We start from the raw sequence: 112,182 nt of genomic DNA, 5'->3' as shown, positions 1-112,182 counted from the left end.
ATAGAACGTCTGGCGCACAAGCGCACTCAACATACCGGTGACGAGCTACGTCAAAGTCAAAGACTCCAAGGGAACACACACGACGTGTCGAGGGCAATCATGTTCACTGGTAGATCGAGGACTTTTCGATCACAGAAGCTGTTCTATATGGTGGTTGTACGCGTAGCTCGGCGGGATGAATGCTACTGACCGGCGCTCCCGTGTGGTGGGTAAGTGCAGTCGTCTTCTGAACTAGTGCAGTCGTCTTCTGAAACTGACAGACGGATCAACATTCGAGACTCAATCGTGATGTGTCTCAGAAACCTGTCTCAAGCTCTGACGCGTCGCCTGTGCCTTGTCGGCCGTTTCTGAGACAGTCATCCTCGTGAGCGCCGTTTTGGGATACATGAGGGTCTCGACCACCGATCAGTCGCTGGATCTACAGAGAGACGCACTGACAGCCGCCGGCTGTTTCCGCATCTGGGAAGAGGTCGCATCCGGAGCAGACAAAGATCGCCCTCAGTTGCAGTTACTCCTCGAAAGCGTGCGCGCCGGCGACGTTGTCGCAGTATGGCGACTCGACCGACTCGGCCGCTCCCTGAGCCACCTCATCGAAACCGTCAACCTCATCGAAACCAAAGGCGCAACACTGCGCAGTCTCACCGAAGGTATCGACACCTCGACAGTCGGAGGACGCCTGACCTACAACATCTTCGGCTCCCTCGCCGAATTCGAACGAGACCTCGTCAAAGAACGCACGATGGCCGGCCTCGCCGCCGCCCGAGCCCGCGGCCGCATCGGCGGACAACCAGCCAAAATCGACGCCGACAAAGCTCGGCACATCCGCAGGATGCTCGACGACGGCACACCCAAAACCGAGATCGCCTCAGTTCTCGGCATCGGCAGAGCCACCCTCTACCGACACCTCTCCGCGCTCTAGTCGATGGCGGGAGAGGCGCGAACGTCCCCGCCTCAAGCAAGGCTCCTTATGCCCTCCGGACGTCACCACCGCAGCGTCCCGGTGCGGCACGTCGTCAGAAATATGCAATCGGATTACGTGACGGGTGCGGATGCGTTGTCACCGAACCGATTCGAGGATCGTCCTCGATCAGCTTCCCCTCGATTCCATACCGACCACCGATCTTGAACACAGCCTCGACCGTCGCCACCGCGAGCACCACCTCACCGTCCTCACCGGAAGAGATGAGCTCCACCTCGTCGCACGCCAACGCCCGATCCGCGTTGAACACCCACTCGTAACGTCCACGCTCCCAATACTCAGCCGCCGTCAAACCCGGCTTGTACCCACCAATCGAACTATCACTCCGAACCACTTGCTTTGCACCCAAACGGATTTGCATCGTCCTTGTCATGAAGAGCTCCCTGTTGATGTCGACAGTGCGGTCAACGCCTCTGAGTGCCGATGCCGGCACCCCACCGCCGCAATCGCCCACCAACCGACGAGAAGAAGCCCCCGGTCGAGTCGGGCTCCGCAAGTAGATCGTCAAGACTCTCCTTTTCGGAAGCCAAGTCGGATGCGCGTTCGTCCTCCCGCAGCTGACGCATCACCGCAGTCTGATCGTTGACCGTGCCCCGGGTATTGCGAACCAGAGTCTCCGCGAGCCCCACAAGCCTCGGACTGTGCAGATACGTGCACGAAACGCGGTTTCCCACCACGAGAGCCGACTGCTCGTCCCACTGGCCCGACGCTAGATCTCTGAGCAGTAAACCGGCGAAAATGTACTCGCCCCAATGGAAGCTGAATGCATACCGTTCCGGTCCCGTCGGATCGTCCTCATCCTCGCCGGCATAGAAATACCGATGGAACTGATCCGCCACATCACCCCTGAGAAGCCGAACTTCCAGCTCCTCCAACGCCGCCCAATCGTCGGTCCCAGGACGAACGGAAACAACCTCCTCACCCCACTGCGACAGGCACTGCTCCACCTCCCCAACCCGCCGGAACGAGCCAGCCGCCAACGGATGAAACGTCTGCTCGTAGAACACATCTACCATTGCACGCACCTCCAAATCTCTCGGATCGAACTCGGATCGCCCGGCCTATGGCACTGAGTATATGACCCTAGGTTAGCCGTATATAAGCAATAGTTCGCGGTATATGCAGGTAAGTATCGAATCATCGCAGACTCGAGGGCAACACCAGTGCTACCGCGACACCGAGCGTGGTCGAGCTCCGTCGCTCCCGCACAATCGTCTCGCGAACTCCACGACCGGGAGGTGGCCACCCCGCCGGCATCGACGAGCGGTCTCGCATTCCGCCTGCCGGCGGTGCCGGCCACCCTACGGGCGTCCACCGAACCGAACTCCGCTGCGCTCCGCACCGTGAAAAGACATCGATTTCTTGTCGCACATCTGGCTCCCGGCGATACTGCATCACCCGTGCCCGCCGCCTCAACCCCTCGCTCCGCTGCGCTACGGCCTTTGGCTCCGAACACTTTTCGTCCCGTGCTCGCTCCGCTCCCACGAAAACTGTCCCGCCGGGGGGTTGCCCCGTCGTTCCCGTGCGCTGCTGTCTCTCCTCACGCCAGATGACGGCGACAAGAAATTGGCAGAGCAGGGCCGGGGGACCGGTCACGACGCAGGAGGCACCAGTCATGGCCACACGAACCAAGACCAGCGCAGCGGACAAAGCCGCCGAAGCACGCCGCGAGCTGGCAGCATCACTGCACACCTCGATCACCGACAAGGTAGCCGAGCTGACCAGCTCCGACACCTGGCGCGCGTACCTCGACCACGTGGCCTCGTTCCACTCCTACAGCACTGGCAGGGTTGCCGTATTCGACCCTGCGAATAGCGAGACTCAGGAGTGGCGGTCGGCGGCGTAGTTCGCCCATTGGCCGCTGGCTCGGAGCGTGTGCTGCGCGACGGTGTGTGCGTTCAGACCCAGCATCGCGGCGAGTGCGCTCGGTGGGAGCTCTCGGGTGAGGTGGGCGATGGCGGACAGTCTCAGGGCCTGCGGACTGATACCGATGCGACGCAACCGGTTACCGAGCGCCGTCGCCGTGAGTGGTATGTCAGCACGGTGACCGGGGAAGAGCCATGTCTGAGGTATCTGCTCGGCGGTTCCTGCGCGTCGTGGTCGGGGTAGTTGCAGTGCGATCTGGGCGAACGGATCCGGTAGCAGAAGCGTGTCGGCGCTGCCGAGCCGCAGTTCCACCCCGGCGTCGGTTTCGGTGACGTGGGCAGTGGTGAGTCCGGCGATACGGGTCAGTGGTTGGGCGAACAGCGCGATCAAGGCGCCGGCGAGCCGGTCGGCGGGGTCCAGAGACTCGTCGTGGACGAGGCGTCGGCAGATCTGCCACCTCTCGTCGTCGTCGGTGGGGACTTCCGCTCGGCCTCGGTAGCTCGAGGGGAGGGTGAGTGTGCGGGGTAGGTGCCGGTTGCGTCGTGCCCACGTCAGGAAGGACCGCACGCGCCAGTGGGCGGCTCCAGGCGCGCTGAACCAGGTGTCGATGTCGTGTTGTGTGCACTCGCCGAGCTCTGTCGAGCGCTGCTGCAGCAAGTCGAGGAACAGTGCCGATTGGCGAATCTGTGAGCGAGCGTTCTGGGCGCCGACATGGCCTTCCCGCTTCTCGGTCGCCGCGCGCAATCTGGGGAGTACGGCCCACTGTGTCCACCGGGTCAGGAGTGCGCGGTGGTTCGGGGTCAGGCTGCTCAGTAGTTGGGGGAGTTGGGCTTCGAGGCGGCGCAGGCTGCGGTCGAGGTCCGGGCCGAGGATGCCGGTGGCGACGAGGAGTGAGCGCAGGTGCTCGACCGACTTCGGGTGCGGGAGGGTGTCGAACGAGGTGTGTGTGAGGGCTGTGCTGCCGCCCTGGATGGAGAGCAGCAGGGGTGTGGTGCGGATCAGCCACCGGCGGGTGGTGACGGGTTCGGCGTGCAGGAGCGGCTGCCGCAGCGGTGCGAGGGGGCCGTCGGCATGAGGAGGGATTATCGCGTCGAGGCGGCGGGTCAGTGTGCACCGGTGACAGAGGGTGTCGCCTTCGGCGCCGGTGAGAGCTGATCCTGTTGCATCGCAACAGGTGCAGGTGCGACGCGCCTTCTGGCGGCACCACCGGCAGGTGTCGGCGTCGTCCAACAGTTTGTCCGGCTTTCTGCAGCCGGCGCACGTACCGCGGTGCTGCGTGGCTCGTTTTCTGCAGCGGTCGCACACCGTCATGCCGCGAACCTCGGCGGTGGTGCAGATGCGACACCGTCCTGCGATCACTGTCGCCGGATGTCGGCGCGTCGTGGTGTGCGGGTCTTGGCGCGGGTGGTCGCGGCAGCGGTGTCGGGGCGGTGTGTCGATGTTCCGGTCGCGGTCCCTGTGGCGGGTTCGGCGATCGGTTCGATGAGGTCGTTGGGTGTGCAGGTGAGGATGTCGCACAGTGCCATCAGCGTGCGCAGGCTCAGACGTTCGGGTGTCCCGGTGACCAGGCGATACACCTGTGCTTCGGAGAGTGTGATGCCCCGTTCGGCGAGGAGGGGTCCGAGTCCGGTGGTCGCGAAGATGCCCTGGTCGGCCAGGAGGCGGCGCAGATGCCACTGGTAGTTCAGCTGCGGGTGCGGCATCAGTTCTCCTCGTCGGTGCTCGCGGTGGTGAACGCCCGACTCAGTGCTCGTCGGAGGGCGTTGTTCTTGTAATCGGTGCCGACGCTGGTGTAGATCGCGGTGGTCGATCCCCAGGAGTGTCCGAGTTGTTGTTGGACGAAGAGGTGATCGAACCCGTCCTCGAGCAGATGTGTCGCATACGAGTGGCGCAGACAGTGCGGGCCGAGGTGCTTCTCGAGCCCGACGGCGTCGCGGTACTCGGCGAACCGTTGGGAGATCGACACCGCTCCCACCCGTGCGCTGCGCTCGGTGGGCCAGAGGGCGAGTTGGTCGGAGTCGTAGAGGGGCCGGATCTCGGTGACCCACTCGTCGACGGCCTCGGCGGCCCATTCCATGGTGGTCAGGACCGTGCGGCGCCGCGGCGGTCCGCCGGAGAGGGCTTTGCCGTGGCGCACCGACAGCGCCCCGTAGCGGCCGAACTCGGTGGCCGCGGGGTTGGCGGTCCAGTCGACGGTGTCGAGCATCGAGGCCTCCCGGCGGCGTAGGCCCCAGGCGTAGATCACCTTGAACAGCGTGGCGTCGCGATAGCTCGCCAGCCATCCTTTGCGGCCGGAGGCGCCGACCCGGTTCACCCGGGTGTCGCAGTAGTCGAAGAACGCCTGCAGCTCGTCGCGGGTCAGCGGCCGATTGCCGGGTCGCCCTTCATAGTCGCTGCGGTGCACGACCATGTTCCACTCGTGGAAGATCTGCACCGGGTGCACCCCGAAGTGCCGCTCACAGACCTCGTGCCACCGGTAGCGGACGTCGGAGATGTAGCTGCAGAAAAGCGATGCCGCCATCTGATACAGCCGCACCGTCGAATGCGCGGCTCCCGACTCCACCAGATGCGTCGTCCACTCCTCGACGTCCGCCGACGACCACTGCCACGGGTAGTCGTTGGTGAAGACCACCAACCGGCGCACGATCTGTGTCCGCCGCTCGATGGTCAGGTTCGCGAGCATCCGCGAGCGCTGCTGTTGCTCCCACCCTTCGATCATCGCCGCGAGCACGGTCTCCTCGGGCGCGAGCAGCGACAGACCGTCTCGCATCAGGTGATCTGCCGACCCCCCGGCGCGAGAAGCGCCGGACCCGACGGTATCCATGGCCGACATCGCATGAACGTATCATGCATCCAATGCAAGTTTCGTGATGACGCCGATGGATGCGTGGTGATCAACGGCTCCGCCGGTCAGGAAGTGGTGACAGCGTCACCGTCACCGTCGACGACCGGGCTTTCGGTCCGAATAGTGTTCGTGGAGAACGTGAGCAGGTTCCCATCGCCGTCGACGGTCGCGAATTCCGTCGTCCCCCAGTCCGTCGCGACGGGGTGGCCGGCGTCTGCCGGGTGCAGAACGCCCGCGCGCGAGAGTTCGTCGTACAGTTCCGTGATCTCGTCGACGGTGATGCGGCAACTGGCCGTTCCGGCGAGGAAGGTCTCCGCTCCGCTGCACACCGGCCACGGCGCAGGGTCGGTGCGGGTGGTCCAGCTGTCGTCGTCGGAGGCCCACAGGTGGATCTCGACGTCGTCTCGAGTGAGCTTGGCGAAGGTGGGATCGGAGTACTGCGCCGTGAAGCCGAAGGCGCGGGTGTAGACGGCGATCGCGGTCTCGATGTGCCGTACCGGCAGCGCGGGGACCGCTCTGGACATAGCCATGGGCAACACTAACGCCGGCGAACGCCACGAGGGAGTGAACGCTGCCGTGCCTTAGGGGAGTGCGTGCAGGTCGAGGTTCACTGGTCGCCGCGCGGGCGCTACCGCTCAGTGTTCGACCGGGGCGGCGGGACGCGACCCTTCGCTGCGTTCATCGTTGCAGCGCTTCGCCTTTCGATTGCAGCGACGCGGCGAGTTGGTCGACGGTCGGCAGACCCGCCAGGCCGCGGTCGGTCGAGTAGACGCGGCAGGCGAGTTCGGTCAGTTGCACGGCATCGTCGAAGGCATCGACGCCGTCGACAAGGATGGTCGGTGAGCCGGCGAAGGCCGACGCCGCTGCCTCGGCGTCGGACGAGATCAGCCGGTGACCGATCTCGATGTCCGACTGTCCGATCAGGCTGGCCGCAGCGCGAACCCGGTCCGCAGCTTCCTGCCAGTTCGGGCACCCGTCGAAGTACAAGATTTCCACCTTCATACGAGCGAGTCTGCCCTCGAATCGGATGGCGTGCCGGTGCGGCCACAACGGGCGTCGGTTCATGGTGAGATCGTGTCGGCTGCAACGGGCGGGGCGGCGATCGTGCATCTGATGCTATTCCGCATCCTTCTTCAACAACGTCCTGCTGATCCTCACTCAGAAACCCGACGCAACGCAGGTCGCCGGATTCCGTGCCTGGCAGCAACGCGGGCGGCAGGTCCGCAAGGGCGAGAAAGCGATCCGGATCTACGGCTACAGCTCCCGCACCGTCACCGAGACCGACCCCGATACCGGCGACGAAGAAACCCGCAAGGTGCCCACCTTCCCGATTCTGTCGGTGTTCGACCACTCCCAAACAGACCCCATCGAGGGACACCCCCAGCCCGAGGAAATCGCGCAGCTCCTCACCGGCGCCGATCCGGACGCGATCTACGACCGCGTCGCCGCAATCATGACCGCACGTGGTTGGACCGTCACCCGCGAGACGATCACCAGCAGCGCGAACGGCTACACCACCACCGACGGCTCCCACCGCATCGTCGTCGACGCAGCCCTAGAACCCGCAGCGGCCGCGAAAACGATGATCCACGAGGCAGCGCACGCAATCATGCACGCACCCGACCTCATCGGACCCGAAGCCCGCAAAGACCTGCACCGGGGCCGCATGGAAGTCGAAGCCGAATCCGTCGCCTACGTCCTGGCCGGGATGCTCGGACTCGACACCAGCGCCTACAGCGTCGGCTACATCGCCGGATGGGCAGCAGGAGACCTCGAACAGGTCACCGCCACCGCGAAAGCCGTACTGACCGCAGTCCACGAGCTGGCCGACGCCCTCGACACCGCCGCCGAGTCGGACGACGGCGAGGACACCGGGACCGGGGAGGCCGCGTAGCCGGTCGGGTGAAGGTTCGCCGGCCGAAATGTTCCGGCCGGCGGATCAGGCCACCTGCGGTGTCCACCGAATCGAACTCCGCTGCGCTCCGTCCTGTGAAAAGAGCAATTTCTTTCGCACATCTGGCTCTCTCCGAGCATGCGTCACCCTGGCCCGTCTTACCCACCCCTGACTCCGCGATGCTCCGGCCCTTCGGGCTCCAGAAACTTTTCAAAGCGCCTGCGGCTGAAAACTTTCCGTCCCAGGGGTGGGACGCCGTTCCATGCCGCCGCCTTCTCTCCCCAAGCCAGATGACGGCGAAAGAAATTGGCACGAGCGAAGGGCCGGGGGAGCCGGTCCCGCGAGAGAAGGAGACCCGACATGCCGAAGAACACCACCCGCCCCGCACGCACGAGCACCGCAGCAGGAAACGCCCAGACCCCCGCCATCGTCACCCACACCACGGTCATCATCACCGGACCCCAGAACGCGACCATCAGCATCACCGCCGCAGGCACCGAGCACGCGCAAATGGTCGTCGCGTTCGGGCACCTCATGATGACGTTCCGCAGCGCCGAAGCGGTCTGCGACGTCATCGCCGGATTCGCCACCGTCCGATCGGCCCTCGCCGGAGCCGACGGACGCGCCCCGTACCCGCAGCAGCCTGGCGCAGAGTTCGGCGCACCCGCAATCTCGATCCTCTGGCTCGGCGGCCCCGAACACACGGTGATCCCCGGCGCCCGCTACATCCCCGAGCAACGCCGCACCGTGCACTGGGTGGACCTGCACATGGGTCCGATCACCTGGCGCGTCACCGACCGCGTCGGCTACGACACCCTCATGGACGAGTTCCGCCGCGTCCACCGCGCCGCAGTCGGCGTCTTCCTCGACGGAGGTCGCTACCGCCGCGATCCGTCCAAGATCCTCGACTCGTTCGACGACTGACCGCAATAACACACATCGGCCCCGCACCCGCGGGGCCGAACGTGTTTATCCACAGGCCCCGACCCCGCTCCACAGACCGCCGAAATTCCGGTTGGCGTCGCACGACTCGCTGCGCTCCCCGTGCGACGCTGAGCAGCAAGCAGCCACCCGCTTCAGGCCAGAAAGGGAAGCCACCGCCGATGATCACCTGGACCGTCACCACCCGCCCCGAGAACAGCCCCGAACTCCTCACCGCCAGCGGAGCCGACACCACCCTCGACGACGCCAAGAGAGCCGCCGCAGACGCCGTCCGCTACGCCCTCCTCGACGCCGCCGAGCACACCTCGCCCGACAACGGCTGCGCACCGTCCTACCTCGTCACCCTCGACGGCACCTGCGCCCTCATCGTCGGACTCGGCCGCTGCCGACCCGCCAACTACAACGGCGTCCTCGACAGCCTGGAACGCTTCGACGGCACCGCACCACCACACCTGCTCTACATGTGAGCCGACCGCGACCCCCAGGAAAGGAACCACCCACGTGCCCGCACAAGCATGGGTCACCCTCATCGTCGGCATCCTCGCCACCATCGGCGTCACCGCCACCCTGCGCCAACGCACCAGCAGTGAGAACCGAGCTCAGGCCTGGCAGCGCATCAGCTGGTGCCTCGAGCTCACCACCAGCGACGACGACGCCGCCGCCGAACTCGGCTGGACGATGTACAGCACCGTCAGCAAATCCAAACTCATCACACCCACCGAACGCGACGTCATCCGCACCGTCAGCGAACACGCCATGCGCCGAGCACTGGCGCAAGACCCCGACACCGAGGACACTGAACCTCAGACCGACACCACGGAGGACCCGCGATGACCACCACCGAACGCCGAGCCACCCGGCGACCACGCCCACGCGTGGCAGCAGCGGCCGCCCGCGCCTACGTCGAAACCGCCGAATATGACAACGTCGACGTCCCTGACTGGATCCGCGACGTCGCTGCCGGCAAAGACACCAAGCCCCCCAAAGACTGACCAACATACGAACCAGACAAAGCCCGCCCCCAACCAAGGGGACGGGCTTTCGTCGTATCGCAGACGCCGAGCAGCGATGCCGTCGACCGCACGGAAGGGCGACACCCCGCGGGCGGGCACCGAACCCGAAACTCCGATGTGGCTTCCGTCTGCAGCAACCCACCAGCACGAGATCCGGAGACGGCGGAATGCTGCGGGCACGTCCGCAACACGTTGCAGCGCAACAGAACCTGTCGGTACCCCACGGCAGAATCTCCGACTATGCGAATCCGAACCATCGACGGCCCACCACTGCCCGCCGAAATCGCCGAGCATGCCGCGCGCGCGATCGCCCTCCGCGTGCTCCTCGACCGGAAGATCACTGATCGATCAACCCACCCAGCACGAGCATCCGACGCGCCGCACGCCGCCACAGCCTGAACAGTCAGCCCTCGTAGCTACTGATCCCGCTGTCGCCCACCCAGCGGACAGACACACTCATCACGTCTCTTGAAACACCCACTGTCGTGATACGGCAACGGATCTCGACCCTTCGACACGTTTCCATTCCGTACAGCAGTGATGAAGTGTTGACCCGCCTCTAACTGATTTTCGAGGGGACCGGAGATCCGGAACTCATAGCCGGGGAAGTGATCCATCAGTCGCTGGAACATCGCCATGCCGAGCCCACCCAAATAGGAACCAGGCGGCTTATCCGCCTCAGTGAGGTTATCGAGTTGAAGCGTCTCGACGACCCGATCGTCATGCAATACACCGAAAGTGAAGCGTCCAACCTTGACCGGAGGTTCTACGCGAAAACACTCGATCTCGCCCTCCAAGGACACACCGGATGTCCCATACACGTCGATGCGGTATCGATACTCCGGTTCGTCGTACATCCCGCGAGTATCGCCGAGAACAAGGCCCCGTGCAGGGCATTCCACTACTTGTCGGTTTAACAACCAACTGGACACCGGACACCACCACAACGTCCGGGTCGTCTACCGAAACCGTCGACCGTGCAGCCCCTGCCTACCAAGGCTGAGCAGGCAATTCCCCACCCAGTCGATTGGAACTTTGGCAAACTCCGTCTACAGTGAACTTAGGCAACGTGGACACCAGTCCACGACAAGGGCGGCCACCCCGGTGCGGGAACACCGAGATAGCCGCCCTGCCCCAGGGCCTCCTCTTGTCAGCGCCGCCGCGAGAAGCTAGCAGCCAACTGGAGTCCTAGAACCAACAGCTCGATCACCAGAACAACGGTGGTCGAGCTGTTGCAGTATGTGGCGAGCAACAAAGCTCCCCGCATACCTACAGCGATACGAGTCAACGCATCCCCGGCTCTATCGGCCCGCGAAGGCCCTGGTCTATCGGGTGGATCGGCATCAGAAACCATCGCCGCCCCTCTCTACCTCGCGACCGACAGACAATCTGCCGGAAGCCGGCCACCCCTCTCGAGACGACCAGAACAGGAAGACACGACACATCGCGTCCTAAGGCGCAGGGGAGCGAGAGCAACCTCGCCGATCCATCTCTATTCAGTTGGATTCCCGATGAACCCGACCCCGTCACGAAGCAAACCTTCGTGCGGAGGCGAAACCATCACACGGGTGATCTTACTGGCAATTGCGACAGCTACCTTATGACCGCCAGCGCGTCGTACTTGAGGTTGAGCACCGCCAGGCGGCGGAACAGATCGAATCGGCGCTGCCGCGACACCGAACGTGGCCGGCCTCCGTCGCTCCCGCACAATCACCCTGCCGATTTCCGCAGGTGGGAGGTGGCCACGCCGCCGGCGTCGACGAGCGGTCTCGCATTCCGCCTGCCGGCGGTGCCGGCCACCTGCGGTGTCCCCCGAAATGAACTCCGCTTCGCTCCGCACTCACAAGAGCAAAGACGTTTTTTCACAGCGGTTCTGGCTACCGGCGAGCATTCATCACCCGTGACCTCCGCATCAACCGCCGGCGTCCGCTGCGCTCCCGGCCCAAGGGCTCCGAAAACTTTTCAAAACGCCTCCGGCTGAAAACTTTTCGTCCCGACCCTTGACACTCCGGCCCCGTGCGCTGACTTCTCTCCTCACGCCAGAAACGGCGAAAAAACGTGGCAGGGCAAAGGGCCAGGCCACCAGTTGAGAAGGGAAGTAGCGACATGCACGACACCATCACAGGGCCGAGGACGGTGGGACTGCGCACCGCAATCATGACCGCGATCGGTCAGGTACCGGCGCAGGTCAAAACCCATGCACTCGCGCAGGTCACCGCCTACACCGAGCAGGTCAACCGGGCCGCAGCGGACGCGAACTCGACCACCGTCGATGCGCACCTCGAGCGGGCCGCGTTCTGGGCGTGCACCGCCCGCGAACACGGAGCCAGTGAGGCCGAAATCCGCGCCGCACGCCAGGCAGGCCACCACCAGGGAGCCACTGCTCAGCAGTAACCCCCAGGCCCGTACAGGCCCGGAAAACAAGAAAACACCGGACAGCTTCTACCTGCCCGGTGTCTCCAACCGAAGAATCTACCAGGGAGAGACACCACCATGACCGCAAGCATCGAAACCACCACCGCCGCAACCGAAGCCCCCACGACCGGCACCACGCCGGTCGTGGGGGCGGGCGAGGAGTTCGCCCGCCTGCACCCCACCGCCCTCGAAGTCGGCCCCAACGTCCGCGACGAGGTCGACACCGACTCGGACGAGTTCCGCGCCGTCGTCGCCTCCATCATCGAACACGGTGTCCTGCTGCCGATCCTCGCGCGCCGCGACGGCGACCAAGTCGTCGTTATCGACGGCCAGGTCCGCACCCTCGCCGCTCTCGAAGCCGGGGTCGACAGTGTGCCGGTGCTGATCCGGCCGACTGCGAGCAAGGCCAAGGACCGCGAAATCGAACGCCTCACGCAGCAGGTGAACACCAACGACCGCCGTATACCGCTCACCGACGGTCAACGCGCGAAAGCGGTGACCGCGATGTTCGAGCTGGGTCTGTCGGCTACCAAGATCGCCAAGACGATGCAGTACGACAACCGGGACACCGCCAAAGCCGCAGGGACAGCGGGCCGCTCGCAGACCGCCCTCGACGCACTCGACGCCGGGCAGCTCGACCTCGAGCAGGCGGCAGTGGTCGCGGTATTCGACGCCGACGGCGACACCGAGGCCGTCGAGAGGCTGCTCGACGCCGGGTCGTGGTTCCACTCCGTCGCGCAGGAGCTGATCGCGGACCGCGCCGAACGCAAGGCCCGCGCCGAAGCCGGTACCCCGTATGCCGAGAAAGGTGTGACCGTCCTCGAGGAAGAACCCGACTACGACAGCCCCTACGTCGCTGCTGAGGACTTGGTGACCGCAGACGGAGACCCGGTCACCGACGCCGTCATCGACGGCGCAGCCGAGCACTGGGCGGTGTGGCTGACTGCCGATGAGCAGATCACCCTCACCGCCACCGGCGAGGTGATCGAGTCCGAGTCGATCGACTGGGCCACCGAAGGAGCCCCGAAAGCCGTCGCCACAGATGGCTACCACCACCACAAAGACGTCACCGTCGCCCAGGTGTGGGTGCCGGAATACTTCACCGCCGACCCCGACGCGGCCGGTGTGAAACTGGGGCCGATCCTCGCCGCAGCGTCGAGCGAACCCGACGAGGCCGACGACCAGGCCGCAGCCGAGAGGAAGGCACGCGAGAAGAAAGCAGCGCAGGCAGCGCTCGCGGCCAAGGAAGCCGAGAAGGCCACTCGGCGGCGCACCGTCGCACTGAACAAGGCCAGCGCCGCCGCGACGATCGTCCGCAAGGAATGGCTGACGAAGTTTCTGACCCGCAAGACCCTGCCGAAGGGGGCAGGGAAGTGGATCACCGAAACCCTCGTCGACGAGCCGGGGCTGCTGACCGAGAACAAAGCGCCGCAGTACCTCACGGAGCTGCTCGGCGTCACAGTGCCCGCCGACACCAGCCCCAGCGCTGGATACCCCGGTGTCGCGGACAAGGCCGCGCGTCGAGCGCTCGCCCCCACGATCGACAAGGCCAGCGAGACCCGCGCGCAGGTGATCCTGCTCGCGCAGATCCTCGCCGCCTACGAAGCACGAGTGAGCGGCAAGGGCAACGACTCGTGGCGTCGCACGTCCTGGGGCAACCAGGACAACTACCTGGGCTTCCTCGACCAGCACGGCCACGTGCTGACCGTGGTCGAGCAGGCCGCAGCCGGAATGCTCACCCCCGAGCAGGCGTACGACGCGCTCACCGCGCCCAATGAGGACAACGCCGCCGACCAGTAACGAGAAGGGGTGGCGGGGACCATGTGCCCGCCACCCCTCATTCGTCGCTGCGGTCGGTGCGGGTACTGCCGAGGCTAAGCACCGCCGCTATGGCGGCTCCGACAAGCAGCAGCGTCACCGCGCTGTCGCTGCGTTCGGACGCGCTGAGCTCACCCCAGGTCAAGAGCCGAGCGACAACGGCGAGCCCGTACAGGCCGAGGGCGGCACTTCGATATCTGTCCATCGCCGGACAGTATCGGCCCCACAGCGCAGGCGGGGGAGCGTCCCCGGCCCGGGTCGAGGGGGCCTGCGGCAGCCCCTCGAGCTCCCCCGCTCAACGCCCCACCACCGCACTGCCCACGACGGGCAGGCGGCCCACGAGAGGTCAGTGCGCTGCGTTGTACGCCTCTTCGATGGCGGCCGGGATACGGCCCCGATCGTTAATTTCGTAGCCTTCGTCGGCCGCCCACTGCCGGATCGCGCGTGTCTGCGCCGGATCACGGGTGGCCGGTGTCCCGGTCTTCGCGGGCGTCGCCGCGCCGGCGGGGGAGGGCTTACGCTTGCGGCCACCGACCCGAGTGGAATGCTCGATGTAGTAGTCGAGCTTTTTGTGAAACTCGTTGGCGTTCTTCGCTTTCAGGTCGATCACGTATTCGACACCGCCCACCGCGAATTCGATCGTTTCGCCGGATTCGTCGTCGATGACCGACCCGTCGATATCGTCCACCAATTGGGTTGTCACTCGTTTGGCCACAGCCGGAAAACCTTTCGATCACACTCAATGTCAGGGACTCGGTTACCGGCCAGCGTAACCAATGAATGTGGCGATGAGCTGCACCCTTTCATGTCACGACATCGCGGGGAGCGATATCGGATCGGATTCCTTTGAATGCGGGATGCCGTAAACGCCCCGTTGTCGATTGCTCGCGGTATTCCACAGCCGCCACCAATTCTGGTGTCACCCAGGACACCCCGACTGCGTCGGCGCGGGGAACCGGACCGTGCAACGCACTCTCCGGACAGGTGCGCTCGGTGAGTGTGCTCCGCAGTTCGCGGCGCATCCGATCGGTGAAACCCGTTCCCACACGGCCGATGTAGACCAACTCGCCCGCCTCGTCGTACGCTCCGAGGAGCAGAGCCGCCAGTGTCCCGTCGGCGCGGCCGCCTGTCGGAACCCATCCGCAGATCACGCCTTCGCGTGTGTTCCGAATCGGTATCTTGATCCACGACGGCGACCGGATCCCCGATCGGTACACCGACTCGGCTTTCTTCGCCACGACCCCCTCGATGCCGTTGTCGGCGGCAATGCCCATCAACGTCTCGCCGTCGATTCCCGTCATGTTCGGCGGCACTTGTACCCGCCGTCCGTCGGCCACTCCGAGGCCCTCGAGCAGCTCACGGCGCTGCGTGTAGGGCAGCGTTCGGACCGATTCGCCGTCGACGTCGAGGACATCGAACACGAAATACGTCACCGGGGTCGACCGCAGCAACGCCGCAGACGGGCGCGCGACATGCATTCGGCGTTGCAGCAGCCCGAAATCGGGCCGACCGGCCGAATCGAGTGCCACCAACTCACCGTCCAGGGTCACCGATCGACCCGCCGTCGTCTCCGACAGCGCCGCCGCCACGTCCGGGAACGAGGTGGAGATGTCGTTTCCGTTGCGCGAGAACAGTTTCACCCGCGATGCGCCGTCGACAACGCTGACCCCGCGTTGGCCACTGGAGTCCGCACGGGTTCGATCGGCTGCCAGGAACCGGTGTAAGCCCAGGTTCCCTGGTCAGAGCAACGATTCTTCTTCATTCCGTGGTCGCTCAAATTTCATCAGTTACTCGTAGATTCTGCGAGTTCCTCGCATAAGTTCACTGTTCGTGTCAGATTTCGCTACTCGTCGGCAGCGACGTATCGCTGCCGACGGCGCATCGAGTGCCGCGCGGGTCGGCAGTGGGGAACTTGCGGACGTCGAATCGCTGCAGCGGCTGGCGTCGGCGTCAGGGGACGACGAACACGACTTCTTCCGTAACACGCTGGTCGAATACGGATGGGCCAGAGATGTGGCGGGTCTGAGCCCGGCGACGTTGCAGAGAATCATGTATCCCGTGATCGAGATATGCGATTACTTCGATTGTGTGCCATGGCGATTGACCCAGAAGCAGTTCGATCAGTACTTTGCCGGTCCCGGTAAGCGCAGTCACGCAACCATCCGCAAGAAGACAGTTCAGATCGACAACTACTACCGATTCCTCGAGCACCGCTACGCCGGTGAGCTGCTCCGAGCGTTCGGTGTCGGTGTCGAGTCGCCGGTCGACCCGTTCAACCGGCCGAGACACAGGGGTGATTTCGCGCTGCGGATTCCTCCCACTCGACGAGCGATGACAGCGTTCTTCGCCGAGTGGAGAGAGGCCCTGCCGCGCTCACGCAAGTACCACGTGAGCGCGCGCGACTACACCATGGCGAAGATTGCGTACCTGTCCGGTGCGCGCGCGTCGGAGCTGTGTGCGGTGAGGATCGGCGACATTCATTGGGAAGCGGGACAGTGGGGCCGCTTCGTCGTCGTGGGTAAGGGCGCTCGCGGATCAGGTCCACGCGAACGGCAAGCGTTTCTCTTCGAAGAGGGGAGAGAGCTGCTGTGGTGGTATCTCGAACAGATCCGGGGCGAGTTCAGCGACGACCCGACCGACGCGGGCGCACCGTTGTGGCCATCGGAACGCTTGCCGACCGCCGTGGCGGCGCTCAATCTCGCCGTTGCACCCGCGATTCAGCCCTCGACTTTCCGCCGCAGTCTCAAAGCTGCGTCGCACCTTCATCTGAACGGCCCGGTGCGGGAGCTCTACCCCCATCTGCTGCGTCACGCCTGCGCCACCCACAACTACCAACAAGGCATGCCCTTGTGGGATGTGCAGAAGATGCTCGGCCACGAATGGGCGAGCACCACTGTGGGCTATTTGGCGTCGGCCGGAGCCGACCCGGAACGGTCTGTCATCGAGTCGACACAACGCGCCGTGCGGCGCTTGAGTACGGAGAATTAGAAGATGAAATGGAACCTGCGCATGGTCGCGGCGCAACGCGACATCTGGCGTCCGACGCAGCTACTCAAAGCATTCGAGCAGGTCGACTTCCACCCGTCACTGAGCAAGACTGCGGCCCTGTGGTCTTCGGCGCCGGTCACGATCCGTCTCGATGACCTGGACAAGATCTGTGCGGCGTTGAACTGCACTGTCGGTGATCTGATGCTGGCGGAAGCTGTTCACAGCGTGGATCTCGACGCAGCTCCAGCACGCGCAATCGGTGATCGGTCGGGCCCGGCCGCACCCGCTACCGGGACCAGGAAGCGCGGAGCCCGCCGCGTCCCACCTCCCAACTGATGTCGGAACGAAACCCTGCCGATGGGGTGGCGGCAAGTAATGCCGCCCGGCACACCGAGCGCACCATACGGATGATCGAGCAAACACCCGCGCAGTTCCGCGACGACGTGCAGGCGTGGGTCACTGCGTTGGGCGGCCGCGGTCGACGTAAGTCCAGACCGCTGACGGAAGTGACCATTGCCCTCTATCTCAATTTCGCGCAACCGGTCTTGCACGAATGGGCTGAGACACACCAAAGCCTGCGATCTGTCGAAACTGTCGACATCGAGCGCGCGCTGAGCCGTCACTCAGGGCAGTCGAGACACAACGTGCACACGGCCCTGAGGTCGCTCTTCCGCGGACTCAAACGCGAACGTCGCATCTTCGCCGACCCTGCCCGAGAGGTCGCTGGTCGGTACAGCCGCAGGATCCTCAGACCGTTGCCGTCCGACCGCGTGCATGGGCTGTTCGATCAGCTGAGCAGGCCCGATGACCGGGTGATTCTGGCGCTCGTCGCGGTCCACGCGCTGACGATCGAAGAGGTCATCGGCTTCCGACTCGACCATCTCGACCGTTCGGCAGGACGAGCAACCGTCACCCGTACGCACACCCGCCACACGTTCTGGTTGGACGAGTTCACCGCTGAGGTGCTCCGCGACTGGCTGATCTACCGTCAGCTGCGGTGGCCGACCAGCACGAATCCGTACTTGCTGATCACCCGGATAACTGCGCCTACCGCACTGCCGGGCAGTCGCCACTACATCACCCGGCCATTCCGTGACCTCGGCATCACCGCCCGCGAACTGCGTGTCGATCGCATCCTCGACGAGGCCGCCCACAGTGGCGACCCAGTTGCCCTGATGACCGTGTTCGGTATCGGCACCACCACTGCGGTCCGCTATGTCAGGACTGCGCACCCAGGCCGATTCGACGTAGACCCCACCGCACCATGACTCGATCCGAAGTTCGGCCAACGGACTGGTCTTCGCCGCAGGTTCGTAAGCCACTCGACGCAGCCAACGGCCTTCCGAAACATACGGGGAGGGGGTATGGTCGACATGTCATCGCGATACCCCCAGGGGGTATCTAAGCAGCCAGAGGAGCGCGACATGATCACCACGGTTTACAAAGTCACGGGCATGACCTGCGGTCACTGCGAAGCGGCAGTCCGGGAGGAAGTAAGCACCGTTGCAGGAGTCGACACGGTCGAGGCATCTGCAGCTGCGGGAACTCTGACGGTGACAAGTGCTGACGTGCCCGACCACGCCGGTGTCATCGCAGCTGTCCGCGAGGCTGGATACACAGTCGAACCGCAACCCAAAGATTCGCGCACCGCGTAACCGCTGAACCTGGTGGAGAGAAGGATTTCCCGCGATGAACAACCACACACATGCCGACGCTGGCGGAGCCGAGACAGCGGGCACGCTGCCGGGCCACGATGCATCCGAACACAGCGCAGCCCACTCCGGCCATGGCGAGAAGGAACACGAAGGCCATACCGGTCACGAAGGCCATACCGGTCACGGTGGCCACGCCGGTCATGGGGACCACGTCGGCATGTTCCGTCGTCTGTTCTGGATCATGCTGGTCCTCGCCCTTCCGGTGATCGTTGCCTCGAACATGTTCGCGATGCTCCTCGGATACTCACTGCCCGACTCATCGTGGATCGCCTGGGTCTCCCCGGTGCTCGGAACGGTGATGTATGCCTGGGGCGGTTCCCCGTTCCTCTCCGGAGCAGTCAGCGAAATCCGTTCACGTGCACCGGGAATGATGCTGCTCATCGCCCTCGCGATCACCGTCGCATTCGTCGCGTCGATGGGAGCAAGCCTCGGCCTGCTCGATCATCAGCTCGACTTCTGGTGGGAACTGGCCCTGCTGATCGTGATCATGCTGCTCGGGCACTGGATCGAAATGCGATCCCTCGCGCAGACCACCTCCGCTCTGGACTCGTTGGCGGCGCTGCTTCCGGACACCGCCGAACGCGTCGACGGCGACGATGTGGTGCCGGTGCCCCCGTCCGAGCTGCAGCTCGGTGATGTCGTCGTCGTGCGCCCCGGCGGCCGCGTACCGGCGGACGGCACCATCGTCTCCGGATCGGCGAGCATGGACGAATCGATGATCACCGGCGAATCACGCACCGTCCGCCGCAGCGACGGCGACCAAGTCGTCGCCGGCACTGTCGCCACCGACTCCGGTCTCCGCATCAAGGTCACCGCAGTAGGGGAGGACACCGCCCTCGCCGGCATCGGCCGCCTGGTCGCCGACGCCCAGAACTCGACCTCGCGCGCTCAGCGCATCGCGGACACCGCCGCTGGCTGGCTGTTCTGGTTCGCTCTCGGTGCCGCGATCATCACCGCTGCGGTGTGGACTCTGGTCGGGATGCCCGACGACGCCGTCATCCGCACCATCACCGTGCTGGTCATCGCCTGCCCGCACGCACTCGGACTGGCGATTCCGCTGGTGGTCTCCATCGCCACCGAACGCGCCGCCCGCGGCGGTGTTCTGGTCAAGGACCGGCTCGCACTCGAAACCATGCGCACGGTGGACACCGTGCTGTTCGACAAGACCGGGACCCTCACCAAGGGTGAACCCACCGTCACCGCAGTCGAGGTGACCGGCGGGCGCACCGCCGACAACGTTCTCGCGCTGGCCGCTGCCGCAGAAGCAGATTCCGAACATCCACTCGCCCGTGCCATCGTCGAGGCCGCACGCGCGCGGAACCTGACGGTCCCGGCTGCAGCCGGCTTTCAGTCGTCCCCCGCCGTCGGGGTCGCAGCCGACGTCGACGGCGTCCGGATCCAGGTCGGCGGGCCGGCACTGCTCGAGCAGGAACACGGATCCGAACTCGCTGTCGCCGACCGGTGGCGCGGGGACGGGGCGATCATCCTGCACGTCCTCGCCGACGGGGCCGTGATCGGTGCCCTCGCGCTCGCCGATGAGATCCGGTCCGAGTCACGCACTGCGGTAGACGCGCTGCACGCGCGAGGAATCGCGGTCGTGATGATCACCGGTGATGCCGACGCCGTCGCGAAGTCCGTCGCCACCGAGCTCGGTGTGGACCGCTACTTCGCCGGGGTGAAACCGGAAGACAAGTCGCACAACGTCGCTGAACTCCAGAGCGAAGGCCGTACGGTGGCGATGGTCGGCGACGGAGTCAACGACGCCCCGGCTCTGGCGCAGGCCGATGTCGGTATCGCGATCGGGGCCGGCACCGACGTCGCAATCGCATCGGCCGGAGTGATCCTCGCCAGCGACGACCCGAGGTCGGTGTTGTCGGTGATCGAACTCTCGCGCGCCTCGTACCGAAAGATGAAGCAAAACCTCTGGTGGGCAGCGGGATACAACCTCATCTCGGTTCCGCTCGCGGCAGGAGTGCTCGCGCCGGTCGGGTTCGTGCTGCCGATGTCGATCGGCGCGATCCTGATGTCGCTGTCGACGATCATCGTCGCTGCGAACGCACAATTACTGCGTCGACTCGACCTCACACCCGACACCATCACCGGAGCGGTGAACGAGGGGAGTTCCAACCCTCCGTCGCAGCGCACACCGTCACTGTGAGAGCTGATCTCGTACCGGGAACGCAGCCCTGACAATTGTGGAACGTTGATGGCCGCACCTTCTCCGCCGGAGAGGATGCGGCCATCGTTGTCTATAGCGGGCCGGGTCAGCCGAGCAGCCGCTGCATGGTGTCGATTTCCTGCTGCTGGGTGGCGACGATGGTGCGGGCCATCTCCAGGGCGTCAGGATTGGAACCGTCTGCGATTTCGGTGTTGGCCATCTCGATGGCGCCGGTGTGGTGGGCGATCATCATCGTCAACCACTGGCGGTCGAATTCCGGTCCCGACGCTGCCATCAACGCGTCCATGTCCTGAGCGGTCATCATGCCGCTGCCGGAGCTGTGGTCCATCCCGCCCATGTCACCCATGTCACCCATGTCACCCCTGTCCATGTCGGGCATGGGCTGGCCCCACTCGGTGAGCCAGGTGGTCATCTGGTCCATCTCGGGCTGTTGCGCGGCGGCGATCGCCGATGCCAGCGACAGCACCTCCGGGTTGTCGGTGCGGCCGTTCGCCATGTCGGCCATCTCGACTGCTTGGGCGTGATGCGGGTACATCATCTGCGCGAACATCACGTCGGCATCGTTGAACTCTGCGGACGCGCTTGCTTGGGCCGAGGACATCGGTGCCGAGGACATCGATCCCATCGCATGGCCGTCCATCGACGAATCGGCCGCGTTGTCGCTACAGCCGACGACGAGGAACGCGCTCGCGGCGGCAGCAGCGATCGAGGCAATGACTTTGGTACGCATGAGGAAACTCCTTGCAAGAGTGGGTAGTGCAGAGAATTGGATGTCGTTCGATCCGCCGACAGACACGCGTCTGCCGGGCTCCCTGTCACACTCGCAAGGTCACCGATCTGTCCAACTCCCATAACGTCCACGGCGGCGCACGCTCAAGCGTGGAGTCGGCCCGTCCAATGATCCGGTTCACCGATGTCGGCGCCAGGTCGAGGGCTGCGCTCATCGCCGGGACCGTCAGCGCGGGCCACGACACCGTCGTGCCGACGCAGGGATGCATCATCTGGTGCCCCGACGGGCAGTCATGTTCCCCGGTCATCACCGGAACCGTGGCGTCCGTGTGGGACGGTGCTGCGAACGAGGCATGGCCGCCGCTCATCGATGTCGACATCGAGCCGGTCACGGGCATCGACATCGGTGTCACCGAATGCATCAACAGGACACCGAACACCGTCAGTGCAATCAGTAAAGCTGCCGTCGGAGCTGTGCCCCGTCGACCGTGCCGATTCACTGAGTGCATGCGGCCGATGATACCAACATATACCCCCTGGGGGTACGCCTGTCTCGTCGCGTTCGGTCGTCGAAGCATTTCGTCATGTCTTCGAGGTGTCGAGTCCGAGATCTGTTGCGCGGTTGTAGTCGTCGTCGATGAGCACCACGCTGCGATGTTCCCGGTCGAGTAGTGAGGCCGCGATCGAGGCGCGATAGCCGGAGGCGCAGTGCACCCACACTTTGCCGTCGGGAACTTCTGCGAGTCGGTGCGGCAGTTCGTGGAGGGGAATGTTGATCGCACCGGGGATGTGGCCGTCCGCGTATTCGGACTGTTGACGGGTGTCGAGCACTGCAATGTCCGAGTCCTCTGCGGCGAGTCCGGCGAAGTCGGACACTTCGTAGGACCGTACGCGCCCGTCGCTGGCGAGCGAATGAATCTCTCCGACAGCGGAGCCGGAGGGGTGGTCGATGCCGATACGTGCCAACTCCCTTGTGGCCTCGTCGATTTGATCGGATGTGTCGCCGATCAAGGTCAGCGGCGCACCCCACTGGTAGAGCCAGCCGAGGTAGGTGACGAATGTCGTCGACAGCTCGAAGCCGAGGGAACCGTCGAGATGTCCGGCAGCGAAGGCGGTGCGTGCGCGGAGGTCGACGACCCATTGTCCGTCGTCGATGCGGCGGCGTAGTTCGTCGGGGTCGACGGGTTCTGGGGTGGACAGGTCGATCGGTGCGGGGCCTTCGGTGTTGATGACGCCCATGTGGGCGTAGTACGCGGGGTAGGCCGACAGTCCTGCGATCAACTCGTCGACGTAGGTTTGTTCGTCCTGGGTCAGCGCGGGATTGGACTGTTGCTGTTCACCGATGGTCGACGAGTCGCCGCTGGTGGGGGTCGCGGAGCAGAAGCTACCGAATCCGTGGGTGGGGTAGACCTCGACGTCGGCGGGGAGTTCGGCGGCGATTCGACGGACCGAGTGGAACTGGGCATGGGTGAGCTCGTCGGTGTGTTCGGAGCCGAGTAGGTCGGTGCGGCCGGTGGATCCGTAGAGCATCGAGCCGCCGGTGAAGATCGCGATCGGTTCGTCTCCGAGTTGCAGTACGTAGCTGACGTGATGATGTGTATGGCCCGGGGTGTGCATGACCTGAAACGTCGCCGATCCCGCGTCGACGACATCGCCGTCCCCCACTGCCCGTCGCTCGAATTCGACCGGGTCACCCTCGGGCACAACGTATTCGGCTCCGGTGGCGCGTGCGAGTTCGAGTCCGCCGGTGACGTAGTCGTTGTGGATGTGGGTTTCGAGTACGTGGGTGATCGCGGCGTTCTTCTCCGTAGCCAGTGCCAGGACGCGGTCGATGTCACGTTGGGGATCGATCACGACGGCGATGCCGTCGTGGCTGATCAGGTAGCTGCGGTCGCCGAGGCTCGACGTTTCGATGATGGCGATGTCTGGATCGGTGGTGCTCACGGGGTACTCCTACGGTGTAATCGGGTCGGCCTCGTTTCTGACGTGAAACGTCCTCGTTCAGGCCAGTGCGAGGAAGAGCTTTTCCAGTTCTGCTTCGGTCATGGGCTCTTTGTTGTCTGCGGTGTCGCCGGTCATGCATTCACGAAGGCCGGTGGCCACGATCTTGAATCCGGCTTTGTCGAGGGCGCGGGAGACGGCGGCGAGTTGAGTGACGACGTCTTTGCAGTCGCGTCCGTTCTCGATCATGCCGATCACACCGGCGAGTTGGCCGTGTGCGCGGCGCAGACGGTTGAGTACCAATGCGATGCTGTCTTCGTCGCCGATCATTGCGGTCTCCTGAGGGTGTGTGATGGTGGTAGTCCTTCCAGATTACCCCCGGGGGCATCGGTTCGGTGTGTGCAGTCGGTCATGAAAGAACGAGGGTGTCGACAAGTACATAGCCCGCGACGGCGAACACCAGGTAGGCGAACCACGTGCGCAGCTTGTCGGTGTCGATGCGTGTGCTCAGTTTTCCGGCGACCAGCGAGCCTGCGATCGCCGCACCGGCGAACGCGGCTGTCAGTGGCCAGTTCCCGCCGAGCCCGTCGGCCTGAGCGATCAGTCCGGCGGCGGAGTTGGCGACGATGACCACCAGCGACGTTCCGACAGCGACACTCATCTCGATTCCCAGCAACAGCACCAGAGCGGGGATGATCAGAAATCCTCCGCCGACGCCGAACAGTCCGGTGAGGACACCGACCCCGAACCCGGTCGGTATGGACCGTGGTGCGCATCGCCGCCAATCGATCCCGGAACTTCCTGTCTTGCAAGCGGTTCCGACATCGTCGGTGCTGCGCAGCATCCGCGCCCCGGCGATGATCATGACGATCGCGAAGCCGATCATCACTGCGGCCTCGGGCAGATGCCTGCCCAGGACGCTGCCGACCAGCGTGCCGACGATACCGGTGGCCGCGAAGATCGCCGCCAGTCGCCATTCGACGAGCTTCGCCCGCACCTTGGGGATGGCCCCGGTCGCCGAGGCGACACCGATCACCAGCAACGATGTCGGTATCGCCTCCGACAGGTCCATTCTCAGGGCGTAGACGAGAACCGGGACGGCGAGGATCGACCCGCCGCCTCCGAGGAGACCGAGCAGGATGCCGACGGCGACGCCGAGGACCAGTGCCAGCGTCAGGGTCATCAGCTGTGGGCTGCGTCCTGGCCACCGAGTGCGTCGATGGCGGCCTGGAGCTTGGTGGTGGCCTCGGCCGCGACGTCGGACAGTGCTGGCTCGCCGGTCGCTTGGACCATGATGTCGGGGTTCATCGCTTCGACAATGACCGATCCGGAAGCGGAGGTGTCGGCGCGGACGACGACATTGCACGGCAACAGCAAGCCGATCTGGCGCATGACCCCGACGGCGCGGTGCGCGAGGGACGGATTGCAGGCACCGAGGATCAGATACTGCTCCATGTCCTCGCCGAGCTTGGCCTTCAACGTGGCCTGCATGTCGATTTCGGTGAGAACACCGAAGCCCTGATCTGCGAGGGAGGCTTTGACGGCGTCGACTGCGGTGTCGAAGTCGGTGTCGGTCAGAGTGGTCGAGAGTGCGATGTTCATAAGGGAAGTTCCTTTCGGTCGTCGAACTGCGGTGATCTGGGCCTACCCGATTCGGGGCTGGCGAATACTCGGCACGCCCACCCTGGTGAGAAGCGCGCTGGCCGGGCACCAGCCGACCGCTGCGTAAAGGGCGAGGTTCGCGGCAGCGAACGCGCTGAGCAGTCGCCACTGCGGTGCGTGGAGTTCGCCGAGGGCCAGGCCGGTGGCGGTGACGCCGGCGGCGAGGGCGGGGACGATACGTTCGATCGGCCAGCCCGCGAACGCGGACGAGCGAGTGGTGTTCGGATCGATCATGATTGCTCCGTTCGGGTTGTAAGGGTGGTCAGTGCGAGAAGCTGATCGAGGGCAACACCTTGCGCAGCCAGGCCGGTGACCACCATGCGGCGTGTCCGCTCAAACGCAGCAGGACCGGCAGCAGGATCAGCCTGATCAAGAAGGCGTCGAGCAGTACCGCGACGCCGAGGATGATGCCCATCTCCTTCGGTGGGAGCGGATCGGAGAGTGCGAAGGTGAAGAACACTGCGACCATGACCGCGGCGGCGGCGAAGATGACCCGGCCGGAGTGGGCGAGGCCGTCGACCTGAGCGGCTTTCGGGTCCCCGGTCTTCTCGTAGTGCTCTTTCGCGGTGGCGAGCAGGAACACTGTGTAGTCCATGGCGATGGCGAAGATCATCGCGAAGAAGAACACCGGACCCCAGCCGTCGAGGAAGCCTTGCGGGGTGAATCCGAGCAGTGATGCGCCGTGCCCGTCCTGGAAGATCAGCTTCGCGACCCCGAACGCTGCGGCGGTCGAGAGCAGACTGACTGCGGTGCCGAGGATCGCGATCAGCGGTGCTTGGAGTGCGACGAGCAGCAGGATGAAACCGAGCGCCAGAATGATACCGATCACCAGCGGTAGGTAGTCGTTCAGTGCTTGCTGCAGATCGAGGTTCTCCGCTGGGGCACCGCCGACCAACGCCGACTCCGGGAGTTCGGCGCGCAGGTCACCGAGGATGGTGCCCATTCTCTCGTCCGAGGGGTCAACGGTGGGAAGTGCTTGTAGCAGTGAGTAGTTTGAGCCGTCCGCGGCAGGCTGGGGCGGAGTGACCATCGAGATCCCGTCGACGGTACTGGCTGCCGTGGCGGTCGCGGCGGCATCCGCGGACGGGACGACGATCTGCAGTGCGCCGGGTGCGCCGGCACCGAACTGGGCCTGGACGAGCTCGTAACCCTGGCGAACCGGTGCGTCTTCGGGGACGACGGCGATCGAGGGCATCGCCACTTTCAGTCCGAGGACCGGAAGGGCCAGCGCAATGAGGATGCCGACGGAGACCAGAGCGAACGGCCAGGGGTGCTTGTGGAGCAGTTCACCCCAGGCTGCGAATTTCGGGGAGCGGTGCTGCTGGCGCTTGGCGTAGGGCAGGGAGGCGGCGTTGACCTTGGAACCGAGTGCACCCAGGGTTGCGGGGAGCAGGGTCATGGTGGCGATCAGCACGAAGGTCACGGCGAGCATGATGCCGACGGCCATGGTGCGCACCGCCGGTGCGGGAACGAGCAGGACGGCCGAGAGGCTCACCAAGACCGTCAGACCGGACAGGACCACGGCTTTGCCTGCGGTGTCCATGGTTTCGGCGACCGCGGCACGTGGATCGGCGTTGCGCAGTGCGTCGCGGAACCTGGCGACGATGAACAGGGCGTAGTCGATTCCGAGGGCGAGGGCGAACATCATCGCGAAGTTCATCGCCCACACCGAGATCGGCGTGACGCCGTTGAGCAGAACGAGTCCGCCTGCGGATGCGACCAGGCCGGCAACGGTGAGTAGCAGCGGCAATCCCGCGGCGACGAGGGAGCCGAACGCGAGCACCATGATCGCCAAAGTGACCGGCCAGGAGAACAATTCGGCCTGAATCATGGCGTCGTGGTTGGCCTTGTTGAAGTCCGACCACAGTGCGGAGGATCCGGTCGGGTAGACCTCGATGCCGTCGCCGGAGAGTTCGGTCAGCTCGCCCTTCACCTCGTCGACGGCCTTGACCATGTCGTCGGTACTCGCGTTTGCGCCGGCGATCAAGATGCCGGTGTGACCGTCGGGACTGATCGTCATGCCCGGCTGGGGGGCGATGACCTCACCGAAGCGAGTGTCACCGTCGAATACGGCCGCGACGTCGGTGAGTGTCTGCTGCATCGCTGCGTCTTCGATCGTGGCGGTGTCGGAGTGAACGACCACCTGCACTGCTGCAGAGGAATTGCCGCCGAAATGCTGCTGGGCGAGCTCGCGGACCTGGACGGATTCGGAACCGTTGGCCTGCCAGCCGGCCCCGGCCAAGGATGAGAACACCGATGGTGCAGCCGATCCCAGTGCAACGAGGGCGATCAGCCAGATGCCGAACACCCACCGGCGGCGGGCGACCATCGTGCTTCCCAGGCGGCCTAGTGCGCCGGGTGCCGGTGGCCGATGGCGGTCGTGGCGGCCGGTGGCCGCCGCGGTAGCGGGCTTGGTCACAATTGCTTCTCCTAATACGGGTGGGGATATTCAGAAGTGTTGAAGACGCCCAGAGATTCCTGCGAAATGCAGTGGAGTGCTGTTGGGGTGGGGGTCAGCGACGAAACAGGGAACGAAAGAAGTTGTCGCGTGTAGCTGGGGCGGGTGTCTCCATGGAGCAGGAGCACTGCTGCGACCGCGGAACGTTCTTCATGACGCTGTCGACATGTCGACCGCAGCCAGCCCAGGTGGTCTTACCGCATGCCGGGCACGGGACGGGGTAGCACATGGCGGTCCTTTCTGGCGGGTACATCACTACTGTGACACATACCTAGGGGGGTATGCAAGTACCCGTGGGGGTATGAGGGAAGGGGTGGGCCGGAGCCGATCGGTAGACGGCAGTGGTTTTGCCGGATCCAACGCGAGGCTGTGCTGGCGGCCGCAGGAGGCGTTTGATGGTCGCCAGTCTGCGAATGCGGTTGTCCCTCAGGGGTTGATGCTCCACCCACGCGCGAGTTGCGCCGCTATCGTCCGCGAGTTTCTGTGAACCCGCGCAGTTGCGTCCCACTTCCACTCGAAGACCCACTGCGCTCCGGACGGCGGTGCGCCTGGACTCGCGAGCATCGGAGGCAGGGGAGTCGGCGGCATCGCCTTGGGATGCCCGAGTGAGGGCTGTTCAATCCTCGACTCGGCTGTTTCAGCCGGTTACGTCGATGATCGAAGCGGTCATCGTCGCGGCTGTCGTGCTGCCACCGAACTGATTTTCGTAGGTGCGCGAGCCTGTCAACTGGCCGTAGATCGTGACGTAGTCGTCCTGCGCGATCGGTCCGAGCACTGCAGCATCGCCCGTGACCAAGACATTTAGGTCGTAGCCGGAGCCGGGTGAGGCGCCGACATCGGCGCGGAACAGGCTGGTCCCGGTTACCGCGTCGAATTGCGCGACTTGTCCGTAGAGGACCATCTTTTTGCCGCGACTGGCATCGGGATTCTTTGACAGCAACGCCAGATCCCGCGCGGAAATCGCGGGATACGTGGCGCGGTCGAACACTGCTGCTGCTTCGGCTTCGGCCCTGCGGCGGGCGTTCTCGTCGGCAGAGGCTTGGGCGGCGGCCGACGCGGCGATCTCTTCGGCACTCTTCGGAGGAGGCGGTGCAGCCATCGGGTATGGCTGGGCGATCGCGGAGCCGGTGGGCCGGGTGTTCGATGCCGAGCTGGTATTCCGTTCTGGGCTGTCCAGGTCGTTGACGATGCTCCTGAACCCCAGGAAGATCACGAGGAGAACCACAGCTGCGCCAGCGCCGAACAGCAGTCTCCTGCGGTCCTTGGCCTTCTCTCCGGGGGTCTTCGGGGCCGTGGCGCCGGGAACCGGCGTCAGCTGCGGAGGCGGCTGCGTCTCGGACGCGGACTTGGTCGCCGAGGTCCACACCTGCCCATCCCACCACCGCATCCGGTTGCGGTCCTCGGGGTCAGGGTGCCACCCTGCTCGCATCGCTGTCCTCCTCGATCCCAACCCCGAACCTACTGCTGGGTGATCGCCGTCCTTGCCATCTCGGACACTGATTTTCTCCGGCTGCATCTCCGCTCAGCAACGGTATTCATTCGAACGAATGAATACATCGCGACTGTTGGAGGGAACCGGCGCGGTGGCACCGACGTCGAAGTCGGTATGGACAGTATCGAGCGGGACGCCATCAGGGACGAGGGTCTCGATCCGTACGACACGGAGGTCATCGCGGCGCTGCGGCGCGTCACCCACACTTTGCGGGCTCATCGATACCCCGCGGGCGACCGCTCAGGGCCGCCCACCGCAGGCGACATCACAGATGCCTGCCCGAGCGACCAACGCAGGTCCGGTTCGCATGTCAGGTCTCGTCCTCATCGGCACTAAGGCTCGGTGGTTGATACTCACCGTATAGTTGTTGGTTCGGATCAATCGAATTATGTTGCGCACGAGCCCTTTCAATGACTTCGGCGTCGCGTGCCCGTTTGGTTGCGACTTTCTCCCGCACAGCCCAGATCGCGCCTCCGACCGCGAAGGCCAGCCCGGTGAATCCCGCGCCGATGGCACCGTCTGCGAAGTTCCCGATCGATCCGATTACTCCGAAGACAATTAAGGCCACGGCAGTGCCAAATCGACGTCTGCTCCTGGTATCTCGATCGGGGTGGGTATAGAACGTGTGGATCCGCCGGTACGTCCGATTGAGGATGCCAGGCTCGCGAGCATCGTGTGCGCTGCCGACGGCAGAGTTTGTCGAGGCCGGTGGGCTCGGTACTGGGGCCGTGTGTGCACTCGTGGTGTGAACCGCATCGACGAATTGCGAGTGGAGGCTCAATTGGTGTCCGCACGCACGACACTTCTTCCGGGTGGCCATGGCAACTTCGGACGCGCCGAGGGTCACGACACTGGCGGACGCGCGCCCAAGCTTGCGGCCGGTGTGCGCAAAATCGGAGTTCGTGCAGTTCTTGCAGTCTCGGCAGCCGGTGTACACCCTGCGCGGCATAGGTTTCTCGCCATCTCGTGTGCTGTCGGTCGTGGCGGATGCTACGAACCTGTCAGTTGATCAATTGATCGGCGCAGAGCTCGGATGCGTTAGCTACTCGACGCGCTACCCGTGGGCGACTGGTCAGGGCCGCGCAACGCAGGTGACATGCAGATGCTTACGCCGAGCCTTCCCGAACTCGACAATCGAACAGGCGTTCGACTAAAGTAAAGGCGTCCCACAGGCACGGCGAAAGGTCGATTCCATGGCCGCAGCCGACCCGATCCCAGACTTGACCGGGCTCGACAAGACCGCGCAGCTCGACGCCCTCCGCCGGAAGATGGCGGCGATCCCTGGCCGCCGCGATCATGCGCCTACGGACCTACCGGCCCAATCGGTGCCGCTCGCCCCGGTGCCCGCGTCGTCGACACCGACTCAAACGCCTCCCGCCGGTGGCGGTGGCGCCGACGACGTCCTCACGCCCGCTGTGCGCGCTCGCACGCTCCGCACCATCCCGGCACCCCTGCCGATGGCCGAACTGCTGCCACAAGGCGCACTGGCCCGCGGAACAGCCCTCTCCATCACGGGAGCCGGATCGGTTCTCGTCGGACTGGTTGCAGCAGCCAGTGCAGCCGGCCACCACGTCGCCGTCATCGGCCAACCCAAGCTCGGACTACTGTCCGTCCACGAACACGGCGGAGATCTCACCAAGGTCGCACTGGTCGACCCTGGGGACCCCAACACGGCTCTCGACGCCGCCAGCATTTGTCTCGACGGGGTTGATTTGGTCGTGACCACCCTCGGAGGACGCGACATACCACCGACCCGCGCCAGAGCATTGCTCGCTCGATGCCGAAGCCACGCAGCGGTATTGGTGGTCACCGATGGTCGGATGCCCGGTCTCGACCTGACCATCGAATCTCGCCCTGTCGCCGTCGGAGGCATCGAACGGGGGCGAGGGCGGCTGCGCACGATCACCATCGAAACCTCCGTCCACGGACGCGGAGCACCTGCTCGCACCGGCCGCTACACCGTGACGGCACCGATATTCGGCGAGCGACGCTTGTCGTGGTCCTCCGGCAGTGACATCGGTTCTGCGGGCGGCGTGACCACGCGCCGACTGGCGGCGGCGCAATGAACGAGCTGTACGAGAATTGGCCCACCACCTTTGAGCCGAGCGTGCGGCGAATCGTGGATCCGCCGATACCGGGTGCTGGTCGACGTCAGTTTGACGGTCGCGGGTGCCGCTGGAGGCTCGTTTCGCGACGGAACCAAACTCAAGGTCCGTGCCGAAGGTCTCGCGATGGACATCAAGGTCCAGGGGACATTGCATGCTTGGGCGAAAACTGCACGTGGTCAATGGATTTGCAGTCTGAGTTACAGGATACCCACCGGCAACGACATGGGATTTCTGCAGGTGGATCGGCAGTGGTGTCCCGCCGAAGCCGCCCGGCCTTTGAATTAACAACCATGCTGGGTGTCAAGAAATATTGACGAATCATCATTGTCATAAAGTCCCAGCAAGCGTTTGCCGAGATAGTCGATTTCCTTACGAAATTCGACTGCGGTGCACGCACTGATCGTTCATTTGAATGGATGAACTGGAAGCGCGGTGATGGTCCAACCTCGACGTACCCAGGATAAAGTGCGGCCATGACCAACCGGAACATCGCCAGGCGCTTCGGCGGTCTGACCATCGCTTGTGTTGTCTCAGTATGTCTCGCCGCGGGTTGCTCCACGCAATCGGTAGGCGAAGGCACAGGCGCCAACTTGGAGTCGTCGGCTGTTCCAGAGACGACATCAGGGAGGGATAGCGCGGAACAATGCGCGGACAGTGCGCTTCCTGCAAATCTGGATTCGCGGGAGTACGCCAACACCGTGACCGGCTGGTACCCCGAATCACCGACAGCGCTCACCCCTGAAGTCTTCTTCTCGAACAACGAGGCACTCGGCATCAACCAATTGGTCTCCGACACACCTCCTGGTGGCCAACAACGTTTCAGTGAAGCCGCTTGCAGTGATCTACGGCAGATCCTCCAAGGTCAACCAGGCTTTCAAGGTAAGACAGTGCCCCTGGGTCTGGCAATCAACATGGCGTATACCTGGTGCAGCACGCGGAGCCAACTCAGCGCGGCAAACCAGCCATGGCCAGAATTCTCTGGCACCCCAACGGGAAACGCAAACAACGCCGCGTTCGAATTCATCTGTCCTCAAATTCCATAATATGCCAAACGTCAACAAATCTTGACATCGACGTGGCCGTCAACATATCTTGACGCTATGGAATCGACGGAATATCTCGACGCGGCCGAGCTGATGGCGCTGTACAACGAATATCAAGCGGCGCTGCAAGATGTCGAGCTTGCCGAGTCTGCGGTCGAGGTGAAGCTCAAAGGTGCGAAGGCAATGCAGGAACGTGCGGACGCACGCGTGGAGAACGCAATATCGGATCTCGACGCGCTCGAGGTCAATGCGTTTCTCGCCTCGACTCTGCTGGCAGACCGGTTCGCGATCGTGACCCGGCTACGCGAGCAGCAGGTCTCGTGGGCGAAGATCGGCACGATTCTCGGGATGAGCAGACAGGCTGCGCAGCAATGGCACGACTACTTCCACCTGCGGCCGCGCGCGGTGAACCCCACCAGGCAACTGCGATCCTGACCGGCGCCGCGGCGCGCGCGCATTACCGCGCGGTGGTGCGGGCGGTCATCTCGACGATTGCCTCCTCGACCCAGTCCGACCACGCCGGGTACGACTCTTCCTGTGCCCACCACGCCGCCCGCGCCTGTGCCCACACCGCGGGTGAGCAGGTGAAGGCCCGCCGAGAGCGGCCCGATGGCGCATCGGCCGCAATCCGCCGCCCGGTCGGCAATCGATCCGGAGCAGGGGCGAGAACGCCGCGGCCCAGTTCGGTGCGCACCGCTGCGGCCTTGAGCGCCAACGCCGCCTCCAGCCACTGCGTCCACGCCAGATACTCACGCCGCACCGAGCTCCACGCAGCTTTCGCCTCTGCCCACACCTGCTCGGTGCACGAGAAACTCTGCCGAGTACGCGCCCACGAGCGCCCAGTGCTCTCGCCGGCCCCAGTGCTGTCACCGGCCCCAGCGTGGTCGCCGGCACTGTCGACTCGATCGGGCATGAATGGTGTCCTTTCGGATCGGGTGTATCCAGTGTCTCTCACCAGGCCAGAAGCGTTGTCACTGCCTGCCTTGCTGCGGCACCGGCCCGTCGAACGCCCGAGGAATATCTGTCTAGTGCACTTGCCTTGATAGTGGCTAGTGCGCTAGACTATAGTCATGGTTACGGAGCAGCCCACACGGAAAGTGGTCAAAGAGCTGAAAGCGGCCGGATTCTCCCCGGCGCGCACAGTCGGATCACACACCACCTGGGTTTCGTCCGACGGTGCGGTCAAAGTGACCGTCCCGGACGGGCACCGGCGGATCTCCCCGGGCGTGTACCGGAAGATTCTCGCGGCCATGAAGGAGGCGCAGCAGTGAGCACGGCATACAAGGTCGAGGTGACCCGAGACGGCAAGTGGTGGATGATCGCCATCCCCGAACTCGATGCCCTCACCCAAGCCCGCAGGATCGACGACATACCGACCATGGCGCGCGAACTCATCGCCCTCGAAACCGGAGTCGCCCTCGCCGACGTCGCGATCGAACAACGCATCGAACTGGCCGCCGGGGGAGAGGACCTCGCGCAGCGTGTCCGCACCATCCGCGACCGCCGCGCCCGTCTGAGCGAAGAGGAAGCACGCGTGCAAACGGAGATGGCTCAGTTCGCGAAAGAACTTGCCGCCGCCGACGTGCCCGTCCGCGACATCGGCTCCCTCCTCGGCGTCGCACACCAACGCGTCAGCCAACTCGTCAACAACTAGACCGCCAAAGTCCCACAGGCGAACTCGGTCTCGTTCCGCTACCACCACGGCGCGAGCGAGTGCGTGCGAGTTCGACCTCACCGCCATTTAGATACACAAGAAACATTGCCGGGCCAGTCCCGAGAAGGAGACGACGATGCTCGTCATCACCCGCACCATCGACGTGGACGAGAGAGCGCCCGTAGACCTCGTCCTGGACATCGACCCGGTCACCTTGACTGCCGCCGCACCCGGCGTCGTCCTGATCGGCATCTACCGCGAGCTGAAATCTCTGGCCGAGAGGGCTATGCCGCTGTCGATCGAGACCGGCGTCTACCCGGCCCCGGACGGTCTGCCGTGGTCGGAGAGGGGCGTCGAACCGTCTGCGACGGCCCTGCGCTCGGACCTGGTCCGGAACGACCCGGACGCCTACGAGTACGCCTGCAACGAGAACGCCTGGCTCCGCCAGCTCTCCGACGCCCGCTACGTCGTGACCGCATACACCTTCGACGCCGGATACAGCATCACCTACACCGTGGAGGTTCTCTGATGACCGCCCTCGTCGACGCCGCTGTCCTCGACGCCACTGTCGTCGGCGCATCCGAAGACGCACCCAGAGCGATGAAAGGCATTGTTATGAAACTTGTTTCCACCGATCACCACTACAGCGGGACCGTCGTCGACATCCTCGAGTACCGCACCGTGCCGGGAGGCGGCGTCGAAGCACTCGTCCTCGTCGACGAACCCCACGCCTGGTACAGCGGACTATTACCGGTCACCGTCGACGGCGAGGATCTGCGACTGCTACTGGCGGTGCAGTCGATGCCCCGCCCGTCGAGGATCGGACGCTGGGTATGAGCGACATCGCAGGCCAACTCGACATTTTCGACGCACTCGCCGACCTCGAAGCCGACGAGCAAGACCGCCGCGAACGCCTCCACGGCATCCCGATCCTGTTCGCCAGCCCCGCGCGCGGCATCGAGGCACGAACCGCCGAATTCGATGCCTGGACGCAGAAATGGGGACACTTCCGGTCGATCTGCGACTCCCACGCCTGGACAGTCGACCTGACTGCCCCGAGCGAGGGCACCGACACCTGCCAGCCGACTGTGCTGACGGTGGATTTGGGCTGCATCTGCAACCGACGCCGCGACGAGACGCCCTGCCAGTGCGTCGGCGGTCTGGTCTATCGCGGTGCGTGCACCGGCTGCACCTGGGAATCGGGCGATGTCAGCGGCGAGAACCACGCCGTCAACGCCGCTCTCGATCACGCCCACCCCGGCTGGCTCGACGACCTCGATGATGCTGTCGCACCCCCGCCGTGGGACAAGCTTGACGCCTGGAAGAAGAAGACCCGAAACAAGATCGGGGAACGTCCGGACGGCTGGCCGGTCATCACCACCCGCACCGCACCCGGCCTGCGCTCGGTACCGGGCCGATCCCCCTGGGGCGGCTACGACATCGCCCACAGCGTCGCCCAAGCCCACAGCGTCGCCCAAGCCCACCTCGACACCCGCACTGGGCCCACACCCGCCGAAATCCCCACTTCACGAAAGGCCTGCCCATGAACACCGCAACAGTCCTCGCTCAATCCCCGACCCCGAGCGGAGTCGGAGCCCAACCTCCCCACTCCGCAGACTTCGAGACCGTCTTCTCCTACATCATGTGGGTAGGCACCGTCCTGGGCATCATGGCGCTATGCGCCGGCGGAATGCTGATCGCACGCCAGCGATTCGTCGGTCGCACCGAGGGGGCCGACAAGGCCGGGATGATGCTGTTCGGAGGGCTGGTTCTCGCGGTCCTGCCTGCTGGGCTCCGGTTCGTGTTCTTCGGAACCGACTCCGATACGGCAGCGATGCCTGAGGCCACCGAGACCGCCACACCCACCCCGGCCCCGACGACCACCCCGGTGGCTGTGACGAGGCCCGCAGCACCGAGCGAACCGACGGACTGGACACCTCTGATCTGGATCGGCGGTGTGCTCGGCGCACTGGTGATCGCGGCGCTCGCTGCCTACCTGATCGTGCGCACCCGGCACCGCATCCTCGACCGCCGCACAGCCCATACGGTCCTCGTCGACGATTTCGCGGCCGCAAAGGCCGTCTACGCCCAGGTCGCCGACGCCTACGCCGCCTACCTCGCCGACCCGTACGCCATCTTCACTCGCCCACTGCTCGACGACCTCGACCAGCCACGGACCGCAGCGTTCATCGACGCCTTCGCCGCCGCAGGGGCACTGAACACCGACACCTGCCCCGCCAGTACCGAGCGGGTGCAGGCCTTCGCCGACGCCTCCCGTGCCGCGCTCACCGCCTGGAAGGCCGCAGACACCTACGCCCGCGCCATCGGGATGGGCGTACAGACCGAAGACACCAAGCGGACCGTACGCCGCATCCGCAACGCACTGGGGCTCGCACTCGACGACACCGCAGCAGCAGGAGAACGCGCCACCGCCATAGCCACGGTGCAGCGGCTTTCGGACGGTCTGATGACCGTGCCCGAGCGTGTCTACGACCGAGCCAAGACCGCCATAGAAACCGCCACACGTAAGCAACTCACCAGCTGAAATCCGTGTTCAGGTCGGCGCGAGCAGGTGGAACCTGTCGGACCGACCTGGCACCATCGCAGGCACTACGACGCCAATCGCAGGGGGAGAACACCAACCGATGAACATCATCACCGCACGTACAGCCCAACGACAGGCCCGCGAGACACTGTTCGACGACTACACCGACAAGCACGTCAGCGATTACACGGCCGCCGCTCTTACCTACAGTGACCATCGCGAACGCGCTCTACATGCCCTCGACTTTCTGCTCTTTGTCGCCGCATTCGGCCTTGCGGTGTACAACCTCACCCTCATCTGGCGCGGCGGTGCAGATCTCGCACTTGTCGCGTTGACCTTCGGAACCCTTGGTGCAGCATTCGCGGTGCGCAACTGGGCGCGCGGCACCGACGCCGACACAATCCGGACCATCAACGCCAACGTCCTGACAGCCCAGCACACCCGCCGACCCACACAACCCTGACCACACCGCCATCGATCGATCAACCCAGGGGGACAACATGGACACCAGCGTCACACTCGCCAAAATCGCCCTCATGCTCGCCGCTCTCACACTCGGCCTGGCGCTGTACTACACCCGCCACTACATCGTCGGACCGTCCATTACGAGGAACTACAACCAAGCAGTGGTCTACTGGTCTCTCACCGGATTGTTCTTCACTGTCTCCGCGCTCAGCAGACCAGCCTTCTCTACAACCGACACTGCGGTTGCCGTCGCTCTCATTGTGGTGTGCACAGCACTGCCGATCGTGTACCTCCGCAAAACCCGCAGAGCGCACAGGCCGACCTTCCTGGAGGGAATCGCGACGGACGACATCATCGACCGCGCCCGCAACACCCGCGAGAGTGACTGACCGCCATCATCATGTACTCGATCGGGCGGGAGGAGACCACCCCGCCTGCATGACACCCGGACGCGAACCGGACGTGTGGCCTGGCCCGAGATGCCCTGTCGCAGCTTTCCCGCTGTGGCAGGGCATCTTTCGGTTGCAGGACAGATGCACGGTGTACGGCTCGGTGTTCGTGCGCACCGCCAGCCGGTGACCGGGACGATCAACGCCGTCATCGCCGAATCACGTTGCCGCGCTTGACATTACAGTCTCATGCTGTAAACTTGGGGTATGATAGAAACAGCAGCCACCCTCACCGCCGTCACTTTCCCCATTCGCGCCACTCGGCCGCGAATGGGGAGTCTCGATTCGCAGCGAGGGAAGCGAACGCGAGTACATCGCCGCCACGGGCATCGAAGAGCACGCGCCGATGGACTGGACGCCCGACGAAGCCACCCAGCTTCTCCGTGAATCCGGCTACGAGGTGATCGGGGAGTGGGAAGACATCGACCACACCGGCGGAGAGGACCCCACCTGGAAGGCCGTCATCGTCGCCGCCGACCGCGCCTGACCTTCACGGAATGAACAAGTTTTCGGCGGGGAACCGGGCAGCTGGTATCTGCCCGGTTCCCCGCCGCACATCACACCACATCAGCACACGACGGGGAGAGCTACACCGATGACCATCACAGAGACCGCACCGCCCACCACCACGCTCGTCGAGACGGATCCGCATCAGCTCGACACCGCCGCCAACGTCCGCGACAACGTCGACATCACCGCCGACCCCGAGTTCATCGAATCGGTCGCCACACACGGCGTCCTGCAAGCCATCTCGGCCGTCCGCCGCGCTGACGGCACCCTGGCTGTCATCGACGGTCAACGCCGAACCCTCGCAGCCCGAGAGGCAGGTCTGACCTCGATCCCCGTTCTCGTGCGAGAAGAAACCGCCGAGGACAAAGCTGCGACCATCGAGCGAATCACCGCCCAGGTCGTGTCCAACGACCACCGCACCGGCCTCACCCGAGGCCAACGTATGGTCGCGGTCTCCCAGCTCCTCGACCTCGGTATGACCGTCCCAGCGGTCGCGAAGAAACTCGCACTGCGCAAGGACTACACCGAACAAGCCGGACGGGCAGGACGCTCGGCACACGCACGCCGCCGCGTCGACGACGGGCAGCTCTCCCTCGAAGGCGCCGCGTTGCTTGCCGACCTCGAAGCCGTCGCCGAGCGTGAACCGTGGGTCGCCGAGGCGATCGAGAAGATCCTCGACCGCGACTACGGAATCGTGTGGCCACTGGAAAAGCTTCGCCGCCGCATCGGCGAGCGCGCCGACGCGGCCGACGCAGCCGCCGACTACACCGCACGCGGCTTCGCGCTGCTCCACGACGAACCCTCCACCCACACCGGGCAGTGGTTCTCCCTCGCGGACCTACGCACCGCCGGCGGCGACGCGGTACCAGCCGATACCCCCGAGCAGGCCCCGCACCTGTGGCACGTCCACGTCCACACCCCCGGCCTGATCTGGATCGACAAGAAGACCCGCGAGGAACTCGACGAGAGCGAGATCGACTTCGACACCGAAGACGACGCCGAGGCCGAACCGGACGAGGGCGCAGTGCACTTCGACTCGGTCGAGCAGATCCGGCAGTGGCAGTTCGAGTTCTTCCTCCACCGCGACCATCTCGCCGACACAGACCTCACCATGGCACCCACGGTTGCTGCACTGATCGCAGGCGAGGACGATGACCAGGACAGCGACGACGGGTTGACCGCAGCGCAGCGAGCGGCCGCTCGCGCCGAAGCAGAGCGCGTGGAGAAAGAGCGCGCCGAACGCCGAAAGGTCAAGGCCCTCAACCGCGCCGGAGCGACGGCCACCGATCTTCGCCGCAGCTTCCTCACCGGTCTGCTCGCGAGCAAGAGCGCGCCGAAGAACGCGACCAAGTGGATGATCGGCACTCTCGCCGTCCACGGTGATGTGTTCACCGAATCCAAGTGCGCCGAGCGCTACGCCGAGATCATGAACACCCCGCTCACCAGTGCCGCCGACAAGGCCGAGACTGCTACCGCCGCACGCGCCGAGGTGCTGCTGCTGGCCCGCGTGCTCACCGCCTTCGAAGCCCGCCTCACCGGCACGCAGGACGCCAAGGACTACTGGCGCTTCTCGGCCAAGCACTACCGAGGCATGGTCGGTATCGACAGCTACCTGACCTTCCTCGCCGACAGCGGCCACACTCTCACCCCGGTCGAACAGGCCGCGATCGGCAACATCACCGTCGCTGCCGCCTACGAGGCCGTCACCGACGACTGAGCCCCACCAGCACCAGCGACGGCCCGGACATCATGTGATGTCCGGGCCGTCGTCGTTGCATGGAACGCGATCCGCCGATCGCGCATCGTCAAGACTTCTTGACAGTGGTCGGCACCCTACTGTCGCAGGTCGGTTCTCGCACCCCGGCCGGGACGGTCCACGATCCACTGTTCGATCGTCTGCCGCGAGTACAGGGGAGTGCGCGAGAGATGCCGCGCAGCCTTGGGAGCCTGCCCGCGTGAGACATAGGAGTTCCACGTCGACGCCGACATGGCCTTGCCTGTCTGTTCTTCGATCAGAACCAGGACTTCGGCGGTGGTCAGCTCATCGCTCATGTGCGGTCTTTCGTGTGGTGTTCGACGAATGCAGGTGCGTACGACATAACCTTACATCTTCCAGCTGTAATGATCGACGCTCCACCCCGCGCGGCCGTCGCATCAGCGTCAAGAAACATTGACATCACGGAAACCGGCGTCGGCGTCGGGAGACTCCGGCGAGTGTTGTCTGCTGGCGCGCGCGAAAGGCGTGCCCGAGTCGGAGTCGGCACGTATACCGTTCTGCCGCATACCGTGTCGGGCATCGTCGGCGTCGATCCACGGCCTGTTCACCTTGCACGTTACAAGGTGAGCCTGTATAGTTGGGGTCATGAGCGAGACACCCGCCAACGAGTTCGATCTCGACCGTCTGGTCCTGCTGTGCGAGGCAGACATCGCGCGCCGTGAGTACGAACAGGAACGTCGCGAGATGCTCGCCGCCGAAGCCGAGGAGCGCGAGACGATCGAACAGATCAGGCACATGCGCCGCACCGGCCAGGAACTCCCGGACTGGGCTCTGCATTTCATCGCCTGCTACGGGCAGGTGTGAGCGGCTATGACGACACCGGCCCACGTCGGCGCCGCAGTCACGGCGTCGTTGTTCGAGGTGTGCGCGCTACCGGGGTGCCGCTACCCGGTCACCCATCCCGCAGACGTGTGCGCGAGCTGCCGGACCGCGTTCGGGTCGATGCTGAGACAGACGACCGAACCGGTGCGAGATCCCGGCGAGGTCGCAGCGGAGCTGAAGCAGCGCGATGACGTCGTACGTACCCGCTACCGTGAACGCACCACAACCGACGTCGACGAGGCAACGAGTGAACCGGAGCAGCGCCGCAGCCAGATCTGCTGGCTGTGCACCGAACGCCGAACCTGCACCCGGCAGAGCGCCGGGTGGGAATGCCGCGACTGCGCCGCCGTCACCGGCTGACCGAACGTCAGTGCGTCACGCGAAAAGACCAGCCACACAACGAACCAGTGACACAACGAACCATCGATTGAACGGACACACCATGACCCGTCTCGACCGCGCACTGACCCAATACAGCCGCACCACCGCACGCATCGACACCGCCACCCGCACAGGAACACTCGCCGCTCTCACAGCCCTGCACCGCACCTGCCGTCAATGGGAAGACGAGGCACGCACCCTCGGCGCGAGCGCCGCCGACCTCGCCCACGCCCGCCGGACCGCAGCCACCGCCTGACCGGCGAACAACGAGACGAAGGGCAGAGATGGCGCTGCACGCGGTACCCGAACCCGCATCGGAGCCCGACCGTGTCGAGGCCGGCCCCGATAGTTCGCCGCCGTACGATCTGGACACAGACCCCGAAGCGCTGCTGTTGTGCGCGCTGATGTGGAGTTACCACCCCGGTGCAGACGCCCCCGACGCTGCACGCATCACCGCGACACTGACCGCCCACGACTTCGAGGACTACGCCCACGGCCGCCTGTTCGCGGTCATCGCCGAACTCGTCGAGCAGGGTCGACCGTTCGACGTTCCTTCTGTCGCAGCCGCACTGGTGCGTTCGGGCGCGGCAGGGCAGAAAGACGGGCCACTGCGTGGGCGTCTGGTCAACATCGCCACTCTCGGCGCGTTTCCCCTCGCCGCGACCCATCACGCCGATATCGTGCTCTCGCAGTCCTACCGACGATCCTTCCTCGCCGCCGGACACTCGATCATCACCGCCGCCGAGGAACTGCCCGAAGCAGACCTCTTCGAACATCTGTTGACACACGGCCGCCGTCAACGCGCCGCATACAACCGCCTCACCGCTTTCCGTAGCGGTGCCCACACCGAGAACCACCTCGATTGAGGCACACCGACCGCAGCACCTCCCGCAGGCAGTGACGACGCGCCACACATCACCCGGCCACCGACAACGAGACGGGCACCCACACCGAAAGGTGTGAGTGCCCGTCTCGTTTCTCTTGTTGCGTCCGGACCGTCAGCGGGGCCATCCGGTGCGCCGCATCCGACACAGGGGAGCGGTCACCTACAGCCAACCTCGGCGGCGCACTGACCAACCCACGCGGCCGCGTCGACGCATCGACCGCACTCCCGGCCACCGCACTCTCGGGCGTGGCCGCGATGGCTGCCTCGACCGTGCGGTCGGACGAGACGACCTCGCGTGCGGCGGGTGATGGTGTGCGGCTGCGAAGCTCGTCGAGATCCTGCGCGAGGACGGTGATGTGCTCGGCGTCGACGACCGGGTCGAGCGCGGCGAGGTTCGCCCGCAACTCCTCCACCCGCGTGTAGCGGGCAGCAGACTCCCGGTCGACCTCGGACAACTCGGCGGCGTGAGCGATCCGCAGCACCGTATCTCCGCGCAATGGGGTGACCTCACCACCCAACTGCTCCGCGAGCTCGTCCGCGACGGCGCGTGCACTCTCGTAGTCGTAGACCCCGACGTCGGTGCGCGAGTTCGGTAGCGGATCGGGCCGGGTCGAATACACCTCGACCTCGACCGCGTCGGGATGATCGAGGTCGATCCCCGGCGGCGGTGTGCGTGTCACGGCGGCATCGACGATCGTGGTGACGTGCGCCGGGGGCGGCAGGACGGTACGCCGCACACCGGGTGCGTAGTTGCGGTTCGATGCCAACTCCCCGGCCAGCTCGGCGGGGGAGCCGATGAACTCCACGTTCGTCCCGGCAGCGTTCCCGGTGTCCCCGATGATCGACACCGCGACCTCGGGCACACCGCGCGTTTCCGAGAGCGCAGCGGCTTGAGTGAGAGCGAATCGAGCAGCGGCAGTGTGGGTGTAGAACGCGCCGCGGTAATGCAGAAAACCGGGATCCTGGTGTTGGTCGAGGGAGCGGATCTCGACTGCGATCGCCGGTCCGGTCTGCTCGGTGGTGGGTGCAGGGGAAGTCATGAACAGGGTCTCCAAACGGTACGTGGGGTGGCACGGCGGCCACCGGGGTGTGCTCGCCAGGACGTCACCGGACGAGCACGGGGAATGGAAAGTAAGAGCGGTCGGTCAGCTCAGGCGGGCGCGGTCATCAGTGCTGCGAACCCGCACAAGAAGCCGACGACGACCAAGGTGTTGCCCGCCGGATACGGACGCGAGGTCTGGTCTTCGGAAATGACGAACAACCCCGCTGCCAGTAACGCCAGTCCGGTCACCATCAGAACCATGGCGAGATCCGCACCGGCGCTCAGGGCAGTCACTGCTCGCTCGGAGGCGCGTCGCGATGGCCGGTGTCATCTCCGGCGTCGCGCGGGCCGGGGGAGCTGCTGGCGGGGTGCGCAGGCGTCGTCTCCTCCGGAGCAGTGTCGGAGGGCCTGCGCGGTGCAGCCGCCCGAGCAGTCTTGGTGGCGTTCTTGCGAGAGGCGGGTTTCTTCTTCGCCGGTGCCGTGGGTGCATTCAACCCGCTGGCTTTGAGTTCGGCGGCAGTCCATCCGGCGGCGAGTGCGTCGTTGTAGGCGTCGGCATGTTCGGTGTCGGCGCGGTCCGCGAGACGGGTTGCGGCCACGACTTTGTCGTGGGCCTCGGCAGCGGCTTGTGCTGCGTCGATGAGCGCTTCGACGAACTTGGTGCGCGCGAGCGCGGCATCGCGTGCACGCGCCAGAACGGTCTCTCGGTCGAGAGCGAGAACAGGAGTGACAGACATCAGAGGTGAGGGCCTTTCAGGATTCGATGCGCGGACATCCCCACCGGACAGGCACCACGTCGCCGCGCTCGACGACGCGAGCGGGCAGTCCACGACACACACAGGGTGCGCATCGGCGTGATGCGGGGTGGGGCGCGCTCGAACGTGACCCTCATCGACGTTCGAACCAGTGACGAGTCTAGATCATCACGAGGATCCACACGATGCAGCAACAGCGAGGTGTGGCGGCCGGGGCAGCGCTGCGGTCGCGCGGGTTGCTGTGGTGTCTTGCCGAATCGGCGAAGGAGTCGACAGCGAGCGATGTCGGTGGTGATCTGGTCCAATATCGACATGTCTGTGTCGGGAAGTTACACAAACGCAGGGCGCGGGGTCGGCGATGTCGTCGACGTCGTTCGTCCTGACGGCAGTGTCTTGGCGGGAACGATTGTCGAGGACTACGCCGATGTCGTGGTGCCGGTGGAGATGCTCGGGCGCAATTGGGCGCCGGTGTCGCGATGGGCGGTCGCACTCGAGACCGGCGTACTGGTCTTCGTTGACGACGCCGACATTGTGGAGGACACGGGTGACACCGCCGGGGATCAGCGATGACCGGACGCGAGAGCGAACTCGATCCGCTGATCGAGTTCGCGGTGAAATGGGAACCGTACGGCGGGGCGAGTGCGTCGGAGGTGTTCGTGGAATTCGGTATCGGCATGGTCGAGTATCGGCGGCGTCTGTTCCAGATCCTCAGCAAACCGGATCGTGGGGGTCTGAACCCAGAGCTGGCGAGCCGGTTGCTCGCATACTCGGTGCGTCCGGTTCAGCAGGTACCGCCAATCGGGGAATGACGGGCAGCGAGGGGCCGAGCGTCGTTCAGTAGTAGTCGTGGCGGTACGGGTCGCGGTAGTAATCGCGGCGGAGTGGGCGCCGGTCCGCGACACCGCTCGCGCCGCCGAGCAGAAACAGCGGAGCCATGAAAAACAGCACCCCAGCGATCGCCAGAAAAATAGCGATGAACGACGCCGATACGACCCAGATCGCGACGACGACCGCAATCCCACCGACGACGCGCAGAACGTTCGCAACGATCCCCTTCCAACCAGGATCGTTGTAACCGACGTAGTGCACCAAACAGATCACACCGCACACAGCGAGGATGGACAGCGGAACGAGCGGGCCGGCGGTGTCGGACAACAAAGACAGATCCACGGTCCAACTCCTTTCTCATCGTCCGACGGGTGTCGGTTCTGTCGTTCCTACATCAGGGGTCCGACACAGTCGCTGTGCGCGGGCGGTGTCAGAACAGTGTCGGTGCAGCGTCCCCGGCGACTGCGTGGCCGGCGAGAGCGGCGTGCAACAGCTCCGGGTCGTAGCCGTCTTTGAGTGCGTCGCGAATCGCGACGGCCCGTCCGTAGCGTCCGCGTGGATCACCACCAGCGGGTGCGGGTCCGATGTGTCGTCCCATCGCCACCGCGTGCGCAAGGTTCGCCGATTGTGTGCCGAGCTTGAGGTGCCCGTCGACGACACGCACACACAAGGTTTCGTCGCAGTCGTGCTCGCCGACGATGCCGTCACCGAGGTCTCCGTGCGCGAGCAACAACGCGAACCGGTGCGCCGACAGAGTGCGCGGGGTGTCACCGTCGGTGAAGGTGAATCGGCCGTAACCGTCCGGAAAGGACACCGCCGAACGCCACCACCAACACGTCGGAGTCTTGACGACCTTTTTCCAGAACCGCGCCACCGTTTTCTCAGCCAAGGGTTGTTGCAGCGGACGCCACAACCGCCGGTTGGGAACGAGCGGTGCAATGTCGGTGTCATCGCCGAACAATGCGAGCTGCACCGGCGGGGCTGGGGTGAGCGCGGCCTCGTCGTAGTCGCCGAACAACGACAGCTCGGTCATCTCACTACCCGCCACGAGTCACCGCCCCAGCGCTACGTCGTGGCCGCGTCGGACACGACGCGAGCACCGGTGTCGGCGGGGGAGGGACCGGACTGATCGGCGATGGCCGTCTCGCCTGCGGCCGTCGCGGCATCGGCACCGTGGGCGTCGTCGTCGACTGTGCCCGGCGCGGACGTCGAGTCGTCGAGCAAGGCAACGAGCTTGCGAGCTTGCCCGGTTCCGAGTCCGAGGATTTCGGCGGCTTTCGCGAGGGTGCCTTCTCGTTCGCGGATCGCCACGATTGCGTTCGCCATCACCCGCTGCGCCGCCTCGATCTGTTCGGCAGCGGTGAAATATTCGGTCATCGACGCGATGTTCGCGTCGTCGCGTGCCTTTCGGTCCGCGATGACCTTCTGGTGCGCGGCCCGCGCCCGAGCACGCGCGTTCTGTCGTGCCTGCGTCGATGCCATGGCGCTCACCTTAACCCGAACCACCCCGATTTTGCCGATTCCTGACACAACCTCCCCCCATTTCACTAATCCAACCACTGAACTCGACCACCTCGACTCCACAGACTGCCCGTCCCCATCTCACACTCTTTACGACCTCTTAAAACCCACACACCTCATGCACTGTGGATGCATGACGTGTTATCGCTGGTAGAGTCCGCGCTGTGATGGGTCTGCACAAGCTGACCGCTGGGGACGGGTACGAGTATCTGACTCGGCAGGTCGCGGCTGCCGATTCCACCGAACGAGGGGCCTCGTCACTGGCCGATTACTACTCCGAAAAAGGGGAGTCGCCAGGCCGCTGGGCGGGGTCAGGGTTGGCCGAGTTGGGATCGGTCGCACCGGGCCAGCAGGTGTCCGAGGCGCAAATGAAGGCACTGTTCGGGGAAGGGCTGCACCCGAACGCGGACATTATGTTCGAGCTGGCGATCGCTCAGGGCGCATCGAGCAAGGATGCGGAGAAGGCCGGCAAGTTGGGCCGGGCGTTCAAGATCGACTCCGGTGCCACGGCGTACCGGGTGGCGTGCGCGGAAGCGTTCGTCGCGCACAATCATTCGCACGGGGAGAAGTGGAACGCGGCGATCGAGCCCGAAGAACGTGCGCGGATCCGCACGACGGTCGGCACACAGATGTTCGCCAAGGAGTACAGCCGACCGCCGCTCGATGAGCGTGAACTGTCGGGGTGGGTGGCGAAGATCGGACGCCAGAAAACCACCGCTGTTGCAGGTTTCGACTTGACGTTCACACCGGTGAAGTCGGTGTCGGCGTTGTGGGCGGTTGCGCCGCGGGAGATGTCGCAGCAGATCGAGGCGGCGCACGAAGCGGCGATCGCCGCCGCCATCGACTATCTCGAGGAGCACGCGTGCTTCACCCGTGTCGGGACCGGTGGTGTTGCGCAGGTCGACGGCAACGGTTTGATCGCTGCACAGTTCACCCACCGCGACTCGCGTGCGGGGGATCCGAACCTGCACACCCACGTCGCGATCTCGAACAAGGTCGCGACGACTGGTGCGGATGGAACGATCAAGTGGTTGGCGCTCGATGGTGCTGCATTGTATCGCAACAACGTTCCCGCTTCCGAGGTCTACAACACCGTTCTCGAAGCGCAGTTGCGTGACCGGATCGGGGTGCGGTTCAGCGAACGCCCGTCCGCGGATCGGTCGAAGCGGCCGGTGCGGGAGATCGACGGCATGGACGATCGTCTCGCGCAGCGGTGGTCCTCACGGAGCGCTGCGATCAAGGTCCGCACCGCCGAACTCGCCCGCACCTTCCAAGCCGATCACGGCCGCGAACCGACCGCGATCGAAGCGATCTCACTGGCGCAACAAGCCACGTTGGAAACCCGCGCCGCGAAACACGAACCGGTCTCTCATGCCGATCAACGGTCCGGGTGGCGCGAGGAAGCGATCGAGATCCTGGGCTCGCGTGAGGAGCTGTCGCAACTTGTTGCGTCGATCACCGGACACACACCGGCAGCCCGCACCACCGAGCTGGATATGGCGTGGGCCGCGTGCACCGCCGATCACGTTCTCGGCATCGTCTCGCGGAAGCGATCACGGTTCCAGCGGCACAACATTCGCGCCGAAGCGTTGCGGCAAGTGCGCGCAGCGAACCCCGACACCGCGCGCATCGACGAGCTCGTCGAGACCGTCACCGACATCGCTTGCGGGGAAGGAATGTCGATCTACCTCTCCGGTGCCGCGAACATCGATCCGGCCGCCGAGATCGCACCACAACAGATGCGCCGCCGCGACGGACTGGACGTGCACACCCGCCACGAATCGGCCCTGTTGACCACCGAAGCTGTCCTCGATGCCGAAGCGCGGATCGTCGCACTCGCACAGCGCACCGACGGTGTTGCCGTCGATGAGAAGCACGTCGAGATGGCGCTACTGGAATCGTCGGCGAACGGCCGCGACCTCAACGCCGGCCAACGCTCACTCGTGCGGGCAATGGCGACCTCCGGTGCCAAGCTGCAGCTTGCACTCGCCCCGGCGGGTACGGGCAAGACGACCGCGATGAAAGCGCTCACGGTGTCATGGCAGAACGCGGGCGGCCGCGTCGTCGGGTTCGCACCGACCGCTGCTGCCGCCGCAGTCCTACGTCAAGATATCTTGACAACAACGGATACGTTGGCGAAGTTCGTCGACATCACCCGGAAGCTGCGCGACGGGCAATCGGTCGCGGTGCCGGAGTGGTATTCGGCGATCGGGGAGCACACGCTCGTCATCGTCGACGAAGCCGGAATGACCGGCACCCTCGACCTCGACGAAGCCGTCAGTGCGCTCGCCGAGCGCGGTGCGACGGTCCGGTTGATCGGCGACGATCAACAACTCGCCTCCGTCGCCTCGGGCGGAGTCTTGCGCGATATCCACGACCGCGTCGGCGCACTGTCGCTCTCGCAAGTGGTGCGGTTCCGCGACGCCGCCGAAGGCGCGGCATCATTGGCGTTGCGGGACGGCGACGATGCCGCGCTCGGCTTCTACCTCGACAACCGGCGCGTCCACGTCGGCTCGATCGCCACGGCCACCGACGACGCCTACACCGCGTGGGCGGCCGACTACGCGGGCGGCATGGACGCGATCATGCTCGCCCCCACCCGCGAGCTCGTCGCCGAACTCAACACCCGCGCCCGCACCGACCGCCTCGCCGCCACCGACGAACGAGTCGGGCGTGAAGCCGTGCTCGCCGACGGATTGTCCGCGAGTGTGGGGGACACCGTCCGGACGCGGTCGAACGATCGCCGCAACGCACTGTCGCGCACCGACTGGGTCCGCAACGGCGACCGGTGGATCGTCGAGAACGTCGGCGCCGATGGATCATTGCTGGTGCGCCATCTCGAACTCGGTCGCACCGTCACCCTCGACCCGGACTACGTCCAGTCCGCGACCGAACTCGGCTACGCCGGAACAGTCCACTCGGCGCAGGGCTCGACCGCCGACACCTGCCACGTCGTCGCCACAGGCGACGAAACCCGCCAACTCGCGTACGTCGCGCTCACCCGCGGCCGCCAGGCCAACCACATCTACCTCGCGACCGCGTCCGAGGGTGATCTGCACACCGCGATGACCGAACGCGGACTACTCCCACCGACCGCCGTCGATGATCTACGCGAGATCCTGCGCCGCGACGGCGCCCAAGTCTCCGCGCACTCCACCCTCGCTGCTGCCGACGATCCGCACCTGAACCTCGCCCCCGCAGCGCGCGCGTACGACTACTCCGTCGCCACCGGCTCGGAAATCCTCGTCGGCCCCGAGATGATGGCCGCGATCGACACCGCCGCCGAAGAAGAAGTGCCCGGTCTGACGGACGAACCGGCATGGCCGACCCTGCTCGGACACTTGGCGATCATCGGCGCACACGGACGCGACCCCGTCTCCGCACTCCGCACCGCTGTCCGGTCGCGGGAACTCGGCACTGCTGTCGACCGGGCCGCGGTCCTCGATTGGCGACTGGACCCCTCCGCCGGGCATTCCGCCGGGACCGGACCGTTGCCGTGGCTGCCTGCCATTCCGACACGGTTGGCGGAGCTCCCGGAGTGGGGTGACTACCTCACCGTCCGCGCCGACCTCACCACCGCCCACTGCGACGCGATCCGCACCGATGTCGCGGCGTGGACACCGACCAGCGCACCGGAGTGGGCACGCCCATTCCTGGGTGCAGGCACCGACGCCGATCTGGATCTGCTGGCGGATCTCGCTGTCTTCCGAGCGGCGCACGACGTCGATCCGATCGACCGCCGACCGACCGGACCGGAGCAGCTCGCCGCCGCGTCGGTGAAAGCGCAACGCGCACTCGACGACCGTGCCGCGGCGGTCATCGGATCCGGCAACGATGCGGTCGCTCGGTGGCGTCCGTTCGTCGACGAACTCGACATCCACATCGCCCGTGATCCGTACTTCCCGATCCTGGCCGATCGGTTCGCGGCCGCTGCGCGCGCCGGTATCGACGTTCACACCCTCGTCCGCGAGTCCTTCCACACCGCACCGCTGCCCGACGAGCTACCCGCTGCCGCACTGTGGTGGCGACTGTCGCGGGAGTTGTCCGCCCCGGCGCACGAGAGCGGCACCGGTGATGCCAGCGAACTCGCCCCGGTGTGGTCGTCGGAGTTGATCGAGATCCTCGGCTACGGCCCGGCCGTACGCGTGATGTCCGACCCCGCCTGGCCGTCCCTGGTCGCCACCGTCGACGCCGCCGACCCGGCCGCGTGGACGGCCGGGGAGTTGCTCGGAACGGCGTACGAGTTCCTGCACGGTGGCATCGACCCGGTCGATCACGGCGTCACCCTGCCCGCCCACGAACTCGCCACCGCACTGACGTGGCGGGCCGAGATGCTCGTTCGTGAGAACCACGCCGCCCGCACCTACATCGGCCCCGACGTCGAACCGATCACGGCCGAGGACGAAGAAGCACTCGCCCCCGTCGACGAGACGATCGGCGACACCGCCGCCGATGTGTTGCCGCCCGAGTTCGCCGACCCCGCCAATCTCCCGCCCGCCGTCAACGCACCCGCAACCCAGAGGGGGTCGGTCGATGCGCCGTCGCCGTCGATCCCCGACGGCTCCGACGCCGACTACCTCGCCTCTCTCGATCAGCTCGACACGCCGGTCGAGTACGACGACGCACCACCGCCCGATCCAGGCGAGGAATACCTACCCGACGAAGCCTCGGCGCCGAGCGGTGTCCCGGGCTACGACGACGTCGACCCGGACACCGTCCTCGATGTGCTCGACCGACTCGCCGACATCGTCGCCATCACCCCGGTCATCGAGCTGCCGTACCCGACGGCCAGCAGCGAAGAACGCGTACGCCTGCTTCGCATCGACCTCGAACAAGCACAGAACGCGGTACGCGAGATGCGCGCCGCGATCGACAACGGCACTAGCCCTTCACTCGCGTTCACCGACCCGATGATCCTCGACCTCCGCGCACGCGCAGACCGGCAGAAACCCGCCCGCATCGCCAAGCTCGACGCCGAACAGGACTGGATCGACGCCACTCTCGAAGCCGAAGCGCTGTGGCATCACATCGATACCACCGTGCGCCCTGCCGTCGACGCGACGCCTGACGTCGCCGCTGATGACGGCTTGCCCGAGGATGCGCAAACGCCGAACCCACGTGCACTTGCGCAACGCGAACTCGACTGGGAGATCTGGCGGGCACGCCTGGTCGACGAGACCGCCGCCTCAGCACGGATCCGTGCGCACGAGGCCGCCGCCGCCTACACGCGCGTCATCGATGCCGACGGCGGTGAAGTCACCGACATCGACGTCCTCACCGCCCGCAACACCGCGCTGGACATCGACCTCGGCGCACTGGCAGAGCTGCGCGCCGACGCCGACAAGATCGAGAACGCGCTCTGGCGGGCCGAACACTCCGCCCGCCGCGCCGCAATGAACACCCCCGACGTCGACACAGAACCGAGCGCCGACGTCGCGGCCGGGACCGACGTCGTCGCGGTCGAACCGAGCAAGCTGGAACCCGCTAGCACGGCAGTCGACGCACCCGCACCTGCAGACGTGACACAGACCGACGTACCGGCCCCGTCCGAGACCGTGGAGCTCGAACCGGAGCCCGAAACTGAGACCACGCTGTCCGACGCCGACGCAGCCCTGCTGGCGGCGATGCAGCAACACCCGATCCGACTCGTACCCGATGCGGAGCTCAACGCCCTCGTCGACCGAGCCGGACGGGGACGTATCGAACCCACCGTCGTCGCGGATACGGAGAAGCTGTACGCCCGTCTCGACGAACAAGCTGCAGCGATCGAAGCCGCCCGCGAACTCGACACCGAATTGGCCCGAATCACTGCCGACCACGAGGCAGCGCGCAGCCAGCACGCCACACTGACCGACCGCATATCCAACGCGAAGCGGCGTGAACGCAGGACACTCGAACCCGCCGTGGCCGAAGCGCGACTACGAGAAGAACGCCTCGCCCGCCAGGTCCGCGACACCCAACGCGCCGCCGGCGACGCCGCCGGACGCGTCGGCGCCGACCCCAACAATTGGCCGGCCATTACGGCACGCGCCACCGACCCGCACCACCGCGCCGCCGACTTGACCGCCGCCACCGTGTTCGACGATGCCATCATCGAACGAGGCCGACGTCAGCGAACAGTGACGTTGGCCAGCGAGCGTCATACCGCCGAACAACGCATCCGCGCTGACTCGGCGACAGCCAAGCAGATCGAAACGGTTGCAATCGACGGGGTCACTGACACCGCCGACCGTCGAACACCCGACGCGCGGCCCGCCAACCCGGACGGGCAGAAGATTGCACGCCTGCTTGCGGACGCACCCGGACCTGGACGTTCGAAAAGCCCTTCTCGCACGAGGGATCCGGAACAACCACCGGACACTGTCGTCACCGAACGCCAGCACGACAATGGCCACGGACTGTAGAACGCGGGCATCCGCCCCCGAGGGCGATTTCATATTTGAGTTCGACCCGCTCAGCAGTCGGATCTGGGTCGATCGTTCGAACGATAGGAGGACCGCGGAAGCAGGGGTTTAATCTCACGTATGGCCACCCCTCTTGAGGCGATCGCGCGACTGCTTGTGCACCTGAGGGTTCTCGAAGACATTGGCGGCTACCAATGAGTCGGACATCTCTCCCGCGGAGTTCGAAGCGCAGTTATCGGTTGATCGTGCTGGCCGTTGCTCTCATAACGGCCGTAGAAGTAGCGACACCCGCAATCGGAGTGGCACAGCCTTCTGGTGATTGCTCAACGGCGGTGTACTTCGTTGGAGCTCGCGGTTCGGACGAGCCCTTGAACAGTGACGACTGGGACAGCCCATCCAACTTCGGCGGTCCGGTCCGCAGTTTCTACGACAGGGTGGCGGCGACGGTGGGGGCAGACCGGATTGCAGTACGTCCGGTCATTTATCCAGCGAGCGAGGTCGAATCGCTTTTAGCTCCACGCGTCAGTCCCACGCTGCAAACCGAGTTGCACAGAAGTATGGACGATGGCGTGAAGGCCGTCATCAAAGATCTGCAGATCATTACCGAACGGATCGAGCGGACCGGGTGCGGAGACGCACAGATTGTGTTGGCGGGCTATTCGCAAGGCGCGATGGTCATACACCGAGCAATCCTGCAACTCGTCAACGAGGACACGGCGTTGAGTCGAGCAGTGTTCAAACATCTCACTGCGGCGTACTTGATTGCCGATGGCCATCGTGTGCCCGGTGACCGAATGGTGACGGAGGGTTCGGCAGTCAGTAGCGACGGCGGAATCAACCCGTTGACGCAAAAGTTCCCGGATTGGCTCGCTAGCCGCATCTACAGCATCTGTGACTATTTGGACCCCGTCTGTTCGATCAATCCGAGCACACGCAGCATGCTTGCAGTAGCGGGATTCAGAGCCGTGGCACCTGCACCCGTCTTTAACTGGGTACAAGGCGTTGCAATGAAAACATTCGGGACGCAGCCTGTGAACCCGAATGTCCTGCGAGCACACGAAAACTACGGCCAACGGACCAATGCAGGCTCCAGCGCGACATCGATCGCTAGCAAGGTACGAGCTGGCGTCGCTGTTGCCGATCGTGGCCGCCCATCGAGGCCAGCCACACCACCTCGCAATCAGCCGGGAGGACCTTCAGCTCCTCCCACTCACGAGCCCGACGGCACCTCGTGTCGCGACCTGCCTGGAACCGACCTTGATTTCAACGTTGGCAAAGGATGCTCGGCCGACGACACCTCGACCGCAATCCTGAACTCGTTCGGCATCGACAGTCGCAACCTATGGGAACGGTACCTGCGTGAAGGCGATTGGGAGGACGCCATTGGCCATCCCCTCTTTCAATACGGCGTAAGTGCAAAACTTGACTCGACCGCGATGCTTCGATTGTCGCAAGGCGGGACTGGTTCAGTGTGGGCTTATGACAACATGATCATCGACGCCAGCGCGGCCGGTGCAGACTCGTTGGTTTGGGTGATCGGAAATCGATCAGATGTCCACGCTCACGCGGACCGTGGATCCAAGGTGAGCGTCGGCGCATATGACGGGTCGGTGGTTGATGTAGCGGCAGCCGACCAGTCCATCGCGTCTGTTAATGCTTCCAGTATGGATGCCCGCGTTCGTGCGGAGGATGGTTCTACGGTCTACGTTGCTTCCGGAGACCTCAAGCTCGATGTGCGAGCTACCTCGCATTCCACCATCTACCTACAGCTGTACGGCGAAGGCCCGACAGATTCGGTCGCAACAATTGACGCGAAAAACGGTGGATCTGTCACCATCCGCGGCCCGCTTAATTCGGACGGATACCACGTCGACGGCTGGATACAAGGTCAGTTGACGGCTATGGCCGACGGAGACGGTAGCCGCGTCGATATCACGGCATCGAACCTCACCGGGACTCTGACAGTTTTCGCTACTCGCGGGGGTTACGCCTACATTTTGGATCGCGAAGAGGGCTTCGAGGTGGGGTGCATCGGCGGTGTCACGTCTGTGACGACCTCTGCTGGGTCATGCGAAAGCGAAGGCGAGATAACCACGATCACTTACCCCGACGGCTCCAAAGCAGTATTCCATGGAGTCAACACCGGACATTTCCTCTCGAACGCTCAACCCATGGTGGACTCGGTCTCCCATAACCATCTGACCGAATCAGTGTCCGTTGACGTTGACACGCCCGGCCCAGTCCAAACGGCTGGCAGCGCCAGCCGCCGAATTTACTCCGAGACGGTGGCGTCACAGGTCGACCAACCCGGTTCGGTAGGAGCAGGGGATTCAAGCCTTCGACCAAGCCTTGAGGACAGCCATGAACTCCCCGGGGTGACTTCGGGCCCAACTTCGGACACCGCCCCGTCGGAAGATTCAAACGACGACGCCAAACACAGCACACCGAGCGTCGACTCCGAGACAATCGGATCGGGAGCCCACATGCCTTCAACAGAGACTCCTGAGGACGGTGAGAGCCAGACTACATACGCAGTCGCGGAAGCTGCGGAGCACGAAAGCCAGGTGACTGACGATGCGGGTGAGTAGAGTCACCTGTCACGCTCGAAACACCAGAAACGCGACCCCAGCGGCCGCCAGTGCAGGCGACGTACCGGCCGCGTTCGATGCCCTTGAGCCCGAACCCGAGAGCGCACTGCCCAACGCAGCCCTGTTGGCGACGATGCAGCAGAATCCGATTCGACTCGTAACCGATGCAGAGCTGAACGCACTCGTCGACCGCGCGGACGTGGACGGGTCGAACCGACCGTGGTCGCAAACTTCAGTCACCTGCCGCGCACTTCCCCTACAAACTGGGGAAGCTTGCACCGGAACGTTTACACAATGGATGTCGTCGAGCCGACGTTGAAGACCGCCCGCGGCTTTGTCCTGAGATAGGTGCAGCTCGTTTTCGGATCAATCCGAACCGAGAAAGAGGAAAGTCTCAGTGGGGTGTGGCCGACCCGCGCATGCCCGAACTACGACGGCGCGGTTCATTCTGCTGGACCAAATTGTGGGCACTGATGGGTGAGCGCTGCTACGTCGAACTGGCGCCGCCTTTGAGTCTCGTCCACAAAAGACTGCGGGTCCGCCAACGCTTCCTCCCACGCCTTGACCGTTTCGTCGGGCGACGGACCAGCCACGTCCTCCCGTTGAGCTACCGAGTCACGCGACATCTTCGCGCTTTCGTACATTCCTTGGATGTACGAAGCAGGGTCATCGAGTATGTAGCCGTATTTGTCGTCGAGGTACTCGGACCCACGGGTTACGAGGGATCCTGGGTAGTCCGCGATGCTGCTGCAGATGTCCCGCCCCGCGTAGCGAAGAGCATGAGGGGTTGCTCGCAGCCGATCTTCTAGCCCGTAACCGCGGAGGCCGACTGCGACTGTGTAGCTGTCACACACCGCCCGCGCGAAGGCCGCGTCCCCGCCTTCAGGTACGTCGACGAACACCTCACTGGCGTCGACGAATGCAGTTGCAGGATCGCCGAGATAGGTGCCGTTTTGCATGCTTCTTCGCACGTAATCACCCATGGTGGTCAGCTCATTGATGTCTGAATCGACCATTGGTTGCTCGCTCCAGGCGTCGGCAATCTGCTGCGGGCTTGAGTTGGGGCCTTCCGCGTCGACGCAACGGGCCGTGGACGAGCTGGGGTTGGAAGCAACCGTTTCTCCGGCGGCTGTTTGTCCATCGACGGTCCCCCCGGGGTTCGATGAGCATCCCACGACCGCGGACGTGGCGATCGCAAGGACGAACAGGATGTCAAGCTGGCGGGACCTGCGCATGTGGGCGATAGTCGCATACAAACTCTTCCAATGACTCGCTGGCGGGGCGAATTCATTCAATTGATCCACGCTGCCCTTATTTCTGGGTTTTGTCGTCGGTCTCTCCACCCTCGACGCTGCGGGTGTCGGCTCCGGTATGGACGCGCCCGTTCCTCGCCACGGTCATCGACGCGGACCTCGATCTGCTCGCCGATCTCGCAGCTTCCGCTCGCGCATTGCTGCTTCTAGCGCGTTGATTAGGGCGACAGTCGCCGTCTGTCCACGGTTATTCCTTTTTAGCCAAGACGGCGGCCACGACCGCAATGCTGGCCCGAGAGCGCAGGAAGCTGTCTGCTCGCGATCAAGCCCGGCTGGGTGTAGGTCAACTGAATGATGGTCTCGCCGAGGACATTGTCCTTACAGTCCAGGAATGGTCTCGCGCTCCGCCCTCCAGTCGTTTTCATTCACGGTGAACGCCTGTGTCCTCGCGTTGATGGTGGTTGCCTGCGGATCGGGTAACCCAGGCAACGCCGAACTCGACCACGATGGGTCAAGCCCCACGTCGGTTCTTGAGACGTTGCAGCCGATTGCCGACTCCGCGTGCGTTGACGCCAATATCGACAACTTGGACAGACCCGCAATCCTCAACCGGATCGCGAGCAATTTCGATGCACTATCGGGCATCGAGGAAGGGTCGGAGGAATCGTTGGCCGACTGGATGGTTCAGTCCAAAGACGCGCTGAGACAGCAAGCGAATGACGGCGTTACCCACTTTCCTTGGGGGCCGATCCCGCAGAACGGCCTTGCGACGTACGTTCGAGAAGCGTGTGATCTCATGTCTGCGTTGTACGAATACCCGGCGCCTCGCGAGCGTGCACAAAGAGTGCCTGGGGCGATGATTCTGGATGCGATTACCACCTGTACAACGTGGTCCGAGGAGAACCGAGCCCTTCAATCAAAGCGGACAACGGCCATCGAGGACGAGATCAAGGCAGGCAAGGCCGGTGCGCTCGTTGCATCGCTCCAGCTTCGCTACATATGCCCTCAGTTGGCGAGTGGTTCAGCCTATCTCGTGCCGAATGCATCAGAGATCGACCTTGTAGGCCGGTGGATCGGAACCTCGTATCTCTCCGGCGACCCCATCAGCACCTGGACGGCCACGATTACCACATCGGAGCCACTGATAGGCCAGATCGATTTCGAGACCTGCACCGTGCGAGTGTCAGAACTGAGCAGAGAAGCCGACAAGATCGAGCTTGAGCTCGCACATGTCAACGGTGAGGTCGACTGCGGAATCGAGCCCGCCGAACTGCAACTTCGCAATAGTGACAGCGCAGTGCTCTTCGATGAGGGGCTGGGTGGTGGAGTGACGATGCTGCTCGCTCGCCAATGACAACCGCCGCCTGACAGTGAAAGCGCGCGAGTCCGCCGTCGGCGGCGAACGGGTGCTGACGTGTGGAGTCGGCTCGGGAACGCTGCTGCTGCACAGCGATGGGGATAGGCGTACTGACGTAACTGTCAAGACATCTTGACGGTTACGTTGCTGACGAGGGTGATCCGTCGCTCGACGTTCAGCTCGCTGAAGCTGCGTCAGTGATCTACCTTTGATTGGTCACGGCGCGAAAACGTAAGAGCCGACGCCTGTTCCCCCGTCGAAGGTCGATGCGATCGAGAACAGTGGCGCCCGATGCCGCAGGGGCGCGGGTGAGTTGATCGTGACGTGCTGGATGTGACTGAACGGTGCGATGCCGTTGAGCCATGCGACACCGATATCTGCTGTGCCGGAATGGCGCGTGCCGGGCTATCCCGGCACGCGCCAATGACCCGAATCACCGCGCCGCCGACATCGAGGATGCAAAACGTTCGACATCGCAGTCGGAGAGCAGAGGGTTGACGCAGACGAATGGTCACGATGGTGCCCGATCGCTATATCGCCGAACAGAATGTTAGCGCTCAGTCCGATGCGCTTCGCTCTCCAGCGCCGTCCCGGACCTAGGGGATCACCGACCGGAGTGATGGTGCGCCCATGAACTCACCAGAATCACAAGCACCACCCACTGGGCTCGTCCCACAGGTCAGTGCGGTGACACAGGGCTCGGCGGCTAAGGACTGGCAGAGTCTTGGGTCTGGGCACGACGTCGAGCGTGAACTGGACAACAGTCTCGACCGCGGACTGTAGGGCAAGAAACATCGAAAGCTGGAACTCCGAAGAGTTGTCGATTGAATGAACGATATGGAGCGCAGCGAATCGTTGCTAGATTCCGCTCCATGTCCCTCACGTCCAGGCCCATTCAGCGGTTCTTCGCCACGGTATGCGGAGCAGTGCTCCTTATCGCTGGTTGCAGCACCGATGAGACTGTGGCGGTCGAGCAGCCGAACGACAGCGGTTCCATCAGTTCGGTGGTCGAGACCAACGGTTCGACCACAACGTCGGCAGCAAAAAGCGCTTCGGACCTGTCCGACTTGACCGGAATACTCGTAGGCCGCTGGAACGGAAGCAGCATGCCGTACGAGATCGGCACCATCGACCCCGACACCGCGGAATACACGAAGTACGCCGAGCTGGGAGGCCGTACCTTCCAGGAAGGTCCGGGCACTGCCCTGTCCCCGGACCTGACCCGTCTTGCGGCGCGCAAGACGGAAGCCGATGGGACCGAACTCGCCGGTTGGTACGACCTGGACGGGACATTCGTTCCCGGCGGCCCCGAGATCGTCAACGGCAAGTTCGCGCAAGCTCAACACTTCGAGTCAATCAGGTTCGACTACCAAGGTCGACTCAACTATGCCGTGAAAACCGAGGGAACAATCGACTATCGTTACTTCGTCGTCGACCCCGATACCCAGCAATCGACCCAGATTAACTCTTCTGGCGGATACGGGGTCCAGTTCCTTCCCGACGGAACCTACGCTCAGCCAGAAAGCTGCTACCACGAGGTCTACTCGTTCACCCCGACAAACAAAGCCCTGTTCGTCGACTACGGAGAGGCGACTGACTCTCAGATCTACCTCGCCGACTTCGCCTCACTCCCGTCTATCGGAAGCTGTGGCCCGACAGGCCAAGCGCTGTTGCCGGAAACAAATCCCACTCAGGTCGCTCAACCAGTCATGACAAGAGACCAACAAAGTGTGGCATTCCTGCTCGGTCGCCCAAACAATCTCGAGCTTTACACCGTCGACCTTGCAGGCGGCGAGCCCAAAGAAGTACCCGGTGACTGGTCAGACTTCACGCTGATGGAGTGGCGAGGTTAGTCTGCGACTTGAAGATCCAACGCAATTCAATAGGCCGATTCTCGCGCGTTGTATCTGGATCGCTCGATTCGCTGCTTCGATCAAGTATTTGCCGGGCCAAGGCCCGCCGCCGCTCTCCAATTATCGTTCTCAAAGTGGTCGGATTCAGCCGTAGTACTGCGGGCACAGAAAGTCAGACGCGGCCTGCTGTGTTGGCAGCAGCCGTTGATATGCAGGATCGTTTGCAAGTTCACCGACCGATTCGTCCTGCGGGTTCGGTAGACCCATTTGGGAATAGGTTCGAAGACCGACGCACTGGAAGTAACCCATCTCAAGGACTTCGCCGGGGGCCGAGGTATCGCTCACCTCGGGTAGGGCGTCGCAGAATACGTTGAGGAATTGGGTTTGCCCGCCCGGCGGGGTCTCATTGACGACGGCAGCGAAATCTCCGGTCGTGTAGGTCTCTCGTGTTACCGGCCCTTTCGTTGCGTCGATGCTGTTTGCGATCTCGTCGGGCGTGAGGTTCTGCCCGTCCGGTAGCCCGCACGTGTCTGTCGCTGCCAGCGCTTTAGGTTCCGGTATCGACACAGCAGATGGTGTCGGGAGCGTTTCAGCATTAATCTGCGAGGTCGCGCTCGGAACGGGCAGCGTGTCCTCACTGTCTTCGCTGCCACAACCGGCGACCGCCACAACAGCGAAGACGCTGCACGCCGCACGCCTCAAAGGTTGACTATCCATACGCCAAGCGCGGGTCTGCACCAAGCTCTCCGATCGGCTGTCTCAAGGTTGTTGGGGCGGATGCTAACAACTGATCAGGACCGCCGTCTGTCCTACATTTGATCGACCCGCAAGGCTCAAGGAAACTCGCGACCTTCAGAATCGCCGAGCCGCCGTATTCAAGTGCGTCGTTGACCCCATCCGTGTAGACCTACTGGGGACAGCGTGTCATTATCCAAGAATGCGTAAGCTTCGGTCGAAAGTCATTGTTCTAGGCGCTGCGTTGAGCGGGATTCTGTTTACCCTCAGTTGCTCCGGTTCGTCGGGTAGCCCTGGTTCGTCGGGTACCACTGGCTCGGCCGAAGAAGCCAGCGGGCCGACCCTAGGAATCACGTGGGCCGGCAACCAAGAGGGTTACGGTGCCGTCAAGCCCACCCGAATTTTCAACGGTGGATCCGTGTCAGGCACCCTTGACCAGATTGAGTGGTCCAGCTGGGGCGACGCGGCGGCGCTTGGTACGGGTTTCGGTTACACCGATGGCGTCGATGGCATGAAGTTGCCGGCCGAGGTCAGAGCGTTCGACTTGGGCGACTGTCAGGGCGCTGTAGCGTATCGAGCAGTGAGCTGGTGGTTCCCATCTCAAGGTGAGGGCTTTGACCCTGGCCGGGCGACCCAGATTTGCGGCGGGGGGCTTGGGTCGACGAGCGACGTGCAAGCTGGCGGGTCACCCAAGGTGACAAAAGGCGGCGAGCCGGGCTCGAACTTTCGCAATGGCTATGCGGGCGCTGGTCGTTGGGAGAACTATTACTGCGGTCAAATAGAAGCGGCAGTCCCGTCTTACGCTGACGACACCGGAAAATGGGATGTAGGGGTTGCGCCATTTCCCCTTGGCACGACACAAAAGAATGGCTGTGACGATGCTCTAGACTTGTTTAGCCAATTTACTAAAGATCCACCTGATGTTGGCGGTGGATTTTTCTCCAACGATTCTGACTACTTCGTGAACGGGGCTCGTTGTTTCTGGCTTTCAGGCGTGCGCGCGTCAGTTGTCTGCGATCCTCCGAACAACAACAGAGTCCTGATGTTCTCGCATAATTGATCGTGTACATTTCGCCGATTTCGCCGATTTCGCCGATTGCGATGTTGACGAGCCCGCGTCGTTAGTGGCGGAGACAACCGATTCGACGTGCCTAGGACAAGACTTCGGGTCGTCTACACGACTACAGAACGACCTCTCTGGTCGGGAAATGAAGTTGGCGATAAAGCCGCCAAGGTCGATTATCGATCCAGTAGATTTCCTCGGGCACAAAGTGATTGAGCCCCATTGCACGAACGCCTGCCCCACCCCAGGGTCGTCGTAAGCCTGGGGCCAGGCATCGAGCAGTTCGTGATCAGGTGTCGAGGTCATAGCCGCGTTCCGGTGGCGCGTCAGGTGTCGGTGGTTCCGGTTCGTTGCTGGAGTCTTGCCATTGTCCGGTGCCGTCGTTCTCCACGGTGCCGAGGAATCTGCCGGGGCGGTTGAATGGGTTGTCGTCGAGTGTTGTCGACGGGATGCCGGTGGACTGTGCTCGGGCTTCTTGAGCGGCGATGAGTTCGTTGGTGCGCATCATGGCGCGGACGTCGTCGGCGGTCTCAAATCCGAGTTGCTCGACGAGGGCGGGGGTGGGGTTGAGCTTGAGTGACCAGCCGGGTTCTCGTCCTTTCGCTTCGGCTCGTTCGGTGCGGGCTGCTTCGCGCGCCAGGGCTTCGGGACTGGATTCGGCGTCTTTGATCTCCCGGCGCAGTCTCGCGACTTCGTCGGAGAGGTCTTTGAGCTGCACAGCTTTCGGGAAGTCGGACAGCTCGACCATTTCGAGCATCTCCAGGCGGTGCTCGTCCCGGTCGAGTGACTGCTCGGCCTTTCCGAGGTCGGTGTCGACGGTGTAAGCCATGTTCTCCACGCGGGTGAGCAGCCCGAGCGCGTGCTGGTTGCCTTCTCCCGCTTCTCCGAGCTTGGGATACAGCTCGGGTTGGAGAATGGTCTTGACCGACGATCCGAGTCCGGTGAACGACATGTACAGGGCGCTGTCGGTGGCCGGGCGTGCGACCTCGATCTGGAATCCGCTCATTTCGGCGATGACCACCGCTTTCGTTGCACCTTCGCCTTTGAGGTTGAAGTAGGCCCCTTGCAGTGCTTTCGTGATCGCTGCGGCCGCTTCGGGGCGGGTGCTGTGGAACTGGCCGCGCACGGTGATGCCGGGCCACTGCTGGGCATCTCGCCTACTTTTGAGCGTGGGTGCGGCGGCGGCCAACCCCGCGACCCGTTCGCGGGCGCGGGGGACTTCTCTGCGGAGTCGGTCGCGGTCGCGTTCGATGGAGCGTTGCTCGGCGAAATGCGAGTCCGCTTCGGATTGGAGCTCTTGGAGCTGGGAGTCGAGTTCGATTTGCTTGATGTAGCGCTCGTCGCCGGTGGCGAGGGCTTTGGTCATCGCCGAGTTCTCGGCGAGTGAATCGGCGTCGAGGTCTTGGACGCGGCGCATCGACCGGTCGGCTTTCTTGAGTTGCTCGATGAAGTGCGCTTTGCGGTTGATGGTCTGCCACATCACGGTGTCGAAGGTCTTCTCCGCGACGTAGTTGAAGACTCGCACCTCGCGGTTCTGGTTGCCCTGCCGGATGATTCGACCTTCACGTTGTTCGAGGTCGGCCGGTCGCCATGGCACGTCGACGTGATGCAGGGCGATGGCCCGGTTCTGGATGTTGGTGCCGGTGCCCATCTTCTGGGTCGATCCCATGACGACGGTGACTTTGCCGGTGCGGCACATCTCGAACAGTCGCGCTTTCTCCGACGGCTTGGCGTAGTCGTGGACGTAGGCGATCTGCGCGGGTTCCATTCCGCCGGCGAGCAGCTCGTCCCGGATGCCGTCGTAGATCGACCACGAACCGTCGGTTTTCGGGGTGGAGCGATCGCAGAACACGATCTGCAACGCTCCCGGTGTCGGATGGGGCTGCCCGGCAGTGTCGAGGTAGGTGTTCTCGCGGTTCTCGTTGTGCACCTGCAATATCCGTTCTGCGACGATGTGGGCGCGAGAGTTCTCCGGAGGCGCTGGTTCGAGATGCGCTGCCCGCGGGTCGAGGGTGACGTTGCGTCCGTCGTTGGCGATCTTGAGCGCGTTGTCGAGATCGGGTCGACGACGGTCGGCGTCGTCGGCCCGGAAGCCGAGGTCGGCGATGAAGTCCTGCACTTCCAGTGCCGGGCTGAACAGGACGTCGGTGTTGCGGCCCCCGACTTTGACCGGCAGATCGGCCGGCACCTGGTCGCGGGTGACGGCATCGGTGAACACACTGGTCATTGCGATCAGATCACCGACGTTGGTGAACTCCCCGACTCGGGTGATCGCCCGCAGCCGTGATCCGGAGGAGTTGAGCTCGACACGTTCGACGGTGTCGGTGAAGGTCGCTCCCCAGTCCGCGATCTCAGCGACTCCGGCGTCTTCGAGTAGATCCGGACGCAGGTAGTGCTGCATCACCCACAGCTCGGCGAGGGAGTTCGCGACCGGGGTGCCAGTGGCGAACGTGGCGACGCGTTCGACGTACTCTTCTGCCGCGATGCCCTTCGCAACGGCTTCTTCACGGCGCATCGCACGCAGGTACCGCAGTTTCAAGTCCAGGTCGGTGGCCCGTTTGGTGCCCTCGTTCGCCAGTTCTTCGACGTCGGAAGCACGAGCGAGATTCTTGAACTCGTGGGCTTCGTCGACGAACAGGTAGTCGCACCCCGACGCTTCGAACGTCAGCCCGAGATCCTTCCCCGCCTGATCGAGCGCGGCTTCGAGCTTTTCCTCGAGCCTGGCTTTCTTGGCTTCGAGCCGTTTGATCGACAGGTCGGACAGGTTGGTGTCGAGCTGGGCGTTCAGGTCCGCGACCTGGTTGCGGATGTATTCGGCTTTGGTGCCGGGGTCGACGCCGATCGAAGAAAACGCTGACAGCGGAACGATGACCATGTCCCAGTCCTGCGACGCCGATTGCGCGATGAGCAGTCGCCGCCCTTCGGCGTCGGTGGCCGCGGATCCGGAGAGGATCCGGGCGCCGGGATACCACTGCCCGGCTTCGCGCACGATCTGGTCGATGATGTGGTTGGGCACCACGATCCACGGCTTGTCCGCCAGCCCGAGACGCCGCAGTTCCATGGCGCCCATCAGCATCACGCCGGTCTTTCCGGCTCCGACGACGTGATCGAGCATCACCGTCGGTTCGGCGATGATCCGGGCGACCGCATCGCGTTGGTGTGGGTGCGGGTTGAATGTCTCACCGAGACCGGGCAGTGCCAGATGGGCACCGGAATGAACAGGTGCAACCACGGAATTGAACATCTCGTTGTAGATGTCGAGGAGTTGTTCGCGGCGAGCGTCGTCGGTGTGGAGGGTCCACTGCTCGAATTCCTGTGCCAGACGCCGCGCCTTGGACTGGGCGGCGCGGGTGGCGGCGTCGTGGACGAACGGAGCGCCGGCGCTCTCGCGGAACTCTTTCGACGTCGTGATTTCGATGGTGGAGTGATTGAGCAGATCGACCAACGCCTCGTTCCATTCGTACACACCGGATCGGACACCGGCATTACCGATACCGCGGTCCTCGGCGGGCCGGTATTCGAAGTTGAACGAGGTCGACCATGCGCCCTTCTTGGGCACCAACCCCCATTTGAGGTCCTGTTCGTGGCTGCCGCGATACGCATCGACGATCACTTCCCACTTGCCCGACGCTCGCTCGACCACTACCGAGGTACCGTCTGGAACCTCGAAGGTCTCTCGGACGAACTGGGTGTAGGTCTCGATCGGTACCCACGGAGCCCCGAGGGCGACATCGATGTCGCTCTTGCGCGGTGGGATCGCCGCGGTGAGGGCGTCGGCGTTGACTCGGTAGCGCGGGTCGAGGGCTGCGACCTCCTCGACCTCGGCGAGCTTGCGGCGCACGTTGCCCGACAGGTATGTCGATGCCGGTATCCACCGCTCCGGATCGGCGAGGGTGCGGAACGCTTTGCCTTCCATCTCGGTCTCGGCGGCGGCGCGGTCGATGCCGAGCAGTTCGGCGATCCGGTCGACGTCCAGGCGTGCGTGCTCGTCGAGACTGATGGCCATTGCTTCGTCGATGGACTCGGCGTAGTCGCGGACCTCGCGGGCGAAGAGGACGTCGGCGTGGAAGATCGCCGCCTTGCGGGCAGTCATCGTCGATTCGTCGAATTGCTCGAGTGCGAGGACCGGGGCGAACGTCGGATCGTTGCGGAGCGCCCGCCCGAGGTGGTTCTGGAGCTTCGTCGGTGTGCGCGGGTTGACCCACGCATCATCCGACAACCGCGTGTAGACGTCTTCGGGGATCTGCCCGGTGTAGGGGTCGCCGGCGACGCCTTCGTCCTTGCGCCAGGTCTCGATCGCTTTGGCCAGAGCGGTGTCGTGCTGGCTTTCGGTGAGGTCCTTGGGCACCGTCATGGTGAACCGATTGATCGGCCCGTAGCGGGCAGCGTAGGCGTCGTACTGCTCGCCGAGGATCTCGCGTAACGCTTGGCGTTCGCCCGGTGTGGTCATGCTGTCGCGTTGGGAGTCGATGACTGCATGGGTGGTATCGCGCAGGGCGAGCAATTGGCCCCATTCGGCGACCTGCTTGGCGCCGCGAGTGTTGATCTCTTCCCACCCGCCATGTGTCCACCGTTCGATCACCCCGGCCTGCGCATCGTGGCGCAGCGTCCCGACGGCGAGATCCTCGGCGGCGGCGCTGCGCCCGACTGCGAGGAATCCGCGTTCGACGTCCTCGCGGGTCGGACCGAGGGTGTCGGTCCACGAGGCGGTGTGGCCGAGACCGGCCTGCTTGGCGGTGTCGACGATCGTCGACAGGGTCTCCTCGGCGGCCGCGGCGAGCTCGACATCGTCTCGGGCCGCGACGGTGAGCGTGTCCCCGGAGTACATGCCGTGTCCGACGCGCAGGTCACCGAGCACCCACTCGGGGTGATCGGTGTAGACGGCGTTGATCGGGACGGCCTTGTCCTCCCCGGCATCGTCGACGGCTGTGGCGTTCTCGAGACCCAAGAACCGTGTCGTCAGCGGCGACATCTGCTTGTCGTCCTCGCGGCGACGGAGCACGAGAATGTCGGTGACCACGGCTGTGCCGGCCACCCGTGTGAAGGCGTTCGAGGGCAGCCGGACCGCGCCGACGAGATCACCGAGAGCGGCGATGTCACGCCGCGCCCGCTGATTCTGGGCGTCGAGGGTGTAGCGGGAGGTCAGGACACTGACATAGCCGCCGGGGGCAGTCAGCGCCAATGATTTGACGATGAAATGGTTGTGGATGGTGTGCTTGGACTGGTTGTGCACCGGATCGTAGAGCCGCACATCTGCGAACGGCACGTTGCCGATCGCCGCGGTGAACGATCGCTGCGGCACCGCGGTCTTCTCGAACCCCTCGGCGCGGATCTGCGCAGACGGCGACAGAGCCGCCGCGATCGCCGCCGAAGTGGCATCGAGTTCGACCCCGACCATCTGCGCGGACGGCGGGGCGTGAGTGATGAACGTGCCCGATCCGCAGCCGGGTTCGAGCACCCGGCCACCGGAGAATCCGGCGCGGACCATCGCATTCCACATCACGTCGGCGATCGCCGGGTCGGTGTAGTGCGCGTTGAGGGTGGTGCGCTGGGCCTGCGCCCAGACGGTGTCATCGAGGATCTCGCGCAGTTCCTCGCGTTCACGGGTCCAGTCCGCGCGGCGTGGGTCGAACACCTGGGGTGTCGCGCCCCAGCTCGACCACCGGGCCAGTACGTCCTGCTCGGCAGGGAGGGCGTAGCGCTGCTGCTCGGTGACAGTAGCGAGGACACGCAGGGCGTCGATGTTCGCCCGCACTCGCGCTTTTGCACCTGACGGCACCAATACCTCGGGGCCGGAACGAAAGTCCACCGGTTCCGTCACCACAGGGGCATCCGTGGCGTCGACAACGGGGTCGAGGCCATCGCGGAACGACGGGCCCTGCTGCACGACAGCGGAGTCGGTGCTCTCCGGTGCAGGGTCAGGTATGTCGGCGACGGTGTCGCTTACGACACTGCTGATGCTGGTACCGCTGCCATTGCTGTCGGCAGTGGCTTCGGACGTCAGGACAGCCGGGTCACGCGGCGCGGGCAGCGGAGTGGCTCCGATGTCGGTGGAGGCGGGGTCGATCGGTGCCGCGCCGTCCTCGTCGAGAGCGAACAGATCGAGCTGTGCATCCGATTCGGTGCGGCGCTTTACTTTCCGGTTCGCTCGTACTCTGCCGTCCGCTCGTCGAGCAGGCTCGTGAACGATGGATACAGCGGGTGCGTCGTCGACGTCGGGTACAGCTGATCGTCCTCGATCCTCGCCTGCAGCAGATGACCCGCGAAGTAGTGGAACTTCCCCGTCCGATCCCTCCACAGCTGGAACATCAGATTCCGAGCCCACGTATCCGGATCCGCGCAGTTCAGGGGATTGCGCCACCGCTCCGGATCGGACCGGTGCACCTGAATCCGCGCCAACTCCCGCTCGGTCCGTACCGAGCTCGGTTCCTCGTCCTCCGGATAGTCGTCCAGGTTCTCCGGGAGCTGGCCGTAGATCTCCTCGTCGATCACGAACGTCGTCGCCTCGGACCACGCCTGCTCGATCAACCCCGTCTGCTCCAGATACGGGGCCGGGTGACCGTTCTCCTTCACGTACCGGCGCAGTGCCCGGTCCTGCATGTGGATCTTCATGTTGTCGATCCGATCCGAGATCCGCTCGCTCTCGCGTTCGAGGAACTCCTGCTGGTCCTCCGGGCTCAGTTCCGGCGGCAGCCCCACGTGCTCGAGGTAGAGCTTCATCACGTCCTGTGTCGTCGGGTCGATCATGGCTATCACTGTCCTTCATCTCGGCGAACAAATCGAGCTGGTTGTCATCGGCGTTGGTGGCCACGGGTGTGCTCCTGGAGAAGTCGTCGACGACGAACGCCCGGCGACCCGCCGCTGCGTGGAAGGCAGCGGGGTCGCTAACGTCGTCGTCGGCCGGAGCACTCTTCCGGCCGCATCGGCCCTGGTGGGTCTAGCCACCCACCAGGGCCCCTTTGGGGGTTACGTCAGGTTGTGTCAGGTCGGGTCGATCACGAGCTGAGTTCGTCGAACCATCCAGCGGGTGCGGCAATCAGCTTGGTGCGCAACGGTGGTGTGCTCTGATGCCCGGCGCTGCTGCACCGGAACATCGGTCCGTGCTCGGCGTCGAGCATCGTGCGCAGTTGCGGGTCGGCGTGGTGCACCCACCATCCCGACATCGCAGCACCGTCCTCCGCTGCGGCGGCGGCCTCCCATGCCGTCCACAGCGAATGCAACCGGACCACGACCTCGGGGTGCTCCCACCAGCGCGGGCAGAAGACCCGGTTCTTGCCTTCGGTCGAGGACAGTTTGCGGGCGAGGATGGCCGAGAGCCACGCATCGAACCAGGCGTCGAAGGCCGGGAACTTCGTCGACGTCGTCTCGTCGGCGTCAGACCCGGTGCCGGGTGCTGTGTCGTGTGCTGTCGTCACAGGAAGGCCTCCTTCGCCGGATCGTCGGACACCTCGCGCCCGGTCACTTGGGCTGGGTGGTACCGGTCGACCGCCGTCGTGTCGGCGTTCGTCGTCTCGGGGATGCCGTAGCGGTCGAACGAGTCGCTGATGCGCGCGGCGTTCGGGCCGTCGGACCAGTAGACCTTCTTCACCAACACCGGACGGTTCCCTGAAATCTGCACCAGTGCCCGTGTTTTCGGGATCGCGGCGAGGTCGTCTACGGTGAGGATCGCCTCCCTGGACCACGACTGCGACCGTGATGCGGAGCTGTCGCCGAACCATCCGCCGCTGCGGGAGGTCGACCAGCGTTCGACATCGTGTTCACCGACCAGTGCCGACAGTTCGGACAGGGTGGTCTTGTCCTTCAATCCGCCGCCGTACCAGAGGAAGTTGGCGGCATCGAGAAGTTGCTTGACCCCGTCCTGACCCCAGACCCGTTGCGCCTGGGACAGGTTCTGCACGATCGTCATCACGCAGATGCCCTGCGAGCCGAGATGGGAGTACCACGCCGGGAGCTCCGGTAGTCGGCAGACGTTCGCGGCCTCGTCGAGGACACCGAGCATCGGCACCGGCAACCGTCCACGTGGACTCGACCGCGCGGTGCGTTGGGCTGCGTCGATGATCGATCCGATCAACGCAGTGGTCAGCGCCGACGAGGAATCGGGGCCTTCCTTTGACAGGGCGTAGAGGGTGTCGGTGCTGGTGACGAAGTCGTCGACGACGAACTCTGTCATATCGTGCGGGTACTTCACCTCACGCCCGATCTTGGTGTCCGGGGTATCGGAGGTGGACAGATCGGCGCGGTGTGGGGGCATGATCGACATCGCGTACGACTTCTCCTCCAGCAGGCCGATGAACCGACGTGCCATGTCGTACAGCCCGTCTCGCTGACGCGGGTTCAGTTCGCGTACCGATTTCAGGCGCAGCGCGACGATGTGGTGGCCGTGGGCTTCGAGGAGTTGCTGGGGAAGTTCGTTCTCCTCGTTGGAGAGCCAGCCGTAGACGTGCAACAAGTCCCCTCCGCCGCACGCGGCCGCGAACATCATCTGCGCCAACAACTCCTGCGCACCCCCGTCGAAATAGGCGTCGACCCGCGCCGAATCGTCGCGCGACGCGGCAGCGAAATACGAGGCGAGCTTGCGTGCTGCGACGATCGAGGCGACCCCGCGCAGCGGGTTCCACCAGAAACCGTCGCCGCCGTTCAGCGGTCCTTCGGCGATGCCTTGAAGGTCGTAGCGCCACACCGTGCCGACCTGATCGCGGACGCCGCGGGTGAAATCGTGGCCGTCACGCTTGTTGGAAGTGAACACTGCAGCACCCGGTGCGGTGCAGAGCGCGTCGATCGCCAGAGCAGCCGTCTTACCCATACGGGGACCTGCGAGGGCGAACAGCATGTCCTCCCAGGACATGAACACCTTCCGGTCACCCTGGACAGTGCGGCCGACGATCACCCCGATGTCGGCGTCGTCGAGCGCGCCTCGCCCGGCGAGATCGGATCGCAGTGTCCTCGCCCGCGCTTCCGCTTGGGCCCCGGTGACCCCGGTCAGCTCCGAGGTCGATCCCATCAACCGGGCTTTGGCATCGACCTCGGCGTCGCTACGTCGGGCCTGCCGCGCAGCCGCCCCGACACCTACCAGACCCGATCCGACGCCCAGGACGATGACGAACACCCACGTCGACGCCTGCGGCCACGACACTGTGCCGCCGGCCACGGAGAACAGCGCCTCGAACGGATTACCGGTAACCTGGTCACCGGTGCCGCCGAGAGCGTGCCCAGCCCACAGCGAACCGTAGGCGGACAGGATCAGCGCGATCACCGCGAGAACCGCGTACAGCGGGAATAACGACGACGAGGTGCCCGCACCCTTGGCGGTCGGCTTCTTGGTCACCACGCGTCCACACCTCCATCGACTCCCGAATCGAGGTGCCGGTCGAGTTCGACGACGTGCGCGACGTGGTCGGTGATGTCGACGACCGAATCGTCGGATCGTGTGTATCCGGGTGTGTCGAACATGAGGTCGGACAACCGGATCGGTTCGACATCGGCAGCGGTCGAGGAGACATCGAGGGTGTGCTCGGCGATTTCGTCGAAGTCGAGGGCGTCGAGTTGCGCGGGCAGTTCGAGAGCGTCGACGGACAGACCAGGACGGAGAACGCCTTCGTCGATACCTGCCTCCGTGAGCCGCTCCCGCCATGCATCCTCGTGGACACCTGTCCGGTTGAGGGTGGCCGCCGACCATTCCTGTGCGGCGGGGTCATTCGGGACGACCTCGGTTGCGATCATCTCGTGCGCGACCGCGGCCGCAGCGAGATACGCCGACGCACGCGCCACCGCCAGGTCGGTATCGAGGAGTCCGAACGCGCGACTGTCGCTGCGCGGACCGTAGGCCGGGCGGGTGCGGTCGACGGCATGGCGAGCCTGTGCACGGGCGTACACGCCACGTCGGTGTACCGCAGCGAGGGCAGCGCGGCGACCGCGTTCGTAGGCGGCCGCAGCGATCTGCGAGCGTCGCTGTGACTCGGCGGTCGAGACAGTGGGTGTCATCGACGGTCACCGCCGTCGGAAGCGAACTGAGCGTGAGGCGCGTTCGATAAGTGCAGCAGAAGGGATTTCGGCATGGAGGGCCTTGTCTGGGAGCGTCGGTCAGCTCACAGCTGACCCGCACCGACACAAATCGACGCGTCGGGCAGCGCTGTTGCTGGATGGACGCTCGACCGTGACCCTCATCGACGGTCGAACCTTTGAAAGCATAACTCAGAGGCGGAATTATGTCGGAGACGAGCTCATTGACACGCTACTGAAGTTCACGCCAGCGGCTGGGAGTGAACCACGGGACGTCGAGCTGATACTCGGCATCCAAGGCGAGCCACACGTCGTTGGCCTCTCGGCCCGAGAGATAGCCCTCGTCAGGGAGATTCTTCAAATTGCACCGGTTCGCCACAGCCTTGGCCAAGATCCCAGAGTCGAAAACGACCGACGTGCTGTAATCGCATTCCATCTTCGTGCTCGTGTCGGGATCGTAGTCGACCTGGACCTCATCGAGCCCGATGATCATGCGGGGAGCTGTGTCGACAAGCGACAGTACGAGGTCACCCGCAGACATTTTGTCGGCCACATACCAAAGGTCACCGCCCCCGTACCCGGTGTGCATGTCCTGTAGAGCCTCAGCGTAAGGGCCACCTGTACAGATGTGCAGTTTGTGCCCGGGTTTGAGGACGGGCAGCGGCGGCAGAAACGAAGGCGGCGGTAGAGACAATTTGTCCACTCAACCAGTGTGCCAGCGGCAGCTCTGACGCCTACCTCCGTGGGCGATGTCGATACCCAAGCCATGACCTTCGCGCACTGTTGTCGCAAACGAGACAACTCGGACCGTCGCGGATCCGAGTTCGGCATGCTGCAGCTGGCCGGAAGCTCTCGCTACCATCATTCGATGGCGATGTCGAAACGGGGCAAGCAGGCCACGCAGCGAGTGACCAACGCACGCAACCGGTTCAAGAAGCTCAAAGTGCAACGGCTCGACCCGGCGTCGCTCGCAACCGAACGCCTATCGCTCACCCGCGAGCTCCTTGCCGTGCACGGAATACTCACTGGCCTGGCGCAGGGGAGCAAGCATCACCGATTGCTGTTACAGCAAGTCAGTGCAATGCTGCGGGTCCTCGACGACCGGCCCGGCGCGCGGGAACGACGTGCGCGCGAGGATCACGATCGAAAACTCGACGAACGTCGTGGCGCAGTCAGGGCGCTGCAACTCAGCGGACCGTCGTCGTTGCCCTATCGGCGAGTGGATGCAGGGAGAAATCTGGACGAACACGGGCGGGTCAAAACCGCACTCGCTGGTCCTGAGGGCGCCCGGTCTAGTGTCCGGACGGTGAGCGGCGGTCTGCCAGGTAAGGGCAAGCGACTCTGACCTCGCCCGACCATCAGATCGCATTCCCACCTCTCACAGTAGTGAAGCGAGGCGTTGGTTCGGGCGCACGACCTCGAAGTGCCGATATGCTCGCCGAGGTGAGGGACGTGACGATCGACGACGTAGTGGATGCCTTCTTCGATGCCGAAAAATACGCCGGCTGGGCGGAGGGGATGAGCGGGTACTACAACCTGCAACTCGACATCCTCGTGACCCTGTTCGAGTGCCGATTGCCGCCCCGTGATTCCCGGTACGACGAGTCCGGTGACGAACGTGACCGCGGCTCGGTCGTGGGAATAGCCCACAGATGCTTGAAACGCGCGAAGGAGACGTTGAGCCCCTTCGGCTGGTATCTCGAAGGAGCGCCAGGACCGTTGGAAGCGCGTGTCCTCGCTCAGCACCGACAACGATTCGATGTGGCCGAAAAAGCTCTGCAGGAGAACTACCGGGCGATCTTCCGATCCGCATTGGACATTCTGCATCCCGCGGCATCGAGCCGGTCGTTCCCACGAACGATGCTGTTCGAGCGGGGACTACCCCGCAACGAGCCCGAAGAAATGGACTTCTGGTGACAGCATGAAGCCCGGAGATCGAACCGTGGCTGCGCGAAGCAGAGTCATGGCTCGTTCTCGGAGTGCTAACCGCATTGTGCTTTCTGACCGAACACCCCGAGCGCACGAGCCGAAGGACGACCGCGATGCCGCACGCCGCCGACACATCCGAGCCCGCCGAAAGCCCACTGGATCGACAGCGGCGACACCTCCAGCAGCGGGCGTTCCTGACTCAGGCTGTGTGCCTCGAGCTGGAAGCCTCAGCCGGTGACTACGACTGTGAGCGCGTCAGCGTCGCACTGTATTTCGTTTACCACTGGCTCGTAGACGAATGCGGAGAGCAGGACGCCGGTAGCGGCAACTTCTACTATCGCGGTCTGCATGAGCAGGACCTCGTGCCGGACCCCGAGGCCACAAGCGCTGGCCTGTTGGCGGAGGTACGTGCGGGAGCGCAGGTCCTGCAAGATGCGCAGTTGTTGCGGTGGGCAGATTTGGCCGACTACGACAACGACCTCGAGCACATCACAGCATCGTTGCAGAACTATCTCTCGGTACGAGGCCTTCGAGCTCGACCGCACAGCGCCTGATAGTCCGCGCTGACGGTGGGCCGATAAGAGGCCCCTATGTCAGCCGCTGCACGCGCTAGCAGTGGCTGACCAACCCACAGACACACCGTTCTCCCCAGTCGTGCGCAGGTAGCGAGCGTAGTTCTCGGCTAGGACCGCCGAGTGTTTGTGGTGTGCGATGTCGTCTCAGGCGTCCGCCGGTCGATCGATGGCTGCCTCATAGAACGCATCTGCCAGCGCCATGATGACAGCACTGATGCCGGGACCGTCGCTGAAGAAGTAGTCGGCCATGGTGTTGTGGGCATTCTGATTGTCCACGACCGCCTCGGTGACCGCCGCCTGGAAGTCCTGCGACTCGACGAACTGTTTCTTCGAATTCACGCGTGTCTGATTGACCAGGTCTGGATCCGCGAGCAGCTGCTGCACCAGGCCCTGCACGAACTCACGGACCTGGACCGCGGAGAACGCCTCGGCGCCGAACAGATCGTTCATCTTGTCGATGACCACCTGCAAGGCAACGTATTTCGGATCCTTCCGGCTACCGGTGCCGGCCGAGCCGATGCCCTTGAGCTCACCGTCACCGGTCAACGAGATGTCCACCGCGTCGGCCTTGGTGTGCTTGACCCCGACCAGGACCACGTCGGACAGGTCCACCTCCGCAGCCCAGGACGAGTCCGCAATGAGCTTGTCCAACAACCGCAGGAAAATCGACAACATCTCCATGAACGGATCGCCGTAATCGACGATCTGACTCATGAAGTCATACAGCCGGACATACGTAGCGACGTCCTTGCGAAACAGATCGAGAGTGTTCAGCGCCACGGTGTCGTCAGCCTCGATCGCCGCCGCGTAACGGCGAGCGAAGTCGCTCTTCGCCGGGCTCATCGCCGCCGACAGCGCACTGTTGCCCTTCCTGGTCACCCACAGCTCAGCGACCTCGCGGACCTGCTCCGGCGTGTAGATCCCCGCCTGCGCAAGCTTGGTGGCCAAGTGCGCGACAACGTACGGGTCGGTCTCGGTCTCCAACGTGGCACCCGCGAAATACGGCTCGAACGAGGTCCGAATGCCCTCAGGCTCGTTCACGAAATCGATCACGAACGTCTTGCGTTTACGTTCTCCGCCCGCCGTACGGTGCGTACGGTTGAGCCGGGACAACGTCTGCACCGCCGTGACACCCGAAAGCTTCTTGTCCACGTACATCGCCGTGAGCAGCGGCTGATCGAACCCGGTCTGAAACTTGTTGGCGACCAACATGACCTTGTACGTCGTACCCTTGAACGCGGCAGCCAGGTCGGAGCCGGCACCGGGATTGAGGTTGGCTTCGGTGAACTCGTCGTCCTTGCTCGGCTGCGGCCCCCACTCCGACGCCCAGGTCTCGTCCTCGTCCATCGTCACCGAACCCGAGAACGCCACCAGGGTGCGGTAGTTGTACGACGCATCCTCGGCCGTCCGCTTGGCGATAAAGGCATCGATCGACTTCTTGTACTTCACCGCAGCCTTGCGCGAATCGGTCACCACCATCGCCTTGGCTTTGCCCTCCAGCAGGTGCGCGACGTTGGCATGGAAATGCTCGACGATGATCTGCACCTTCTGACTGATGTTGGTCGGATGCAACCTGACCCACCGCATCAACCCCTTACGTGCGGCGGACTCCTCCACGTCGCCGCCGTCGCCACTCTCGGCCTTGCCCGCGATCTTCAGCGCGGTGTCGTAGGTCTGGTAGCCCTTGAGCACGTCGAGGATGTACTCCTCCTCGATGGCCTGGCGCATCGAGTACAGATGAAACCTGACCTTCTTGCCATCGGGGCCCGGCCGGCCGAACAGGTCTACGGTCTTGTTCTTCGGTGTCGCAGTGAACGCGAGATAGGAGATGTTCTCCGACTCGGCGCGCTCGGTCATCTCCGCGGCCAGGATCGTCTCGACGTCGACGTCGGCGCCCTCCTCGATCTCCTGGGCCTCCTCGGCGGTCAGCACCGCTTTGAGCTTGGACGAGATCTGACCGGACTGCGACGAATGCGCCTCGTCCGCAATTACTGCGAACCGCCGGCCCTTGAGCGACGAATCTTTCCGGATCTCATCGAGGGCGAACGGAAAGGTCTGCACCGTCACCGCGATGATCAGCTCTTTGTTCTTCAACGCTGTTGCCAGCAACCCGGATTTCGATTTCGCGCCCGCCTTGCGGACATCTTCCGGGCTGATCGTGGCCACGATCTTCCCCGACCCGTCGATCTGCCGGATCGCGTCCTGCAGTTGCCCGTCGAGCACGGTGCGGTCCACCACGACGATCACCGAGTCGAAGACCTTCTTATCGTCCACGTGCAGCCGCGCCAGCCGGTGCGCGGTCCACGCGATGGTGTTCGTCTTTCCCGATCCTGCCGAGTGCTCGATCAGGTAGCGCTGGCCCACCCCTTCCTCGCGCACCGCGTCCACCACGTTCGTCACGGCCTCCCACTGGTGGAACCGGGGGAAGAGCATGCTCGTGCGGCGCACCGACGTTCCGGTCGCCACGTCCCACTCCTGTTTGGTCTCCACGAGCATCAGTCGGCCGATGATGGTCAGCCAGGCGTCCTTCTCCCAGACCCGTTCCCACAGGTAGGCCGTCGCCGACCGTCCGGCCTCGGGCGGCGGGTTCCCCGCGCCGCCCTTGTGGCCGACGTTGAACGGCAGAAAGTGCGTCTTGGTGCCTTCGAGCCGGGTGGTCATCGCAGCGAGGTCGTTGGAGACCGCGAAATGGACCAGCGCGCGGTGCCCGAACGACAGCAACGGCTCCGGCCGCCCGTTGGTCATGGGGCCCCGGTCCTTGCGGTACTGGTTGATGGCCTCGTCGACAGACTGCGTGAAGTCGGTCTTCAGTTCGACAGTGGCCACCGGGAGTCCGTTGACGAAGAAGACCAAGTCGATGCTGCGCTGGTCGGCGGTGGAGAAATGCACCTGCCGCAGCACCCGTACCCGCATTGCGGCGTACTGCTCGTTGGTGGTGGCGTTCAGGCTCGTTTCGGGACGGAACTGTGCCATCTTGAGCCGGCCGCCGCCGATGTACTGCACGCCGTTACGTAGAATGTTCAGCGTTCCACCGCCGTGCTCGAGGGGCTTGTCGAGAGCCGCGGTCAGCACATCCAGAAATTTCGCCTGCGACCCCGCCGCTTTCAAGGCTCTCTCGTACGCCACCTGCTGGGTCTCCTGCAGCCACGCAAACAGGTCCTCGGGGAACAACGCGCGTTCTCGGTCGTAGCCGGAGTCATCCGGCGAATACAGCCAGCCGTGGGCATCGAGGTATGCGCAGATCTCTGACTCGAACACTATCTCGTGGTGATCTGCCATCACTCCATCTCCCGTACATCGATCTGCCCCGTCACCGCGGCGGTAATTAACGCCGACCGCCGCTCCTTCGAGAGCTGGATGAACCGCTCAGTTTCAGCGATGAGCGTGTCAATTTTGGACAATGTTCTGTCGAGGTAGGCGGCGATTCTGTGCTGTTCCGCGATCGGCGGCACGGCTATGACCAGCTCAGCCAGTCTTGCGTTGTTCAGGATCGGGATTGTGTTTCCAACTGCAAGAGCAACGAGCCGGGATCGCGACCCCGTCAGCGCGTAGTACCAGTACTTGGCGGAACCCGCGACCTCGATTGCGGTGATCTGCTGGTTCGATGAAATCGGCCCGTCAACCCAGCCAACCTTGCCGACAGTTGCGCCGATACAGCACACCAGTACCGCATCCCTAGCTGTGCGAACCTGATTAGCCGCCAACTCGGAGAGGCGCAGGCTCGTAGAAACGCGACCGCCGAGATCCTCGGGTCGGGCCCACCCTAGTTGACCGTCCGCATCGAACACGGCCGCCGGGTCACCCGTCGGCGTCCTCCCTGTAATGAACCGTCCGATCCGCCGCAGAGTGGCTACACGCCAATCATTAGGCGGAGCCATAGCGCCCGTAGCAGTCGCGTGCTCGATTACGGCCTGACGTCGGTCGCGGAGCATCTCCATCAAACGCTGCTGCTCTTCAATGAGCATGTCAATGCGGGCGGTCTCGTGGTCGAGATAGTCGGCGATGGCTCCCTGCTCGGGGAGTGGAGGGCGCGGCATTCGGATGCGATTAATGTCCCGCTGGAACAAGTGCGGCACTCCCATGCCGCCACGCAGTCGGTCAAAAATGGACTGGGCATAAGAACTGGCTATAAACCAGTAAAGATATCGTCCGTCCAACTCGCCGGTAGGAGTTAGCACTGCGATCGATCCATTTACCGTTGCGGGTCCCACAAGATCGCGCACGACATTCACTGTGCCGATTGTCGACCCGTCCTTTGTTAGCAAGACATCGCCGTTCTGTAGCATTATCTCCGGCGATTCGATGTACCGATCTTCGGTGATTTTATTCGCCCGGTCGTACTGGATCACGGGACTCTTAATATCTGGAGTCGCAAGCATTGGGACACCAGACTCTGCATATTCATCTGCCGTCAAACCCTTCCAACCCAAACGAGCCCGGACCCATACGTCTCGCCCGAGCTCACGTTCGTCCCACTCGGAGGGGATGCACGCTAGCCACTCAAGCCTGGAAGGCCTTGAAGCGTGAGTCATCCCTCCACCCCGCGCAGGAGGCCCAGGATCTTGGCGACCTGTTTCTCTAGGTCGGCGTCGATCTCAGCGAGCGGCCGGGGTGGGACGTACTTGTAAAAGTGGCGCGTGAAGGGGATCTCGTAGCCTGTCTTGGTCTTGGCCCAGTCGATCCAGGCGTCGGGGATGTAGGGCTGTACTTCAACGTCGAAGTAGCTCTGGATTACTTCGGTGCTGGCAGATGCCCCCGCAGTTGAGGCGCCGTAGGTAAAGGGAACATTCTCGGTATCACGCTTTTTGCTGTCCGGTTTGGGATTGCCCTTGCGGTCGGTCACTACATTACCAGCGGCATCCAGCAGCGGACGCTCGATAGTCACTGTCCAGTAGCCGAACTCGTCGTTTCGCAGCACCCTGGAGTAGTCGTCATCGGCGTCGGTGAAGTCGTTATACAGTTTCACGACCTCGGCGCAATCTTTGTCGCTGATCTCGCGATTCTTCGAGCCGAGGTTCTTACGCATTTTTGTCCAGAATGTGGTGCCGTCGATGAGCTGTACCAGGCCCCTGCGGTCGGGGTGCTTGGCGTTGTCGAGGATCCAGATGTAGGTGGAAATTCCGGTGTTAAAGAACATGCTGGTGGGCAATGCCACGATGGCCTCGACCAGGTCGTTCTCTAGTAGCCACCTGCGGATGTTGGAGGGGCCGGATTCGGCACCACCGTTGAAGAGCGGTGAGCCGTTCATGACGATGCCGACTCGGCCGCCGCCGTCCTCAGGCGCGCGCATCTTGTGGGCCAGGTGGAGCAGAAAAAGCATCTGGCCGTCCGACGTCGACGGGAGGCCGGGAGCGAACCGTCCGTAGGGGCCAGCTTCGTCGTACTCCTTCTTGACTGCCTTGGCGTACTGCTTCCAGTCGACGCCGTACGGCGGGTTGGACATGCAGAAGTCGAACTTTCGAGACTTGAATGAGTCGTCGGTCAGGGTGTTTCCGAATGCGATATTGGTCGCATCGTGCCCCTTGGCGAGCAAATCGGATTTGCAGATCGCATACGACTGGGGGTTGTACTCCTGGCCGTACAGGCTCAGCTTCGCATCGGGATTCTGAGCGAGCAGATGCTCTTCGGCCAGGGTGAGCATGCCGCCGGTACCCGCAGTGGGGTCATACAAGGTGCGGACGATGCCGGCCTCGGTCAGGTCGACGTCCTTCTCGGCGAAGAGCAGATCGACGAGCAGCCGGATCGCGTCTCGCGGGGTGTAGTGATCACCTGAGGTTTCGTTCGCGGCTTCGTTGAACTTGCGAATGATGTATTCGAACGCATCGCCCATGTCGGCATTGGATACGACCGCCGGGTGTAGGTCGATGGCCTTGAAGGACCCGATGACTTCACCCAACAACTCGGCTTTGTCGAGCGCGAGGATCTCCTTTTTGAAATCGAAGTATTCGAACACGTCGACATCGGGTGAGAACCGGTCGATGTAGTCGGCCAGGTTGTCTGCCAGCTCATCGGGCTCTTGGAGGAGGTTGGCGAATGAGTAGTTCGACGTGTTGTAGAACGGCCGGCCGGTGGCTTTCTTGACCTCGACCTTGAGCCGGTTGGGGTTATCAAATTTCGTCGCGAGCTGGCGCACCGTCTCCCGGTCGGGCTCGATGATGCAGTCGAGTCGGCGCAGGATCGTGAGCGGGAGGATGACGTTTCCGTATTGGTTGGGCCGGTAAGGCCCTCGAAGGTGGTCGGCAATCGACCAGATGAAACTACCGAGGGTGCTCACAGCGCTCCTTACAAAGCTCGCTCATCTAAGACCGCTGAAGGTACGCGCGGCGCGCTTCAGCGGTTGAAACATCACAGGGCATCATCGCAGCTTCATCAGGCCCAGCCGTCACACCCCGCCGAAGGAAGGAGTGGCTGCCAGTTCCGAGGAGCAGGCATAGTAAGCCGTTGTTCTACGCGTTCGCTTGCGCAGCAGGGATGTCGCGACTTTGGTGAGACGCTGGCCTCGGCTGCCGGATCGCCGGTGAAGGTGACCGAGGTGCCGGCGAGCTGCGGGCCTGCCCAGGCTCCGCCCACGCTTCCGGTCCCCGCACCGCACAGGCGCGTCGGGGTCGACCGAACTATGGTGTCGATACCGAAGATGTGAATCTGTACCGGTGCGCTGCCGATCGACAGGCGCATATCGACGGCGTCGTCATCGGTGGCGCGGTCCACCGCGCCACTGGATGCCGGGGACAGCCTCAGGAACGCTTTGTGGGTTCGGGGAAGCGATCAAACTACGAATGTGTCAGTGATCGCCATTAAAATCCGGCTATGACACGGGTGACAGTGACCAGCGGTGGCGGGTCAGCACGCTACAGATCCAAGTGCCAGACCTGCGACGGATACGGCGATATCCAAAAGCTGCGGTCACGGTGGATGTGTCTGCCGTGTCGAGTCAACGACACCGCGATCTACGCGGCCGAACAAACGCTGGCGAACTGCGTGGGAACAGACAGCGGAAAAGCCCGTCGCGCAATAGAACGTAAGAAGGCCGCTGAACAAGAGATCAGAGATCGACGTGCGGGGATCACGCCACCCGTCGCGAAAACTCGCTCAGTCAAGCGCGTCGAACGACCGTTCCGGCGAAATGCAGATTTCGCCGTTCCGCTATCACGGAAAGCGCGAGCTGCAAGACGGTCAACAGGCCAGAAAGCCGCTAAGCATCGGGATCGGACCGTGCTTCCTGATCCTGCGGTGGCGACAGCGCCGGTGCCTGAACAGCCCGATATTCGTACAGAAGACGCGCGACCTGCACCCGAGGCCTTCGAGACGGTACGTATGCGACTGCAACAGAAGTGGAACTCACGACTGAGCTGAACAGGCGACCCGGCGGGTTCAGCAATTCGTGTCGGCGCCGATCCGGCATCCAGAAGAGCTGGGCCGTAGCGGATCGCTCTGTGTCAAGCTATCTTCACGCGGGCGTAGAGGTTACAGAAACCAGGATGGCGATTCGGGTCTCGGTGGTCCGATCTTGCCTTCGTAAATCTCGTACTCGCCTGGATAGAGACGGTTCGAAGCCGGGCGCTCACGTGGCGGGATCTGGATCGAGTAATCGCTGGAACGCAGGCCCGCTGGTCGATATGTGCCCACAAAGGTGACCATGACCGCGCCACCACGGCCGGATGCGCCGCCGTCGAGCGATTCCCGCCCCGTATTGAACGTTTCCGCGACGTCGCGGCCATCATTTCCCACCCTGATGCCGCCGTCGTGGACGAACTCGACGAAGGTGCCGTTGTCAGCCACGACTGTCGCGGCGATCGTACGATCCAACCGCGGGTCAAGGCTCGTTGCGAAGTCGGGCACCTTCGCCGCGCCGCGCCGCGGTTCGACGTCGAGTTCTCGACCAGCTCCGAGAGTGATGTACTCGCCCAGCGCCGTATGCCTGCCAGAGTCGACGATGTCCCAGAGATGGAAGCGGGATGCGACCTTGACACGCCCATCCAGAAAGACGGAGACCCAGTCGATGCCGTTGCTGAGTACAACACGATCATTGTTCGGTGCCACCCGCACAGACTAGTGGTGACCTGCTGTCGGAGAGCGATCCCAGCAACAGGTCTGTCGCATCGAATGCGGGCCCGCACGTCTCCGGTCCGTGGTCTGTCAAGTGTCTAACGGTTTCAGCTAGAGAGAGTCGACGATCTCCTCGACCTTCTGCCCGTCGCTCGATGAGAGACCCTCGTTGATCTGAACGAAGATCAAAGCGGACTCTGATCCATAACGGTGGGGTCCAGCGAGGAATGCTGCATCTTCGTAGCTCTGCACTGTCTTCTTGTACAGCTCGCCATCGGCGAAAGCCATGACAGCACCGCCTTCTCCGGGAACGGACGGGAGATCGAAGTCGTAGACCTCGGTCGCAGCCACCGCGAGCCCACCGCCATCACCGCGAACGCAGTTCTCGCCGATCCCGGCCTGCTCGATCTGGGCACATACACTTTCAGCTGTGTTGTCCGCTTCAGATGAGTCGGACGAGCAACCGGCCCCGACAAGGAGGAGTCCGACTGCGGAGGTTGTAGCAGCGACCTTCACGAGGTTCATATCTGTCCATTCTGTTCGTCTCAAAGGGCTTTTCGAGGTGTTACGGATCGCGAACCTCGAAGGCGTCGACGTCCGCAGAGCTGTTCTGATACCGCGGACAACCCGCTGTGCATCGGTCGCGTAGCCCTGAGCATTACTGGGTGGCGTGGTGATTGGCTGATCTGTCAGCGGTCACGTAATTCCCCAGGTTTGAGGGGTTGTCCGTCACGTAATTCCTCACCCGCTGTCACGTAATTCCCCACCCTGGGGCGTGTCGGTGCGGGGTTCGGGTGCTGCTCAGGTTCGCTCCTGGCACGGGGTCCTACCAAGGGCTCGTGGAAGGGGCCTGAGGTGGCAAGGAAGTCATTCACCGTGAACGATCTCATCGAGATGTTCCGACACTGGAACGCCGGCCGATCCCAAGTCGAGATCCACCAGGCGCTGGGCATCGACCGAAAAACCATCCGCAAGTACCTCCAACCAGCAGTCCGCGACGGTATCGAACCGACACCGGAGGAAGTGTTCGACGAATCTCTCTGGCGTGACCGCATCAGCCAGTGGTTTCCCGCATTGACTGATCCCGCAGCCCGCGCACTGACGTGGGAACACATCGCACCGCACCGGAAGTGGATCACCGAACAACTCGATGTGCCGGTCACGGTCGCCACCATCGCCCAACGCCTACGCGACGATCACCACGTCGACGTCTCCGAATCGACCGTCCGTCGTTACATCGCAACAACATTCGCGCAGCAGAGGCTCGAAGAGAAAGTCACCGTCCCACGCGGGGCCGTCGAACCGGGCAGCGAAGCACAGATCGACTACGGCAAACTCGGTATGTGGTTCGACCCGGCCCTGGGCCGCCGCATCTCGGTGTGGGCGTTCGTGATGATCCTCGCGTGCTCACGCAAGATGTTCGTTCAACCCGTCTTCCGGATGGACCAGACATCGTGGAACGCCTCTCACGTCGCTGCGTTCGAGTACTTCGGCGGCGTCCCCGCCCGACTGGTCTGCGACAACCTCAAAACCGGTGTCGAACGACCCGATCTCTACGACCCGATGATCAACCCCGCCTACCAGGAGCTGGCTAGCTTCTACGGCACCCTGATCGATCCCGCCCGTGCCCGCAAACCCAAAGACAAACCACGGGTCGAACGGCCCATGCCCTACATTCGTGACTCGTTCTGGGCGGGCCGCGAGTTCACCTCACTCGCACAGATGCAGACCGCGGCATTGCATTGGACCACAGAGGTATACGGGAAACACCGGCACCGCGGACTCGACGGCGTATCGCCCTCGGCGATGTTCGAGGCAGTCGAACAGTCCGCTCTCGCCCCGCTACCAGCGCGTCCGTTCGAGACCGTCCGGTATTCGGTGGGCACCGTCGCACCGGACTGCCACGTCAAAGCAGGCACAGCGTTCTACTCGGTGCCGTGGCGCTTGCTCGGGCACAAGGTCACCGTCCGCACCGCCGGAGACATGGTCCAGATCTTTCACGATGACACAGTCGCCGCCACCCACGTTCTGCATCTGAGCGGGCGGTCGACGAACTTCGAGCATTACCCACCGCACAAGGTGGCACACACTTTGCGCAGTGTCACCTGGTGCCGCAGTCAAGCCGAACAGATAGGCCCCGGCGCGGTCGCTGTCGTCGACGACTTGTCTTCGGTCGACGCCATTCACCGGCTCCGCGCCATCCAGGCGATCATCCGGCTCCGCGACAAGTATCCCGACGACCGTCTCGATGCCGCCTGCCGACGAGCTCTCGAACTCGACGATGTGCACTACCGCACCATCAAAGGGCTCCTCGTAGCCGGAACCGAACACGGAGACCGACCCGCCGATCAACCCTCGGCACCACCACCGCCGGCACTGCTCCGCGGCCCCGACGCGTTCGACACCGCGCAGAGCGCATGACCACGCCTCCATCTATATATGCTGCACTGCAACCACATTCGACCCGAAGGATGATGCTATGACTATTCATGACCCTTCCCTGCGGACCGCATTGAAGACGTTAAAACTGACCGGAATGCTCGACACCCTGGACGCTCGGCTCGCGCAAACCCGCGATGGGCAACTCGGGCACCTCGAATTTCTGCAAGTGCTCTGCGAAGACGAAATCTCCCGGCGCGAATCGGCCGCCCTCACCCGCCGACTGCGCCGAGCGAAGTTCGAGCAGGCCAACACCTTCGAGGACTTCGACTTCACCGTCAGCCCGAAACTCCCCGCTGCGATGCTCCGCGACCTCGCCGCCCTGCGGTGGCTCGACGCCGGTGAGTCGGTCATCCTCTACGGGCCCGTCGGTGTTGGGAAAACCCATGTGGCACAGGCGCTCGGCCATCAAGTCGCCCGCCGCGGAGGCGACATCCGCTTCGTCAAATGCTCCCGCATGCTCGCCGACCTCGCCGGCGGTCACGCAGACCGCACCATCGGCCAACGCATGCGCGAATACACCCGGCCGAATGTGCTGATCATCGACGACTTCGCGATGCGCGAGCACACCACCACCCAATCCGACGATCTCTACGACCTGGTCTCCGACCGCGCGATCGCCGGCAAACCCCTGATTCTGACCAGCAACCGAGCCCCGAAAGACTGGTACCCACTCTTCCCGAACCCCGTCGTCGCCGAATCACTCCTCGACAGGCTCATCAACACCAGCCACCAAGTCCTCATGGACGGACCGTCCTACCGGCCCCGCAAACGACCCGGGACCAAGGCCACCTGACAACCGAGCCCGTCACCGATATCCTCACCACAGCAGCACCGGACATGGGGAATTACGTGACAGCTACCCCTGAGGAATTACGAGACCGTGGACAGCTGATCACCCTTGCTTTCACGCGGAAATCATTCGGTCGAATGAACAACAGTCACCGAGGACGACGGTTCGAGATCGGATTGTGGATACGTGCTCCGCAGAGTCGGTACCCATCGCAGAAGTGGTGGGTGATCCAGCCGGGAGCCCCGGTACTAGCGTTCGGGGGCTGCGTCGTTGCGAATAATCCGAAAGATGCGCTCTTCGACCTCCACTGGCGTATGCCCGGTCGGCGACCCCCAATGCTCCAAGAGCTTTATGTAGCGCGTGAAGTCGTCTGTGCGTCCAGCACGAATACGGATGTCGGCTGCTGATTGCAGCCATGCGACGACCAGTGCATCGAGAATCGGAGCTGCGGCCGGCGAGTGCGGCTCACCGCGAGTGGTGATGAAGTACAGCCTCTTGGTGAAGAAGGCAGGTCCAAGACCATGTATCGCGCCGTCATTGTTGAGGTAGCGGTACCCCCTCGACCGCGCCGTCGTGCCGCGCAACGTCCACCGCTTTCGTCAAGCGGGCGACGACCTCTGCCGAAATCGGCGCGTCCGGCGCGGAGTTACCTCCGGTGAGCACGCGCGTTGTGCGGTACGGGCCGACGTTCGAGGTTCCGTATCCCCACATCATCGCGATCACGAAAGCGGCTGTCACGTTGCTCTGGCTTAGCAGAACTTCGACGAGCCGAGATACAGCGGCCCGATCTAGCCTTGCCGGTACCTGGTCGAGCACTCGACCAAGCGCTCACCGGGTAGCCGAAGGCCTTCTGTGGCGGGAATGTTCCGGTGAGCAAGTCCATCAGTCCGGGAGGCGGCGGAACCATCACATCATCGATGCTTGAACTGAGTTTGACCATGTTGGTTCAGACGCCGTCGGAAATGGTCGGGAAGACGTCGAACTCATCGCGATCGTCGAGTTGCAGCTCGACTGCCGCTGCGCCGCTGATTGGCGCGAGCATTGCGGTGCGCCCACCGTCGATGACTGCGACCAACCGCGCAATCTCGCCATTCTCGAGTCGCAGCAAACTCATTCGATACGCGGCCAGGTCACGTGCCTGGACCGTCAACCATTCGGAGGAATTGCTGAGCTGGCGTGTAGACATTGTTCGACGGTACTGCAGCGAAACCGCCTGCGGCGTACACCGGACAGCCGTGCTTTAGGCATGGCGTCGAATGCGTCAGTCGCTGTGCACAGGAACGCCCAGGAGGCTGTGCACGCACAGCGACTGAGACTGGCGCCCAGTTGTCCGCAGGCTCGAAAGCAACGCAGCCGGGTGACGGATCTCCCATCTTCGTGGGGAACTCAAATCTGATCTCTGAAAAATCACTTCGGCTCAATTGTGCTTCTAGCTCATCGACTATCGAGGTGCCCTCGTCAACCGATAGTTGGCAACGTGCCAGGTGTCCAAGTCGCTGTGCAGCTCGATTGTTGCGGCGTAGGTGGTGTACGGCGTTGCGTAGCCGTCGGTGTGCTGCACAGTTTGGCTGATGGTGACGGGAACGGTTGCGGTGTCGGCGTTGGTGACCGGTTCGCCGTCGAGTTGGACGACGGCGGTGATGGTGTCGTTGCTGCGGGTCCAGGCTGCCCAGTCCGGCAGCGGTGCTGGGGCTTGTTCGGGCGGTTGTGCGGCGGCGGTGGCCATCGGCCCGGTGAGGTACTGCCGTTGACTGTGTAGGGCGTCCCAGGGGGAGCCTTGTACAGCGGGTTGCCAGGTGAAGATGCCGGACATGACGGCGACGGCGATGTCGGCGGGTTCGGTGCCGATGGGGTCGATGGCGTGGCCGGCGTCGGTACCGGGTTGCTCGGGTGCGTCGGTGCCACCGAACGCGAGCACGATCAGGGTGACGATCGCGGCAGCGGACAGTGCGCCGACGGCGGCGAGGGCGAGCAGGGTTCGACGGGTCATGACTGTGCCTGATCGCAGGGTGCGGCGGTGCGCTGGTCTCGGTGAGGCGCAGCGAGTGCGGCTGCTTTGGCGATCACGACGCTCCACTGTGCCAGGGTGTCGTTGGAGGTGCGGGTGGCGGTGGAGGGGAGCTGTCGGTCGATGAGATGACCGATGCTGTCGACGAGGAATGCAGCCCATCCGCCCTCGTACTCGCGGTCGACGAACCGCACGATTTGGCTGTCGGCGAGGTCGAAGATCAGTTCGTCGCTGAATCCGCAGTCGAGGAGCCATCCACGGGCTTCGTAGAGGTTCTCCGGTGTCCTCTCGGCGTACTGGCTGTTTTCGGTGTAGGGGGCAGTGTCGGTCATGGTGTCCTCCTGAGGGGGTGGGGGTCAGCGGGCGAGGTCGTAATCGGCTGCGGTGCCGGTGATGGTGGTGACGTAGTTCTGGGTTTCGGCGTATGGCGGGATGCCGCCGAACTGTTGGACGGCACCGGGGCCTGCGTTGTATCCGGCGAGCATCAGTTCGATGGGGTCTCCGCTGATGGCTCCGGATTCGATTCCGGGACGGAGGGTGTCGGCGACCGAGCAGTTGTAGCGGCCTTGGGCCATGACGGCGTCACCGATGTCGTTGGGATCGCCTGCTCCAGCGGGACCGGTGATCTCACCGTTGTCGTCGACGGGGAATCCGTAGGACGCCCAGGTTCCGGGGAGGAACTGGCCGTATCCTTCGGCTCCTGCGGGGCTGATCAGGCCGGGTGTGAAGCCGGATTCTTGTTTGAGCTGGGCGGCGAGGATGGCGGGGGATACTTCGCGGCATTGTGCGGCCGAGCGGGTGAGCCACGGCTCGAACTCCGGCGGTACTTGTCCTGCGGCGAGGTCGGCGTGATCACCGAGACCAGCACCGGGTGCGGTGGTGCAGGTTCCGGTGGCCGTGGGGGCAGCACTTCCGGTGCCGCCGGGGACAGGGCCGTAGGTCTGTCCGGGTGCGGGGTATCCGTGTCCGAGGGTGGTGACGTGGACGTGGTCGTAGTGGTTCTGGGTTGGGGATCCCCGGTCTTCCATCGTGTTCGACTCGCCCTGGGAGGGGATGTACTGCTGTCGCCAGATCATGTAGTCGATCTGGAGGTAATCGCGGTTGGCCCAGAGGTAGTCCTTGACCTGGTCGCCGAGGGTTTTTCCTTCCTCGGAGGACCAGTTGTCGATCATGATGTCGGCGGCGCGGCCGGAGGGGTGATCGTCGTAGGCGTCGTTGGGTCGCCAGCCACCGATGGTGGTGATCTGCGGGAATTTTGCGTGGACGGCGCGGGCGACGCGGACGGTGTCGATTTGGAAGTGTTCTTCGGACCCGACGTTGGCGGGGAGGGAGGCCATCTCGGCGGTGTTGCTCGGCGACGGTGGCGTCGGTGTGGTCGGCGTCGGCGCGGATGATCCTGGTTCTCCGGTTCCTGGGTCTGCGGCGGCGTCGTAGAACGGTTTCGGGTCTATGGCGTTGGTGGATGACCATGCGCCGGTGTGGTATTCGAAGTGCAGGTGTGCGCCGGTGGATTGGCCGTTGTTGCCGACGTTGGCGATGTGCTCACCGGCGGTGACGTGTTGGCCGGGTTCGACGAGGACACCGTCTGGGTACATGTGGCCGTAGACGGTGGAGACGGTCTGCCCGCCGATGTTGTGCTCGAGAACGATCCACATCCCGAATCCGTCTGCCGGTCCGGCCTGGACGACGATGCCGTCGGCGTAGGCGTAGATAGGGGTGCCGACGGGTGCGGCGAGGTCCATGCCGTTGTGCATGGTGCCCCACCGTTGCCCGAACGGGCTCGACAGTGTCGATTCGCTGGTTTTGACGGGCTTGGCGAACGATCCTGCGGGGACACCTCCGGCGGTCGAGGCTGCGGCGCCGGAGGGCAGGCATCCGGGGGCGACTTCTTCGCGGACCCCGGTGGTGACGAACAGGACCACGAACAGCGACAGTGCGATCACTGCCGCGAGGGCCAGTGCGCCACCCTTTTTCACAGCGCGACCGTCCCGAACGAGCTCGTCGCGGCGAAGGAGTCGGCGGTGATCGAGCGGGGAGTCAGCGCTGCGAGTCGTTCTGCGAGGGTGCGGTTCTCGCGGCGCAGACGTTCGTTCTCGGCCTCGGATTTCTTGAGACGTGCGGTGATCTCGTCGGCAGCGGGGGAGCTGGGGGATCCGAAATGTTGCTTGATCCACCGGGCCACGGTGTTCTCGTGCGCCCCGATCGCCGCCGCGAGGTCGGCAACGCACTCCGAGCGTGAGGTGTAGTTGTGGCGCGACTTCTCGTACTGGTCGATCGCCCAGGTCCGGGTCGCGGCCGGATATTCGGCGCGGCGGTGCTCGCGCTCGCTCTGGCCGGTCATCGGGCACCGACCAGCTCGGAGGCATCGATGGTCTCATTGGTCGTGGTGTCGTGGTTGCCGGCGAAGTATTCGGCGAAGCGGGCGTTGGTGTCGTGGACACCGGTGTCGTACTCGATGTCGGTGAGCACGGTCTGAATCGGAATACCGGGGGTGTTGTCCTTGGCGACCTTGATCAAAAACTTCCCGCGTCCGACCGGGGCGCGGACGGTGCGCCGTTCGGATCCGCGCAGCGCGGCACCGCGCGACCAGGAGGTCACCAACCCTGCTTCGGCTTCGGTGAATTTCAGCTCCCCGGATAGGCGCTCGACCTCGCCGATCGGCAGGCCGCCGCAGACGACCATCCCGGCGCGGTCGATGAACCCTTTCGCAGTCTTGATATCGGCTTCGGTGGGCAAGGTCTCGAGGTCACGGCCGGTGTGGGTGATCATCAGCAGTCCGGCACCGTCGCTGCGGTTGAGGCGAGTGATCTCGTTGATCCGGGCGACCATGCCCGGCCCCGCGCCGAGGACTTGCCACAGCTCGTCGAGAGCGAGCAAGAACAACCGTTGCCGGTCCAGCCCGGCGTCGGCGAGCAGGTGCGCAGCTTCGACGGTGCCGTAGGCATCGGCCCAGCAGGAGAGCATGACGGCGGCTTTGAGGGTGGTATCTCCCCGGTCGAGGGACGAGACGTCGATGCAGATCATAGGGGCGTCGAGGTCGATCGGCTCGGTGGTGTGATCGGCGAAAATGTCTCCCAGTGGCCCGGAGGTCAACGCGCCGAGGGTCTGCATCAACTCGGTGACCTCGGCACGGTAGGAGTCTTTGTCGAGCTTGTAGGCGGCCTTGTACATCGCCGGAGATCCGGCGTCGATGACGGCGTAGAGGTCTTTGAGCAGCGGCGGATTCTCGTAGGAGAATTCGCTGGTGTCGGAGTAGAGCTCGTCGAGGGCGATCCCGATCAGGGAGTTCTCGAAGGCCTTCACCGAATGGGTGTCGTAGCGGATCAGTTCGATCAGGGCGCAGATGGCGTTGATCTGGCGGGCGCGGATGGTCATCTTCGCGTTGTCGATCAAACGGTCCAGCTCGGCGACACGGACGGGGTCGGTCTCGGCGTCGCGGGCGGCGATCGCCCGGACGACGGCCTGGCCGAGGGTTCCCGCGGCGAGGACGTTCATATGTCCGCCGCCGTGGCCGAGGGTGACGACCTGCCCGCCCATGAGCTTGGTGGCCTTGACGTATTCGCCTTTGATGTCGCCGGCGATGATCGGTGCCTGCCCCCAGCCGCAGGCACCGATGAGGATCTTGCGGATCAGGGTCGATTTACCCAGGCCCGGTAGGGACAGCACGAACATCGACGGGTTGGCGATGTGGTTGTCGCGGAAGTAGGCGAACGGATCGCAGGAGACTGCTTCACCGGTGATGGCGTGCTGGCCGACGATGGTGCCCGAGGCCGGTGCGGCTGCGCCGATCGCCCACGGGTTGAGCCCGCACATCTGGACCGAGGTGGCTTCGTATTCGATCGGGGCCGGGACGGTGGCCATGCGGCCACCACCTGCGCCTTTGAAGCCGCGTTCACTGGTTCCCAGGACGGCGCGCCACCAGGGGTCTTCGGCGATCTCGAGTGCGAGCTGCGCAGAGTCGGGATTGTCGTTTCGCCAGCGAGCCAGCCCCATGCCGGTGCGGGTGAACTTGCCGGGTTCTTTCTCTTCCCCGGTGGCGATCTTGGCGGCGAGTGCGGCGTAGTCGGTGTCACCGAGCATCCACCGCACCAGCGCGGACTTCTCGGGGGCGGGTGCGTCGTCGGTGAGGTGGCGGTCCTCGGTGAGGGTCATCAGCGGGTCTCTCGCTTCCAGACAGGGGGCGGGGTCGTATGACGGGACGGGGGGTGTGGCGGGCGGGAAGCGTGTCAGCTGCGGCGCAGGAGCACCGAGGTGGTGATCTGGTCGGGCAGGAGCACTCCGAGACCGAGACCGGCGGCGAAGGCGGCGTCCTGGAAGCCGTAGGCGCGGCGCAGCCGCAACCGGGCGCGGGCGGCGAGGGATTCGGTGACCGCGGCGGCGTTGCCGATTTCGTTCTTGTGCCCGACGGTGATCGTCAGCAGTGCCGAGTAGCGTTCGAAACCAGCTCCGGCGGTCATCTCCCGGCGTGCCTGATCGGCGATGTCGTGGCGTTTCTGCGACCCGGCGGAGATGATCTTGTCGCCGCGAGAGTTGATCGCGTGCAACGCGTCTCGGTGCTGCTTGTCGACCTTCTTCGCGGCATCCCCGGCGCTGTAGGGGCGGTAGATCAAAGTCAGGCGCTTGCGGAACAGGTCATCATGCGGCTGCAACAAGGGTTTGAGGACGGTGTCGGTGAACACAGACTCCGGTGGTGCGGCCATTTCCCACACCACCGACACGCCGCCGTCGTGGGTGTAGTGATCCCACTCGTCTTTCGCACGTCCCGGTCCGGCGTCCTCCCAGTCGATACCGTGATCGAGTCCGGCGATGTCGAGTTCTTCGAAGTCGTTCTCGGTGGAGGGGTTGTAGGAGCGGCACGCGGTGGCGGTGATCTCGGCGGCCGTCATCGGCTGGGAGTCGATCCCGGCGCTGGCTAGCGATTCGTAGAGGTCGGGCAGGCGGCGGCCGAGTTCGGTGGCCATCTCGTCGGGGTCTTTCGCCCGCTCACGGGTGGTGGCTTTGAACGTGATCGCAAGGCGGGCCATGATGCGGTGCTTACCCGATGGCATCCGGACCGAGGATTGGCGGATGAACTCTGCGGCCAGCGGCGGGGCTGAGGGTACGAGTTCGTGTTCGGCGCGGCGGGCCAGTCGAAGGCCGGTGGCGGGAATGTTTTCCACCACGACCACCGCGCCGACGATGTCGCCCGGTAGACCGAGGTCGGAGAGGTAGACACCCCAGTCGGCGGTGTAGAGGTCTTTCTCGTTCTGCGGGATCGCCTCGTCGCCGCCGGGCAGGGCGTCGAAGACGACGGTGTACTGCGACTTGTCGGGGTTGTGGATCATCCCGAATTCGTTGCCGTGCCGGTCTATTCCTACATAGGCGGCGGTGCGGGAGAGCAAGCCGGGCAGTTGGTAGCGGCCACCGGGGATCCGCGAGTGCGGGCCTGCGTGGTATTCGGTGGAGCGTTCGACGTGCTTGCGCCAGAAGAATTGCATTCTCAGTTGTCCTGTCTCGTAGAGGGTTCGACCGTTCGGGGCGAACACCAGGGGAGTGAGCACGAGCGCTCCCAGGCCCATCAACGCGAAACCGGCGACGACGTCGAGGAACATCAGCACCGCGAACGCGAGCGCGAAGAACCCGCCGGCGTAGGCGATGACCTTCGTGGACAGTCCGAACGCCAACGTCGTCTTGGGCCGGTTACCGGCGGAATAGACCGGCGGCTCGTAGGGGGCCTCGATCGAGCGGGTCATCGCCGTTCTCCGAGGGCAGGGGCACGGTGGGTACCGCCACCGAAGACGAACACCGTCCGCCCGAGCTGCTGTGGAGTGAAGGCGAACCGGGACGGCGGTGCGGTGTGCTCACGCCACAGAGCTACTGATGTTTTCAGGCACCACCATTTCGCTGCGGTCAGCGCCTCGATTCGTAGTCGTGGAGCTGTGGGGGCGGGAACATCGGGAGTATCAGTGGTGGGGGTGCCGGTGTTGTTCATCGTTGAATCCGTCCGTGGTAGTTGCCGATTGCGCCGTCGGCGGCTGCGCCGAGGGTGGTGGCCATCGATCCAGCGGCGCGTGCTCCGGACCCTGCGGCGCGTAGTGCTCCTGCTGCGCCGCGTAGTCCGGCGGAGCTCGCTCGCGCTCCGACCGACGCGACGGCTTTGCCGACTGTGCGGCCAGCACCTTGCGGTCCCGACGACGATCCGGCGTTGCTGTTGTTGTTCGACGAGCCGCTGTAGCGGCCCTGAAAGCCGCTGGAGGGCCGGGCACCGGTCCCGGCTGCACCCGAGCTGCCGGGCGTTCCTGCTGCGCCGCCCATCACCCGTGCTGCTCCGCCGAGGGCGCGCGAGCCCATACCTGCTGCGCCGGTCGCTGCTGTTGCACCTGCGGCGCCGAGCATCCCGGCCTCGCGGCCACCTGCGGCGATCGTTTCGGCGGCCGGGGCGACGATCCGCACCAGCGACGGCAGGGAGAAGCCGACTACGGCGAGCAGGACCGATCCGATGATGACGGTTGCGACCTGGTCGGTCGCCGAGGCCGACGCTGCCCAGAACGCGAACAGATACAGCAGGGTCGCAACGGGTTTGAACAGCAGCGCGCCGAGGGTGAAGGCGATCATCGACTTGTAGGAGCTGCGGCCGGTTCCGGTGGCCGAGGATGCTGCGGCGAGCGGGATGATGGCCACGACGACGCACAGCACCGCTTCGCGGATGAGCAGGGCGATCAACTGTGCGACCGAGCCGAGGAACGCGAATCCGGCGCAGGCGAGCGCGAGGACGGGGCCCAGGCCGGTCTTGTCGTCGAAAGCGGTGATGGCGGTGATCTGTTCGTTGAGATCGCCGCCGACGAATTTGTCGAGCGCGTACGCCGACATCACGTCGCCGAGTTGGTGGAACATCAGCACCAGTACCGGGAGGAGGGTCACGGCTCCGACGGTGCGTACCAGCATGTTCGCGGTCTCGGTGGCTCCTTCCATCACTGCTTGTTTGCGGGCGAGGGCGAGTTTGGTCATGGCGATGACGATGGAGGCGAACAAGGCTGCGACGGTGAGGCCGGTGACGATGTTGCGTAGCCCCGACATGGCGGTATCGGCGGCGAGACCGGGGATTCCGGCGGTCATCCAGAACGTCATCACCGTCCGGAAGGCTTGGGCGTTGCCTTCCATCACGGACTTGGTGAAGTCGCCGATCGGGTCGCCCCAGAACGACGAGGCAGCCGAGGAGACAGCGGTGGAGACCGCGTCGCCAGGGTGGTCCTCGAACGATTGGACCAGGCACGCGGCTTCGGGGACGGCGTTGCCGGTGATGTCGTTCATGAAGTCCTGGAACCCATTGCTGCCATCAGCTACCTCGGTGAGGCAGTCGCGTCGGTCCTTCTGGAAGTCGTTGCCGTCCTGCGCGATATCGGCGATGCCGGGGATTGCTGGCGGCGGCGGCGGCGGGTCTTGGGCGTAGGCGACGGCGTTGCTCCCGGCGACGATGCCGAGGGTGATGACGGTCAGCATCAGCAGTCGCTGTGCTGTGCGGCGGAGGCGGGCGATCGTCCGTGGCGCGTTCATGCCAGAGCCCAGCGGGTGAAGGCGCTGATGTCGGTGACGTCTTCCTGGACCGAGACCGAGCGGGAATCGAGGCGGGCTTTCCAGCCGCTGCCGTCGTGGAAAATCGACGTTCGGAGCACCGTGTAGACCGGGGTGGTGCGTCGTTGCCCGTTGTTGTCGACGGGGATCTCGATCGCATACTCGACGGAGGCGAAGTCGTCGGTGCAGGAAGAGACCCGGAACGCGACGGGGGCCGGGTACGTGGTGGTCGAGGGCTGCGCCGGGGTGTTCCACTGGCCGTCGGCAACTTTTCGGTCGAGCTCGTCGGTGTGGACGGTGAGCTGGGTGTAGGCGTCCTTCGATACCGGACCGGGCCCGTAGATGGAGGCGAACCAGTTCCATCCCGCGAGCGCCGCTCCTTGCGGGCTGCGGGCGTAACCGGTGACGACGTTGCCGTTGACCTTGGTGGGGCCATCAGTGGTCGAGACCAGCAGCGGCAGCGCCGACGTTTGCTGGATCTGCACCCCGGCCGGTGAGGTGATCGGAACCCCTGCGGTGGTGCAGCCGGTGCGCTCACCCGGTTCGGTTTGCGCGAGCGGTTGACCGATCGGGTTGTTCGGGACGGTGACCTTGCGGCCGAGGATGTCCACGACCGGAGTGTCGAAACCGTCGCGGCCGTTGCTGCCGCTACCGCCCGGTGTTGGGGTGCTCGGCTGTGTCGGCGAGGGGGACGCGTCGGTCGGAGTGTCGCTATCGCGCAGGTTCGGGATGACGAAGAACACGGCACCGACGGCCGCGACGACGACGAAGACAGCGAGGCCGATCAGGATCTTACGGAGGCGGGGGCTCATGACGTCTTCTCCAATGCGGTGTAGCCGTCGAGGGTGTTCAGTTCGGCTGCGTCGACGTTTTCTTCGGCGGTAGGGAGGACGATGCGCCAGTCATCGGCGATCCACTGCAGCGCAACGGGATACGAATACAAGCCGCCGTCGCCGCCGAGGCGTTGGGCGATCGTCACGGCCGCCGAGAGGGGGTCGCTCTGGTAGTCGGTGACCTCGAATCCGACGAACGTGGGTGCGGTGTCGGCCGGGACGGTGCCCGAGACGGTGACCCCGGCGCGGGCGGCGGCGAATTCGTCGCGGCCGGGACCGGGTGCGGTGACGGTGTTGACCACTTCCGGCCATGCCCGGTCTCCTGCGACCGCGAGGGCGGTCTGGCCGTTGATCGCTGCCAGGACCGCGCCTTGGGGGGTCTTCGAGTAGCCGCTGCGGACGATGCCGTTGGTGGTGGTGGGACCATCGACCGCCGACACCGGAATCGACACTCCGCCGACGGTGCGCCACTGCACGTCGGCGGGTGCGGCCGCGAGGTCCGGTGCAGCGGCGGTGTCGTGGGGTGTGTCGGTGTCGTCGGCGGATCCGCAGGCAGCGGTGAGCACGATGGCGGCGGTCGCTACGGCGGCGGTGAAGACTCGCAGGGTGGTCATGGCGTCGGTGGTGCCTTTCGAAGATTGTGGTGACGGGTGGTGGTCAGGCGAGGACGGCTTGGGCGATGCCGGATGCGGAGCCGATGACGGCGGCGCAGAGCATGATTCGGGCGACGGTGGCGTCTTCGACGACCTGGGTTCCGGTGGATTTGCGCTGGTTGACCAGCACCGCACCGCACACCATCAGCGCGACGATGCACGCCACGATGGAGCACCAGAGCAGCCACGACAGAGCGGTGTCGATCGTCGACCACACTTCCGCCGGCCACTCCACCGGTTCGGTCGGTGGCTGCGCGAACACCGTTGCGGCGTTGTCGGTGTGCGCGGTCACGAGGTGAATCCGGGTAGTTGGGGGAGCACGCTGGTGGCCACGACGACTGCGACGATGGTGCCGGCGATGCCGCCGATGATCATCCGGGGTCCTTGTCGGCTGCCGAAGGCGAGCATCACCAGCCCGGTGAGTACACCGAGGATCGAGGCGGCCGCGCTGCCCCACGCGGCGAGGGTGAGCCAGTCCATCACCTGCGCGGTGTCGATCTGCGGTGGCGGCCCACCGATCGGATCGACCACCGGCACCCAGTCCTGGGCGAGCGGGATGCTCATACGTTCACCTGCGCGGCAATCGACCCCAGAGATCCGGTGATGACGGACCCAAACAGAGTGAAGTGGACCCAGCGCGGGGTAGGCCCGCAGCTGGTGTGGTCCAGGGCCAGGGATGCACCGGCGACGAGGATTCCGGTGACCGAGCCGAACACCAGCACCCACGACACGATCACCAGGGCGGTCATAGCAGGACCTCGAACCCCAACGCGATCGGCACGAGTACGACAAGTCCGAGACCTGATGTGCTCAGCGTTTTGCGGGTATCGGTGGTGACGGAGCCTGTCTTGGTCCACTCGCAGCGCGCTATGGCCACGAAGCTGAGGAACCCGAGGGCGGTCACGATCAACAGGCCGATGAACCCCGTCATCAACGTCGTCTCGTAGGGAACCCCGACGACGGGGGTGCAACGGCGTCGTCGGCGAGGTTCACCGAGGGCAGTGTGGCGGCGGGCATCAGTTGAGGACCAGGCCTTGGACGAGTCCGGAGGCGGATCCGATGAGGATGGCTCCGACGAGGCCGCCGACGAGTTTGGTGCTGGCTCCGCCTCCGCCGCCGGTGATGCGTTCGTAGGCGAGCATGGCCCCGCAGATCATGATGCCGACGATGGAGGCGATGATGCAGCCCCACATTGCCCATCCGACGAGGGTGGTGACTTTGGCGCCGAATCCGCCGTCGGGTGGGGTGGGGGTGAAGTTGAAGTCTTGGGCGAGGATCGAGACGGTGGCGGCGGTGTAGGTGGTGAACATCAGGGGTCCTTTCGAAGGGAAAGTGTGTGGTGGTCAGCGGGCGTAGGCGGTGCGGGCGGCGGTGAAGATGTCCATCCCGACGGCCGCGAGCTGCGGTTGCGGGGAGGCGGCGCTCGAGACCGGTCCGCGCATCCGTCCCGGCGGCGGGGGAGGCGGGTCGGCGGGGGACCAGGTCGCCAGTTCGCTGCGTGGATGCAGTGGCAGGTCGTCGATCCACGGGATCTGCCACACTGCCGGGGAGGCGGCTGCGACGATTTCGGCTTTGCGGCGCAACGACTTCGGTAGTCGCCCGGGTGCGTAAGGCACGAGGGCGGTACCGAGGAGGATCGCCTCGCCGATCAGTCCGGCGGCCGCTTGCAGGACGAGATCCTGTGCGGCGGTGAGGCCGTCGAAGTCGGTGCGGGCGACGACGACGACGCCGGGATAGCGGTCGGCTGCGGGCCATCCGCCGTCGGCGTCGGCGGCCGGGGCCCAGATGCGGGCGAGGGTGCCCGCTCCGGAGCGCCCGTGTGCGCCGAGCAGCCACACCGCGGGGGCCTTACCGGTTGCTGCGATCGGCTGGTGGTGGACCGGTGCGCGGCGGTGCGGCGGCGGAATCCTCAGTCCCGCAGGAATCGCGGGTACGTCGGGGTAGGTGTCGTTGTCGGATTCGTCGTTGATCGGTTGTGCGGCCATCTCCGGCGCACCTCCTTCTCCGGCGTTCTCGGTCACCGAGTGGTGGTCGGTGAAACGGTCGTGGTGGCCGCGGGAGTGCTCGATGCGGCTGGGGTGGTCGTGGTCGGTTCGGTGGTGCCCTCAGCGGGTGACGTGGGCCGTGCGCCGATGGTGGCGTGAGCGGAGAGGATGCTGCCTGCGCTGCGGACGGTGTCGGTGGTGGCGAACAACTGCGCGCTGCGTTTGAGGATGGCTCCGACCTTGTCGGCGAGGGTTTGATCACCGGTGAGGTCGGCGGCGAGGGCGACGATCCAGCGGACGGTCAGCTCGACGGGAGTTTCGCCGCGGGAGCCCACAGGGACGCTGTCGTAGGAGCCGTGTTTGGTGGCGGTGTTCCAGTAGCTGGTGTCGGTGACGAGCTGCGCGAGACCGGAGTTCTCGTCGATGGTTTTGCTGACTTCGTCGAAGGCGACGGTGACGGCGGAGTCGATGGTGGCCGGGGGGACGAGTTTGACTGCGGAGGTGGCAACTTTGGTGGCCAGGATCGCCAGTGCGGCTGGCGGGTTGGCGAGGCCGACGGTGGCGAGCTGCCCGATGGTCTCGGGGGTGATGACGTCTTTGGCGACGGTGATCGCCGCACCGATGGCCATTCCGGCGATCTTGGTGACCGCGCCGACGGCCTCGTCGATGACCTCGTCGGTGGAGGTGGAGGAGGGGTCGGAGTACTTCGCCATTTTCGACAGCACCGTCTCGGGTGCTGCGCTGACCTCGAATCGGCCTGCCTTGGAGTTGAAGTCGATGTTGTCGTTGATCACCGACGCACCGGTCAGCAGGGCCGAGCGTCCGACCGCAGTGGAGACATCGGTGAGGATCCGGACGGGGTCGCGAGTGTCCATCGAGGATTGTCCGGCGATGGAGGCGACGAGCTTGGCGGCCGGGGCGTCGGTGGGGGTGTCGCACGCGAGATCGCCGGAGGTGCAGTACGAGGCGACTCGGTCGGCGACGGCGCCGAAGTCTCCGACGGACGGGGTGGGGGCGATACCGCCGCCCGCTGGTGCGGCGGCGGCGACAGCGGGTGCGAGCTGGACGGTGCCGACCGCTGCACCGTCGGTGCCCGGTGCCGGAGCAGGTGTGGATGCGCCGCCGGGCAGGACGTCTTCGCCTTGTGCGCGGGTGGGGTCGGAGAACAGCGCCCCGCCGGCGAGGTCGTCGGCGGCGATGGGGCCGGTACCTGCGCCGATGTCGCGGAGGACTTCGGAGGCGACGTCGCCTCCTTGGGAGTATCCGGAGACGAAGAACTTCGCGCCGGGGCAGCGTGCGGCGATGTCGGAGATCAGGTTCTGCGTGTTTTCGACACCGATGTCGCGTGACTGGTTGTAGGGCACGGCGGAACGGTCACCGGGCTTGCCGCCGAAGCTCGCCGGGTAGGCGACGTAGTTGCGGTCCAGGGCTTGTCTCGTACCGGAGTTGGCGTCCTGCATCGCCGGGACGGTGACGCGGGAGAAGAACCCCGAATCCGTGGTGGGCGAGGTGTTTTCGTCGATCTCGGTGGTGCCGGGTACGACTACGAGCTGCAACGGTGCGCAATCACCACCCGACGACGTGGTGGAGGAGGGCTGACTCGATGACGGTGTTGGTGTGGCCTGGGGCTGCGCGGCCGCGACACCGGACCCGGCAGCGACGAGGACGGTCGTGGTGGTGATGGTCAGCAGGGTCGTCGACAGGCGACTGCGGGGGCGTGGTGGGTGCATGGGGCGGGTTCTCTTTTCTTCTCGGACGGTCATCGTTGAGCGATCGCGGTGATGAGGGTCTGACCGCCGGTCTCGGCGGTGGTGAAGCGCTGAGCGGCGGTGCGGCCGTCGATGCCGGGGCCGCGTTCGACGACGGTGACGTCGTATACGCCCGGTGAGACCGGGTCGGCGAGAACACAGAACTCGATGTCGGGTTCGAGGGCGTCGATGCCCTGCTGGAGACGTTGCGTCGAAGCCAGGACCGCGTCGGGGGCGGCTTGGGCGCGGGCGGCGGCTCCGTCGCGGTCGTAGTAGAACGCTTTCTCGAACCGCCAGATCGCCGCCATCCCCGGATCGGTGGAGTCTTCGGTGACGGGCTCACCTGCTGCTTGTTCCGCGCACCAGGTGACGTTCGCGGCTGCGGTCCCGGCGGCCGCCGGGGCTGAGGAGGTGGTGGGGTCTGCGGTGGTGGTGACGATTTCATCGAGCGCGAGCGTCCGAGGCTCGGTGCTGTCATCACCGCCGGTGAGCAGTAGCGCGCCGGTGCCCAGGCCGCCGACGACAGCCAGGAGAGACGCTGTGACCGCCACAGCGGCGCGGTGGCGTTGCCACCAGGACCGCTGCACCGGTCCGGCTACGCTCGGACGGAGATCGCGAAGTCGTGCGGTCCGGGCGTCGAACGAGTCCGACTCTGCCTGTATTGGGTGGCGGCCGGTGTCGTCGTAGATTGCTACTTCGTCGTTGTCGACGTCGTAGAGGACTGAGGGTGCGACGCGGGCGGTGCCGTCGTCGTCGAACCAGTCCGCCTCCACAGCACTTCCGTGTTCCTCGTCGCTGGAGGTGTCGGACAGGACGGTGAACCGGCGCTGCGTCCCGGTGTCGGATTGTGCTGCGGCGGCGACGTTGTCATCGACCTGGGGGTCGTGGAACCAGTCGTCGGGCGCGACGGCGTGCTCGGTGGTCTCGTCCTGGTGTGCCACAGCAGACCTTCCTGAAGGTGTGTGTCGGGGCCGAAAATTGTTGCCGGGTGGTTTGTGTCGAACTTTCGGATACAGCCCGACCCGCTGGAGAAAGGTGGGCTGCACCCGGAAATCAGACGCCGAGATTCAGTCCGGCCAGGGCGGCGTTCGCCTGGTCGATTAACGGCGCGGCAGCGGTGTTGGCCGCCGTGATGGTGTCCGTGACAGCGGGCTGCTGAAGGACGGTGGTGGTGAAGCCCTGCACGGTCTCGGCCGCCGGTGCGGTCCACACCTGCGCGTCACTGACGGCCTGGTCGACATCGGCGGGCGCGAGGTTCAGGGCGCCCTGGATCTGCTCGGTAGCTGTGTTGATGACGCCCTGCACCGGGTCATCGAGCGTCAGCGGAGCGGCCGGTGCAGCTGGCACGGCCTCGGGTGCGGGAAGCGGCGCTGGTTCTTCGATGATCTGCTGTTCGCCGCCGAGGACGGTGGCACCGAGGACGCCGCCGATTACGGCCCCTGTGCCTGTCAAGCCCAGCACGATGGGTGCCGAGAGGGCAGCGCCGACGCCTGCTCCGGCGAGTGCGGCTGCGCCGGGGATGAAGACCCATCCGACCGGGCCGCCCCAGACGACTGCGCCGGTGCCTGCGGTTGCGGCGACACCGAGTCCGCCACCGATCGCTGCCGCGGTGCCGGTGATCACGGCGGCCGGGGCCACGGAGGCGGCGAGGCCTGCGGCGCCGCCGGCGATGACGCCGGTGATGGTGCCTGCAGCGATGCGGTCGGCGCGAGAGGAGTCAGCGAAACCGTTGTCCACCAGCCAGTTTCCGCCGTCGGCCTGAATGGCGGCTCCGGTGTTGTTGAACTGCTCGACCTGGTTGGGGTCCAACAAATTCGGGTCGTACGGTACGAGTTCGCCGCCGACGAGGACGTAGCCGTCGGGTGCGTCGATCGGGGCGATGACCTTGCGCTGCACTGTGGGAACGGGCGGCGGTGGCGGTGGAGCTGCTTGCAGGGCGGGCGGTGCCTGGGTCGGTGCGGCCTGCGGCGCGGGAGTGGGTTCGTAGTAGGTGTTCTGGTAGGAGGACTGTTGGTTTCCGGACCGGTAGTCGTCGTAGCTACGCCACTGGGACTGCTGCACCTGAGGTGAGGCCTGGTAGCCGGGTAGGAACTGGCGTTCTTGGGTCGGGGCAGGAGGCGGTGCGACCGGGGTGGTGTCGGTGGTTCCGGACTGTGCAGTGTCCGGTGCGGTCACGAAGTCCTGCGGTGCCGCATGGGCGGTCGCGGTGCCCCATGCCAGGGCGACGGCGATCGGAACGGCAGTGAGAACGAGTGCCCGTTCTCTAGGGCGGCGGTGACGCCCACCGATTCCTTGCTGAGGAGACATGAGTAGTGGTGCCTTTCGTAAGGCGCTGTCTAGCAGCGGGATTGGGTTGACGGTGTCTAGTTGGTTGATGGTGGAACCACCACCGAACGCGCTGAGGAGGATCGACCGAAAACGAGGGCCAGCCTTCGGGTGATCCCTCCTCGGCGCGGACGACGGACATGCCTTGAAAGGTGGAGGTGGGGGTGCCGGAACGCGGCTGTCGCGTACCGGCACCCACCATTTGTCAGCCGAGCAGGCTCAACCAGAACCAGAGCTGCGAGAAGATCCACGGCATGGGCGTAATCCTTTCTGTCGAAGACGATTCGGACGGTTCTCAGATGTCCCGGCGGGGTCGCTCAGTTCGGCACACGATGACGAAGCGTCGCTGTGCGACCCTCGCGCCGGTCCATCGGTTGAGCTGCGCTGCCGGATGTGCCTGGGGGAAGGCTCACCGACTCGCGTAGCTCGCAGCTACGGCCGGGGGATTGGTCCGTAGTTGGGTCTGAGGGTCAGGCGGCGCGGCTGAGACCGCCGTCGCTCCGCGGCTCGGCGGTAGGCGTACGGAAGGTCATGTCGGTATCGGTCCACTCGCCGAGAAGTTCGCCGGTGTCCTCGCATCGCAGCTGGTGTGTCACATGCGGGTGGGATGCGGGAAGCGAGCAGAGTGCCATGCCGGGTGCTCGGTCGTTGAGCGCCGGGCAGGGTTCGGCGGGTCCTGTGGGCCGGCCGGGGTGTAACGCAATCTCGTCGATTGAAGATTGCATGAATGTCCTCCAGGTCTAGGGCGCACCTTTTGAGGGAGGCGGCTAGGCTGGAAGAGCCCGCATCCATCAGGAGCTACGGCTTGTGGTTGGTGGGTGGTGGAAAGAGGCCCTGGGTGCGCGTGATTGGCGTCGTGTCGCATCTAGGGTCTTCGCTATTTTGTGGCCTTTCAGGGCCCTGCTCGCATCGAGTTATTAAGTGCGTCGTTGCTGTCATTGATTGCCGGAGCGGGGGCCTCCATACCGTCTAGTGGACTGCAGCTCGGTCTGACACCACCTGAATGAGACCGGATGGTGAAGTTTTTCGACCCGAAGCCCTGTTCAGTCTTGTCATCGGCGATGCCCAAGAATTGAGCTGCTGCGGTACCTGCTTCTAAGTCAAACCTTAAGTTGGCGTGGGTGTTTGACCGACTATCAGCAGCACGCCTACATCGGCCCATCGTTGCCTCCCGTCGTCGTCTACATCTTCAAACCACTTGTGGACTCAGGCCACGTCAATCTGACTTGGTCCGCAACTGCCGGGCGGTAGAACGTCGGGGCGGCGACGGTTCTTCTGCTCGGGTCGGGATCTCACGCTCAGCGACGTTAGGCCCGTTTAAACAACTTTATTTATACAATCTAACTCAAACAGCCGTTATGTGCTACCTCGAATATGCGGGTGGCACAGTTGTTGTCCGTGGAGTACTACCTATGAAACGACGGCTCCGCGGCTTCGAGCCGGGACGCTTGCGGTCGGCTAGAACTGCCGCCGGTCTTAGCGGTGCCGAAGTCGCGCGACGATGTGGCATTGGCGCATCTACATACTCGCAGTGGGAGCTCGGCGCGGCCGATCCCAGTATTGATGCACTCGCGCGATGCACCAAGGTGCTGGGAATCGAGATCAGTGATGTAGTCGTCGTCGAGCGCGAGAAGGAGCACCTGGGGGATTTGAGAGTCATGCGTGGACTGACTCAGGGGGAACTGGCCAAGCGGGTGGGTGTCAGTCCGCAGCACATTGGAGCGCTTGAACGCGGTCACGTAGCGCTGTCTGACGGACTTGCGAAGCGACTGGCAGGCGAGCTGGCGACAGAACCCGGCCGTGTTGTTGAAGCTTGGGTGCGCGTCCGAAACCGCGCGGCCGATGTTCTGCCCTGAAAGCACGCCGTCCACCCCGAACTCTCCTCGAATTTGTCGGTCGCCAACGGCAGACCGATCGAGGCGCTACAAGCGGTACCGGACATCCACACGATCCGCAGGAAGCCCTTTCAGGGCGCGCTGGAGAGAGTGTACCGATGAACGCCGCTTGCGCAATAGGTCAAACAGTTGAAATTGGGTCAGATCAAAGGCCTGAGGACAGCGAAGCCTGCGGTCGTGGATTGATCGAGAGCCATCAGCGAGATCTCAATGTGTATCGGCCTCCATTCTCCGGTCAAGTGTCGGAAGCGAAGTACCCCCTGGACTGGACTTACGGTTGCCAATTGACTCGACATAGCCGTCGCCACGTCCATATCGTCAGGATGTATCGCTGGCACCGGTTGTCCCGGCAGAGACTCCCAGGCAACCTCCGGCATAGCTTCGCCGTGCCACCTGATCAGACGGAGCCGCTTCAGGTCTAAAATTGCGTGATACTCGCCTGGACGTTTAATGGCCTCAAGAACACGATGTTCAAGAATGCGTGGTGGTGGGGCAGCTTCAACAGTTGTCGCAGCGCCGATGTCTTGCGTCACCCCGCGGAGCAGTACCTCGCTAGAATCGTTCTCCACCATTCGACACGAGAAATGGGCTGCGCGTTCCTCTCCATCGTCTCGGACGACTGTCCAGACCGCCTGATGCTGCGTTCCGGGAGCAGCAGTCACAATTTTGGCGAGGGCAGCGCCTTCGTCTGCATTCGTCTTGAGCCGTTCGAACGCACCAGCTTGTGCCACTCCGCTCCGACGTGCTTCTGGTGAAACCCCATAGAGATCAAAGAGCTCGGAGGAGCCATGGGCAGATCCTGCTGTGAGGTTAAATTCCCAAGCCCCGGCGGGGTTTCGCGGACCCGGTTGAACGTCCTCTGGTCCTCGCCACACATAGACGGCGTGCAGTGTTCCGTCGTCATGCCGAACAGGGATGGCGTGGGTCCGCCGCCCATTTTCGTGCTGTTCGAACACATCAAGGCTGGTTGTCTCTTCCAACGCACGAATGGAATCGTCGATCTGATGTACCGCCCTGGTGTTGACTCCCTGGCGCTTAGACGAAAAGTGCTGTTCTAGACGCAGGAACGGACGGGGACGATCACCGATGGCGACCACTGAGCGGGTGGAAAATCCGCCATAGATCGAGATTAGTAACCAGTCTGTCTGCATGAATCCCCCGAGTCACTTGGCTTTGAACGGCGCGGGCGCAGAGTATATAGCTACATGTAACGGCGGATCACATCCATGTATCTGGAACCCAAGAGCCGCACCAGCGCGCTCGCAATTGCAGCGTCTCGTCCAACTAGTATCCGACGCTTTCCAGCTGCGATACCGGACAGAATTGTGACGGCAGCACGGTTCGGATGGGTACGTGCGACGCTCTTTTCAAAACCGCGGATCACCGCGTCCCTGTCAGTTTCCCGACCGAAGACAGCGCTGCGCGCGATGGTCGTATGCATCCCACCCGGGATGACACTGGTGACCTTGAGGTTGGAATCGGCGAACTCCCCCGTCAACGCTTCCGTCAAAGCGCGAACAGCGAACTTGCTGGCCGAGTAAGCGGAGTACCCAGGCGCAGTCATGATCCCAAACGCCGAAGATACGTTGACCAGATGAGCGGATGGACTGGTTCTCAGCAAGGGCAAGAACAACTTCGTCATGGTCAGAGTGCCAAAGAAGTTTGCATCCATGATCCTGCGATAGTTGTTCAAATCGAAATCGTCCACGCGACCAGCTGCAAGCACTCCAGCGTTGTTGATCAGGATGTCTAACTGGCCGACGATCATTCGAACCTGATCGGCGCACTCAGAGACCCGTACCGGGTCAGCCACATCAAGGGTGAACGCATGAACACTATCGGGGCGCGATGTCAGTTGCCTGCACTCTGCAACCGTGCTGGCCAGTTGTTCGGCATCGACATCGACAGCTAGGACTGTTGCTCCGGCCTTGGCAACCTCCAAAGCGAGTGAGCGGCCAAGGCCAGTGGCTGCACCCGTGATCAGCACTGATTTGGCCTCGAAGTACGAACCGGATGCGGGCAATTCCGACCTCCATCCTGCAAGCCGTACTGCACGTCTTCTCCGACTTGCTGTTCGTGCACCCTTGGTCGACTGCGGGTAGGCCGAGGTACTGGACTGATGACTCACCCGCTCGATCCTGACAGGCGTGGCGGTTTAAGCAAGTCGGTCCTTTTTCGGCGCGGTCGACAGTGTCGACTCACAACTGACATCAATGTAATTACTTTGCGTTCGGTCGGCGTGTCAGAGCCATTCGAACGTGATGCTGCATCAGGATGGACAACGGTTGGGACCGATGATGCAGATGAAGGAGGCCACGCCATGCCGATGCCCAGTAAGGGTGAGCGGAAGCCGTTGACTGTCCGAATCCCGCTAGAGCTGATCAAGACGCTCGAAGAACAACAGAGTTCGGCCGGTGTGACGTCCTTGGGCCAGTACCTGGCTGACCTCATCGCGATCGTCAACGACCGCGAGGATCTCGCGCTTGAACTCAACCGGCGGCAAGACCAAGGGGTGCTGCCCTTGACTGCGTAGCTCTTCGTGACCTGAACCGACATTCGGGTCCTACGTTCAAACTGAATCTACGCAACACAGACAAACGAAAAACCCCCGGCGGGCGGGCCGAGGGCTTTCGAAGTCAGAGAAGCGAATGACTAGTTCGCATCTCGTGTGTGTTGCTACTCCCCGAAGGGACTTGTCTTGCCTGACATGTCTCAGGGTACATCGCGCCCTGAAGTAGATACAAGATTTAATACTCGTGTCGTCGCGTTCGATGCGACTCCGGACCGGCTGTGGCGTCGTTTCGCCCCGGTTCTGGCAGCGCGCAGTTCGATGCGCCTCTACGACCCGACGCTGCGCAAATACGGGTCGGCGGGACCGTTGACGGCGAAAAGGCCCGTTCTTCCTTCCGCTGTTCCCCTGTTCGTGCACGGTCGCGCACGTATCGTCGCGCTCGACTTCGACTCCAAAACCCATGGTCACGACGCCGTCGTCGCGGACGTCTCACGGGTACTGGCGTGGCTGGCCGAGTGCGGTGGCCGCGCAGTCGTCGACCGTTCGACCAGCGGCGGCCAGCACGTCCTGATCCCGCTCGCCCCGGGAAAAACAGTGTCCGTCGACGACATCCGGCCACTGCTCCGCCAACTGACTGTGCGCCTGCCCACACTCGACATCACCCCGATGACCAACGCTAAAACCGGCTGCATCACCGTCCCCGGTTCGGCCTGCAAAGAAGGCGGACACCGCGAGCTCGTCGACCTCGACCCCGCCGATGCTTTCGACATCCTCACCGTCGGCTCCGACGCCGGCACCCTGACCCGGCTCCACGCCCTCCTCGGAGGAACGGGTCCGACCCCCACCACCCCCGTCGCCGCACACATCCACGCCCAGACCGCGACGGAACGGATACTCGGCGCCGGCGACGACGCACGACTACACCCCCGGTTCTGCCGCTCCACCCCGCCGCCGCGCACCGTCGTCGACTTCGCCGCCACCGGCCGCCTCGACACCACCCGCTGGCCGTCACGCTCGGAAGCGCGCCAGTCGGTCATCACCCACGCCGTCCTCGCCGGCGCCAGCGCCGCCGACATCCTCTCCCGCGCCGCCGCGCCCGACTGGGCCGGCCTACGCGCCGCCTACGCCCACTACGCCGAGCCGGCGCGCGCCATCCGCCGCGACACCGCCAGCGCGCTCGCCTGGGCCGCATCCGCGCTCCCCGATCCAGTCCGGGATACCGGGCACAAGCAAAAGCACACAGGGGGTACCTACGATCCAGTTCTTCGCTCGTGGCTTACCCACGCGCAAACCTGGGTCGCTTCCGAGTTCTCCCACCGACGTGATCGCTGGACCACACATGCGGTCATTCAGGCGTTGGCGTGGGCTGCTGCAGTGTCCGGCGAGATCGTCGAAGGAATCCCCACCGTCGGGGTGGGCGGACGGTCACTGTCCATCGCAGCCGGCATGCTCCCCGAGACCACGGTGTGGTCGACTCTGGAGCGACTGCGGGAGATGGAAGGCTCTCCGGTGTTGTTGATCGAGCGGGGTGTGGGACAGAACCCCGATCGCTACGCTCTTGTTCCCACACCAGCAGCCCAGACAGCGCGAGACACCAACACACCTGCCCTCGCCGAGTCGGGGGAGGTCGAGTCGGTACACCCGGCGTGGAGTGTCATCGGATGGCGCCACCGCATCCTCTACGACACCGTCGCGAGCATCGAGGACCCGATGACCCCGGAAACCCTGTTCGCGGCCGTCGGGATCGGACGCACCAGCGGCTACGAAGCACTGGTCGATCTGCGGATCGCCGGCCTACTGACAATCGAAAACAGCCAGGTGCACATCGGACCAACCAGCCTCGACGACATCGGGCACCGCCACGGCCTGACCGCGGCAGTGCGCGCCCGGATCGTGCGCCACCGCGCCGAACGCATCGTGTGGCGGGAATGGCTCGCCGCCCGCGAGGAAGCCCGAATCCCCACCGCACCGGAATCGGATCCGATGCTCTTCACGATCGACGCCGACGCTGCCACCGATGCACCGGATCCGGAGTACATCGCGGCGGTGATGAACACCGGACCACCCGAACCCCTCTGAAACGCCAGCCGCGCTTCCCGATCAACGCACGGCATGGCAGCACCGTTCACGAAGGTGCCCGGCGGGGACGCATCGGCATCCGTCTGTTCGGGCCGGGGTCAGCGGCGAAAGTTCAGAGAATGTCGATCAAGGGTGACGAGCGCGGCATCGCCGGCGACGGTGGGCGTGGAGAGGACATGGGTGATGGGCGCGCCCAGGTGGGTGGTCCGCGCAGCTTGGCGTACTGACCCGGAAGCGGCGGGGGCATGCCCACATTCGGCGGTCCAGTGTGGTTGCCCATAGGGGGGGCGGCGCAGTTCGGCGGTGACCGCCGAGGTGCTGGCCAATGCCAAGCAGCACCTCGGCCATGGCGAACAGCTCGAAGGCACCACGAGGCGGTGTCGGGTGATCGCGGCGATTCCACCCGTGCTCCGCACGTAAGAACGGTTTGTCGGTTCTGTGTGCCCACGCCCGCCGTCGAGCACATCTGATTGCACATTCGATCCGTCGTCGACAGCGGCACTGCGACCTGCGATCAGATGCGTTCGGCATCACCGATCCGGCCCAGGCAGGCAGCAACCTCCGCCAATGCCCGCCGTATCCGAGGATCGTCGGGGTCGACCCCCTCCTCGATCAACGCCTGCCGATACTCCCAGTCATCGTCCACACACAGATTGGACGCACCGCACCATGCCGCGGTTCCATCCCGCCGAGGTAACGGCGAGTATCTGGCAGTCGACTCGTCGAGGCCCGAGAACTGGTCGACAGTCCGGACTTTCGTGTCGGTGGTCGGGCGAATACTCGCCGTTCATGAGAATCCGAACGTTGACCGGCCCGCCGCTGACCTCCGAAGCTGTCCGCGGCACACTCACGGCGATCGTGCTGACCACCGACACCGACAGCGATGACCGGACCGACACAGCACCGGGCCGGCGGCACCTGCTCGAAAACACCGGCACGCCGCAGATCACTCGCCGCGCGTCCTAGCGAGGATGCGAAGCGCCCGCAGCCGCGAGATGAGGCGGCGTGTCGGAGACCAGGTCTAGTCTGCGGAGTATGCAGCAGACGCGAACGGGTGAGGTGGCCGGTGTCGCCGAGCATGTCCTCGACGAGCTCGCCCAAACTCTCGCTGAGAGGCTCGATGTGCTGCTCGACCGGGTGACCGACCGGGCCCTCGCTGCCCCGAACGCAGGTACCTCGGCGTGGAAGAGCCAGTGGCTCGACCGCGACAGCGCCAGCGGCCGCGAACACCAAACCCGCCGACTCTATGTCCGCGCGGTCCTGGCCAGCCGCGCCGGAATCGGCTTGACCACCCCACCGGCACCGGCGCCGGCCGTGCCGCCGCCCACAACAGCTGCGCCGCCGAAGACTGCTCCTCGCCGAGCCAGCCGCGCCGTCGACGCCGATCAACTGACCATCTTCTGAAAAACGCCACCTCGTGTCGGCGAGCCGGAATCATTCGCCCCGCGGCGCATCCCACCCCGTGAAGGGGTGGCCAGGCCCTCCCAAGGGGGGGAGGCCGTCCGATTCACGCTCTTGTTCTCGATACAACTGTGCGCCCACTCCCCAGGGGAGCGGGCGCAACAGTTAGAGGTGGGCAGGGATGGTCGGGTCAGCCTGCGCTGCCACTACCGAGCAGGGCACCGAGATCCGGAAGCGCTGGTGCCGGATCGCCGATGGCCAGGATCGGGGAGGCCTGCTGCACGGCGTACGCCGTCCACGGAGTGCCCGCGAGTGCCTCGGTCAGGCCCGGGTAGTCCGAGATCCACAGTGTCATCGGGTCGGTGTTCTCGGTGCCGCAGGTCGCCAACGCGACGTAGCTGCCGGCGGGGATGTCGGTGATCGACTGGCTGCTGACTCCGGGTTGTCCGGCGTCGTCGTTGGAGTACAGGCTCTGACCGTTCCCGATCACGTCCCAGACGGGCGGAAGAACACCGCCCGGTGCCGGTGCGAGCGATGTCGCGCACGCCAACGCCTGCCCGGAATTGTTGGTGATGGTGTTGGTGACCGTGGAACCGGCGACCTCGAACGCGTACGTCACGTCGGTCGGGCCCGCCGCGGATGCTGTCGCCGGGAACGCGAGCAGGGCGGGGGCGCAGAACATTGTGCCGAGGATGAGCCGGTTGATCGATCGCATGAGAAGTCCTTGTCGTCGAGTGCAGTGTGTCCGACGTCAGTCTCCACTGAACAAGACCGTGTGGCATCTTTCGGGCGGGAAGCAGAATTTCAGGGCTCGGAACAAGTCGTCCGCTCCGATATCAGGGTGAAGCAGGGCAGTAGACGTGCCTTGTGTGTTCGATCGTTCTATGATGCTGGGGCGCAGGCGGTTTCATTGATGCATGGGTAGGCGGTCATGCCCCCGGGTTCGCAGTGCCCGATGTGCATTGCGCGGGCTGACTGTCGATTCGACTGCAGCGGTACACGAGAGTAATCGGTCACCGTCGGGTGAGTGAGGTCAGCTCGATATCCAGATGCGTCGACGCGCGACAGCTTTGATGCGGGTCACCATGACCGGACTCATCCCGAAACAGCGGAAAACACTGTTGGGGTCGCGGTCGAGCAACGCGATGACCTCGCGGTAGAACTCGCGCGCACTCATATCGAATCGGGTGAGGATATCGGCGTCCGGGCCGCCGCCGTGATTCACCCAGCGCAGAGCGTAGTCGATCATCGCCCGTTCACCCGCGGTGTAGGCACTCTCACCCTCTGTGTCGCTGGGGGATTCGGTTCCGGGACGTTTCATTGTCGCCCTCACCTGTGCTGTCCTTTCCTGAACGTATCGATCGGAGTGACTGTGGCTACTGCGCAGGCCCCCTTGCTGCAGTGCGGCACAGCGTATCCGGCTCGACCACGAATCTCTGAGGCCCGGACCACCGCGTGTCGCCGCGCTGTCGAGCTCCGCACGCGCGCCGGGATTCCGCGGGTTCTCGCCGCGACTCTGTGTGCACACGCGGTGGCGGCAGGGAAGTCGGCACCTGCCGCCACCGACCTGACCCGACAGGCCCACCGAGGCCCCTGCCGAGGCTCACTGCCGGGGTGCGTGGACTACGCCGCCGCCGCGGCCGCAGGCGTGTGCGGAGTCGGCGGATATGCCTCGTCGTCGAAGACACCGTCATCGACTACTGTCGCGCATCGCTGCTCCACGAGATCTGCTGTATCGCAGTAAATTTTACTCGCATTGATTCCCAGAGTCGATGCCCACCACCGTTGTCTTTCCGGGTCGTCGGGCCACACCACCGGATCCATCAAGTCGATCATCGAATTCACCCTCCTTCTCACCACCACGAATCACCTTGAGCGGGTCGTTGGCGGGCGACCGGCTACCCATCGGGCATGCGAGCCCGTCGCCGGTGACCGGTCGCCGCAGAATCAGGGGCCGGTCAGGTCGACTGCGTCTCGATCGACCGCTGCCTACCGGTGTCGGAGGCGCTGATCGCCACTTTGCGGGGTTTGGCGCGCTCGGCCAGCGGGATCGTCACCGACAGGACCCCGTTGTCGTAGGACGCGGAAATGCGCTCGGAGTCGACGCCGTCGCCCAGCGCGAGCTGGCGACGATACGTACCGGCAAAACGTTCCGAGGAAATCCACTGCACCCCATCGGTATCGGGTGCAGTGCGATGCGCGGTCAGGGTGAGGGTTCCGCGGTCGACATCGACATCGATGGACCCCGGATCCACCCCGGGAAGATCCGCCGACAGTACGTAATGATCGTCGAGTTTGTACAGGTCCATCGGCATGAACCGTGGCGCACGATCGGAACCGTTCGACGTCCCCAGCATGGCCGAGGTAATGGAATCGAGGTCACGGAACGGATCGAAGCGAAGCACAGCAACCACCTCCATCAACTCCAGATGCACC

At 64.3% G+C, this 112,182-nt stretch carries 119 protein-coding genes; 50 read left to right on the top strand and 69 right to left on the bottom strand.

Annotation, left to right across the window (positions count from 1 at the left end; all coding sequences use genetic code 11):
- Positions 1-364: 364 nt before the first annotated feature.
- On the top strand, positions 365-919 hold the full coding sequence (locus ACFULT_RS22465) for a recombinase family protein (protein WP_378482550.1): 555 nt from the start codon (positions 365-367) through the stop codon (positions 917-919).
- Between the two features lie 94 nt (positions 920-1,013).
- On the opposite strand, the gene ACFULT_RS22460 is transcribed toward ACFULT_RS22465, so the two are convergent.
- Positions 1,014-1,271: a hypothetical protein gene (locus tag ACFULT_RS22460; protein ID WP_378482549.1), complete on the bottom strand. Its 258-nt coding sequence runs from the start codon at positions 1,269-1,271 to the stop codon at positions 1,014-1,016.
- A 112-nt stretch (positions 1,272-1,383) separates the two neighbouring features.
- Positions 1,384-1,986 carry a hypothetical protein gene (locus ACFULT_RS22455; RefSeq protein WP_378482548.1) on the bottom strand — a complete coding sequence of 201 codons (603 nt, stop codon included), beginning with the start codon at positions 1,984-1,986 and terminating at the stop codon, positions 1,384-1,386.
- A 608-nt stretch (positions 1,987-2,594) separates the two neighbouring features.
- Between ACFULT_RS22455 and ACFULT_RS22450 the strand changes: the two genes are divergently transcribed.
- Positions 2,595-2,825, top strand: coding sequence for a hypothetical protein (locus ACFULT_RS22450; RefSeq protein WP_378482547.1), 231 nt, complete (start codon positions 2,595-2,597; stop codon positions 2,823-2,825).
- On the opposite strand, the gene ACFULT_RS22445 is transcribed toward ACFULT_RS22450, so the two are convergent.
- From ACFULT_RS22445 to ACFULT_RS22425, 5 genes are all read right to left on the bottom strand, one after another.
- Complete coding sequence (locus tag ACFULT_RS22445) at positions 2,801-4,075, bottom strand: hypothetical protein (protein ID WP_378482546.1); 1,275 nt, start codon at positions 4,073-4,075, stop codon at positions 2,801-2,803. The genes ACFULT_RS22450 and ACFULT_RS22445 overlap by 25 nt on opposite strands.
- Positions 4,076-4,200: 125 nt before the next feature.
- Complete coding sequence (locus ACFULT_RS22440; RefSeq protein WP_032400201.1) at positions 4,201-4,548, bottom strand: helix-turn-helix transcriptional regulator; 348 nt, start codon at positions 4,546-4,548, stop codon at positions 4,201-4,203.
- Positions 4,548-5,678, bottom strand: a complete 1,131-nt coding sequence (locus ACFULT_RS22435; protein WP_241258386.1) for a tyrosine-type recombinase/integrase — start codon at positions 5,676-5,678, stop codon at positions 4,548-4,550. Before ACFULT_RS22435 ends, ACFULT_RS22440 begins: the two co-directional genes overlap by 1 nt.
- Before the next feature lie 77 nt (positions 5,679-5,755).
- Positions 5,756-6,220, bottom strand: coding sequence for a VOC family protein (locus ACFULT_RS22430; protein ID WP_052047650.1), 465 nt, complete (start codon positions 6,218-6,220; stop codon positions 5,756-5,758).
- 148 nt (positions 6,221-6,368) lie between these two features.
- Positions 6,369-6,755, bottom strand: coding sequence for an alkylmercury lyase (locus ACFULT_RS22425; protein WP_349290281.1), 387 nt, complete (start codon positions 6,753-6,755; stop codon positions 6,369-6,371).
- 79 nt (positions 6,756-6,834) lie between these two features.
- Between ACFULT_RS22425 and ACFULT_RS22420 the strand changes: the two genes are divergently transcribed.
- From ACFULT_RS22420 to ACFULT_RS22395, 6 genes are all read left to right on the top strand, one after another.
- Positions 6,835-7,584: an ArdC-like ssDNA-binding domain-containing protein gene (locus ACFULT_RS22420; RefSeq protein WP_378482671.1), complete on the top strand. Its 750-nt coding sequence runs from the start codon at positions 6,835-6,837 to the stop codon at positions 7,582-7,584.
- Positions 7,585-7,944: 360 nt separating this feature from the next.
- Complete coding sequence (locus ACFULT_RS22415; RefSeq protein ID WP_008720913.1) at positions 7,945-8,508, top strand: hypothetical protein; 564 nt, start codon at positions 7,945-7,947, stop codon at positions 8,506-8,508.
- Positions 8,509-8,687: 179 nt separating this feature from the next.
- Positions 8,688-8,993 (top strand): hypothetical protein, encoded by a 306-nt coding sequence (locus ACFULT_RS22410; RefSeq protein ID WP_008720912.1) that lies wholly within the window; start codon positions 8,688-8,690, stop codon positions 8,991-8,993.
- A gap of 34 nt (positions 8,994-9,027) precedes the next feature.
- Positions 9,028-9,360, top strand: a complete 333-nt coding sequence (locus ACFULT_RS22405) for a hypothetical protein (RefSeq protein ID WP_008720911.1) — start codon at positions 9,028-9,030, stop codon at positions 9,358-9,360.
- The gene (locus ACFULT_RS22400) at positions 9,357-9,518 is read left to right on the top strand and encodes a hypothetical protein (protein ID WP_378482545.1); all 162 of its coding nucleotides are present in this window, start codon (positions 9,357-9,359) and stop codon (positions 9,516-9,518) included. The genes ACFULT_RS22405 and ACFULT_RS22400 overlap by 4 nt, the downstream gene beginning before the upstream one ends.
- Before the next feature lie 261 nt (positions 9,519-9,779).
- Positions 9,780-9,938 (top strand): hypothetical protein, encoded by a 159-nt coding sequence (locus tag ACFULT_RS22395; RefSeq protein WP_378482544.1) that lies wholly within the window; start codon positions 9,780-9,782, stop codon positions 9,936-9,938.
- Positions 9,939-9,955: 17 nt separating this feature from the next.
- On the opposite strand, the gene ACFULT_RS22390 is transcribed toward ACFULT_RS22395, so the two are convergent.
- Complete coding sequence (locus ACFULT_RS22390) at positions 9,956-10,396, bottom strand: hypothetical protein (protein WP_378482543.1); 441 nt, start codon at positions 10,394-10,396, stop codon at positions 9,956-9,958.
- A 1,249-nt stretch (positions 10,397-11,645) separates the two neighbouring features.
- Here ACFULT_RS22390 and ACFULT_RS22385 point away from each other — a divergent pair.
- Positions 11,646-11,933, top strand: coding sequence for a hypothetical protein (locus ACFULT_RS22385; RefSeq protein ID WP_176458632.1), 288 nt, complete (start codon positions 11,646-11,648; stop codon positions 11,931-11,933).
- 99 nt (positions 11,934-12,032) lie between these two features.
- The gene (locus ACFULT_RS22380; protein WP_378482542.1) at positions 12,033-13,754 is read left to right on the top strand and encodes a ParB/RepB/Spo0J family partition protein; all 1,722 of its coding nucleotides are present in this window, start codon (positions 12,033-12,035) and stop codon (positions 13,752-13,754) included.
- Positions 13,755-13,791: 37 nt separating this feature from the next.
- On the opposite strand, the gene ACFULT_RS22375 is transcribed toward ACFULT_RS22380, so the two are convergent.
- The 3 genes from ACFULT_RS22375 to ligD all read right to left on the bottom strand — a co-directional run bounded on the left by ACFULT_RS22375 (position 13,792) and on the right by ligD (position 15,484).
- Complete coding sequence (locus tag ACFULT_RS22375; protein WP_378482541.1) at positions 13,792-13,977, bottom strand: hypothetical protein; 186 nt, start codon at positions 13,975-13,977, stop codon at positions 13,792-13,794.
- A 141-nt stretch (positions 13,978-14,118) separates the two neighbouring features.
- Entirely contained in the window at positions 14,119-14,487 is a 369-nt protein-coding gene (locus ACFULT_RS22370; RefSeq protein WP_378482540.1) for an Lsr2 family protein, read from the bottom strand.
- 88 nt (positions 14,488-14,575) lie between these two features.
- A complete protein-coding gene (ligD, locus tag ACFULT_RS22365) occupies positions 14,576-15,484 on the bottom strand; it encodes a non-homologous end-joining DNA ligase (RefSeq protein ID WP_378482670.1) in 909 nt (302 codons plus the stop codon).
- A 118-nt stretch (positions 15,485-15,602) separates the two neighbouring features.
- Here ligD and ACFULT_RS22360 point away from each other — a divergent pair, with 118 nt between their 5' ends.
- The 5 genes from ACFULT_RS22360 (at position 15,603) to ACFULT_RS22340 (ending at position 20,633) form a co-directional block, all read left to right on the top strand.
- Complete coding sequence (locus ACFULT_RS22360) at positions 15,603-16,760, top strand: tyrosine-type recombinase/integrase (RefSeq protein ID WP_378482539.1); 1,158 nt, start codon at positions 15,603-15,605, stop codon at positions 16,758-16,760.
- A gap of 3 nt (positions 16,761-16,763) precedes the next feature.
- Positions 16,764-17,096 (top strand): helix-turn-helix transcriptional regulator, encoded by a 333-nt coding sequence (locus ACFULT_RS22355; RefSeq protein WP_170949153.1) that lies wholly within the window; start codon positions 16,764-16,766, stop codon positions 17,094-17,096.
- Positions 17,097-17,167: 71 nt separating this feature from the next.
- Positions 17,168-18,028 carry a hypothetical protein gene (locus tag ACFULT_RS22350; protein ID WP_052062047.1) on the top strand — a complete coding sequence of 287 codons (861 nt, stop codon included), beginning with the start codon at positions 17,168-17,170 and terminating at the stop codon, positions 18,026-18,028.
- A gap of 156 nt (positions 18,029-18,184) precedes the next feature.
- Positions 18,185-18,415, top strand: coding sequence for a heavy-metal-associated domain-containing protein (locus tag ACFULT_RS22345; protein WP_027494143.1), 231 nt, complete (start codon positions 18,185-18,187; stop codon positions 18,413-18,415).
- 34 nt (positions 18,416-18,449) lie between these two features.
- Positions 18,450-20,633, top strand: a complete 2,184-nt coding sequence (locus ACFULT_RS22340) for a heavy metal translocating P-type ATPase (RefSeq protein WP_032388769.1) — start codon at positions 18,450-18,452, stop codon at positions 20,631-20,633.
- A gap of 106 nt (positions 20,634-20,739) precedes the next feature.
- Here the strand turns inward: ACFULT_RS22340 and ACFULT_RS22335 are convergent, their stop codons facing one another.
- The 9 genes from ACFULT_RS22335 to ACFULT_RS22295 form a co-directional block, all read right to left on the bottom strand.
- Positions 20,740-21,384, bottom strand: coding sequence for a DUF305 domain-containing protein (locus tag ACFULT_RS22335; RefSeq protein WP_008720034.1), 645 nt, complete (start codon positions 21,382-21,384; stop codon positions 20,740-20,742).
- Positions 21,385-21,469: 85 nt separating this feature from the next.
- On the bottom strand, positions 21,470-21,892 hold the full coding sequence (locus ACFULT_RS22330) for a DUF6153 family protein (RefSeq protein WP_027494146.1): 423 nt from the start codon (positions 21,890-21,892) through the stop codon (positions 21,470-21,472).
- Positions 21,893-21,965: 73 nt separating this feature from the next.
- The gene (locus ACFULT_RS22325) at positions 21,966-23,327 is read right to left on the bottom strand and encodes a rhodanese-like domain-containing protein (protein ID WP_008720030.1); all 1,362 of its coding nucleotides are present in this window, start codon (positions 23,325-23,327) and stop codon (positions 21,966-21,968) included.
- 57 nt (positions 23,328-23,384) lie between these two features.
- On the bottom strand, positions 23,385-23,654 hold the full coding sequence (locus ACFULT_RS22320; RefSeq protein WP_027494148.1) for a metal-sensitive transcriptional regulator: 270 nt from the start codon (positions 23,652-23,654) through the stop codon (positions 23,385-23,387).
- A 79-nt stretch (positions 23,655-23,733) separates the two neighbouring features.
- Positions 23,734-24,507 carry a sulfite exporter TauE/SafE family protein gene (locus tag ACFULT_RS22315; protein ID WP_378482538.1) on the bottom strand — a complete coding sequence of 258 codons (774 nt, stop codon included), beginning with the start codon at positions 24,505-24,507 and terminating at the stop codon, positions 23,734-23,736.
- Positions 24,507-24,926: a DUF302 domain-containing protein gene (locus ACFULT_RS22310; protein ID WP_027494150.1), complete on the bottom strand. Its 420-nt coding sequence runs from the start codon at positions 24,924-24,926 to the stop codon at positions 24,507-24,509. The genes ACFULT_RS22315 and ACFULT_RS22310 overlap by 1 nt, the downstream gene beginning before the upstream one ends.
- A gap of 42 nt (positions 24,927-24,968) precedes the next feature.
- Entirely contained in the window at positions 24,969-25,220 is a 252-nt protein-coding gene (locus ACFULT_RS22305) for a YgaP-like transmembrane domain (RefSeq protein ID WP_027494151.1), read from the bottom strand.
- Between the two features lie 28 nt (positions 25,221-25,248).
- Positions 25,249-27,315, bottom strand: coding sequence for an MMPL family transporter (locus ACFULT_RS22300; RefSeq protein ID WP_027494152.1), 2,067 nt, complete (start codon positions 27,313-27,315; stop codon positions 25,249-25,251).
- 766 nt (positions 27,316-28,081) lie between these two features.
- Positions 28,082-28,873 (bottom strand): DUF2510 domain-containing protein, encoded by a 792-nt coding sequence (locus ACFULT_RS22295; RefSeq protein WP_378482537.1) that lies wholly within the window; start codon positions 28,871-28,873, stop codon positions 28,082-28,084.
- A gap of 1,256 nt (positions 28,874-30,129) precedes the next feature.
- On the opposite strand from ACFULT_RS22295, the gene ACFULT_RS22290 reads away from it, so the two are divergent.
- The 3 genes from ACFULT_RS22290 (at position 30,130) to ACFULT_RS22280 (ending at position 32,522) form a co-directional block, all read left to right on the top strand.
- The gene (locus ACFULT_RS22290; RefSeq protein WP_378482536.1) at positions 30,130-31,002 is read left to right on the top strand and encodes a hypothetical protein; all 873 of its coding nucleotides are present in this window, start codon (positions 30,130-30,132) and stop codon (positions 31,000-31,002) included.
- A gap of 515 nt (positions 31,003-31,517) precedes the next feature.
- Positions 31,518-32,087: a hypothetical protein gene (locus ACFULT_RS22285; protein WP_378482535.1), complete on the top strand. Its 570-nt coding sequence runs from the start codon at positions 31,518-31,520 to the stop codon at positions 32,085-32,087.
- Positions 32,088-32,144: 57 nt separating this feature from the next.
- Complete coding sequence (locus ACFULT_RS22280; protein ID WP_378482534.1) at positions 32,145-32,522, top strand: hypothetical protein; 378 nt, start codon at positions 32,145-32,147, stop codon at positions 32,520-32,522.
- 22 nt (positions 32,523-32,544) lie between these two features.
- On the opposite strand, the gene ACFULT_RS22275 is transcribed toward ACFULT_RS22280, so the two are convergent.
- Positions 32,545-33,000 (bottom strand): hypothetical protein, encoded by a 456-nt coding sequence (locus ACFULT_RS22275; RefSeq protein ID WP_378482533.1) that lies wholly within the window; start codon positions 32,998-33,000, stop codon positions 32,545-32,547.
- A gap of 157 nt (positions 33,001-33,157) precedes the next feature.
- Here ACFULT_RS22275 and ACFULT_RS22270 point away from each other — a divergent pair, with 157 nt between their 5' ends.
- The 10 genes from ACFULT_RS22270 (at position 33,158) to ACFULT_RS22225 (ending at position 39,427) form a co-directional block, all read left to right on the top strand.
- Positions 33,158-33,358, top strand: coding sequence for a type II toxin-antitoxin system HicA family toxin (locus ACFULT_RS22270; RefSeq protein ID WP_094628041.1), 201 nt, complete (start codon positions 33,158-33,160; stop codon positions 33,356-33,358).
- Entirely contained in the window at positions 33,355-33,741 is a 387-nt protein-coding gene (locus tag ACFULT_RS22265) for a HicB family toxin-antitoxin system (RefSeq protein WP_378482532.1), read from the top strand. Before ACFULT_RS22270 ends, ACFULT_RS22265 begins: the two co-directional genes overlap by 4 nt.
- Positions 33,742-33,877: 136 nt before the next feature.
- Positions 33,878-34,270, top strand: coding sequence for a hypothetical protein (locus ACFULT_RS22260; protein WP_378482531.1), 393 nt, complete (start codon positions 33,878-33,880; stop codon positions 34,268-34,270).
- Positions 34,270-34,578, top strand: a complete 309-nt coding sequence (locus ACFULT_RS22255) for a hypothetical protein (protein WP_378482530.1) — start codon at positions 34,270-34,272, stop codon at positions 34,576-34,578. The genes ACFULT_RS22260 and ACFULT_RS22255 overlap by 1 nt, the downstream gene beginning before the upstream one ends.
- The gene (locus tag ACFULT_RS22250) at positions 34,575-35,288 is read left to right on the top strand and encodes a DUF6349 family protein (protein WP_378482529.1); all 714 of its coding nucleotides are present in this window, start codon (positions 34,575-34,577) and stop codon (positions 35,286-35,288) included. The genes ACFULT_RS22255 and ACFULT_RS22250 overlap by 4 nt, the downstream gene beginning before the upstream one ends.
- A complete protein-coding gene (locus ACFULT_RS22245) occupies positions 35,285-36,286 on the top strand; it encodes a hypothetical protein (RefSeq protein WP_378482528.1) in 1,002 nt (333 codons plus the stop codon). The genes ACFULT_RS22250 and ACFULT_RS22245 overlap by 4 nt, the downstream gene beginning before the upstream one ends.
- Positions 36,287-36,386: 100 nt before the next feature.
- Positions 36,387-36,749, top strand: a complete 363-nt coding sequence (locus ACFULT_RS22240; RefSeq protein ID WP_378482527.1) for a hypothetical protein — start codon at positions 36,387-36,389, stop codon at positions 36,747-36,749.
- Between the two features lie 37 nt (positions 36,750-36,786).
- On the top strand, positions 36,787-37,140 hold the full coding sequence (locus ACFULT_RS22235; protein ID WP_378482526.1) for a hypothetical protein: 354 nt from the start codon (positions 36,787-36,789) through the stop codon (positions 37,138-37,140).
- Between the two features lie 406 nt (positions 37,141-37,546).
- Entirely contained in the window at positions 37,547-37,687 is a 141-nt protein-coding gene (locus ACFULT_RS22230; RefSeq protein ID WP_378482525.1) for a hypothetical protein, read from the top strand.
- 108 nt (positions 37,688-37,795) lie between these two features.
- On the top strand, positions 37,796-39,427 hold the full coding sequence (locus ACFULT_RS22225) for a ParB/RepB/Spo0J family partition protein (RefSeq protein WP_378482524.1): 1,632 nt from the start codon (positions 37,796-37,798) through the stop codon (positions 39,425-39,427).
- 116 nt (positions 39,428-39,543) lie between these two features.
- Here ACFULT_RS22225 and ACFULT_RS22220 read toward each other — a convergent pair whose 3' ends face one another.
- Positions 39,544-39,762: a transcriptional regulator gene (locus ACFULT_RS22220; protein WP_378482523.1), complete on the bottom strand. Its 219-nt coding sequence runs from the start codon at positions 39,760-39,762 to the stop codon at positions 39,544-39,546.
- 310 nt (positions 39,763-40,072) lie between these two features.
- Here ACFULT_RS22220 and ACFULT_RS22215 point away from each other — a divergent pair, with 310 nt between their 5' ends.
- The 4 genes from ACFULT_RS22215 to ACFULT_RS22200 all read left to right on the top strand — a co-directional run bounded on the left by ACFULT_RS22215 (position 40,073) and on the right by ACFULT_RS22200 (position 41,556).
- Positions 40,073-40,291, top strand: coding sequence for a hypothetical protein (locus ACFULT_RS22215; protein WP_378482522.1), 219 nt, complete (start codon positions 40,073-40,075; stop codon positions 40,289-40,291).
- 6 nt (positions 40,292-40,297) lie between these two features.
- Complete coding sequence (locus ACFULT_RS22210; RefSeq protein ID WP_378482521.1) at positions 40,298-40,669, top strand: hypothetical protein; 372 nt, start codon at positions 40,298-40,300, stop codon at positions 40,667-40,669.
- Between the two features lie 82 nt (positions 40,670-40,751).
- Positions 40,752-40,946, top strand: a complete 195-nt coding sequence (locus ACFULT_RS22205; protein ID WP_378482520.1) for a hypothetical protein — start codon at positions 40,752-40,754, stop codon at positions 40,944-40,946.
- Between the two features lie 28 nt (positions 40,947-40,974).
- Positions 40,975-41,556, top strand: a complete 582-nt coding sequence (locus ACFULT_RS22200; protein ID WP_378482519.1) for a DnaB-like helicase N-terminal domain-containing protein — start codon at positions 40,975-40,977, stop codon at positions 41,554-41,556.
- Between the two features lie 49 nt (positions 41,557-41,605).
- On the opposite strand, the gene ACFULT_RS22195 is transcribed toward ACFULT_RS22200, so the two are convergent.
- The 3 genes from ACFULT_RS22195 to ACFULT_RS22185 all read right to left on the bottom strand — a co-directional run bounded on the left by ACFULT_RS22195 (position 41,606) and on the right by ACFULT_RS22185 (position 43,355).
- Positions 41,606-42,616, bottom strand: coding sequence for a hypothetical protein (locus ACFULT_RS22195; protein WP_378482518.1), 1,011 nt, complete (start codon positions 42,614-42,616; stop codon positions 41,606-41,608).
- A gap of 110 nt (positions 42,617-42,726) precedes the next feature.
- On the bottom strand, positions 42,727-42,912 hold the full coding sequence (locus ACFULT_RS22190; protein WP_378482517.1) for a hypothetical protein: 186 nt from the start codon (positions 42,910-42,912) through the stop codon (positions 42,727-42,729).
- Positions 42,909-43,355, bottom strand: coding sequence for a hypothetical protein (locus tag ACFULT_RS22185; RefSeq protein WP_378482516.1), 447 nt, complete (start codon positions 43,353-43,355; stop codon positions 42,909-42,911). Before ACFULT_RS22185 ends, ACFULT_RS22190 begins: the two co-directional genes overlap by 4 nt.
- Positions 43,356-43,655: 300 nt before the next feature.
- Here ACFULT_RS22185 and ACFULT_RS22180 point away from each other — a divergent pair, with 300 nt between their 5' ends.
- Together ACFULT_RS22180 and ACFULT_RS22175 are read left to right on the top strand one after the other, a co-directional pair.
- Positions 43,656-43,943, top strand: coding sequence for a hypothetical protein (locus tag ACFULT_RS22180; protein ID WP_378482515.1), 288 nt, complete (start codon positions 43,656-43,658; stop codon positions 43,941-43,943).
- Positions 43,940-44,182, top strand: coding sequence for a hypothetical protein (locus ACFULT_RS22175; protein ID WP_378482514.1), 243 nt, complete (start codon positions 43,940-43,942; stop codon positions 44,180-44,182). Before ACFULT_RS22180 ends, ACFULT_RS22175 begins: the two co-directional genes overlap by 4 nt.
- Before the next feature lie 25 nt (positions 44,183-44,207).
- Here ACFULT_RS22175 and ACFULT_RS22170 read toward each other — a convergent pair whose 3' ends face one another.
- From ACFULT_RS22170 to ACFULT_RS22160, 3 genes are all read right to left on the bottom strand, one after another.
- Positions 44,208-44,543, bottom strand: a complete 336-nt coding sequence (locus ACFULT_RS22170) for a hypothetical protein (RefSeq protein ID WP_378482513.1) — start codon at positions 44,541-44,543, stop codon at positions 44,208-44,210.
- Between the two features lie 88 nt (positions 44,544-44,631).
- Complete coding sequence (locus ACFULT_RS22165; RefSeq protein ID WP_378482512.1) at positions 44,632-45,234, bottom strand: hypothetical protein; 603 nt, start codon at positions 45,232-45,234, stop codon at positions 44,632-44,634.
- Positions 45,235-45,266: 32 nt separating this feature from the next.
- The gene (locus ACFULT_RS22160; protein ID WP_378482511.1) at positions 45,267-45,683 is read right to left on the bottom strand and encodes a hypothetical protein; all 417 of its coding nucleotides are present in this window, start codon (positions 45,681-45,683) and stop codon (positions 45,267-45,269) included.
- Positions 45,684-45,889: 206 nt separating this feature from the next.
- On the opposite strand from ACFULT_RS22160, the gene mobF reads away from it, so the two are divergent.
- Positions 45,890-52,126: a MobF family relaxase gene (gene mobF / locus ACFULT_RS22155; RefSeq protein WP_378482669.1), complete on the top strand. Its 6,237-nt coding sequence runs from the start codon at positions 45,890-45,892 to the stop codon at positions 52,124-52,126.
- 194 nt (positions 52,127-52,320) lie between these two features.
- Entirely contained in the window at positions 52,321-54,714 is a 2,394-nt protein-coding gene (locus ACFULT_RS22150) for a cutinase family protein (RefSeq protein ID WP_378482510.1), read from the top strand.
- A gap of 443 nt (positions 54,715-55,157) precedes the next feature.
- On the opposite strand, the gene ACFULT_RS22145 is transcribed toward ACFULT_RS22150, so the two are convergent.
- Positions 55,158-56,018 (bottom strand): hypothetical protein, encoded by an 861-nt coding sequence (locus tag ACFULT_RS22145; RefSeq protein WP_378482509.1) that lies wholly within the window; start codon positions 56,016-56,018, stop codon positions 55,158-55,160.
- Positions 56,019-56,358: 340 nt separating this feature from the next.
- On the opposite strand from ACFULT_RS22145, the gene ACFULT_RS22140 reads away from it, so the two are divergent.
- Complete coding sequence (locus ACFULT_RS22140) at positions 56,359-57,321, top strand: hypothetical protein (RefSeq protein ID WP_378482508.1); 963 nt, start codon at positions 56,359-56,361, stop codon at positions 57,319-57,321.
- 1,109 nt (positions 57,322-58,430) lie between these two features.
- The gene (locus ACFULT_RS22135; RefSeq protein ID WP_378482507.1) at positions 58,431-59,177 is read left to right on the top strand and encodes a hypothetical protein; all 747 of its coding nucleotides are present in this window, start codon (positions 58,431-58,433) and stop codon (positions 59,175-59,177) included.
- 144 nt (positions 59,178-59,321) lie between these two features.
- Here the strand turns inward: ACFULT_RS22135 and ACFULT_RS22130 are convergent, their stop codons facing one another.
- Complete coding sequence (locus ACFULT_RS22130; RefSeq protein ID WP_378482506.1) at positions 59,322-59,915, bottom strand: hypothetical protein; 594 nt, start codon at positions 59,913-59,915, stop codon at positions 59,322-59,324.
- A gap of 415 nt (positions 59,916-60,330) precedes the next feature.
- On the opposite strand from ACFULT_RS22130, the gene ACFULT_RS22125 reads away from it, so the two are divergent.
- Positions 60,331-60,972 carry a hypothetical protein gene (locus ACFULT_RS22125; protein WP_378482505.1) on the top strand — a complete coding sequence of 214 codons (642 nt, stop codon included), beginning with the start codon at positions 60,331-60,333 and terminating at the stop codon, positions 60,970-60,972.
- Positions 60,973-61,264: 292 nt separating this feature from the next.
- Here ACFULT_RS22125 and ACFULT_RS22120 read toward each other — a convergent pair whose 3' ends face one another.
- The 4 genes from ACFULT_RS22120 to ACFULT_RS22105 all read right to left on the bottom strand — a co-directional run bounded on the left by ACFULT_RS22120 (position 61,265) and on the right by ACFULT_RS22105 (position 70,956).
- Complete coding sequence (locus ACFULT_RS22120; RefSeq protein WP_378482504.1) at positions 61,265-67,273, bottom strand: helicase-related protein; 6,009 nt, start codon at positions 67,271-67,273, stop codon at positions 61,265-61,267.
- 697 nt (positions 67,274-67,970) lie between these two features.
- Positions 67,971-68,390, bottom strand: a complete 420-nt coding sequence (locus ACFULT_RS22115) for a DUF4913 domain-containing protein (protein WP_378482503.1) — start codon at positions 68,388-68,390, stop codon at positions 67,971-67,973.
- Positions 68,387-70,300, bottom strand: coding sequence for a type IV secretory system conjugative DNA transfer family protein (locus ACFULT_RS22110; protein ID WP_378482502.1), 1,914 nt, complete (start codon positions 70,298-70,300; stop codon positions 68,387-68,389). Before ACFULT_RS22110 ends, ACFULT_RS22115 begins: the two co-directional genes overlap by 4 nt.
- Positions 70,297-70,956 (bottom strand): TraI DNA relaxase, encoded by a 660-nt coding sequence (locus tag ACFULT_RS22105; protein WP_378482501.1) that lies wholly within the window; start codon positions 70,954-70,956, stop codon positions 70,297-70,299. Before ACFULT_RS22105 ends, ACFULT_RS22110 begins: the two co-directional genes overlap by 4 nt.
- A gap of 172 nt (positions 70,957-71,128) precedes the next feature.
- Between ACFULT_RS22105 and ACFULT_RS22100 the strand changes: the two genes are divergently transcribed.
- The 4 genes from ACFULT_RS22100 (at position 71,129) to ACFULT_RS22085 (ending at position 73,457) form a co-directional block, all read left to right on the top strand.
- A complete protein-coding gene (locus ACFULT_RS22100) occupies positions 71,129-71,572 on the top strand; it encodes a hypothetical protein (protein ID WP_378482500.1) in 444 nt (147 codons plus the stop codon).
- Between the two features lie 270 nt (positions 71,573-71,842).
- On the top strand, positions 71,843-72,319 hold the full coding sequence (locus tag ACFULT_RS22095; protein ID WP_378482499.1) for a hypothetical protein: 477 nt from the start codon (positions 71,843-71,845) through the stop codon (positions 72,317-72,319).
- A gap of 107 nt (positions 72,320-72,426) precedes the next feature.
- On the top strand, positions 72,427-72,891 hold the full coding sequence (locus ACFULT_RS22090) for a hypothetical protein (RefSeq protein ID WP_378482498.1): 465 nt from the start codon (positions 72,427-72,429) through the stop codon (positions 72,889-72,891).
- Positions 72,892-73,016: 125 nt separating this feature from the next.
- Entirely contained in the window at positions 73,017-73,457 is a 441-nt protein-coding gene (locus tag ACFULT_RS22085) for a hypothetical protein (protein ID WP_378482497.1), read from the top strand.
- Between the two features lie 165 nt (positions 73,458-73,622).
- Here ACFULT_RS22085 and ACFULT_RS22080 read toward each other — a convergent pair whose 3' ends face one another.
- The 5 genes from ACFULT_RS22080 to ACFULT_RS22060 all read right to left on the bottom strand — a co-directional run bounded on the left by ACFULT_RS22080 (position 73,623) and on the right by ACFULT_RS22060 (position 81,875).
- On the bottom strand, positions 73,623-76,757 hold the full coding sequence (locus tag ACFULT_RS22080) for a type I restriction endonuclease subunit R (RefSeq protein WP_378482496.1): 3,135 nt from the start codon (positions 76,755-76,757) through the stop codon (positions 73,623-73,625).
- Positions 76,757-77,857, bottom strand: a complete 1,101-nt coding sequence (locus ACFULT_RS22075) for a restriction endonuclease subunit S (protein WP_378482495.1) — start codon at positions 77,855-77,857, stop codon at positions 76,757-76,759. The genes ACFULT_RS22080 and ACFULT_RS22075 overlap by 1 nt, the downstream gene beginning before the upstream one ends.
- A 149-nt stretch (positions 77,858-78,006) precedes the next feature.
- A complete protein-coding gene (locus tag ACFULT_RS22070; protein WP_378482494.1) occupies positions 78,007-79,752 on the bottom strand; it encodes an N-6 DNA methylase in 1,746 nt (581 codons plus the stop codon).
- A 1,190-nt stretch (positions 79,753-80,942) separates the two neighbouring features.
- Entirely contained in the window at positions 80,943-81,518 is a 576-nt protein-coding gene (locus ACFULT_RS22065) for a hypothetical protein (protein ID WP_378482493.1), read from the bottom strand.
- A 117-nt stretch (positions 81,519-81,635) separates the two neighbouring features.
- Positions 81,636-81,875: a hypothetical protein gene (locus tag ACFULT_RS22060; protein ID WP_378482492.1), complete on the bottom strand. Its 240-nt coding sequence runs from the start codon at positions 81,873-81,875 to the stop codon at positions 81,636-81,638.
- Positions 81,876-82,400: 525 nt separating this feature from the next.
- Here ACFULT_RS22060 and istA point away from each other — a divergent pair.
- Both istA and istB read left to right on the top strand, forming a co-directional pair.
- On the top strand, positions 82,401-83,945 hold the full coding sequence (gene istA / locus ACFULT_RS22055) for an IS21 family transposase (RefSeq protein ID WP_378482491.1): 1,545 nt from the start codon (positions 82,401-82,403) through the stop codon (positions 83,943-83,945).
- A gap of 58 nt (positions 83,946-84,003) precedes the next feature.
- Complete coding sequence (istB, locus tag ACFULT_RS22050; RefSeq protein WP_378482490.1) at positions 84,004-84,759, top strand: IS21-like element helper ATPase IstB; 756 nt, start codon at positions 84,004-84,006, stop codon at positions 84,757-84,759.
- Positions 84,760-85,004: 245 nt separating this feature from the next.
- On the opposite strand, the gene ACFULT_RS22045 is transcribed toward istB, so the two are convergent.
- The 23 genes from ACFULT_RS22045 to ACFULT_RS21935 form a co-directional block, all read right to left on the bottom strand.
- Positions 85,005-85,340 carry a hypothetical protein gene (locus ACFULT_RS22045; protein WP_378482489.1) on the bottom strand — a complete coding sequence of 112 codons (336 nt, stop codon included), beginning with the start codon at positions 85,338-85,340 and terminating at the stop codon, positions 85,005-85,007.
- Positions 85,291-85,572 (bottom strand): hypothetical protein, encoded by a 282-nt coding sequence (locus tag ACFULT_RS22040; protein ID WP_378482488.1) that lies wholly within the window; start codon positions 85,570-85,572, stop codon positions 85,291-85,293. Before ACFULT_RS22040 ends, ACFULT_RS22045 begins: the two co-directional genes overlap by 50 nt.
- A 130-nt stretch (positions 85,573-85,702) precedes the next feature.
- Entirely contained in the window at positions 85,703-85,942 is a 240-nt protein-coding gene (locus ACFULT_RS22035; protein ID WP_378482487.1) for a hypothetical protein, read from the bottom strand.
- Between the two features lie 255 nt (positions 85,943-86,197).
- Positions 86,198-86,746: a hypothetical protein gene (locus ACFULT_RS22030; protein WP_378482486.1), complete on the bottom strand. Its 549-nt coding sequence runs from the start codon at positions 86,744-86,746 to the stop codon at positions 86,198-86,200.
- Entirely contained in the window at positions 86,743-87,096 is a 354-nt protein-coding gene (locus tag ACFULT_RS22025; RefSeq protein WP_378482485.1) for a hypothetical protein, read from the bottom strand. The genes ACFULT_RS22030 and ACFULT_RS22025 overlap by 4 nt, the downstream gene beginning before the upstream one ends.
- Positions 87,097-87,120: 24 nt before the next feature.
- A complete protein-coding gene (locus tag ACFULT_RS22020) occupies positions 87,121-88,740 on the bottom strand; it encodes a peptidoglycan DD-metalloendopeptidase family protein (RefSeq protein WP_378482484.1) in 1,620 nt (539 codons plus the stop codon).
- Positions 88,737-89,105, bottom strand: coding sequence for a transposase (locus ACFULT_RS22015; RefSeq protein ID WP_378482483.1), 369 nt, complete (start codon positions 89,103-89,105; stop codon positions 88,737-88,739). Before ACFULT_RS22015 ends, ACFULT_RS22020 begins: the two co-directional genes overlap by 4 nt.
- Positions 89,102-90,916 carry an ATP/GTP-binding protein gene (locus ACFULT_RS22010; protein WP_378482482.1) on the bottom strand — a complete coding sequence of 605 codons (1,815 nt, stop codon included), beginning with the start codon at positions 90,914-90,916 and terminating at the stop codon, positions 89,102-89,104. The genes ACFULT_RS22015 and ACFULT_RS22010 overlap by 4 nt, the downstream gene beginning before the upstream one ends.
- 74 nt (positions 90,917-90,990) lie before the next feature.
- Positions 90,991-92,496 (bottom strand): SCO6880 family protein, encoded by a 1,506-nt coding sequence (locus ACFULT_RS22005; protein WP_378482481.1) that lies wholly within the window; start codon positions 92,494-92,496, stop codon positions 90,991-90,993.
- Positions 92,493-92,735 (bottom strand): hypothetical protein, encoded by a 243-nt coding sequence (locus ACFULT_RS22000; RefSeq protein WP_378482480.1) that lies wholly within the window; start codon positions 92,733-92,735, stop codon positions 92,493-92,495. The genes ACFULT_RS22005 and ACFULT_RS22000 overlap by 4 nt, the downstream gene beginning before the upstream one ends.
- Positions 92,732-94,297 carry a hypothetical protein gene (locus ACFULT_RS21995; RefSeq protein ID WP_378482479.1) on the bottom strand — a complete coding sequence of 522 codons (1,566 nt, stop codon included), beginning with the start codon at positions 94,295-94,297 and terminating at the stop codon, positions 92,732-92,734. The genes ACFULT_RS22000 and ACFULT_RS21995 overlap by 4 nt, the downstream gene beginning before the upstream one ends.
- Positions 94,294-95,127, bottom strand: coding sequence for a hypothetical protein (locus ACFULT_RS21990; protein ID WP_378482478.1), 834 nt, complete (start codon positions 95,125-95,127; stop codon positions 94,294-94,296). The genes ACFULT_RS21995 and ACFULT_RS21990 overlap by 4 nt, the downstream gene beginning before the upstream one ends.
- On the bottom strand, positions 95,124-95,762 hold the full coding sequence (locus tag ACFULT_RS21985) for a hypothetical protein (RefSeq protein WP_378482477.1): 639 nt from the start codon (positions 95,760-95,762) through the stop codon (positions 95,124-95,126). The genes ACFULT_RS21990 and ACFULT_RS21985 overlap by 4 nt, the downstream gene beginning before the upstream one ends.
- A 43-nt stretch (positions 95,763-95,805) precedes the next feature.
- A complete protein-coding gene (locus ACFULT_RS21980; protein ID WP_378482476.1) occupies positions 95,806-96,093 on the bottom strand; it encodes a hypothetical protein in 288 nt (95 codons plus the stop codon).
- Positions 96,090-96,365 carry a hypothetical protein gene (locus tag ACFULT_RS21975; RefSeq protein WP_378482475.1) on the bottom strand — a complete coding sequence of 92 codons (276 nt, stop codon included), beginning with the start codon at positions 96,363-96,365 and terminating at the stop codon, positions 96,090-96,092. The genes ACFULT_RS21980 and ACFULT_RS21975 overlap by 4 nt, the downstream gene beginning before the upstream one ends.
- Positions 96,362-96,550: a hypothetical protein gene (locus ACFULT_RS21970; RefSeq protein WP_378482474.1), complete on the bottom strand. Its 189-nt coding sequence runs from the start codon at positions 96,548-96,550 to the stop codon at positions 96,362-96,364. Before ACFULT_RS21970 ends, ACFULT_RS21975 begins: the two co-directional genes overlap by 4 nt.
- Positions 96,547-96,732 (bottom strand): hypothetical protein, encoded by a 186-nt coding sequence (locus ACFULT_RS21965; RefSeq protein ID WP_378482473.1) that lies wholly within the window; start codon positions 96,730-96,732, stop codon positions 96,547-96,549. Before ACFULT_RS21965 ends, ACFULT_RS21970 begins: the two co-directional genes overlap by 4 nt.
- 85 nt (positions 96,733-96,817) lie before the next feature.
- A complete protein-coding gene (locus ACFULT_RS21960; protein ID WP_378482472.1) occupies positions 96,818-97,111 on the bottom strand; it encodes a hypothetical protein in 294 nt (97 codons plus the stop codon).
- A 33-nt stretch (positions 97,112-97,144) separates the two neighbouring features.
- Positions 97,145-97,786 (bottom strand): hypothetical protein, encoded by a 642-nt coding sequence (locus ACFULT_RS21955; protein ID WP_378482471.1) that lies wholly within the window; start codon positions 97,784-97,786, stop codon positions 97,145-97,147.
- 32 nt (positions 97,787-97,818) lie between these two features.
- Positions 97,819-99,516: a cutinase family protein gene (locus tag ACFULT_RS21950; RefSeq protein ID WP_378482470.1), complete on the bottom strand. Its 1,698-nt coding sequence runs from the start codon at positions 99,514-99,516 to the stop codon at positions 97,819-97,821.
- Between the two features lie 29 nt (positions 99,517-99,545).
- Positions 99,546-100,475 (bottom strand): hypothetical protein, encoded by a 930-nt coding sequence (locus ACFULT_RS21945; RefSeq protein ID WP_378482469.1) that lies wholly within the window; start codon positions 100,473-100,475, stop codon positions 99,546-99,548.
- Positions 100,476-100,587: 112 nt separating this feature from the next.
- Positions 100,588-101,841, bottom strand: coding sequence for a hypothetical protein (locus ACFULT_RS21940; protein WP_378482468.1), 1,254 nt, complete (start codon positions 101,839-101,841; stop codon positions 100,588-100,590).
- A gap of 488 nt (positions 101,842-102,329) precedes the next feature.
- Complete coding sequence (locus ACFULT_RS21935) at positions 102,330-102,584, bottom strand: hypothetical protein (protein ID WP_378482467.1); 255 nt, start codon at positions 102,582-102,584, stop codon at positions 102,330-102,332.
- Between the two features lie 633 nt (positions 102,585-103,217).
- Between ACFULT_RS21935 and ACFULT_RS21930 the strand changes: the two genes are divergently transcribed.
- Positions 103,218-103,715, top strand: coding sequence for a helix-turn-helix domain-containing protein (locus ACFULT_RS21930; RefSeq protein WP_378482466.1), 498 nt, complete (start codon positions 103,218-103,220; stop codon positions 103,713-103,715).
- Between the two features lie 179 nt (positions 103,716-103,894).
- Here ACFULT_RS21930 and ACFULT_RS21925 read toward each other — a convergent pair whose 3' ends face one another.
- Together ACFULT_RS21925 and ACFULT_RS21920 are read right to left on the bottom strand one after the other, a co-directional pair.
- Entirely contained in the window at positions 103,895-104,905 is a 1,011-nt protein-coding gene (locus tag ACFULT_RS21925; protein ID WP_378482465.1) for a GAF domain-containing protein, read from the bottom strand.
- Between the two features lie 50 nt (positions 104,906-104,955).
- Positions 104,956-105,777 carry an SDR family NAD(P)-dependent oxidoreductase gene (locus ACFULT_RS21920; RefSeq protein WP_378482464.1) on the bottom strand — a complete coding sequence of 274 codons (822 nt, stop codon included), beginning with the start codon at positions 105,775-105,777 and terminating at the stop codon, positions 104,956-104,958.
- A 297-nt stretch (positions 105,778-106,074) separates the two neighbouring features.
- Between ACFULT_RS21920 and ACFULT_RS21915 the strand changes: the two genes are divergently transcribed.
- Both ACFULT_RS21915 and ACFULT_RS21910 read left to right on the top strand, forming a co-directional pair.
- The gene (locus ACFULT_RS21915) at positions 106,075-106,287 is read left to right on the top strand and encodes a hypothetical protein (RefSeq protein ID WP_094723248.1); all 213 of its coding nucleotides are present in this window, start codon (positions 106,075-106,077) and stop codon (positions 106,285-106,287) included.
- A 174-nt stretch (positions 106,288-106,461) separates the two neighbouring features.
- Entirely contained in the window at positions 106,462-108,345 is a 1,884-nt protein-coding gene (locus tag ACFULT_RS21910) for a hypothetical protein (RefSeq protein WP_378482463.1), read from the top strand.
- A 514-nt stretch (positions 108,346-108,859) separates the two neighbouring features.
- On the opposite strand, the gene ACFULT_RS21905 is transcribed toward ACFULT_RS21910, so the two are convergent.
- Complete coding sequence (locus ACFULT_RS21905) at positions 108,860-108,991, bottom strand: hypothetical protein (RefSeq protein WP_378482462.1); 132 nt, start codon at positions 108,989-108,991, stop codon at positions 108,860-108,862.
- Positions 108,992-109,134: 143 nt separating this feature from the next.
- On the opposite strand from ACFULT_RS21905, the gene ACFULT_RS21900 reads away from it, so the two are divergent.
- Both ACFULT_RS21900 and ACFULT_RS21895 read left to right on the top strand, forming a co-directional pair.
- A complete protein-coding gene (locus ACFULT_RS21900) occupies positions 109,135-109,311 on the top strand; it encodes a hypothetical protein (RefSeq protein WP_378482461.1) in 177 nt (58 codons plus the stop codon).
- A gap of 69 nt (positions 109,312-109,380) precedes the next feature.
- Positions 109,381-109,749 (top strand): hypothetical protein, encoded by a 369-nt coding sequence (locus tag ACFULT_RS21895; protein WP_378482460.1) that lies wholly within the window; start codon positions 109,381-109,383, stop codon positions 109,747-109,749.
- A 187-nt stretch (positions 109,750-109,936) separates the two neighbouring features.
- Here ACFULT_RS21895 and ACFULT_RS21890 read toward each other — a convergent pair whose 3' ends face one another.
- From ACFULT_RS21890 to ACFULT_RS21875, 4 genes are all read right to left on the bottom strand, one after another.
- Positions 109,937-110,461, bottom strand: a complete 525-nt coding sequence (locus tag ACFULT_RS21890; RefSeq protein WP_378482459.1) for a hypothetical protein — start codon at positions 110,459-110,461, stop codon at positions 109,937-109,939.
- Between the two features lie 318 nt (positions 110,462-110,779).
- The gene (locus ACFULT_RS21885; RefSeq protein ID WP_378482458.1) at positions 110,780-111,067 is read right to left on the bottom strand and encodes a DUF3263 domain-containing protein; all 288 of its coding nucleotides are present in this window, start codon (positions 111,065-111,067) and stop codon (positions 110,780-110,782) included.
- Between the two features lie 302 nt (positions 111,068-111,369).
- Positions 111,370-111,582 (bottom strand): hypothetical protein, encoded by a 213-nt coding sequence (locus tag ACFULT_RS21880; protein ID WP_378482457.1) that lies wholly within the window; start codon positions 111,580-111,582, stop codon positions 111,370-111,372.
- Positions 111,583-111,704: 122 nt separating this feature from the next.
- Positions 111,705-112,151 (bottom strand): Hsp20/alpha crystallin family protein, encoded by a 447-nt coding sequence (locus ACFULT_RS21875; RefSeq protein ID WP_378482668.1) that lies wholly within the window; start codon positions 112,149-112,151, stop codon positions 111,705-111,707.
- Positions 112,152-112,182 lie beyond the last annotated feature (31 nt).

Origin of the sequence: Rhodococcus sp. NPDC057297 (genome assembly GCF_042667435.1) — a bacterium.
Lineage (GTDB): Bacteria > Actinomycetota > Actinomycetes > Mycobacteriales > Mycobacteriaceae > Rhodococcoides.
This window is presented reverse-complemented; position numbering and strand designations above follow the sequence as displayed.

Coding starts and splice junctions, on each gene's coding strand:
- ACFULT_RS22415 (WP_008720913.1), top strand. CDS start 7,945: ATGCCGAAGAACACCACCCGCCCCGCACGCACGAGCACCGCAGCAGGA.
- ACFULT_RS21990 (WP_378482478.1), bottom strand. CDS start 95,127: ATGAGCCCCCGCCTCCGTAAGATCCTGATCGGCCTCGCTGTCTTCGTC.
- ACFULT_RS22305 (WP_027494151.1), bottom strand. CDS start 25,220: ATGATCGATCCGAACACCACTCGCTCGTCCGCGTTCGCGGGCTGGCCG.
- ACFULT_RS22290 (WP_378482536.1), top strand. CDS start 30,130: ATGGCCGCAGCCGACCCGATCCCAGACTTGACCGGGCTCGACAAGACC.
- ACFULT_RS22245 (WP_378482528.1), top strand. CDS start 35,285: ATGAACACCGCAACAGTCCTCGCTCAATCCCCGACCCCGAGCGGAGTC.
- ACFULT_RS22410 (WP_008720912.1), top strand. CDS start 8,688: ATGATCACCTGGACCGTCACCACCCGCCCCGAGAACAGCCCCGAACTC.
- ACFULT_RS22375 (WP_378482541.1), bottom strand. CDS start 13,977: ATGGACAGATATCGAAGTGCCGCCCTCGGCCTGTACGGGCTCGCCGTT.
- ACFULT_RS22295 (WP_378482537.1), bottom strand. CDS start 28,873: ATGCGAGCAGGGTGGCACCCTGACCCCGAGGACCGCAACCGGATGCGG.
- ACFULT_RS21915 (WP_094723248.1), top strand. CDS start 106,075: ATGCCGATGCCCAGTAAGGGTGAGCGGAAGCCGTTGACTGTCCGAATC.
- ACFULT_RS22425 (WP_349290281.1), bottom strand. CDS start 6,755: ATGAACCGACGCCCGTTGTGGCCGCACCGGCACGCCATCCGATTCGAG.
- ACFULT_RS22260 (WP_378482531.1), top strand. CDS start 33,878: ATGCTCGTCATCACCCGCACCATCGACGTGGACGAGAGAGCGCCCGTA.
- ACFULT_RS22005 (WP_378482481.1), bottom strand. CDS start 92,496: ATGACCCGCTCGATCGAGGCCCCCTACGAGCCGCCGGTCTATTCCGCC.
- ACFULT_RS21965 (WP_378482473.1), bottom strand. CDS start 96,732: ATGACGGGGTTCATCGGCCTGTTGATCGTGACCGCCCTCGGGTTCCTC.
- ACFULT_RS22185 (WP_378482516.1), bottom strand. CDS start 43,355: ATGTCTGTCACTCCTGTTCTCGCTCTCGACCGAGAGACCGTTCTGGCG.
- ACFULT_RS22075 (WP_378482495.1), bottom strand. CDS start 77,857: ATGCTTGCGACTCCAGATATTAAGAGTCCCGTGATCCAGTACGACCGG.
- ACFULT_RS22395 (WP_378482544.1), top strand. CDS start 9,780: ATGCGAATCCGAACCATCGACGGCCCACCACTGCCCGCCGAAATCGCC.
- ACFULT_RS21925 (WP_378482465.1), bottom strand. CDS start 104,905: ATGCAGACAGACTGGTTACTAATCTCGATCTATGGCGGATTTTCCACC.
- ACFULT_RS22135 (WP_378482507.1), top strand. CDS start 58,431: ATGCCGTACGAGATCGGCACCATCGACCCCGACACCGCGGAATACACG.
- ACFULT_RS21885 (WP_378482458.1), bottom strand. CDS start 111,067: ATGAAACGTCCCGGAACCGAATCCCCCAGCGACACAGAGGGTGAGAGT.
- ACFULT_RS22345 (WP_027494143.1), top strand. CDS start 18,185: ATGATCACCACGGTTTACAAAGTCACGGGCATGACCTGCGGTCACTGC.
- ACFULT_RS21955 (WP_378482471.1), bottom strand. CDS start 97,786: ATGGCCGCACAACCGATCAACGACGAATCCGACAACGACACCTACCCC.
- ACFULT_RS21985 (WP_378482477.1), bottom strand. CDS start 95,762: ATGACCACCCTGCGAGTCTTCACCGCCGCCGTAGCGACCGCCGCCATC.
- ACFULT_RS22330 (WP_027494146.1), bottom strand. CDS start 21,892: ATGCACTCAGTGAATCGGCACGGTCGACGGGGCACAGCTCCGACGGCA.
- ACFULT_RS22015 (WP_378482483.1), bottom strand. CDS start 89,105: ATGACCGGCCAGAGCGAGCGCGAGCACCGCCGCGCCGAATATCCGGCC.
- ACFULT_RS22355 (WP_170949153.1), top strand. CDS start 16,764: ATGAAATGGAACCTGCGCATGGTCGCGGCGCAACGCGACATCTGGCGT.
- ACFULT_RS22255 (WP_378482530.1), top strand. CDS start 34,270: ATGACCGCCCTCGTCGACGCCGCTGTCCTCGACGCCACTGTCGTCGGC.
- ACFULT_RS22275 (WP_378482533.1), bottom strand. CDS start 33,000: ATGCCCGATCGAGTCGACAGTGCCGGCGACCACGCTGGGGCCGGTGAC.
- ACFULT_RS22095 (WP_378482499.1), top strand. CDS start 71,843: ATGGCGATGTCGAAACGGGGCAAGCAGGCCACGCAGCGAGTGACCAAC.
- ACFULT_RS22175 (WP_378482514.1), top strand. CDS start 43,940: ATGACCGGACGCGAGAGCGAACTCGATCCGCTGATCGAGTTCGCGGTG.
- ACFULT_RS22200 (WP_378482519.1), top strand. CDS start 40,975: ATGGCGCTGCACGCGGTACCCGAACCCGCATCGGAGCCCGACCGTGTC.
- ACFULT_RS22210 (WP_378482521.1), top strand. CDS start 40,298: ATGACGACACCGGCCCACGTCGGCGCCGCAGTCACGGCGTCGTTGTTC.
- ACFULT_RS22160 (WP_378482511.1), bottom strand. CDS start 45,683: ATGGCATCGACGCAGGCACGACAGAACGCGCGTGCTCGGGCGCGGGCC.
- ACFULT_RS22225 (WP_378482524.1), top strand. CDS start 37,796: ATGACCATCACAGAGACCGCACCGCCCACCACCACGCTCGTCGAGACG.
- ACFULT_RS22350 (WP_052062047.1), top strand. CDS start 17,168: ATGATCGAGCAAACACCCGCGCAGTTCCGCGACGACGTGCAGGCGTGG.
- ACFULT_RS22025 (WP_378482485.1), bottom strand. CDS start 87,096: ATGACCGACACTGCCCCCTACACCGAAAACAGCCAGTACGCCGAGAGG.
- ACFULT_RS22430 (WP_052047650.1), bottom strand. CDS start 6,220: ATGGCTATGTCCAGAGCGGTCCCCGCGCTGCCGGTACGGCACATCGAG.
- ACFULT_RS22315 (WP_378482538.1), bottom strand. CDS start 24,507: ATGACCCTGACGCTGGCACTGGTCCTCGGCGTCGCCGTCGGCATCCTG.
- ACFULT_RS22340 (WP_032388769.1), top strand. CDS start 18,450: ATGAACAACCACACACATGCCGACGCTGGCGGAGCCGAGACAGCGGGC.
- ACFULT_RS21970 (WP_378482474.1), bottom strand. CDS start 96,550: ATGACCGCCCTGGTGATCGTGTCGTGGGTGCTGGTGTTCGGCTCGGTC.
- ACFULT_RS22385 (WP_176458632.1), top strand. CDS start 11,646: ATGCACGACACCATCACAGGGCCGAGGACGGTGGGACTGCGCACCGCA.
- ACFULT_RS22230 (WP_378482525.1), top strand. CDS start 37,547: ATGGACTGGACGCCCGACGAAGCCACCCAGCTTCTCCGTGAATCCGGC.
- ACFULT_RS21900 (WP_378482461.1), top strand. CDS start 109,135: ATGAGAATCCGAACGTTGACCGGCCCGCCGCTGACCTCCGAAGCTGTC.
- ACFULT_RS21975 (WP_378482475.1), bottom strand. CDS start 96,365: ATGAGCATCCCGCTCGCCCAGGACTGGGTGCCGGTGGTCGATCCGATC.
- ACFULT_RS22035 (WP_378482487.1), bottom strand. CDS start 85,942: ATGTCTACACGCCAGCTCAGCAATTCCTCCGAATGGTTGACGGTCCAG.
- ACFULT_RS22080 (WP_378482496.1), bottom strand. CDS start 76,757: ATGGCAGATCACCACGAGATAGTGTTCGAGTCAGAGATCTGCGCATAC.
- ACFULT_RS21950 (WP_378482470.1), bottom strand. CDS start 99,516: ATGCACCCACCACGCCCCCGCAGTCGCCTGTCGACGACCCTGCTGACC.
- ACFULT_RS22105 (WP_378482501.1), bottom strand. CDS start 70,956: ATGACACCCACTGTCTCGACCGCCGAGTCACAGCGACGCTCGCAGATC.
- ACFULT_RS22205 (WP_378482520.1), top strand. CDS start 40,752: ATGACCCGTCTCGACCGCGCACTGACCCAATACAGCCGCACCACCGCA.
- ACFULT_RS21880 (WP_378482457.1), bottom strand. CDS start 111,582: ATGATCGACTTGATGGATCCGGTGGTGTGGCCCGACGACCCGGAAAGA.
- ACFULT_RS22335 (WP_008720034.1), bottom strand. CDS start 21,384: ATGCGTACCAAAGTCATTGCCTCGATCGCTGCTGCCGCCGCGAGCGCG.
- ACFULT_RS22435 (WP_241258386.1), bottom strand. CDS start 5,678: ATGTCGGCCATGGATACCGTCGGGTCCGGCGCTTCTCGCGCCGGGGGG.
- ACFULT_RS22000 (WP_378482480.1), bottom strand. CDS start 92,735: ATGAACAACACCGGCACCCCCACCACTGATACTCCCGATGTTCCCGCC.
- ACFULT_RS21930 (WP_378482466.1), top strand. CDS start 103,218: ATGTGCTACCTCGAATATGCGGGTGGCACAGTTGTTGTCCGTGGAGTA.
- ACFULT_RS21995 (WP_378482479.1), bottom strand. CDS start 94,297: ATGAACGCGCCACGGACGATCGCCCGCCTCCGCCGCACAGCACAGCGA.
- ACFULT_RS22235 (WP_378482526.1), top strand. CDS start 36,787: ATGGACACCAGCGTCACACTCGCCAAAATCGCCCTCATGCTCGCCGCT.
- ACFULT_RS22440 (WP_032400201.1), bottom strand. CDS start 4,548: ATGCCGCACCCGCAGCTGAACTACCAGTGGCATCTGCGCCGCCTCCTG.
- ACFULT_RS22390 (WP_378482543.1), bottom strand. CDS start 10,396: ATGTACGACGAACCGGAGTATCGATACCGCATCGACGTGTATGGGACA.
- mobF (WP_378482669.1), top strand. CDS start 45,890: ATGGGTCTGCACAAGCTGACCGCTGGGGACGGGTACGAGTATCTGACT.
- ACFULT_RS22320 (WP_027494148.1), bottom strand. CDS start 23,654: ATGATCGGCGACGAAGACAGCATCGCATTGGTACTCAACCGTCTGCGC.
- ACFULT_RS22240 (WP_378482527.1), top strand. CDS start 36,387: ATGAACATCATCACCGCACGTACAGCCCAACGACAGGCCCGCGAGACA.
- ACFULT_RS21935 (WP_378482467.1), bottom strand. CDS start 102,584: ATGCAATCTTCAATCGACGAGATTGCGTTACACCCCGGCCGGCCCACA.
- ACFULT_RS22085 (WP_378482497.1), top strand. CDS start 73,017: ATGCCGCACGCCGCCGACACATCCGAGCCCGCCGAAAGCCCACTGGAT.
- ACFULT_RS22280 (WP_378482534.1), top strand. CDS start 32,145: ATGGAATCGACGGAATATCTCGACGCGGCCGAGCTGATGGCGCTGTAC.
- ACFULT_RS22380 (WP_378482542.1), top strand. CDS start 12,033: ATGACCGCAAGCATCGAAACCACCACCGCCGCAACCGAAGCCCCCACG.
- ACFULT_RS22310 (WP_027494150.1), bottom strand. CDS start 24,926: ATGAACATCGCACTCTCGACCACTCTGACCGACACCGACTTCGACACC.
- ACFULT_RS22270 (WP_094628041.1), top strand. CDS start 33,158: ATGGTTACGGAGCAGCCCACACGGAAAGTGGTCAAAGAGCTGAAAGCG.
- ACFULT_RS21910 (WP_378482463.1), top strand. CDS start 106,462: ATGTCTCAGGGTACATCGCGCCCTGAAGTAGATACAAGATTTAATACT.
- ACFULT_RS22400 (WP_378482545.1), top strand. CDS start 9,357: ATGACCACCACCGAACGCCGAGCCACCCGGCGACCACGCCCACGCGTG.
- ACFULT_RS22030 (WP_378482486.1), bottom strand. CDS start 86,746: ATGACCCGTCGAACCCTGCTCGCCCTCGCCGCCGTCGGCGCACTGTCC.
- ACFULT_RS21960 (WP_378482472.1), bottom strand. CDS start 97,111: ATGTTCACCACCTACACCGCCGCCACCGTCTCGATCCTCGCCCAAGAC.
- ACFULT_RS21890 (WP_378482459.1), bottom strand. CDS start 110,461: ATGCGATCGATCAACCGGCTCATCCTCGGCACAATGTTCTGCGCCCCC.
- ACFULT_RS22150 (WP_378482510.1), top strand. CDS start 52,321: ATGAGTCGGACATCTCTCCCGCGGAGTTCGAAGCGCAGTTATCGGTTG.
- ACFULT_RS22215 (WP_378482522.1), top strand. CDS start 40,073: ATGAGCGAGACACCCGCCAACGAGTTCGATCTCGACCGTCTGGTCCTG.
- ACFULT_RS21940 (WP_378482468.1), bottom strand. CDS start 101,841: ATGTCTCCTCAGCAAGGAATCGGTGGGCGTCACCGCCGCCCTAGAGAA.
- ACFULT_RS22165 (WP_378482512.1), bottom strand. CDS start 45,234: ATGACCGAGCTGTCGTTGTTCGGCGACTACGACGAGGCCGCGCTCACC.
- ACFULT_RS22220 (WP_378482523.1), bottom strand. CDS start 39,762: ATGAGCGATGAGCTGACCACCGCCGAAGTCCTGGTTCTGATCGAAGAA.
- istB (WP_378482490.1), top strand. CDS start 84,004: ATGACTATTCATGACCCTTCCCTGCGGACCGCATTGAAGACGTTAAAA.
- ACFULT_RS22300 (WP_027494152.1), bottom strand. CDS start 27,315: ATGGTCGCCCGCCGCCGGTGGGTGTTCGGCATCTGGCTGATCGCCCTC.
- ACFULT_RS22140 (WP_378482508.1), top strand. CDS start 56,359: ATGGTCTCGCGCTCCGCCCTCCAGTCGTTTTCATTCACGGTGAACGCC.
- ACFULT_RS22180 (WP_378482515.1), top strand. CDS start 43,656: ATGTCGGTGGTGATCTGGTCCAATATCGACATGTCTGTGTCGGGAAGT.
- ACFULT_RS22195 (WP_378482518.1), bottom strand. CDS start 42,616: ATGACTTCCCCTGCACCCACCACCGAGCAGACCGGACCGGCGATCGCA.
- ACFULT_RS21895 (WP_378482460.1), top strand. CDS start 109,381: ATGCAGCAGACGCGAACGGGTGAGGTGGCCGGTGTCGCCGAGCATGTC.
- ACFULT_RS22250 (WP_378482529.1), top strand. CDS start 34,575: ATGAGCGACATCGCAGGCCAACTCGACATTTTCGACGCACTCGCCGAC.
- ACFULT_RS22450 (WP_378482547.1), top strand. CDS start 2,595: ATGGCCACACGAACCAAGACCAGCGCAGCGGACAAAGCCGCCGAAGCA.
- ACFULT_RS22010 (WP_378482482.1), bottom strand. CDS start 90,916: ATGACCCTCACCGAGGACCGCCACCTCACCGACGACGCACCCGCCCCC.
- ACFULT_RS22285 (WP_378482535.1), top strand. CDS start 31,518: ATGACCAACCGGAACATCGCCAGGCGCTTCGGCGGTCTGACCATCGCT.